The following is a 115,343-nucleotide window of genomic DNA, read 5'->3' as shown; positions in this document are numbered from 1 at the left end:
AAATTTATTGGCAGGACGGTGCAAATCCCAGATAACGTTTTTGTTAGCATTGCCCGCATCTACGCCAAAGCGAGAGGTCATCAGTTTGTAAGCGCCGTTGTTGATTACTTGGTCGGCGGCAGCAATGGCTTCGTCGTAGAGTCCAAGTGCCAGATTTACTTTTGTGAGTAAGTGGCCTACCGCTCCTCGGTTTACATCCCCTTTGGAGCTGGTCCAAGGCACTACTTTCATGGCAAAGTCAAGGTCTGCTTTAATCTTCTGCAAAATTGCTTCACGCTTTACGGTTGTAAAGTCTAGTTTTGGCTCTGCTAATTCCTTAAAGGTGGTCGGGATGTCGCCAAATTGATGCACCAAGCGGTAGTAGTGATAAGCCCGATAAAAGTAGGCCTTGCCCAGAATGATATTTCTGACGTCTTCTTTGATTGCGGTAGCTTGCGGTACCCGGTCAATAATCGTATTGGCCAAACGGATGCCCAACCACCCTCTTTCCCAGTACCAACCGATGCGGTTGAAGTCTGCGCTATTGAGGTTGGCATCGGGAGTAATGAGTACGTTCAAATCTACCGCTGGGCCAAATTTATCAGTAGTCCCTTCAACGGCCATTTCGGAGAAAAGAAGTTCGGTAATAATGGGGCTACCATCCGCGTAGAATTCATCGCGGACGTTAAGTCCGCAGGAAGCCAAGGCCGAGTTAAAACCACCTTCAGAGGTAAAGGTGTTTTCTGGAGTGAAAAAAGACAGTGGCTGAGGTTCAAGCCATGATTCTTTACAGCCTGTATTGATGGCCAGTAGAAAGACACTTGCTATCGTCAGTTTACGAAATATATTGTTATTATTCATCTGTGTGCGCTATTTAGGTGATTATTTACTTCAAAAATTAGAAAGTGACGTTTAACCCTACGGTAGTAGTAGAAGGCGTAAGCCCTTTGTTTTCGGGGTCAAAGTACTCCCAAGGGGTAAATACCGCTGCGTTCTGTTGATTGAGGTAAATTTTCAAGCTCTGAAATTTGATTTTGCTTAGCATTGATTGCGGTAAGCTGTAAGCAATACTAATGTTGTTGAGGCGAACAAACGATGACTTGCGCCATACGTTATATGCTACTGAGCCACCAGCCGCTGACATCATCTTGGCGTAATCGTTGATTGGGTTTTCGGGGGTCCAGTAAGGGCGCTTATAAAACTGTGAACGGTCGTAGAATCTGTCCACATTTTTGGCTTCGTTGAACTCGGTATTTTGTCCTATTCGTCCATAAATCGCAAAAGAGAAATCAAAGTTTTTGTACAGTCTGAATTCATTACGGAAATTGAAGGAGAATTTGGGGTTTTGGTGACCAAGGAACTGACGGTCGTCAATGGTATATTTACCGTCGCCATTGAGGTCTTCCAGCTTAAAGTCGCCAGGGGTAAAACCGTAGGATTTTGCCAAATCTCTCTCAGATTCCTGCCAAACGCCCAATACTTTGTAATCCCATATTTGGTTGACGGGTTTTCCGATAAACCAACCATTGGCACGGTCATCTTGGTCTACCATGGTCGTGTTGCCAGCGGCATCAGTGACGGGTACTGGGCCGTACAATTTCAAGATTTTATTTTGGTTAGTCCAGAATGCAAAATTGCTTCTCCACACAAAATTTGTCTTTTTCAGGTTTTCGGTGTTGAGGGTAAGCTCCATACCGTTGTTACTGACCTGACCTAAGTTAGCTACTACACTGGCAAAACCCGTGATGTTGGGCAAAGAGCGGTTCATTAATAAATCAACCGTTTTGCGGTCGTAGTAGTCGAGTGAGCCCGTAATTTTGCTGTTTAAGAAGCCAAAGTCAATTCCTACGTTGATGGAGCTATTGCGTTCCCAGCGTAGGTTGGGGTTGCTCATATTGGCGGTGCGAACGGCGCCCACGTTAAAAGTGGTGCCACCTGGGTTGGTGTAGGAATAGACGCTCGAAGTCAGTGCCGATAGGGCGGCGTAGCGTCCAATCTCCCGGTTACCGTTTTCACCATACGACAAGCGAATTTTGCCATAATCTAGCCATCTACTGAGGCCTTTCGCAAAATTCTCCTCTGTAAGTACCCATCCCAAAGCCACTGAGGGGAACGTCGCTCTTGGGTTGCCTTGTCCAAATGCCGAGAAACCATCGCGGCGAGCAGTTACAGTAAGGTAGTAGCGCTGATTGAAATTGTAGTTGATACGCCCCATGAGCGCATCGCCCGTTTGGTACTGGTCGTTGCTCGAAATACTTGGATACAGCGTGGCAGCGGCTAAATTGTGATACGTGAGGTTGTCGCTTGGTGAGTAATTTTCGGCATTGACGGTAGTGTTCCAAATTTGGTATTTTTCAGCGTTGGCCAAGAACGTAACGTCAAAATTGTGTTGACCAAACGATTTGTTCCATTTCAAAATGTTATCAATCTGCCACTGATATGTTTTTTCGTTGACTCGGCTTGTGATACCGTTGCGGGTGGTTACACCTGGTTTTTGTGAGGAAACGTGGTCAAAACCTGTGTAGAACTCAAAACGAGGAGTGTAATTGATTTGGTAAGAAAAACCATATCCAATGTCTCCCTTTACATAAATTGACCCAAACATATTGGTGAATTTGCGAAGGCGAGTATTGTAATATTGGTCTAAGTAAGGGTTGGTGTTGTTACCCACGTCGTCGTTGGTGCTTTGGCGTAAGGTTACACCGTCGTCTTGATAAAGCTGCCCGTATGGTGTTGTTTGGATCATGTTGTTCAAATTAATCGGGATGGAGCTTTCGTCGCGGTCGGCAAACTGTAAGTTGGTACCCATCGTCAAAAATTTTGTTACTTTGGTTTCTATATTTACTCGCCCCCTGATAGTGGAAAAATAGTCACCTTTGGTTAATCCTTGGTTGGTTAGATAGCCCAACGAGACGTAGTAGTTGGTGTTGTCGGTGCTTCCCGATACACTGGCAGTGTGGTCTTGTTGAAGGGAGTTGAAATTGTAGAGTTCTTTTTCCCAGTCAAGAGTACGCCCTTCTTTGTAATTTTTGATTTCAACGGCGGTCATTCTGAGTCGGCTCAACCAAACATCTACGGGGTCACCTTGAGAGTTGCCTAAGGCCATCCACTGTGGCACACTAATGGTAGAAGGTAGCTTTCGAGGGTCGGTAAACATATACTGACGGGCAGGGTCGTGGCCGTTCATGCTCCAAAGTACGTCGTTACGCCAGTCCAGAAACTCCTGTGGCGATAGTAAAGGCAGGGATTTGCCAATGTTATTTTTACCAAAATTGACATTGAATGTTACCAAGGGTTTTCCTGATTTTCCTTTTTTGGTGGTCAATAGAATGACCCCATTGGCCGAACGAGCCCCAAATACCGCGGCCGAGCTGGCGTCTTTTAGAATGTCCACGGTTGCGATGTCGTTGGGGTTGATGTCGCTCAACTGACCAGGATAAATTACCCCGTCCACCACAATCAATGGTGCGGTAGAAGCATTGAGCGAAGCCCGCCCGCGTACTAAGAAATCACCCCCTCCTTTGGCTGAGGTGTTGAGGCTTACATCCAAGCCTGCGGCATTGCCGCGAAGCATATCTTGGATAGTACGAGGGTTTTCATTTTCGAGTTGTGTTGCTTTGATTGAAGCCACGGCCCCTGTCAAGTCACTTTTTTTAACGGTACCATATCCTACTACCACTACTTCGGAAAGGGCTTTAGTGTCTTCAGTAAGACTTACATTGATGGTCGAACGGTTGCCAATAGGAGCTTCTTTGGTTATGAAACCAATCGAAGAAAAAACCAATGTCCCCTTTGCAGACACGTTGCTGATGCTGAAAGTCCCTTTTTCATCGGTGTTGGTTCCTATCGTAGTTCCTTTCAATAGTACTGATACGCCTGGCATACCCGCGCCATCGTCGCCCGTTACCTTGCCTCGTACCGTAATGTTTTGGGCAAATGTTTGCATGCTTTGCAGCACAATTAACGTACCAAAAAGCAGTTTCGGAAATAGTAGTTTTGGGTTCATAAAAAGGTTGTGGTTAAGAAAGTAGATAAATAAAGAAAAAATGCAATTTTTGGTTTAGGGTAAGTTTGCTTGAGAATTTGGGATAGATGGTACTGCATGATGAATTTACTTCAATGATATTCTTTGTTTTGAATTTTGCAAAGATATTTTTGGCTTTTTTTTGATGTTTTACGATTAATTTCTATCGGTTTCGTTTTCGGAAACGTTTTCGGTAGTTATTGATAACTTATTTTTATCATATATATTTGTATTAAAAATATACCAAGACAACTAGTAGATAAAGCGCCAATCTATCAGATCAAATCTTGATAAAATCTAATAAAAGATGATAGCCTGTACCAAATGTGGGAGCGTAGAAAATATCGTAAAATCGGGTTTTATACGGGGCAAACAACGGCTCTTTTGTAAGGCGTGTGAAGTACATTTTACAATTAATTTACCCCAAAAAGAAATCAATAAAACTGCTCGGCAAATCACGATTGTTGATATTGCAAAATCGCTCGGTATCTCTCCTTCTACGGTATCGCGGGCGTTGAATGGCCGTTCTGACATCAATCCAATGACGCGCCAGGAGATAATCCGGGTAGCTACCGAGATGGATTATCGACCCAATTTGTTGGCGCAAAGCCTCAACCGGGGCGAAACGCACACCATAGGGGTCGTAATTCCTAATATTGAACGTCCTTTTTTTGCGGGAGTACTAGCAGGTATTCAAAAAGTAGCGACCGAAGCAGGATACCGGGTAATGATCTGTCAGTCTAATGAATCTCACTCTACCGAAACCCTCAACGTGCAAGCCTTGGTAGCAAGCCGAGTGGATGGACTGCTGATAAGTCATTCTAAAGAAACGACTTCCTTTGACCACATCAAGTTACAATTGAGACGTGGACTTCCTATTGTTCACTTCGACCGGGTGTGCAACGAAGTTGAAACCGCAAAGGTAGTTCAGGAGGATTTTGAAGGGAGTTTTGTGCTGACCGAGCACCTTATTTTACAGGGATGTAAGCGTATTGCAGTGTGTGCGGGTCCTCGTGAGTTGCTGATCAGTATTTCTCGTTTAAATGGTTACAAGGCCGCGCTGGCTAAGTACGATATTCCATTGAGAGAAGAATTAATCTACCACACTAACTTCATTAAAGGCGAATCATTGCTTGCCTTGGATGGCTGGTTGAACCTACCCCAAAAACCCGATGGTATTTTGGCAGTTCATTATGCCAATGCCATTGATATGATAGTGGAACTAAAAAAACGTAAAATTAAAATTCCGTCTGAGATTGCAATCGTGGGTTTTGGGGATGAACTCATTGCCTCACTGATTGAGCCTTCCTTGACGGTTTTTCATCATTCTTCCTTTCAGATGGGCGCAATTGCGGCCAAAATGTTAGTTGATAATATTATTCATAAAGACACTTTTCAACCTATGTTACAGAAAATGAACGGAGAACTCATTATCCGTCAATCATCTCTAAGAAAGTAAATGACTGCGAACTACATCCCTTTAGGTTCAATCATTACTACCTCTTCTTTGTCCAGAATCACTTCGCCTTCGGGCAGGCCTTTGGGTTTGCGTACATACTTTTTGGGGGTCACAATGACCGGGCAAAGTGTCTCGTTGCGGCGTTTGGAATACCAGGCCGCTATTTGTGCCGCTCGCTCAATGACGCTGTTGGGAAATTTTTTACCCGCTTTGTATTTCACCACCACGTGCGAGCCTGCCACGTCGCGGGCGTGGAGCCATAGGTCTTCTTTGTAGGCGTATTTTTTGGTCAGTAAGTCATTGTTTTTGGCGTTTTTGCCAATCAAAATTACGTAGCCTTCAAACTCGGTATGTTTAAAGAGTTGCGTAGGTGATAGAATGGGAGCGTCGCTCAGGAGGTTATTGGCTTTTAAATACTTGCGCAATAGTTTGAGTGATTCAAATTCCTCAATGGTGCTGACATGATTTTTGAGTTCTTCTAATTCGCCTTCCCGGAGGGCAATATTTTCCTGCAATTTTTCGATTTCAATGCGCTCGTTTTTGGATTTTCGATAATACGTTTCTGCGTTTCGTTGGGGCGTCAGGTCGGGTTTTAATTTAATTTCTATGTCTTGATTTCGGTAAAAATCAAACAGTGTCACGCGCTCGGCTCGCTCCGGAATTTGGTGAAGATTGGCCATCAAAATGTGCCCGATTTCTTCGTTTTTCACCTCGCCGTCAATGCCCAATAATTTCTGAAAAGCTTCTTCGAGATAATGTTCGGTTCGCTGAATACGTTTTTGCAAAATTTTGAGCGCGTCCCCTTTTTCTTTGGCAATGACCCCAACGCGGTTGTAAGTAGTGTAAAAATCATTGACTGCCGCAATGGCACTGGTGTGTTCGCGCATTACCTCGCCTAGCGCAACGAGCGTAAGCGTGGGCTGATGATGCCACAGGCTGATTTTAAACGCAGGGCGGGAGAGGAAATTTAATGTTTCCTGAATGATTTGCCAACGTTGCTCGGGAGAATAGCCTGATGGGGCAGGTATAGCGTCGAACTGTTCTGCTAAATACGCATTGATTTCTTTGCCAAACGTAGGAAACACTTTGCGGTGGTCATAATTTGCGGCTTGGTAGGCCTCCCAGGTCTGGTCGATTTCGCGGTCAAGTTCTGATAAATGCAGGTTATTGTCGGAAACGAGCCGGTTGTGAAATAAATCAATTACATCATCCCCCTGAAACACTACGGCATTGGAACGATTGCCGAATAATTTAAAAACTACAGTATAATTATTCTCCAAAACCAACCCAAAGGCCCGCTCATTCTTGAACTGGCGCACATCAATAACGGCTAAATCATACAGATTTTCGAATAAATCGGCGCTATTTTGACGAGCGCGGTTGAAGTCTTCGGGAAAGTTAAGGCAGGCGAAATCGGGGCGGAGCGTGGCGCGAATGAAAAAAGGACGATAGTAATTGTTTTTGCCACGAGCGTGTGCCAGAATGATGACCAACTCATCTTTTTCCTGACTAAAACATTCCATAAACTTCAAACCCGTAGCCTCCTGACGAAGGGCTTCGGTCAAGTGCCGTAAAAAATGGTAATTCTGATGCATGACACAAAGGTAGGTGTCAGGAGTGAGAAGTGGGGAGTAAGAAGCAAAAAAAGGCGTCTGACGGTTTTAAACAGTCAGACGCCTCGTTATTTTAATGGGTAATTAAACGGTTTTCCGTTCACTACTTTTCTCTCGTCAGTACCTCGTCGATTAAGCCATATTCTTTGGCTTCGAAGGCCCGCATCCATTTGTCGCGGTCAGAATCTGCCTCGATTTGCTGAATGGTTTGACCCGTGTGATTGGCCAGGATTTCGTAAAGCTCTTCTCGTAATTTTACGATTTCACGTGCCGTGATTTCGATGTCAACGGATTGACCCTGAGCACCCCCAGAAGGTTGGTGAATCATGATACGGGCGTGGGGAAGCGCCGCACGCTTGCCAGCTGCACCGCCTGCCAACAATACCGCACCCATCGAAGCCGCCAAGCTGGTACAAACCGTGGCTACATCTGGACGAACGTACTGCATGGTGTCATAAATCCCCATCCCTGCGTACACCGACCCGCCTGGGCTGTTGATGTACATCAAAATGTCTTTTTTAGGGTCGGCAGATTCCAAAAATAATAATTGAGCTACCACAATGTTGGCGATTTGATCGTCAACGGGCATTCCAAAAAAGATAATACGGTCGGCCATGAGGCGAGAAAAAACATCGACCTCACGGAAGTTCATCGGGCGCTCTTCGATGATGGCGCGCGTCATGTTTTCAACGGTATGATTTACGTAGCCATCTACTGTAAGGCCACTCATACCCAAATGTTTAACTGCGTACTTTCTAAACTCTTGTCCGTGATTCATGGTTACTGATTTATGTGCTTCGGCACAGTTAATGGTTAATGATTATTGTTAAGTTCGTCTTTGATACATGAGCGATACTCTAATGAACACTAAAAAATGGTCACTTGGTTCGACGGACAAAAATGCAGAATTTAGTCTTTGATTGTTGTCAGTTTAGCCAACAAATTATCAGAATTACCTATATCTGTGCAAAATGATTGAAATTCAGCCACTTCCAGAGGGAACAGTTGGGGATTCAATGGCATAGAGTTTCAAAAATAGAAGACAAAAGCAAAATTTTGTTTTATAAAGCAACGTTGATAAAGTAACTCATCTGCAAAAGGAGGAGGAGCAAAAAACAACAGCCTCCGAATCAATAAAATATAGATTATTGATTCGGAGGCTATAGAAACAAAAACGGAGTCGTTTAATTTATTGTTGAGCGTCTTTGCGTTTACGTCCACGTGGTTTTCCAGTATAAGCTGGTTTGTCGGCTGATTCTTTGACCAATTGTAATTCATAAGCCGTTACACCTTCGTATTCAAATGAATTGATAATGAAACTGTGTTTAGTAGTTGCATAATCAACACCACCTGATTTTAAAATAACGCCCAAAGGAATACTATAACTTTTTGCCGCTTTGGTCATCTGGAATACATCCGACTCATCAGAAGAGGCAGGTACTAAATAAAGGGATGATAATTTGCGTTTTCCAGCTTGCGATCCAATCTTGAAATGCGTATTTGATGGGTCAAATCCTAATTTATCAACGGTCTTATCAGGAAAAACGAGTTTCCCCGCTGGAGAAATGTACCCTTTAAGAATTGTAGGTTTACTTACTTTTTTTTCAACAACGGGTTTACTGTTTTCTTTTGGTGAAAAAAATTTGAGTGATGTGAGTTTCATGAAAAAATATATTTTAGTGTTAAAAGTATACAAACATACAAGCAATTAAGAATTTGTTGTATATTTTTTGAAAAAATATGGTAGATAAAATAAAATAGATATAGTTTGTTCTTGGGTGAAAATTAAAAATTCCCCCCTTAAAAGCATATTTTAGGAACCTGTGAATGGAAAAAGTCATAGAACCCATTAACATATCTCTTTTGAATTTTAATCTAATTTTAATTTCATTTTATCGCCATTTTCTTCCCTTTTTTGAGATGCAAATAAAGATATATTGTTGTTGAATATTTGCCCCAAATACCGCCTCTGTTGTGCATTTATTGAAACGAATCAGTAGATAAAGTGTTTGTTTTAACTGATATGGATATGTTTTTTTTTCTTAAAAGGGTGTTTACTTTTGTTGCAGTATTAATTATTGAATAGCGGTGGAAGCAAAAATAGCAATGCGGAAGATTTTGGAGAAACATGTACCCGCGGCCGCGGTTTCCTATTGTTATGGTTTATGGGAACGATATCAGTTCGATTTTGTGGCCTCTAAGCCTAGAAGAACACGTCTGGGAGATTTTAGGGCGCAGCTGGGCTACCGTGAGCGAATTACGGTCAACGTGAATTTGAACCCATATAATTTCTTAATTACGTATTTGCACGAAGTGGCGCATTTGGAGGTGTATCGTAAATATAAACGCCGTCAGCCACCGCACGGAAAAGCGTGGAAAAATCATTTTTCTGGATTACTTATTCCCGTAATGAACGAAAATAATTTCCCACTTTCGGTCTTGACGCCGCTCCTGAAGTATGCCCAAAACCCCACCGCTTCTACTGGAACGCACTTGCCCTTAATGCAAGCGCTTAAAAACATTGATGCCCCACAAACCGATATGGTCATGGTCAGTCAAGTGTCAGAAGGGCAGCTTTTTCGCTTGAATCAAAAAGTTTTTGTTCGAGGTACGTTACGTCGTACGCGCGTCGTTTGTGTAGAAGAAGCGTCTCAAAAAAAATATTTGGTGGCAGCCCATGCATGGGTCGAAAAAATATAAAATTTTAAAGCGGAGCGAGCAAAGTGAAGAAAACCACTACACAAAATTGTGCTAAAAAAAGAAGAATAAAGAAGGTAGATACATGTCTTTCTACTCGTAGTTATTTTCGTGTTTTGTCGTATTATTTTGTCTTTTATTTTACCGTACAGGTTTCTTCCCTAGGATTTACCCAAACGTCTGTGCTGGGCGAGGGTCGTTGGTTTAAAATGGGAGTTACCCAAACGGGAGTGTACAAGATTGATGCCGCGTTTTTACGAAAAATGGGTGTTAACCCAACGGATGTAAATCCCAAACATATTCGTCTGTTTGGCAACGGAGGAGCAATGCTTCCGCAGTTAAATAAGGCCTTGAGGGCGACTGATTTGATTGAGAATGCGGTGTTGATAAAAGGAGAAAATGATGGCCGTTTTGATGAGGAGGATGTGCTGATTTTTTTTGGCAAAAGCCCGCATGAAATTAACTATGATTCTACCCAAAAACGTTTTTATCATCAACTGAATACCTACTCTGATACTACTTTTTATTTCCTACAAATCGGCACACAGCCAGGTTTACGTATTCAGACGCAAAAATCAGGAACTACTGGCCAATTGTTGACGACTTTTGATGAGTACGTATTTCTGGAAAGTGAGCTCTATAACCGCGTTCAGTCGGGTAGAGAGTGGTGGGGAGAATACTTCGGCACGCAGACACGACAGGAGTTTAATGCTGATTTGAGGGGTGTTGTGCCCGACAGCCCCTTGAAACTGACGGCCGCGACCGTGGCGTCGGCGCAAGTGGTGACGAAATTTTTGTTTGCTATTAATGGACAAGCCATTGGCGAACAAACGATGGGTACGGTCTCGGCCATGAGTCCCACAAACCGATACGATTTGAGAGGGCAAAGAACATCTCAAACCCATGCTGGTAAACTGACCATAAATACAGCCAACCCTGCCCGCGTAACAATCGTGGCCACGTTTGACAAAGCGGGCCAGTCCAATGCCGACGGTTACTTGGATTTTATTGGGTTGCAGGTGCAGCGTACGTTGAGGCTCAATGAGCAAACGCTTGTCTTTCAAAATCTTAGCTCACTTACGCAAGATTCTGTTAGGTACGTTATCGGTCAAGCCAACGCGCAGATGCAGCTGTGGGAAATTACGGACCCGTTGCGCCCGCGAGCGCAGGCGTACTCCTTAAATGGTACGGAGGCTACTTTTGGGGCGGCTGGAAAAACCTTGAAACGATTTGTGGTGTTTACTGAAAATCAATTGAAACCGCCCGTTTCTTTTCAAACCGTTCAGAATCAAAGTATAAGAAGCCTGTCTACCCCCGACATGGTTGTAGTGACGGCGCCTGCGTGGCAAAAACAGGCCCAGAAACTGGCGGATTTTCGTCGACAAAATGATGGCTTAGACGTACAGGTGGTGACTACGGTTCAGGTCTATAATGAGTTCGCTTCTGGCCAGCCCGACCCAACGGCCATCCGTGACTTGGTAAGGTATCTTAGAGATAAACAACCCGAAAAGTTGAAGTATTTGCTGCTTTTCGGTGATGCGAGTTATGATTTCAAAAATAACCTAAAAGCTATTTCACCCTCCGAACTGGCCAATTTTGTGCCGTCGTATGAGAGCAGGGAGTCGGCACATCCCGTACGTAGTTTTTCTTCCGACGATTATTACGGATTCCTGAAACCCGATGAGGGCGAATGGAAAGAAGATTTTACAGGAAATCATACTTTAGATATTGGCATCGGAAGGCTGCCCGTCAAAACCATTGCCGAAGCTGAAACGGTGGTGAACAAAATCATGCGCTACAACGCCAAACGCTCAAAGGGAGATTGGCGTCAGCGAATCGCTTTTGTGGCCGATGACGGAGACGACAATCTTCACCAGAAAGATGCCGATGATTTGTCTAAAATAGTGGCAGAATTGGCCCCTGCGTACGCATTGCATAAAGTGTACGTGGATGCTTTTCCTCAGTTTGGCTCTACTATCCAACGTGCTCCGGGTGCGGGCCAAGCCGTTGACCGCTATGTAAACGAAGGTGCGTTGATTGTAAATTATACCGGACATGGAGGCATTTCGACGTGGTCTGACGAACAGATTGTGACCTTGCAAAATCTGTTTAATTGGCGCAATTTGGACAATATGCCCCTGATTATTACGGCCACCTGTGAGTTTGGTCGTTATGATAATCCCGGCGAAGCATCTGGTGCGGAAATTTCGGTGTTGAGCCCGCGTGGTGGCGCCATTGCTATGCTTACTACCTCGCGCCCCGTGTATGCCAATACCAATTTTTTGGTGAACGCTGCATTTTACCGCGCTGTTTTTGAACCCCAAAATGGAAAAATGCCTCGTTTGGGGGATGTCATCCGTATGACCAAAAATAAAAGTGTTTATGATGTACTCAACCGTAACTTTACCCTCCTGGGCGACCCATCCCTGCAATTAAATTATGGAGATTATGAGGTGAGTATTACGGCCAATGATACCCTTAAAGCGGGTCAATTGGCCCAATTGTCGGGAGAGATACAACAAGATGGAACAACAGTGACTGATTTTACGGGAACGGCCATCGTCAGCGTTTATGATAAAGAAAGTCAGCTTCTGACGCTCGGCGATAAAGCGCGCGGAGAGGCTCCCAACATCATTGCTGCCAATCCAAAAATGCAATATGGCTTGTACGATAAAAAATTGTTTGAAGGAAAAGTAAGCGTAAAAGCAGGAAAGTTTAATGTACAGTTTATTGTTCCAAAAAACATTGGGTCGTCGTTTGGCAACGGAAAAATTGAAGTATACGCGGTAAAAGCCGACAGCCTCCGCGATGCCATCGGCGGAACTAAGCGCGTAATGGTGGGAGGAAGCGGGCCGTTGCAGAACGATACTAAACCGCCACAGATGCAACTATACCTAAATGATGAGTTGTTTGTGGATGGCAGTCAAGTAGAAGATAGTCCCCTTTTTGTAGCCAAATTAAGCGATGAAAATGGTCTGAATTTTGCTAGGAATATGACATTGACCCTAAACGATACTTTGAGTATCGCGGTGAATGATTATTTTTTGGCCGAAAAAGACGATTACCGTTCGGGCCGAATTTTGTTTCCTTTTCATCGGTTGCCTATGGGCGAATATACCGTTAAATTGAAAGTGGAAGATACGTACAATAATACGGCGGAGGGTGCGTTGAGGTTTAGAGTAGGCGAAGAAATAAAATTGATTAAGACAGTCATTGCGTATCCTAATCCATTTGTTGAACAGACTAAGTTTCAACTCGAACTCGTTGACGAAGGGGATGATGTAGAAGTAACCCTTCAGATTTTTGACCTAAATGGGAAAATGATTTGTACCGCAGCGCAAACAATTTATAACTCAGACAAGCTTTTGGAGGTATTTACATGGAACGGAAAAAATCAATCAATCCAAAACGTTCCAGCGGGCGTATATATTTACAGAATGGAAGTACACTCACTAACCCGCCAACAAACTCAGCGTCAAAGCGGTAAGTTAATAATGGTAAAATAGATTTTGAAAATAGTAATTAATATCTTTGCACAATCTTAAACAGAACTCTATTTTTGAAACGCCCTTATCGTGGTTCAGCGCAGAAAGGTACGGGTAGTAGTGGCAAACAAATTTCCTTATGACAAGAAAAATTTCTCCCCTTTTTACAATTGTGGGTTTTTGCGTTTCCTTCAGTTCAATAGCACAGATTACTTCTGGTGGTCAAGATAGCACAGGCGGACGCGCTGTAATTCCCTCTGTTCCCTTTGCTGCTTTTACGCCCGATGCGCGTAGTGCCGCCATGGGAGATGCGGGTGCTGCCTTGAGTGCCGATGCCAACTCGGTGTACTGGGGGGCCGCAAAGCTGGTTCATGCCCAAAAAGAATACGGAGTAGCTCTCTCTTATACGCCATGGCTTCGCAACATTACCGAAGATATGTCTTTTGCGTATTTGTCGGGTTTTAAGAAAATCGGTAAAAACCAAGCTGTCGGATTGAGCTTGATGTATTTTGACCACGGCAAATTTGAAGCCCGCAACAACTTTGGTACCTCATTGGGCGATTATTATTCCAATGAATTTTATGGTTCAGTGGCTTATTCTCGAAAATTGACCGATAAATTTTCGATGGGCTTGAACGTAAAATACATCGTTTCCAACTTAGGCAATGGCGTTCAACTGCTGGGCGGCTCGGCCCTAAAAGCGGGGCAGACGGCAGCGGGTGATATCAGCGCGTTTTATCAAACCGAAAATGTAGACGAAGGCACTGGAAAAGGCTGGAATTATTCGGCTGCGTTGATGTTGCAAAACATTGGCGGTAAAGTTAATTACGGAGGCACCACGAGCGGTTTTATACCAACTACATTCAAATTGGGCGGAACTGCAACGCGTCATATTGATCCGTTAAATAAAATTACGTTTGCATTGGATTTGAATAAACTCATGATTCCTACGCCAGGCGGTACCGCTTCTGGTCAGGATGTTGGGACTATTTCGGCCATGTTTAAGTCTTTCGGCGATGCGCCAGGTGGTTTCAGCGAAGAAGTTCGTGAGTTTATGATTTCTACGGGGGTTGAATACTGGTACAACGAAGCATTTGCTTTCCGTTTTGGGTATTTCAACGAAACCAAAACCAAAGGAAATCGTAAGTATTTCACGGTGGGTTTTGGCGCTCGTATTCAGCAGCGCTACGGCATCGACTTTGCTTACCTGATGCCCCAAACGCAAGGAAGTCCTTTGGCCAATACCTTCCGAGTGTCGTTGGTAGTAGATGTATTCAAAAAGGCGGCTGAAGCGGTAGAAGACATCGAATAAGCGTCGCTAAAACATATTTGAAAAGGCAGTCTGCAACCGCAGGCTGCCTTTTTTATTGCAGCTGCAACGTATCACGAAGCGGACGATTCTCTGGGGTATTTTGCGTCCAATAGGCTGATAAAAGCGTCTTTTTAAGAATGGCTCGGGTGGTTAGCAATTTTCCCCTGCTTGGGTAGGTATCTTCCCAACCCGTAATGCGGTGCGGGAAATTTTCTTCAAACACAATTTGCAGAATGCGCCCCTCTGCGTAAGCTATTTTGTAGGCCTTCAGGGATTTGCCCATAAAATCGTTGCCTTTATAGGGCTCCATTGACGCAATAGCGGCCATCGGTGCTGTCTTTTGGTGGCGCAGCCGGGCCGCTTTGGTACTCGGAATGATGTTGATAGAACCCACGGGGAGTCTATTGGGAGCAAGGCGCAGACGCGTCCAAAGTTCGTCTTCTAGCAGTGCTTTTTCGGTGGTATAGTCTTCGGTTACATTGTCTTCGAAGTACGAACGCCCCGTTACTTTGTACCCATTGTTTTGATAATTAAGCTGCGTGAATGTGTGCCCGCACCAGTCCTGACTTGTGGTCGAAACTTTGAGGGTTTGAGGAAAGAGCTGGTGGTCAATCGGGGTAAAGACAGACGTATAAATAGAATAGTCATAAATACCCGTAACAAAGCGATGAATGGCATTCAGTTTCAAAACAGGCGTCGATTTGTGACGGTTTTCCTCTTTGTCGAGTTTTACATGTGTGTCGGTTCGGAAGTCTTCGGTGACAAAAACTAGTACGGCTTCGCCAGGGTTTAACGCACCGTATTGTGCTTGTTGAAGCGTGTAGGTACTAATTTCAGCTTTGCCTTTAAACCAATACTCTCCAAAGGTTTTTCGGTCAAAATCGGTTGAAGAGGTGGCGGGTGGCGGTGTTTTCTGAAAAACGGTAGACCCCGTCAGCAATGCCGTTGCCACGCACAGAATGACTACAATGCCGAGAAAATAGGTTTTGACAAACATAAAAAAGTGTTTTAGTAAAAATAGATAATTTTACCGAAACACTTTAAAAAAGCAGCGCAATTGCCCCTTTTTAGAGCAACAAAGGCACCGAAATGGTGTCACTTTCTACGGCATTGCTCACGTTTAGGGCGCGGTCGCGTATGCGTATCTGAAACTTAACGGTTGTCATTCGAGCGTTTCTTGCGTAAGGAAAATACACTGCGTAGTCTAATTTACCTTCAATGGGGCCTCTTTTGCGGTCTGGCTTCAAGACAGGAAAGAATATTTTAGAGTTGGCGGCGAGAATGACCTCTTCAAATTGATTGCCGCTAACTTTTCTGAACGTGCGCAGTTCATAATTTCCCCATGTACCGTAGTTGGGATTGTTGCGGTTGTCGGTGCTTTCGCCCAAATCACCATCGCCATCTTTGAAATCAATGGTAATGACTACCGAATCTTGCTTAGATTGAGAGAAGGGCTCAATGACTTCAAATTTGTCCATGCTGTTGAACACAATTTCTGGAACGGGACTGTAATCGGGAGGGGTCCAACAACTGGTGGTTGCCGCAGAAAATATAATTAACGTAAGGAAAAAACGAATGATAGTCTTCATGGTTGGTAAAGTTATCCGTAATTTGTAAAAAAGTCAAATTTGATGAATCGTCGTCAAGAGTTAAAACAGTTAGTAAAAAATGTCACGCCTGATACCTTCGAGGACGTTGCATTAGCGGTTTTTCGTTGGCAAGCCGTTTCCAATTTTATTTATCGGGAATATTTAAGTCACTTACGCTGCAATCCTGACAAGGTACAGTCGCTGACGCAGATTCCATTTATGCCGATTGGATTTTTCAAAAAACATACCGTGCTCACCGAATCGCCCGTTGTTCAGACCACTTTTGAAAGCAGCGGAACGACTGGCGCTCAAACCAGTCGGCATCATGTAGCCGACTTGGATTGGTACACCGACATTAGCATCCGTATTTTTGAGCAAACGTACGGCCTCTTGTCGAATTGCCATTTGTTAGCCCTTTTACCTTCCTATCTTGAACGAAATAACTCGTCTTTGGTATATATGGTTCAACAATTTATTGTGCAGACGCATTCGTCGGTTTCGGGTTTTTTCCTGCACAATGTGGATGAATTGTTGATAACGCTCAAAAAACTGGCTCAAAACTCCGACGGGCGTACCGTGATTTTGTGGGGAGTTACCTTTGCGTTGTTAGATTTAGCCGAATCCGAGATGTCGCAAGACTTGAAATGCCTCCAAGATATTCCAAGTTTGATGGTGATGGAAACAGGCGGTATGAAGGGACGCCGCCGCGAAATGCTCCGCGAGGAAGTACACGAAGTGCTGACAAAAGCCTTTGGGGTGAAGGTCATTCATTCAGAGTACGGCATGACCGAGCTGCTTTCACAATCGTATTCAAAAGGGGAGGGTATTTTTGATGCTTCGGCTACGATGCGCATTTTATTACGGGACATTAACGACCCTCGGGCGGTGTATGACACCCCCCAATCGGGGCTTCGTTATGGTGGTATCAACGTCGTTGATTTAGCCAATCTGGACTCTTGCGCTTTTATCGAAACGCAGGATTTGGGACGTTTTGTCGGCGAAAATGCCACACGGTTTGAAGTAATAGGGCGTTTTGATAATTCAGACGTGAGAGGCTGTAATCTATTGATTTGAAGTGTTTTGTCTGCGATTTTCAAAGCCTGAGCAAGAGGTTTTTCACAACCTCGTTTAAACAAAATGCTATGCCTGCTTTCGGTTTTGAGGAAGGCAGGCATAGCACATTACGTGATAATCTCCCACGTCACTTCCATGAAATCACTCGCGGGGGCATTGCACGTAGAACATACGTATAAAGCGGGCAAAGGTGGGGCAACGTCGGCCACGGTGAGGCAATGTTTGCACCGCATCACCTTTTCAGTTATCACGGGTTTGAGGGTTGCCGTTGTTCGCATAATCCCCGCTTTTTTTTCGGTGGACAACTGCTCGTAATATTTTTGGGTCAAACGCCTCAATACTTCGGGGAGATTTTTGCGCGCTACATCGGCCGCAAAGGTTTCCCATTCTGTGTTCCCTATGAAAAAATCTGGAGAATGGACAATCCGAAAACGCTGATAATCGGCCGAAAGCGGCTCGATAACAATCGTGGAGGTCGTATCGGCATTCCGTTGACCGATGCTGAAACTCAAACTTGAGGTACGAATCCGGGTGCGCTCAAAGGCATCGACGAGTTCGGTTTTGAGCCGCAGTGCGGCGGCATCGGCATCAGGCAGTTGCCAGTTGAGTTCAAGCGATGAATAATGCGTGTGGATGCCCCAAAGGCCCAATAATTTCTCCCATTGATAAATCGTTTCTTTCGGAATATCGCGGACAATAAACGTTTTGAAAGGAGTAGGGTAGAGGCGGCCGATTTTCGTGTCTTTGCAAAGCTGACAGAGAGCGTCAAGAAACGACGCTTCAAACTCATTGTCGCGCTGATAGAGCCCAATCCAGTAGCGTTCGTCGTAACGATAAATGCCCTCGTGGTGAGGATAGGGCTTGGGTGTAAGTTTTAATTCTTTCTGAATACGGCGCGTTCGTCCCGAAAATTGGGCCGTAACGGTCTGAAATAAGGTATCAAAACTATCAATAGGTTCGGGAGTTTTTAAGGCATTTTCGATGGCGCGGACCCAGTCGGGGATTTGTTCACCGTCAACCAATTCTGGCCATACCTGTAAGGTGCCCAAAGCGGGTAAATTGACTGCTAAATACCAAAACGAAGGGGTAGGAGAAGCCACAAAATTGAGTTCTCCCGTCAAGGGACGAATCAGCTCCTGTGTTGGGTCAATAAGGTTAAGTTTGAGAGTAGGTTGAAAGTCAAACGAATCCAAAATGTCTAAATAGTCACCAGAGCGCAACCACGATAATTTAGGAAAAATGTTCTGCGCCACCACCGACGAAACAATATTAGGGTGAGTGGGAACAGCTTCTTCTACCTGAAACCCCTGCAAACCAAGTTGCAAACGGAGTGCAGATAGTTGAGAATCAGTGCATGGAATCAATAAATCTTGCCGAAATCCTACCTCCATTTTGCCCAGCGCCCATTGCCGCGACAAAGCGGCCAATTGTTGAAGTTCGTCGGGGGTTACTACACCGCCGGGGGTTAAAATGCGTAGATAAGCCATTGGTTTTGGATTATTTATTCGGATGCGTTATGCTACATTTTTTCCACTTTATACAAATATACTTTGACTTCTTGAGCGGCATCTTCTTTCAGTATAATATTTGCGTCGAAAAGGTGCTTTCGTACCTCTTCATAAAGTTGGATGGACTTCCACAGCGCCGCCACCAAATCGGTTTTGGCCATGGGGACTACCGTTTTGCGCAGTTCTGCAAAGTCTTCTAGGGCCAGTTTCGTCTCCACTTTTCGGACACCGCGCGGTTGATTGCCGTTTTTGATGTGTAATAAAGGTCCTAAAACCATCATTCGTATAAAGCCAAGAAAATCAAAGGCTTCAAACAATTCTCCTCGGCCAAGCTTCAGCGTGGCATAATGTATCCAAACCCAGAATCGGTCTTCAATCCATTGATAATCAGGGTAAGGCCACACGGCGGGTGTTTCTTGGATGATACTGGTCAGTTGATGGTCGCGCTCCCATACTACCACGGGATTTTCCACGCGATGATGAAATTCATCTAGCGTCAAAAATTTGATGTCTACGTGCAAAAGCGGATTGCTGTATAAACAAATCAGTAGCCGCGTCTCGCCCACATGCTCTCCCGTGAAGGCGGAAAGAACCGTTCCGAGCTGATTGGCTACGGCTTTCATTTGCTCAGGATTATCAGAAATTTTGGTGGTAGAAACCAACACAAGGTCTAAATCTGAAAACGAATCTGTTTCGTGGGTAATCCAAGAACCAGCAATCGCAAGGCCGAGCATATCTGTTGACTCCTGTAAAACCGCAATAGCGTTGTTAATGAATGATTGAAAAATAGTGTGTTGCATAGTTGCGTTCGTTTTGGGCAATTATTGCAAAACCTTTTCCCAAAATCGAAAGTTCGTACTGTACAATATTTATTTTTAATACTCTTACTTCCAATTTCGTACCTCCTACTTCTTACCTCCGACCTTTCACTTCTACTTCCTTGCTTCTGCCTTCTCACTTCTCCTTTCAAGCATTGCTTTCACCTCAGGTTTACAACTTCCGCAGCCCGTTCCAGCCCCCGTTTGCTGACAAAGCGTCTGAAAATCGGTACAACCGCCCGCAATGGCGTCGCGCAGGTTGCCGTCGCCAACGTTGTTGCATGAACAGACCGTTTTTCCTTTGAGTGCAGGGGCGGATTTGCCGCTTCGAAGCAATTTGAGCCTTTTTTCCGAAAGTTCGGTTTGGTGCTGAATCAATGATTTGAATTCCGTAAATTCTGATTTATCTCCCAACAAAATGGCCCCGACGAGCTTATCGCCGTGAATGATACATTTTTTGTAATATCGTTTTTGTTTGTCCATAAACAGGACTTCTTCGTATTCGGCACCAGCTCCGTTGGCGGGGATTTCGGTCATGCCCAACGAGCATAAATCTAGGCCTTCCATTTTCAGAATATTCATAGAAATGGTCGGCCGATAATAACTTTGAATATCGCCGTTGAAATAGGCACATAATGCTTCGGCCTGCTCCTCAGCGGCAGCCGTAATGCCAAACTGCTGTCCCTCAAATTCGGCCACCTCGCCGATGGCAAAAATGGCTGGGTCGGAGGTTTGGAGATAGGCATTCACTACCACTCCGCGTTGTACATCCAAACCCGCTTTACGGGCGATTTCGACGTTGGGTGTCGTGCCAATCGTTAGTACAACGGCATTACAGTCAATGACTTGGCCTGAGGTGAGGCGAACGCTACCGACTTGGTTATGGTGGCCTGCTAAATATTTGACTTCGTCGTTGTAATAAATATCAATGCTCCGGTCTTTGAGTTCTTCGTGCAGAAGGGTACTCGCCGTGGCGTCCAATTGACGGTTCATCAAGCGCGAAGCTCTGTGAATAACGGTAGCCTGATGGCCTAGCTGGCGCAACGAAGCCGCCAACTCTAGCCCCAATAAACCGCCGCCCACGATGACGATGTGTTTTGCCTGACCAATGCCCAAATGACGCGTTAAACCGTCGGCATCTTGCCGCGTACGCATCGTAAAAACGCCCTCTAAGGATACATCATAATCTTTGGGCATGGCCGACCTACTGCCCGTGGCGATGACGAGGCGGTCGTAGGGATGGAGATTACCTTTTGAGTCAACAACGGTTTTTTGAGTACGGTCAATGTGCTCAATGCTGAGGCCCTCGTAGAGATGAACCAAGGCCCGCTCGTCGTCCTGCATTTTGAGCAATTTCTCCCAACGCATGGCGCCGCTGATATAGTCGGGCAGCATCACGCGGTTATAAAAAGCAAACGGCTCTTTGCTGAATACGTGAATTTCGTCGGTAAGGTTATGCTGGCGGTGGGCCGTCACGAATTTATACGCTGCGGCTCCCGCCCCCACGACGATGATACGCTCCCTGATTTTTTTGAATTTCTTTACTTCAACCGCCGCATATTTAAAATCAGGTTCTTTGGAATAAGGGTCAACCAAATCGCTCGTAATGTTGTTGGCGCGCGCGGCCGTACTTTGAATTATTTTTCCCCAGTGCATGGGTAAAAACACCACTCCTTGCCGAATATCCTCCGTGATTTTGGCGGGTACTTGCACCTGTCCGCGTGGATTTTGAACGGTGACAATGTCGCCTTCTTTGATGCCGCGTTCGTGAGCATCGGCGGGGTTTATTTCTAAAAAAGCCTTCGGGATGTGCTGATTCAGTTTATTAACCCTACCCGTTTTGGTCATCGTGTGCCATTGGTCACGAATACGGCCCGTGGTCAACACCAATGGGAAATCATCGCTGAGCGGTTCGGATTGATTACCGTCGGGAATGGTTTTGATTTGGGCTTTATGAGAAGGGGTATAAAATTGATGATCGGCAAACAGGCGCGGTGTGCCGTTAGATTCTGCCGTTGGTACGGGCCATTGCAGGGTACCTTGGGTGCGTAGCCGCTCGTGCGAGAGCCCGCTGATATCTACGTTGGTTCCTTTGGTAAGGCGAACGTGCTCGTCGTAAATTTCTGACGTATTTCGGTAATTAAATGCGTGACCAAAACCCATTTTATGGGCAAATTTGACGATGATTTCGCTATCGGGGAGGGCTTCTCCTACGGGTTCGTTGAACTGACTGAGGTACGAAACCCGCCGCTCTGAGTTGGTCATGGTCCCCGTTTTTTCGCCCCACGCGGCGGCGGGGAGTACTAGGTCCGCGTAAGCAACCGTATCCGAACGATTGGAAACATCCTGCACCACCACAAACTTGGCGGCCTTTAGGGCTTCTTCTATGAGGTGCGCGTTGGGCAGGCTCACCAGCGGATTGGTACACATGATCCAAATGGCTTTCATGCGGCCATCTTTGAGCGCCTCAAACATTTCGGTAGCGGTCAATCCAGGTTTAGGGTTTAGCGCAGGAACTACCCAAAAATCGGCTACTTCCTGCCGGTGAGCGGGGTCGGCTAAGTTACGGTGCGCAGGCAGGAGATTCGACAGCCCACCTACTTCCCGACCACCCATGGCGTTGGGCTGACCAGTCAATGAAAAGGGCCCTGAACCTGCTTTTCCGATGTGCCCCGTAATCAAATGAAGGTTTAGTAACGCCAAATTTTTGTTGACTCCAATCACACTTTGGTTGAAACCCATGGCCCACATGGAGATAAATCCCTTGGATTTTCCAATGTATTCTACGGCTTGGTGAATGTCGTGGAGGCTGATGCCGCAAATTTTGGCCGCTTCGCGCATGTCACGCTCGCTGACCTGTAAGCGGTAGGTATCGAAGCCTTCGGTGTGGTTTTTGATAAAATGCTCGTCAATGTATCCTCTCGAAATCAGCCCTTTGGCGATGGCATTGAGCAACACCACGTCGGTTCCGGGCTTGATTTGAAGGTGAAGGTCGGCCATGCGAGCGGTATCTGTGCGGCGAGGGTCGACCACGATAAATTTAACCCGTGGGTTGGCGGCTTTGTGTGCCTCCATGCGTCGAAATACAATGGGGTGGTTCCACGCAGGATTGGAGCCCGCAATCAGAAAACAATCCGCCAATTCGATGTCTTCGTAGCTACACGGTACGGAGTCTTCACCCAAGGCCATTTTGTATCCAACCACCGCCGACGACATGCAAAGGCGCGAGTTGGTGTCGAGGTTATTTGAACCGATAAAACCTTTGATAAGCTTATTGACTACGTAATATTCTTCGGTTAAGCACTGGCCAGATGCGTAAAATCCTACCGAGTCGGGACCGTATTTTTCGATAAACGTTTTGAAAACCGCCGCTGCCCTCTCCAGTGCCGTGTCCCACGTAACCCTTTGCAAAGGGGCTTGACGATTGCGGCGCATTTGAGGATACAACAATCGGTCTGTCGTATCCATGACGGTATAGTGCAAGTTTCGCCCTTTAGAACAAAGCATCCCTTTGCTCGATGGGTGGTCAGGGTCGCCCTCCACGGAAATATGTCCGTTACGAGTTTTCTGAACCACTACCCCGCAGCCGACGCCGCAGTAGCAGCAAGTGGTTTTATGTGCCGTTGTTCCTTTCATAATAGGCTTACAATAAACAAGGTGGTTAGCGTTACGCCGTTTGTAGCTCAGTTTCTACCTGTTCAACGGTCACCGTTCTACCGAAATTAATCAAAAACAACAACAAGCCCACCACCGCGACGATACCGCCGATGTACATAAATGCTTGTCCGTAAGAAATGGACTGGGATTTAAACAAGAAGCCCATTAACATTCCTCCCACGTTGCCACCTGCACCGACTACGCCCGATATTACCCCGACAGCTTTGGGATTGATAAACGGTACGATGGCATACGTGCCGCCGTTGGCCATTTTCAAAAACATCGCAAAAGTGAGCATCGAAACAATGGCCATCGTCAGATTTCCTGATTGCGCAAAAAGTAAAATTCCTAATCCTTCCAGCAATAACATAGAAGCCAGCAGGATGCCTTTGCCCCGCATACCGTATTTTTGACCTATCTTATCGGCCACAATTCCGCCCACGGCGCGGGCAAAAATATTCATAAACCCAAACAGCATGGCCCAGAAACCCGCTTCAGTTTCTTCCATGTGGAAGTTGTCAAAGAAATAAAGCGCTGCTACGCCATCGAAGGTAATTTCCATGCCAAAGCAGCAGGCATACGCAATCGCCAAGGCCCAGACGCGCACGTCGGCGCAGGCTTGCCAAAACGGTACGCTTGATTTGGTAGCAGCGGTGCGGTTGATTTCGTCGTAGTTGCCAGCGGGGGTATCTTTTGTGTATTTCCAGTAAATAAAGGCCATTACCAACATCATCAGCCCTGGAAAAATCATGGCCAAACGCCACGCATCGGCTTTGACAAACCCAAATCCGATGATGGTAGCCATAATGAGTGGCATGGCCAACTGCGTGATGCCACCGCCAAGGTTACCCCAGCCGCCAGCTACGGCATTGGCCGTTCCTTTGATGCTCGGGGCAAACATGGCCGAAGTATGAAATTGCGTAATGACAAACGACGCTCCAATAACGCCGATGGCCAAACGGAAAAGTAAAAAGGATGTATAATCATGCGCCAAACCGACAAGCATGACGGGCAATGAGCCAACCACCAACAAGGCCGTGTAAGTTTTGCGCGGGCCCCAACTGTCGCAGAGCTTTCCGATGATCAGGCGGGCAAAAATAGTGGCTGATACCGCCGCAATGATGGTGTTTCCTACCTGAGGCTTGGTCAATCCCAAATCGGCCCGAATGGCGGGCATCAGGGGCGCTATGCCAAACCAACCAAAGAAACAGACGAAAAAAGTCATCCACGTAATGTGGAACGTACGCATTTGGACGCCGCTGAAACTGAATACGTTTAGCTGAGGAAGGGGTTGATTGTTAGGTGGTTGACCCATGACGCTTGCTTGTTTGAGTTTAAAACATAAAGCCAGCGTAAAGGCGTGAAGCGATGCAAAAGTAGAAAGCCGTCTACCACAGTCAGTGACAAATTTTCACCCGCCTTTTCCTCCCAAAGAAAAGGCTTGTTACAGATCACTGACTGCGATTTGGACTTGGATACCTGCATCGGTTGAGCGCCGCCACGCTGCACCGATTTGGTATATCAAACGTACAAAATAAACGAGTATACTCAAAGTAATTTATGAGTATTTTTCACTAAAAATAGAAAGTTCTTCAAAATTTTATACTTAATTTTACTAAAAATGCAAAATTGGCTTTCTTTTTAAGTGTTTTTTAAACTAAGTATTGCAGAAATTACTCAATTTTATAATTTATCAAAAAATGCAAAACCTGTCAGGTTTTGAAGTCCTGACAGGTTTGTGCTGCTTCTGTTGTGGTGTACTAGCCGATTAATCGTCTTCAATCGAAAACTTATCGAACAATAAGCCCATTAGTCGGTCGTGAATCTCCATGTAGGCTGGGTCATGGACAATGTCTTTTTTGTTACGGGGCCGGGGGAGCCGTACATCAACTATTTCTTTGATGGTGGCGGCGGGGCCATTGTTCATGACCACCACGCGGTCGGAAAGAAAAATGGCTTCTTCGATGTCGTGCGTTACCATTACAATAGTTTTGTTGCGGTTGTCAAGGTTCCAGAGCTTGAGCAGTTCAATGTGCATGGAGCCTTTGGTCAACGCATCCAACGCCCCAAACGGCTCATCGAGCAGCAAAATGCTAGGGTTGATGGCAAACGCCCGCGCAATGGCGACACGCTGTTTCATCCCGCCCGAAAGTTGGCCCGGAAGCTTGTCTTTGTGCGGCCAAAGGTTGACCATTTTGAGGTTTTCTTCGGTGATTTCGCGTTTTTCAGCCGATGTTTTCCCCTTAAATACAGAATCAACGGCTTCGTAAATGTTTTGATAAACGCTGAGCCAAGGCAGCAAAGAGTAGTTTTGGAAAACAATACCACGGTCGGGACCAGGCCCTTTTACGAGGTTGCCATTGGCCATTACCGTGCCGCTTGTCGGCTGGGTCATGCCCGAAATCGTGCCCATAAGCGTGGATTTACCACAGCCAGAATGGCCGATAAGTGCCACGATTTCACCTTTTTGAATGGTTAAATCAATGTCTTGGATGGCCGTAAACGTGCCTTTGGGGGTTTTGAACGCCACCGAGATGTTTTTTACTTCAATGGAAGCGGGGCGTGATTGGATTTTATGAAACTCACTCGCGGAGTCGACGGGAGCGGAGATAGGATTGAGAGTCATGTTATGAGTGGTTAGTGAATAGTGGAGTGTGGTTGGTGAGGGTACTTTTGAAATGTAATTTACTGAGCACCAGTCACTGACCACCAACTACCATTTATTAAGCAAATGCAAATCGTTTTTGAAGCCAATCAAAGCCCTTGTCGAGTAGTAATCCCACCGTGCCGATGATTAAGATGGCCGAGAGGATTTTCTCTAAGCTGAGCGCGTTCCAACTGTCCCACACAAAAAAGCCAATTCCGACGCCTCCAGAGAGCATTTCGCCCGCCACGATCACCATCCACGCCACGCCGATGCTTAGACGTAACCCTGTGATAATGTGCGGTAAAGCAAACGGGATGATGACTTTGATGATGTATTTCCAACGAGAAAAGCCGTAAGCCTTCGCCACGTTTTTATGGTCTTGTGGAATTGAGGCCACGCCAAAGGCAGTATTGATTAATGTAGGCCATACGCTGGTGACAAAAATGATAAAAATCGTTGCACCCTCGGCGGCTTTGAACGCCAACAATCCCAACGGAAACCACGCCAACGGCGATACTGGGCGCAAAATCTGGATAATCGGATTGATGAGTCGGAAGGCCGTTTTGCTGGATCCGATAAGCAACCCAAGAGGAATGGCTACGAGGCTGCCCAATCCAAAGCCGCTGAATACGCGGATAAGTGAGCTGATCAATTGATTTCCAATGCCTTTGTCGTTAGGCCCATAATCGTAGAAAGGAGTGGCGAGCATTTCATTAAAGACCGACCAAGTCATCAGAGGCGACGGGATTTCGCGGTTGGTAAGGAGGGAAATGCCCCACCAAGCGCCGATTAAAATGACCGCACTTCCTATGCCAAACAACAATGGGAGGTAGGTTTGTATATTAAGTAATTTCTTCATTTTCGTAACTTTGATGGTTGATATTCAATTACATACCATGATTATTTCTTTGCGGAAGCCAGATACGCAGGAATGTTGCCAGGGTCAAACATTACATCGTAAGTGGTTTTGAAAGCTTTCATGTCGTCGGTCATGACGGGGACTTTGGCTTCGCGGGCTACTTCGGCGTAGAGGTCGTCCAAGATGAGTTTTTCGGCAATGCCCTTAAAATCGGGGTTGGATTTCAACATTCCGAACCGAACGTACTGCGCCAAAAACCACATTCCGTGTACTTTGCGGGGCGTGTTGACAAAACCTTTATTGTAAAAAGTCATGTAATCGTCTTTGTATTTCTGAACGCCCAATTCGCAACCTAAATCGTTGGAACCTAGCAAACGGGCTTCAATGACGGGCAAAGCGGCGTTGACGTAATAAGGTTTGGAAAGCCAGCCCGCCGCTTTTTTGCGGTTGCCCATGTTGTCGAGCCACTGACAGGCTTCCAAAACGGCTTTCATGACATTTTTGAGGTTTTCGCGCTCTTTGGCGGCAAATTGCTTATTGACAACCAACGCTTTTTCGGGGTGGTGTTTCCAAATATCTTGACTGGCAATCTCCGTAAAGCCGATATTTTGGGCGGCTGCCATTCCATTCCAAGGTTCGCCTACGCTGAACCCCTCCATGTTGTCTACGCGCATATTAGCCACCATTTGCGGCGGCGGAATCGTGATAATCCCCACTGATTTTTGGTTAATACCTGCGGCGGCCATCCAGTTGCGAAGCCAAATATCGTGCGTGCCGCCTGGAAAAGTCATGGCAAAAGTTACTTCTTTGCGGGCTTGTACTTGCTTGACGGCGGCGGCGACTTTATTCATTTCTTTGAACCCTACCAATCCGCAAAAATCTTTGGAAAGTGTGATGCCTTGGCCGTTGTTGTTCAAAACCATTGCAATCTGCATTTCGGAGCCTGCTTTTCCGCCCAAGCCGGTGTAGACCGAGAAAGGCATCCCAAAGAGGCAATGCGCGCCGTCGAGTTCGCCGTTGAGTATTTTATCGCGAATGTTGGCCCAAGAGGCTTCTTTAGAAAGAACCACATCGACGCCGTACTTCTGAAAGAACCCCAACTCTTTGGCGGCTACCAGCGGGGCACAGTCGGTGAGGGGAATAAAGCCTAATTTTACTTGGGGCAAGACCGCTTTGCGCATCGACATTCCAGCCATCAAAATAAGGGCCGCCAACGGCGCGAGAATAATTTTATAGGTAGTTTTCATTGGATAAAGACATTGTAAGAGCAGACGCTGGGCCACTGGCCGCGTAAATTGCTTTTGGTGAAATTTATTAAGTGATTTTATAAGACTTGCCAAGTTTTTGAAACTTAGCAAGTCTGTCCTGCCGTAGTTATTGTTTAATCGCTACGGGTTTTGTATAGAAGAAATCGGGGCGAATATTGAGCATCAAATAGGCCCAATTGGCACCGTGTTTGGCTTTGTCCATCGTGCCCAATTTCCCATATTCGAGGCTGTTGGAGCCTTTTAGGTAGCAATAGCCCAATTCTACGTTGGTAAACTTATTGAGGTTGTAGTTGAGGATAAAATCAAATTCGTTGCCCAACTGACGGCTGATTTTGCCACCTGCGGCGTCCAAGCCGTTTTTCATGTCATTGGCCAAGGCAAAATTGTGAATGTCGAAGGTAAAGTATAGGTTAGGATTAGCCACGTATTTTGTCTTGAAGAAAGCATTTCCTAAACCACCAGCGGGTGCGCCAGTACCTACGTAGAAATAATCCATGTAGCCCCAGTGTTTGTGCGGAGTGCCGTACAGAGGGTCAAACCGGTGGTCCTTGCCGTCGGGCGAAACGGTGTTGTTGCCCGAAAGTACTTCATAACCTGGCCCAAATGAGAATTTGCCTTTCTGAATAGAAACGTTGGCCCCGTAGTGATAGGCGCTCAGGCTTTGGCCGTCGCGATTTTTGCCGCCCTGCTTGTATGCAAACGCCTGCCAAGCAATTTTACCTAATTTTGAAGAAGCATTACCGATCAACCCAGTAAGCATGGCTCCGTAAGTAATGCGACTATTAACGCCCTCTACGTCGTACCGGCGGCCATACACTACGCCGTTGGCGGTGCTACCGAGGCTGTCTATACGGTACTTCTGAAAATCGTCTTTGAAGAAAAGCCCCGAGAATTTTGTTTGTCCAAATTTACGGCTGACGTACAGCATCTGCATGGATTTAAACATTTGATTTTGGCCGTTGGTGCTGAGCGGAGATGCCAACACTGGAGCGCCGCCCTTGCCTGAAGTCGGAATGAAATCGGTTGGAATACTCACAAAAGCACCTTTAGAATTGGCGACCGTGGCGGGGACATTGCCTGCCGCATAGAAAGTGCCCGCTCGGCCAAAGGCATCGGAATTTTGGTTGAAGGCCGCGCCCAAGTCGATTTGCCAGCCGTTTTTCATAGCTTTGAGCAGGGCCATATCAAACCGCCGCCCCTGCTGGAGCCAGTCCAAATTGCCGAGCAAACGTACATCGTCATAGATTAATTCCTGACGTCCTATTTTAAGAGATAAGTTGTCTAATGCCTTGAATTTGAGGGTAGTATCGGCGCTGTTGGCCAAAATCACTTCGGCCCAAGCTTCGTGCAAAAATAACTTTGAGCCGTCGGTGTTATTGATAGAAGCAGCATCTTGTCCCCAGACCCTTACATCCCGAACGTTTACACCAAACGTTAGACGATCCCATTTGTAGCCGAAGATAAGGCTGGTGCGCTGGGAAGTGAAGGCAGCAGGCTTTGCCCCCGATTTGGGAAGGTTACCTACTCCGTCCCTAATTTCAGTTCGTGTTCGGAGTTGACCTTGCAACGAAAGTTGCGCATGAGTAGTTTTGCTTAATGCAAAGATTAAAAGAACCGCGCCAAAGCACTTGACGTGTAATGGTTTTTTCATAAATTTGTAATGTTTTAAGTTAATCCCTAATTTAAAACTGCTAATAGCCCCGTCAGAACCGCCATTCTGCGGGGTTTTTCTTTTTCCTTACCAACGAGCGTCCGCCAACGCTGCTGTAAGTTTACGTAAGAGCTACCGATGTTTATGAGGTGGGAATGAATGTATTTCTTTAAAAAGTACTATTTAAAAAAGAGGTGTTTCTGTAAAGGTAAATTTCTGTAAAAAACTTAATCAAAAAATATAGTTCTTTAAAAAAAGATTATTAGAAAAGTTTATACATTTACTTTTGATTTTTATCAGAATAATATTTGCCTTTCTTGCCTGCTTAATAATTTTACTTAAAGGTATGCTGAAAATGAACTTTCTCCAAATATTACATTCATTTTTTAGGTTAAAATCTAAAAGTTCTTTATTTTTTATAAAAGTTTCTTTTAAAAAGTACTATTTTTAGGTTTGAAAGTTGTAAAAGTTGAAATTTTAGTTTTTTTTAAACTAAGTAATTTTTAAGTAATTGTGACGGATCTTAATTTCGCTATAAAATACAATTTGAATACTGCGCTTGCCAAAGGAATTAAGCAGGCAGGTATTGGCAAGCATGGTAGCAAGCCACTCTCTTCAGAGTTGGTAGACGAGTGTTTGCAGGAGTTGCAGAGCGGCCAGGCCAATGACTTACAGAAAGGAGCGTTTTTTGGCGCTTTGATGATGAAAGGCCCCACGGAGGCAGAGCTCAAACTGGAAGCGTACATTGGCAAGCACGCGTTTGCTAATCCCGTTTTTTTTCTCAACAAGCTGTGTCCTGATTTACCTCAACACCTGTTTCCGATTGGCGTAAAGTTGTTGAACGGTAAATCGTTGCAAGTATCGGAGGCGCATCAGTTGGGCGACTTCCTGATGTCGGATGAGCTGTGCGAGACGTTCCGGGGGATGGCAGTTAGCATATTGCGGGTTCGGTATGAAACAAATGACGAATACCAAGGCTTGCACAATGCAGTCATGAGCACCTACGCGCCGGGTTTTCAACGGCACGTCAAAACGAAATTTCCGATTGTTCAATTGGCGGAGCCTTTCGACGGTGTAGAACATTCGTACATGATAACTCCGTTGCTGGCGTATTTTTTTCAGGAGCGAAATTATAATGCGGTCACGGCCATCGGACGCTCTTCTGGGCCGAAGTATACGTTCAATTCCCACGATCTATATCTTTATTTGGGTAGTTGGTTGTTGGCCGATAACCATGAGTTGTTGGAAATGAACCCGACGTTTGGGTGGGTGCTTGACCAAAAAGCATTATCTCCCCCGTTGGACAATTGGGTGGAGCGTCGCCGAACCACCATCAAGCGCCCGTTTCTGGCCACCCTCGAAAAAGTCTTAAACCCTTGCGGAGCCCGTATTCTGGTTACGTCGGTATTTCACATTACGTACCAGATGAAAATGGCGGAGTTGGCCCTTATGGCAGGATTTGACGGGGTAATGGTGCTGAAACGCGGGCTGGAAGGTAGCCTTGCGCCTGCTACTTCCAAAGCAAGCGGGTTGCTGTGTGCGGTACGTAATTCCAACGGTCACTTATTTTTTACCCGTTTGGAGCATGATTTTCCCGCGTTTGAACAATTCCGCACAGAAACCGACGACGAAATAGCATCGCCTACGGCCGAAATAAATGCTGCCTTGATTCGAAAATATTTGCACAACGGGCGTACTGATTACGCTGATTTTGATAACCGGGTAAACTACGCCAAAGCCCTGTATATGCGTGGCTTAGATTGGATTGAAAGCCAGATTGGGTATTGATGTGGTAGACATTGGACTGAGCGTTCATCCCTTGTCCAATGTCTACTATCTATTTTTCTTCTTTTTCGATTTACTGCCGAAAGCTCTTGCTGATCCAGCCGCCGCCCACTACGTCGTCGCCTTCGTAGAACACCGCCGCTTGCCCGGGAGCAATGGCACTGACGGGATCATGAAACAAGACCTGAATACGGTCGTCGCCTTCCTGTATAATTGTGGCGGGCGTACCTTCGTGCTTGTACCGGACTTTGGTCACGGTTTCTAGCGGGCCTTCGATACGGGCGTATTTTTGAAGATTAAGTTTTGAGACGTACATGCCGTCGCGTTCGAGGTCTTTGTCAATGCCCAACACTACTTCGTTGGTATCCTTGCGTATTTCGGTCACAAATACAGGGTATCCCAGCGCAATGCCTAAGCCCTTGCGTTGGCCGATGGTGTAAAAAGGATAGCCTTCATGTTTGCCCACGACCGTGCCGTCTTGCATCACGTAATTGCCGCCCATTACTTGGCTTTCAAGCTCAGGCATACGACGTTTGAGAAAGCCCCGGTAGTCGTTATCGGGCACAAAACAGATTTCGTAGCTTTCTGATTTATTGACCAAATCCATGAAACCGCGCTCTTTGGCCATCTCCCTAATTTCGGTTTTGCGCAAGTGTCCGAGCGGAAGTTTTGTCCGCGACAGGCTTTCTTGTGACACCCCCCACAGTACATAACTCTGGTCTTTCCACGTATCTACGCCTTTAGACACAATGAATCGGTCGTTTTCCTGACGCATATTGGCGTAGTGGCCCGTGGCAATAAACTCACAATCGAGTCGGTCGGCGCGGCGCAGTAGGGCATCCCATTTGATGTGGGTATTGCACAGCACGCAGGGATTGGGCGTGCGCCCTTCAAGGTACTCACCCGTAAAATGGTCGATGACGTAATCACCAAACTCTGTTCTGATGTCTAATATGTAATGAGGAAAGCCCAGTTCAACGGCCACGGTACGGGCGTCGTTGATGGAATCAAGGGAGCAGCAGCCGGTTTCTTTTTTTGAGCCGCCGCTGCCGGCATAGTCCCAGGTTTTCATGGTCATGCCGATGACCTCATAGCCCTGCTCGTGGAGTAATACTGATGCCAGTGAACTGTCGATGCCGCCGCTCATGGCGACCAAAATGCGTCCGTGTTTGCTCATAATTGTATCTGACCGAGGTTCAAAGCCTCGCGATGATTGGTTTGATATATATTTGTTTTACTTGTTGTTTCAGCCTGTTTTATCTGGCCAATTTTTCATTAACAAATTTTTGAGTAAATCCATTCAGCCGATAGCCCATAATTTCAGAGGCTATCATTCATCAAAGGTCCTCAATGCTCTCTCGATAGCCCCGACCAATGGGAATAGATACGCCATTTACTTCCACGATGTCAGCGGTATATGACTCAATTTTGGAGACCGAAATAATAAAGGACCGGTGAATGCGCTTAAAGTCGTTGGTGGGTAACAAAGCCTCCATCTCGTGCGTGCTCATTTTAGAGAGGTACTCATTTTTGGTCGTAACGATGCGGATGTATTCCCGCTGACTTTCGATGTAAATAATTTCTGAGAATAAAATTTTTACCTTCTTCTTCTGAACATTCAAAAATAGGTAGTCTTTTGTTTCGTGGGTTTCGTGGGTTTCGTGGGAAGGACGGATGTCCTTTGGCGGCACTTTGATCTTATTGATCGCTACCAAAAAACGCTCAAAATCAATGGGTTTTAACAGATAATCGGCGACGTTCAGGTTAAAGCCTTCGACGGCATATTGATGATACGCGGTGGTGATGATGACGGCTGGCGGATGCGTGAGCGTTTTTAAAAAGGCCATTCCTTTTAGCTTTGGTAAATGAATATCCAAAAACAGCAGGTCAACGGCGTGTTCCCGAAGGTAATCAGTGGCCAGAATCGCATCCTTAAACGTGCCTTTTAACTCCAGAAAGGGTACCTGCGAAACATAATCCGCCAACACTTTTACGGCCAGTGGTTCGTCTTCGATGATAATGCATTTGAGTTTAGACATGGCTTTTAAGATTGATTTTTAAGGTAGCGGTAAACGCTGATTCGTTCTGTTGGATGGATAGGGTGTAGTCAGTATAGAGCAGTTGCAATTGTCGCCGCAGATTGGAAAGACCGATATTTTCTTTTACACGCGGCCGGTCGGAAAAGGTTTCCGTGGAATTTTTTACCACAAATGATAACTGCCGCTGATTGACCGATAGATGAATATCGACAAAAGGATGCTCTCGGGTCTCGGAAACACCGTGTTTAAAGGCATTTTCCACCAGCGGTATCAGAAGCAGTGGGGGCAAAGCCTGTTTCATATCTTCGACATCATGGTTGAAATTGACCTGTAATGAATCATCATACCGCAGCTTTTCGAGGGCAATATAATCATTCATTATTTTCAATTCCTGGTCAATGGCAATGTATGCTCCCCCAGCCTCATAGAGCATAAAACGTAGCAGTTGCGACAGCCGTAAAATTGATTCAGGTGCCAAGTCGGATTTATCCCGGGCCAAAGAATAAATATTGTTGAGGGTATTGAACAAAAAATGCGGATTGGTTTGGGATTTGAGGTAGTTCAGCTCGGCTTCCTGTTTTTCGATCCGCAATTGTTGGGCCGCCTGTTTTAATTTCCGGTAATCATATATATGCCTTACGATGCCAAAAAAGAAGACGGAAAACAGGCTGAAGGGAACATGAGCTGCCACTCCTTCCCGAGGGGAAGAATAGGCTTTTAAGGAAAAATAAACGTGTAATCCAATGCCGATATACCGCCAGAAATAGAAGCCAAAAGAGTATAGAAGAAGATGGGCCCCCAACAGGAACGGTGCGATAAAAATGCGCTTCCATGAACGCCGTAAATAGGGAAGAGTGTACTCAAAAAACAGAAAGTTTAAAACCACTAGATAACTGACTAGCCAAAGGTTGTTCACGATCCTTTTGAGAAACGTTTCGGGATTGCTCACTAAATCACCAAATAATGAGAGCAACAAATACCCAACGCCAATCCGAAGGTATAATTTGAATCGTTCGCGGTCTACGGGTCTGTTCATGCTGCTATTTTAGGAAATAAATTTCGACAATTCAGTTCCATTTCATTTTGTAGACGACCGAATGAGCATTTTGGTCAATAAACGACCCAAAAACGTCAATCAAAAAAATCAAAAGCGGTATTCTTCACTGCGTCTCGGCATCTTTATGCAATCATTGTTTTTAATACGTTGTGTGTTGACCGTAAGGTGCCGTTGATTGACACGGCCTTTCAGCCTATTTTTTCATGAGGTATTCTTGCAAAAAAAACACGCAGTCTATGAAAAAAAGTGTAGCAATTTTGGTAGCCGTTTGGGTAACGGCTGTGTCACTACAGGCGCAGGTAGAACCGGCCGCAAGCCATTGGAAAACATGGTTCATTCCCTCTGGTAAAGCCTATCGTTTACCGCCACCTCCCGCGTACAAGGGCGAAGTTACGCAGGTGCTTTCACGCCAACAATCCCTGAGTGCTGTTGGTCGCCAGCAGATCATGTATTGGAATGCTGGGGCACCCGGGTATCGTTGGCAACAACTGATGGGGGAATTATGGATGAACGGTTCGAGCCGTGAAGGGGCACTGGCAAATATGCTGCTTGGTGTAGCTACGTATGATGCTACGATTGCGGCATGGGATACCAAGTATGCCTATGACCGTCCGCGTCCGTACGAGGTTGATAAGCGAATAAAGGTGTATGCCCCAAAAACCGACAACCCGTCGTATCCCTGTGAGCATTCGGTGGCGGCCGGTGTGGCGGTAACGCTCATCGCTCATTTTTATCCTTCATTGGCCGATTCGGTGCATCGTATGGCGCAGCAGCTCATGGCCTCACGGGTTGCGGCAGGGGTGGCTTTTCCGAGCGATACGCAGGCGGGCTTTGAACTTGGTAAACGGGTTGCCGAAAAAGAACTGGAACATACCAAAGGCTTTGTTCCTAAAAAAGAGTGGGATGGAAAAAGGCCCGAAGGTACGAACTACTGGCAGGGAAAGCCTTCGTTTCCGTTGGCGGGCCTAAACAAAACCGTCGCGCTGGACAGTAGCAGTCAGTTCCGTCCTGGGCCGCCGCCTGATTTTGCCAAGGAGATGGAAGAAATTAAAAACTTCAAGCCTACGTTTCGTTCCACGGCCAATGCCTTTTTTTATGCCGACAATAATTTTTGGGATGATGTGCTGCACAAAAAGATATTTGAGTACAACCTGCACCTGAATCCCCCACGAGCGGCCCGATTGTATGCCATTGCCGCTATCGGAATGTACGATGGATTTTCTGCCTGTTGGGACGCTAAGTATACGTATTGGGGTACGCGTCCCGATCAATATGATACTTCCTACCGACCAGTGCTGTTTTTTACCCCGCCCTTCCCAGGGTATCCTTCCGGACATGCCATGTTGGGTAGCGTCATGGCAGAGCTGTATTCTTATTTCTTTCCTTCAGAAAAAGCGTATTTTCAGAAAAAAGCCAAAGAAGGAGCCGAATCCCGCTTTCAGGGAGGTATCCACTTCCGAACCGACAATGAAGTAGGATTAGAGATGGGAAAAAAGGTGGCCGCTTTTATTGTTGAAAAAATAAAGACGGATGGCGCCGATGATGAGTTGTCATTGCCGAAACAAAAAAAAGGTGGATTATAATGCTGCTGACTGTAGTCATTGTCATTGTTGAACAATAACAGATACAGATTGAAAATTTTACAACGTTCCCCTTATGTTGGGGAGCGTTGTGGCGTAATTGAAGAGGTCGTTCTTTTTCTTATTTGAGGTTTTAGATAAAATGTTCCTACGTCCCGAACGATATTTCGTGCGTTTCATCCCTTATTTAAGATGATTTAACACTTTTTTATTCTTTGATGCAACGTTTGATTATACATTTGCATCATTAAGTTGTATTTGTCGCAAAGCAAAGTTTAACCTTGATTTAAAAGAATGCTGATTGTCCGAAATTGTTGAATAGGATGTTCGAAATCGGACAGTTGCTTAAAAAGTAAAAAATAGTAAGTGTTTGATTATTAAATATTTGTCACTTTTATTTTGTCTGGCACAGCATTTGAAATAAATACATTGAAAATTATTTGTAACCTTTTGCACCAACGCAAGTATTCACTAACAGCCATCTTAAAAACATTTTCTTACAGTCATGAAAACAATTTTTTGTTCTACGCACTTCCATCACAAACCAAGTTCATAAGGTAGTTTGCCATTCATCAAGTTTATGTGCCTCTCATGTACTTTGTATTGCATAGTACCAGATAAAACAAGCAACTTTGTATCATCATTCAGGAAAAGAGATACCAACAGCCATTAACAAAAGTTCTCGTTTACCGTCAGTAATTAACAGCCATTAAAAAATAATCAGTAGTTCAGCATTAGAGTACCTTACAGCATTAGAAAACAAATTAATTACAACAGCCAATTTAAAACAAAACGGTGCGGCGATCCGCAATACAGCTAAAACATCATGAAAACTCTCATCACTTCGCTCGCTTGCGCTTTAGCGCTTACCTCATCCGTTGCTTTTGCATCAGATCCAACCGAAGACAAAAAAGCCAAGCCTTTACAAATAGGCGTATTTACGACCAAAGAAGCCAAAATTCAGTTGGCAGTTCGCAAAGGCACGGGTCAAAGTGCGGTCATTGTCCTGCGCGATGCTAAGAAAAATGTAGTCCACGAAGAGTTTATGACCAAGAAGTCAGAAAAATTTGACGGTCGCTTTGATGTAAGCAATCTCAAAGACGGAGACTACACTTTGGAGATTGTTTCAGGTAACGAAAAGATTGAAAAGCAAGTAAGCATCAAGTCTTCCAAAGAGGAAGTTACTTTTCAGCGTAGCGTCCAATTAAACAAATAATTATTTACATTACAGCCATTTAATCAAGACCATGAAATCCTTCACCATACTGCTCGTAAGTGCATTGTCATTTGCTTCAACCGCCGTCGTGGCCAACCCTGGAAATACCCCAACCGTTGGAAACAAAAAAACGGAAAACCGTACTGCCATCACTTTTGAAACGAGTGCATACATCACCAAAGATGCGGCCATTCGGTTGGCGGTTAAGAAAAATGCCCCCGAAAGAGTATACATCACACTACGTGATGCTGGTAACACCGTTCTCTACAGCGAGACCATTAACAAAAATGAAATGTCGTACGCGGCCAAAATAAATGTCAATGACTTGACCGACGGTGCGTATAAACTGGAGATTTCGACGGGCAAAGACCGCGTAGTAAAACGCTTAAACCTGTCGTCTTCTAAAATAGAAACGCAGCGCTCCATCACTGTAAATTAGTTCCCTTTTTTATATCAATTACAACAGCCAATTTTTAAAAACAAAAATCATGAAAACAATCATCAAATCACTCGTTTGCGCTTTGGCGCTTGGTACTACGGTCGCTTTTGCTCACCCCACCGATGAAAAATCGAAAGATAATCGCCCCGTACCCGCATTTGAATCAAGCACTTATGTTTCTGCCGATGCCAACCTCCGGGTGGCTGTTAAGAAAAACACCACTGACCGAGTATACATCACCTTACGCAATACCGACGGAGTGGTGCTTTTTACCGAAACCATCGGTAAAAAAGAATCAGCGTATGCCGCCAAAATCGATGTGAAAGACTTGAACGATGGCGTGTATCAGTTGGAAATTTCTTCGGGCAAAGACCGCGTGGTAAAAAAACTGAACCTGACTTCTCAGAAAGTTGAGACCCAGCGCGTAGTGACGGTTTTGTAAATTTCAGCACCCAACAATCATATCTTGCGAGAGGGCGATGCGTTTGCATCGCCTTTTTTATTGGTCTCACTCTGGTCATCCGTTGTTTGGTCAGAATTGGATTTATAAAATGTACGGAATGGGCTTCCTTTGTGATGAAGTTAAAGGGCTATAAATCATTAAAAGTTTTGTAAGAAGCTAAATCGGCCAACTTTTAATGCCTACTGACCATGAATAAAAAGATAAATCGTTTACTTTCGCTTCAAATGAATGTTTTATCAAGTGATTCTCCCATGAAAATTCAAGTAAATTGGGTTGAAGTAGTTACGTGGTCGGTCAGCGCCTTGCTTATCCTGTTTTTGAATACCAACCTAAAAACGGGAGAAATTCGCTGGGATTGGGTGATTGCCATTACGGTTTCTTCTTTCCTGATTGGGTCGGTGCAGAGTTATTTGATGCCGTTGCTTATCCGACAAGCAGCCGATTGGAGTGTCCAAAAAACGCTCGGAGTCTATGCGTTGTGTGTAGTTATCACGGCACTAGTGGTGGGAAACAGCATGATGTTTTTAATGCAAACGATTAAGGGTGAACGCTATCCTTTGCGGGCGTATTTATCGAGCGGAATGATTTATATTCTGATGACGTTTGCTTTTACTTCGGTTTACATGATTCGGGCGTTGGTAGATCGTTGGCGAAGCGCTCTGTTGAAAGAACAACAACTCAATCAGGCGTTGTTGAAGGCTGAATACGACACGCTCAAAAATCAGGTGAATCCGCATTTTCTGTTTAATTCATTGAATATTTTGAGCGCGCTGATTCCCGAAGACCCCGAAAATGCCGTCAATTTGGTAGAAAGGCTTTCCAAAGTTTTTCGGTACAATCTCCAGAACAACGACCGTGTTACGGTGGATTTGGGAACGGAACTTAAAATTGTGGAAGCCTATCTTTTCATTCATAAAATGCGTTTTGGGGATAATTTATCCTACCGTATTGACATCCCGAAGGACGAATGGCCCCGGCAAATCGTGACCCAAGGGCTACTGACATTGGTCGAAAATGCCCTAAAACACAACGAATGTTCTTCCGAGAAACCCCTCAAAGTAGAAGTATACGCCGTGCAAGATGGCGTGGTGGTGCAGAATAATTTCCAACCCAAAAATAAGCAGTTTCTCGATTCGACGGGTATCGGGCTTAAAAACTTGAAAAGCCGCTATGCTTTGCTTACCTCCCAAAAAGTGCAAGTAATCGAAGACGACCAAATCTTTGAAGTTAAGATTCCTTTTGTTTGACAAAATGTGGTAAATCAACTTTATAAAACGAATTTATTCTCTCGAAATGAAAATATTAATTCTTGAAGACGAGCCGTTGGCGGCCAAACGTATCGAATCATTGGTGAAATCACTGGAGCCGACGGCCGAAATTCTGGGCAAATTGGAAAGCGTACGTAGTGCCGTAAAGTGGTTGAACGAACACCCGCAGCCCGATGTAATTTTGATGGATATTCAACTGGCTGATGGCCTTTCATTTGAGATTTTTCAACAGGCCGATGTCTCAGCGCCGATTATTTTTACCACTGCCTACGACGAGTACGCCATTCGGGCGTTTAAGGTAAACAGCGTTGATTATTTGCTCAAACCCGTGGAAAAAGACGAATTGGAGGCCGCGCTGGAAAAGCTAAAAGCCCAAAAAGGGGCCACTTCTCAGACCCAAATCGGAAAAGTATTGGATGCTTTGTTGAGTCAAAAAACGGATTGGAAAACCCGATTTTTGCTGAAAGCGGGTGCCCGATTTGACATCGTGGAAACCGGTGATGTGGCCTATCTGTACGCCGAGGATAAGGTAGTGTTTTTGGTGACGAAAGAACAAAAAAAGTACTACGTAGACGAGACGCTTGATGAGCTGGAACAAAAGCTGAATCCTGCGCTTTTTTTTCGAATCAACCGCAAATATCTAGCCCAATTGCCGTCTATCGAGCGCATCGAGCCTCATTTCAACGGGCGGCTGAAAATCAAACTTCGCTACCGAGATGATGACGATATTTATGTGAGTCGAGAAAAAGCTGAAGTATTCAAGAAGTGGCTAGATATGTAAAACTTAATTCATCAAACGGGTTTTGACCCACCAACTCACTTCCTGATGAGGGAAAGTAGTATCCCAAACAAACCGACTCATATCGGCTGCGCTGGAGGTTTTGTGCGATATTTCCACCACGCGCATTACGTCAATGTGGTGCATCGAAGGGTCAAAATCAGGGGCGAGGGTCATTTGAATGTCTCTGAAAGGCACGTAAATTTCCAGCTTTGCACAGATGTACTGGTCTTTCTCAACATCATAAGCTACAGCCCGGCCATCGGGCAGAAGAAGCATCAGCGGGCAATGAAAAAGCTGCTCGTAAAGAGAATTAAAATAGTGCCACCCAAAAAATAGGTACACTTTTCGCTGAAACCCAATACCTACCCTTTCAAGGGCCTGCTCAAGAGCAAAGGTTCGGTTTTTGATGTGGTCGGCCCAGTTGGGTTGTTTGTGTGGGTCGACGTGGCGTAACCAACGCTTGGTGTTCCAGTCGTAAATTTCCGCTTTTCCAAGCCTAAGTTTATAATCATAAATCGAAGGGCGTTCGTGAACGTATCCCGGATAGTACCATTGGCGGTCGGTCGCTTTGGAATATTCTATTTCGAGCAACATGGTATATATTCCCAAGCTGTATGATGAATACCCTGGGTCAAAAAGCCCCAACAAACTCATCAAACTGTTTTCGCCTTGGTCAAAATAACTGATGGCTATGAGCCGGTCGTCGTCGTAAACGGCCACTTCGTAGGTTTCAAAACGAGGCGTTAAAACCAGAAATTCCTCCAAAGAATTACTCAAAAAACTTCTAAAGCGGCGTTGGTGCTGGTGAAAAAGTTCTTCTTTCTCCCGCGTGATGGTCGCTTTGCGAATTTCGTGCCGAAAAAGCTTTCCATTGCGGCTCAACAACTTACGTAAACGCTTAGAATGCTCGTGTTCTGACAGTTTTATGCGGATATTGATGGGCGCGCAAATATCGTTGTCGAAGCATGTCACCTTAGCTCTGAACAGCATATTTACCGTCCGAAACCAGCCTGACGCCAAGTAACGGTCGAGTCGTTTAGGAGAAAGTTGATGGGGTAAATAATACTGGAGTATAGGGTCGTTCATGCACTAAAATAAATGAAATTTGAGAAAAGAAAAAAGGCAGTAGAAATTATTTTTTCTACTGCCTTTTTGGTACAAAAATCGCGCCATTAATTATACCAATCTGTTGATACAATTTAGGTCTTCGAAAGCTACCATGAGGCGTTGAGACATGCTCTCTTCTCCTTTGCGAAGCCATACGCGCGGGTCGTAATATTTCTTATTGGGAGAGTCTGGTCCTTCTGGATTTCCGAGCTGTGTTTGCAAGTATCCTTCTTTGTCTTTGTAATATTTCAGGATTCCTTCCCACGTTGACCACTGCATATCGGTGTCGATATTCATCTTGATGGCACCGTATTGGATGGCTTCACGAATCTCTTCACGCGTACTGCCCGAACCTCCGTGGAACACGAAGTTGACGGGAAGCGCCCCCGTATTGTATTTTTCTTGAATATAATCCTGTGAGTTTTTCAGGATGATGGGTTGCAATTTTACGTTACCGGGCTTGTATACACCGTGTACGTTTCCGAAAGCCGCTGCGATAGTGAAACGACTAGAGATTTTGCTTAATTCTTCGTAAGCGTACGCTACTTCGGCGGGTTGCGTGTATAATTTAGCGCTGTCTACGTCGGAGTTATCAACGCCGTCTTCTTCGCCGCCTGTTACGCCCAATTCGATTTCGAGGGTCATGCCGATTTTGGCCATACGCTCAAAATACTTGGCGCAAATCTCGATATTTTCTTCAAGAGGCTCTTCCGATAAGTCGAGCATGTGTGAGCTGTACAAAGGCTTACCATATTGGTCAAAATACTTTTCGCCCGCATCGAGCAAACCGTCAATCCAAGGCAATAGTTTTTTGGCGCAATGGTCAGTGTGCAGAATCACGGGAATGCCATACAACTCTGCCATTTGATGTACGTGCATTGCACCCGAGATAGAACCTGCAATAGCGGCCTGTTGATTGGCGTTTGAAAGGCTCTTGCCAGCGTAGAAAATACCGCCTCCGTTGGAAAACTGAATGATGACAGGGGAGTTAGCTTTCTTGGCAGTTTCCAAGACGGCATTGATGGAGTTGGTACCTACGACATTGACCGCGGGAAGTGCGTAGTCATTTTCGTTGGCATGACGGAAGATTTCACTGACACCTTCGCCCGTTACTACTCCTGATTTAAAGCGGGTTATGATTTCGCTCATGGTAAAATTGTCTTTTTTGGGAAAAAATTTTAGTTAAACAAAGATATGTTTCAACTTAGGTGGGTTGAGTTTGCAAAGTAGCAAAATTTTGAGGAATTTTTTACATACCCATTACTTTGAGGTTGACGCCCGTCTTCGATAAATCAGAACGCTGTCTACGGTTTGAACCAGTTGGTAATGCTGTGAAATATATGTCTTTAATGCTGGAAAACGATAGTGGCGGTAGGTAGTGTCGCACTGTGACGATAAATGTTGAACGGCAATATCAACAAATAAAGCAGGTCGATTATCTTCCATGTCTTTGATGACCTGTTGCAGCCGATACGGCTGGTGCGGGCCTGGCAGATAGGCATTGAAGGTGTGAGCAGTTCTGATTCCCTGTGGCATACCCGTACTTAAAAAAAAGCGGTCGGCCCATCCCCACAATACTAATTTATCCCCTTTTTGTTGGTGTTTTTGCAGGGCTTCTGTAATGGAAGACTCGGGCTGCCGGTGATAAATATGCTGGTACGACAGCAGATTGGCAATGCTCTGAAGTCCAGCAAATAAAAGTAACCAACGTACTCCAAAGGTAGGATTAGTGGAAAGAAACTCCACGACGACAAAGGTCAGAAACAGCAACGGTACTACCAAGAAAAGTAGATAGTGCATAAACATATTGCCCGATTGCAGTATGGCATAAATGGCGGCTAGTAAGTACAAAAAGCCGAAAGTAATCAGTCGGAAAGGAGTGTTTGTTTGTTTTCGAGAAAACATAATCAAACTCATCAACCCGCCGACAATCAAGGTAAATTGTCCCAAAAAATAGAGAGCGACGTGTTTGCTGTAAAATATAAAATGTAGCCCTCGACCCAAATTGAAACGCTCACTGAGCGGGACTTTTGAAAACGTGGTGGTATACGAATAAAAGAAAAGATTCCAGAAATAATCTTGCCAAAATGAATTAATATCATTGTGAAGAAAATAGAAAATATTGACCAACAGCGTAGGGAAAATTCCGCCCGCGGTCAATAACGCCACGTACCGCCATTGGCGTTGGTAAATGAAGAAGCCCAGCGCAAAACCTGCCGTCACCAACCCCAACGGAATGGCCTGAAATTTAGCAAATGGTAATAGCCCAAGACTGAACCCGAGTAGGCAAGTTTCCCACGCATTGAGATGCCCTGTCTTTTCTAACTTACAGTAGAGCCACAGACCCAACGTCAATAAAAATATGCAGAAGTGCTCGGAATTGTAAGAGACAAAGCCAGGGTTCCAGGTGGTGCCGAAATAGAGGGCTAACGGCAAAATATACCATAACGCTTTATTGGGCTTAATATACACTGAAAATGCTTTGAATAAAAAAAAGACACTCCCCGCCCAGAACAAGACACCAATGAGTTTGGCCATCAGATACCCTTGTTTTATTCCTAACAAACCAGCGGCCACCAAGGGTAATACGGTTAAAGGGCGGCTGTCGCTGTAGTTGAAAAGGGTCCACCATTTTTCTGACGACTGCAACACCGTGAGCGCCGAGGCAATCCAGGTACTTTCATCTTCATCGTATTCGCCTTCGCTTACAATGAGCCATCTTCCAATAATCAAACAGGTAATCAGACAAAAAACAATCCAATTTGTTTGGGAAGGTTTGGTAAAAAAGTTTACAACAGTTGGTAAATTGGGCTGCTTCAAAGAGGTAAAATGTATTGAGTTTAAACTAATAACAGGAGTCAGGATTGACAGAATAAATTTTCTAGCTTTTCTATCAATCCTAACTTTCATGAAAAAATAAACGGCAAAATATTTAAAGCCCGCTCAGGGGTAAGTTTGGCCGAACAACCTTATTTTTTCAACTCGGTATAGTATTTGAAAAACAAAGGGATGGTTTCGATGCCTTTGTAGAAGTTAAAAAGTCCGTAGCTTTCGTTGGGAGAATGGAGGGCGTCGATGTCGAGTCCGAAGCCCATCAGGATTGATTTTACGCCCAGCTCCTGTTCAAACAACGCCACGATGGGGATGCTTCCTCCGCCGCGTGTGGGTACTGGCTGCTTGCCACCCCATGCCTCTTTCATTGCCAATTCGGCAGCCTTATATTCTACCGAATCTACAGGGGTAACGTAGGGAAGTCCGCCGTGATGCGGTTTTACCACTACTTTGACCGAAGGGGGCGCAATTGATAAGAAATGCTTGGTAAAAATATCAAGGATTTCGTCGTTGTTTTGGTCGGGAACGAGGCGCATACTGATTTTGGCGTAGGCTTTTGAAGGCAACACCGTTTTGGCACCTTCGCCAGTGTAGCCGCCCCAGATTCCGTTTACATCGAGGGTAGGACGAATGCCCGTACGTTCAATAGTGGTATAGCCCGTCTCGCCCTCAAGCTCATCGATGGCCAAGTCGCGCTTGTATTCGTCAAGGTCAAACGGAGCTTCGTTCATCAGGCTGCGCTCTTCGGCACTGAGTTCTTGCACTTTATCATAAAACCCAGCAATGGTGATATGGTTGTTTTCGTCTTTCATTGACGCAATCATTTCACACAGCACGTTGATGGGATTGGCTACTGCGCCCCCATATACTCCAGAGTGTAAATCGCGGTTGGCACCTGTCACTTCTACCTCCAGATACGTAAGTCCGCGCAAGCCCACCTCGATAGAAGGCACGTCGTTGGCAATGATGCTGGTGTCTGAAATCAGAATTACGTCTGCTTTGAGTTTTTCTTTGTTTTCACGTACAAAAGTTCCTAAATGGTCGGAGCCTACTTCTTCTTCGCCCTCAATCATGATTTTGACGTTGCAGGTCAGCGAGCCAGTAGCCACCATGGTTTCGAGGGCCTTGATGTGCATATAAAATTGCCCTTTGTCGTCGCAGGAGCCACGCGCATAAATGCGCTCATTTCTGATGGTAGGCTCAAAAGGAGGCGTTTCCCAAAGTTCGTAGGGGTCGGCGGGTTGTACGTCGTAGTGACCGTAGATTAGGACGGTAGGCAGGGCTGGGTCAATGATTTTTTCGCCATACACCACCGGATGGCCCGGGGTTTCGTGAATTTCGGCTAAGTCGGCACCAGCTTTCAGGATGGATTCTTTCACGGCCTCCGCGCAGCGGCGCATATCGCCTTTAAATTTGGGGTCAGCACTGACGGATGGAATACGCAGCAAGTCAAACAACTCACTCAGAAATCTATCTTTGTTTTGTTCGATGTATGTTTTCATTTGGTTTGAATAGATAAAAAGACCGTTCTTCTTTGGTTGAATCCGTTTGCCCCAAAGTTAGCGTGGTAAACGGATTTAAACGAGTTATTTTGAGCAAAAAATAACCAAGATGGAAGAATACACTCGTCTCAACAAAGAACTTCAACACCTGCAAACCCAAATTGCAGAAAAGCAGTGGGTTGAAGCGCGTTTGATTGAAATGGAGGCAAAAATGGCTAATCAAAAATCTCAGTTGGCTCATTTACAAGAACAACTAGCGAAAGAACGAGCCGACATAACGGCGCTAGAAGGCCTTTCGTTGGTCGGTTTGTTTTATTCTATACTGGGAAACAAAGACCAACAGTTGGAGAAAGAACGTCGGGAGGCACTGATGGCGCAGTTGAAATACGATGAAGCGCAGCAATCGTTGGCGCTCAATGAGGCGGAGGTAGAAGGCCTGAAAGTCCGAATGCAAAGAATCCATGAAGCCGAAGAAATGTTGGAGGCAAAATTGGAAATCAAACTTTCCCTTTTGTTGCTCGAACCTACCCCAGCCGCTCAGGCATTAAAACAACGGCATACGCAGTGGCAAGCGTTGAAAAAACAGAAATTGGAAATCTCGGAGGCATTTGAAGCAGGGAAATTGTACCGAGAGATTTTGGAATTATTGACTAGACAACTCAAAAGTACCCAAAATTGGGGTACCTGGGATGTGTTGGGTGGAGGAATGCTGAGCAGCTATGTAAAGCAGCAGCGGTTGGGTGACGTCCGAAAAACCCTAAGCTCATTGCGGCATTATGAATTAAAATTTCGCCGTGAATTGGCGGACATAAAGCAATCGCTTGATTTGGACGTTGAGCTGACGGGCGTTGAAGGGTTTTTGGATGTGTTTTTTGATAATCTGATTACCGACTGGATTGTACAACAACGGATTAACCGCTCTTTGGCGGGGGCTCAGAAGGCATTTAGTCAAGTTGGGCAGGTTTTGGATACGTTGGTTGTTCGGCGTCAACAGATTGATAATCAGATAGTAATAGAAGAAGGTGAGCTCAGAAAAAAGATAGTGGAGGCCACGTAGAGACGCAATATATTGCGTCTCTACGCATTGTTTTACGGACATTCAAACGAAAACTCATACACATGCTTGGCAAACTCCGACCAGCGGAGTTTTTCGCCGATTTTCTTTACCAACGTAGGGCAACTTGCATACATTACCTTGATTTCGTCCTCGTATTCTTTCTTTTTGAGTTTTTTGGCAGGTAGGTCACCCGCCTGTACATAATACGATTTATCGTCGCCGCCGGCCATGGTCATACCACCAAAACCCACGCGCATGGTTTCGGCCGCAAAGGGGTCATGAAACACCTTTATTTTGCTATTGAATCCAGGATTTAATAACTGCATCAGCAGCATTTCTTGGTCTTTTTTTAGCACAACCTTCGCTTTCTCAAAATACGCGTAGCCTTTTTTAATGATTTCACTGTCAATGTATTGTGCATCCCATTTTTTTACTTTTGTGCCCACATCCATATTGGTCGAGAGTTTCGAAAGTCCACTGGGCATTAGGTACATGGACTTGATTTGGTCGGGCTTGAGCGTGATTTTTTTGCCAGTGGCGTCTTTAATAACCACTTCTTCGATAAGTCCTTTTCGACGGTCTAAGTCTTCGAGGGTGCCCTCTAGTTTGGTCCCGTTTTCGAGGGTGATGTAGGATGTTTCTTTGCCCGAAAACCGGTCATAAGCAGGAATAAAGTCTTGTGAAAAAGCCGTGCAGCTTAGCAGAAGGTAGCCCGCTAAGGTGAGCAGGTACGTAGTTTTTTGCATAAAGGTTGGTTTTTTTTGTAGAGGAGACAAATGTAATAAAAACCCCTTTCTGCCGTGCGATAATTGATTTATCGGGAGCTGGGGCCAACTGGCGTGTATGTTATTGGTAATGAAGCATTTTTTTGTACGTGGCAGCAATGCGGGCTGGTTTGGCCCCCAACCGAAACAAGGTCATGGCGACCAGATTGGCCACTTGTACGCGGGCCCAACTGTTGGTGTCGTATTTGCGGGCCGATACACAAACCTCTTTGGGGATGATTTTAAACGTGGCCCTATTTTTTCTCCACAACCGGCGTAACAAATCATATTCTTCCATGATGACATAATATTCATCAAAACCGTAGAGTTCATCAAACAACGGGCGAGTGATAAACAGGGTTTGGTCGCCGCCACGCGCGGTAAGAATGTTTAAACGTGTTAAATAATTGTTGAGTTTGAGCAGTGTTTTGTCTGAATCAAATCGGAAACGATAGCAGCCCGATTGATAACCTTGGCGTATGGCGCTCTGAATATCGTTGACAAAACCGCTAGGGGGGCGTGCATCAGCGTGAATGAAGTACAAAATTTGGCCTGTGGCAAAACTAGCTCCGTAGTTCATTTGAGCCGCGCGGCCTTTTTTGGGTGAAATCACAACGGTTGCACCTGCCTTTCTGGCCATCTCGGTAGTTTTATCCTCGCTACCGCCGTCGACTACGATGATATTGGCCAATGCTTCCCCCCCCTCTTCTCGGAGGTATTTTACCAGTTTGGCAATGTTTTTTTCTTCGTTGAACGTTGGTATAATGACCGATATACGCATAGAATCTTAACGCTTCTGTTGATTGTACTGAATGGGTTTGTTTTTACTCAACTGATTGGTTTTGGGCTGCTTTGCAAATTTTGTGGATTAGACATTGTCAGAAAGCTTCGCCGATGGTGAAATAAAAATTGCCACCGTCTTGGCCAATGGCATAGTCAAGCCGAATGTTGAGGTGGTCGCGGCGATTAGCCGTAAAACGTATTCCTGTGCCGTAGGCAAATTTAGGGTCATGCCACCGCAAAATGTCTTTTTGGTTGCCCAACACAGCCGTTGACCCAAAAAATACGCCACCGAAGCGTTTGAAAATACCGAAACGTACTTCGCCCTGAGCCAGCAAAACATTGTCGTCGCGGAGGCGGCCTTGATAATACCCGCGCATTCGTTTGCCGCCACCGAGTTCAGACAGCATATTAAAAGGAGCGTTGCCCCACGTAAAACTACTGAACAGATTTCCTGCCAAAACCACTTTTTTAAATAAGGTTTGGTAGCCTGAAAAATCGCCCGTCAAGCGGTTAAAAAGTGCATTCCCACCCCAAAAAGGGGCATTGTTGAAATAAGCAATGTCGGCCGTAATGCCTTTTGACGGAAAAAAAACAATGTCCCGTGTGTCGTAAAATAGTCCTAGTCCCGCTCCCGAAGTAATACTGCGCGGCGTACCCGGAACGCGCTCATTGGCAAATTCGCCGTTAGGAATGGTTTGAGTGATGCGATAATCTTCGTATTGATACCGAACGCCCATGTACAAATGAGGATAGATTTTTTTGAAAAAATTAAGCCTAACGCGGGGAAAATCAACCCCGAAAAGCTCCTTCGGCACGGATTGATTGCCAATGCCGAAGTAATAATAGTTGTACTTATAAAATCCCAGTTCGCCGTTGAAATAATATCCTGCATTTTTGAGAAACAACTGGAACGGTAAATAGTAAAGCGATTGTTTCTCTTGGGTAAACACAATGCCCAAACTCATTTGCGAAGGACGAGCTCGGAGGGAATCATTTTTGAAACGAAACGTAGCGGTCAAGGCCGCGCCGTAGGCCCAACGCGTTTCGGGCGAATAATACACCGCTGGAAATGGCAAAATACTCAACCGTTTTTGCTGAGAAAAAGCCCTTTGCGTAAGCATATACCCCAGCAAAAGGGTTTGTAATAACGTAAAGAGTATTCTTGACTGGAATTTTTGATGTATCAAAACGGTTAAAATTTCTTTGTAAACATGAACAAGCTGACGAAAGTTATGAATTTTATGGCGAAATGATACCAATTCTCCCCCCACCAGAAGCCATCCACCAAATGAACGAATACGGGCGTGCGCGCATCCCGTTTTTGTTTATCCTTGATTTTTTAGCCCAACAACCCGTCGTTTTGCGCTTGGATGAAGTAAATGCCGAGGAGTTGCTATACCAATTCAACGGCCTGACCAACACCCCAAAAAAAGGGGAAGCCGCTCAACCCCGCGCCCAATTCCACAAAAGTGTACTCTCATTTGAGCAGTATTCCCCTAAATTTGATTTTGTCCTTCACCAGATAAAACGAGGTAATTCGTTTTTGGTAAATCTGTCGGTATGTACGGAGATAACGACTGATTTGGATTTAATGACAATTTTTAACCAGACAAAAGCAAAATATCGGCTGTGGTGGCGTGATAAATTTGTGTGTTTTTCACCCGAAATTTTTGTGCAAGTTCGAGGCAATCGAGTGGCGTCTTTTCCGATGAAAGGCACCATTGATGCTGACTTGCCTTTGGCCCAAGAACGGATATTGGCGGATGTAAAAGAAGCCGCCGAGCACGCTACGATTGTGGATTTGATTCGTAATGACCTGAGCATGGTGGCCCAAAAAGTATGGGTAGAGCGCTATCGGTTTATCGATAAAATTGAGACTAACCAAAAAACATTGTTGCAGGTAAGCTCCGAAATTGCGGGAACAATGCCCGATAATTGGCGCGAAACCTTGGGTGATTGGTTGTTTAAATTGTTACCCGCTGGCTCTATCAGCGGCGCGCCCAAACCTCGTACGCTTGAAATAATTCAGGAGGCAGAAGGCTATGAACGAGGCTATTATACGGGAGTTGCCGGTGTTTTTGACGGTGAGAACCTAGACAGTGGTGTCTTGATTCGATTTATTGAAAAGATAAATGATCGATTGGTTTTTAAAAGCGGCGGCGGCCTTACCGCCCGTAGCGAAGCGCAGTCAGAATACCGCGAAGTGATTGACAAAGTTTATTTACCCCTAGCCCATGAATTTACCCCTATGTATTGAAACAATTCGTCTGGCCGATGGACAATTGTCAAACCTTTTGTATCATAACGAACGGCTTAATAGTACACGATTAGCGTGTTTTGGCGCTACGAAAGAGTGGGATTTGAATAAGTTGATTGATGTTCCGGAAGAGGCAACCCAAGGTCTTTATAAATGCCGGGTAACGTACGGCCGTGAGATTGAAAAAATTGAATTTGAGGCTTACCAGCCCCGCGTGATTAAAAGCCTGCTGGTGGTGGTTGATGATGCGATTGAATATGGGTTTAAATTTCAAAACCGAGTGGCTCTTCAACAAAATTTTGAAAAACGTGGGAAAGCAGATGAGATATTGATAGTTAAGGAAGGACTAATTACCGATACCTCTTATGCCAACGTGGTGTTTTGGGATGGCAGCCAATGGGCTACTCCCGATAAGCCATTGCTAAAAGGAACAAAACGGGCTCAGTTGCTACGAGAAGGGGTGATTGTTGAACAAAAAATTCGGGTAGAGGACTTGGTTGCATTTACCCACCTTCGGTTGATTAATGCCATGCTGGATTTTGAATCTACTCCTGTGATTGAAATCGGTCAAATTGGTTTTTGAGTAACGTTTATCAAGAATAAGTAAAAGCGAAGCGAGACTTATGTAGTGTATAAGTCTCGCTTCGCTTTTGATTTAGTTAGGGAGAAGTACTTTGCGATGCTTTTATTATTTTCAAAACAATCGGAACACATGTGTTTTCGGGACATTCGCAGTATTCTCTAACTACAATCGGGCAGCAGTTGTTGGTTGGACATTGGCCCGACTCGACTTTAACAGTGTAGTTTCCAGGTTCATGTACTGATAAAGTTTGGGCAGTGGCTCCTGTGATTTCGACCCCATCTTTAAACCATTGATAAGACGCAAAGCCGTCAGGGGCCTTTATAATCAGGGTGTCTTTGCGGGATGTACAAATGGGTATTGGTACACTTACGTAGGCAATGGCATAATCATCTTCGGTCTTATCAGAGTTATTGGGCTCAGAATCTACATCGATTCCTATGGCCTTGATAACTTCGGCCTGATTGCTCAAAAAACCACCTTTGAAGCTGTTAGTTGTATTGATTTTGGCCGTTATGGTCAAGGTGTCCGACTCACCAGGCTGCATTGAGAACGGTCCCCAGATGTGTGTTGATGGGTTGTAGGTTCCTTTGCTTGCGCTGAAATTGACAAAGCTTAGATTGCTAACCAGGGTATCTACAATCATCACACTATCGGCAATGGCCGCTGAAGTCATAGCGGCATTTCGAACCACTATTTCAAACGTAACTTCATCGCCTACTTCATGTACACAATTTCCGATAACGCGTTTTTTGATTTCCAGATCAATTTTTTCTTCAATTGTCATTCCAATATCAAAAGTGTAGTTGTTTTGGGAGTCATCGCCTGTCGTTACTTTTACTACTATTTGGGTTGAATCATTGTTGAGTTCAGCATCAGAATCACGAAGGAAATTTTGGCTATCTCCCGTTACCCGTAGTGGCGAAATCGTTAAGGTATCAATCAGTTTGACGGTTTGTCCCTGAAGCCCGTCATTGGCGTGAAGGGTGTCCAGTACCGAAGTTGGAATTTTCTGATTCAGGTCAATCCGAATTTCGTAGGCATGTTTTCGTTTCAATCCACCCATTACGTTTGTGTCATTAAAATAATAATGTCCGCCGTTGGCTGTGGTATCGCGGGCTACTTCAGTCCCGCCATTTTGCATGTCGTGGAGGGTGATAATAATATTGTCAAGCGGCACTTCATTGGGAGTCTGTATGCCATCTTTGTTGGCATCAAACCACACTTTGTTCCCGATTTCGAGCGGAGCGGGCTCACAAATTCTCGCTAAGTCACCTACGCCACCAGATTTGCCCAATGTGCCAGGGTTGAGTGAATAAACAGAGAAACTCCGGTTTCGTTTGCCCGTTTTGGTGTCGAAGGCAATAAAACCAGTAGACAAATACACCCCATGTATAGGGTCCATGGCTGAAGTCAATACTTCTGGTATGCCCGCTATTTTGAGCATTGCTCCGTTGGTAATTTCTTGGTGTCCTACTTCGTTACTGCTATTGAGCCAGTAATCTGCACCGAAAAATTCCCCCCCGCCGGGACCTGAATTGGTGTTGACGCTGTAACCTTGTAAATTACCAGACTTTCCGTTGTTTTCTAAAGTGTATGTGCCGTCGGTATTATACTGAGCTCTGATTAAGTCGCCGCTCATAAACCCATAATAATTCAAGGTGTCATCCACCGCAATACCAGGTTGATTTTGTCCTGTTTGTAAGCCAAGCCGGTCCATAAATCCAATAAGTAACGCACCATCATCATCAAATTCTATATCGGATAAAATTGGCTGTGGATAAATGGCAAATGCCGAAACAGGATCTGCACTCCCCGCTGGATAGTTGCATTGTTTGGGAAAAACGTTGGTCCAAGGCTGCCATCCGTTGATGGTGTCGCATCCTGGCGTACTATCAATGGGTCCACGAGGGTAGTCAAGCCCAAATTCAAAGATACTTTTAAAAGCGGTGCTTTTGGGGTCAAACTCATAGATAGCTGCCTTCAAATCGCTTTTCTTTTGCGAGGTTTCGGCCGTACATACCACTCCTACATAGAGCTTACCACGGTAGTATTTAAGTGCCCAGGGTGCAAATTCATTGTTTGAACAGCCGGGGTTCGGGATTTGAAAAGACCTGGTTTGTGCTTCTGCCATGTTGGCGGGAGCTTTTAGCGGTTTCTGCACTGAAAAACTGTATAGTTTTCTATCGTATAAATTAATCAAAAATAAAGTGTCCTGATAAACAGATAGTTGAGCCCCCCCCATACCTACTTTCGCTGCTACATGAAACGCAAGTGAGTCGCGGCTGCGGGCTAGTTTGTCGGCAGGGAGTATATTGAGTCCCGTAGTGGGGTCAATGTGAGGGGCAGGGCCAGTATCAATACCGATAGTTTTAACATCAATAAAATTAGAGACGACGCGGTTTTTGAGATCAATGGAATAGAAACCGCCTGTACCCAGCGGGCCGAGGCCTACGTGACGACGGGTGATGGCCCCTAAGAGTAGAGAGTTGGATGAGCGCTGATAGGCCGAAATCCAAGTTGCTCCGATTTTGTCAGCATTGGTCAGTTTTTCCATAGGCGGCCCCGACGGCGCTCCTCCTTCACCATCAGCATCGTAACCAAACAGTACCAGGGCGGGGTCATCGCTAGCGCTGCCATTTTTGAGAGGATCGCCCATGGAGTAGCAGGCCGTAACGACCGAAACCTCACTGACGATACCACAAAACTCATCATTGTTGAAAATACCAAGGTTGACATCGGATGCAGGGGCTTGCACAAATTGGACTTCAGTGCCTTTTTGAGGGCCAGTTGAACTAACGGAAAATGTCTCGGGTAGATTAAAAAACTCTACCCTGACAGCGGAGCCGATAGGTACCTGTTGGCTCGTAAAAGCATAATGACCAGCTGTGTCGGTTTGTGTAACCAAGGGCTGATTGTTATTATTGACAAAGATTCGTACCCCCACGGAGGCTACTCCAGCTTCGGTAGGAGATACGAGTGTTTGGAGGCCATTTGCGTCAAAATCATAGAAGACTGTACCGCTCACTTGAGCTCGACAATCCAAGCTATAAGTCATAATTAATAAACTGATAACTAAGAGGGTTCGAAAAGCACGGGGTGTATAACAAACCCATGTAGACAATATGCTCATGATGTAGGTAAATGTTAAATGATTCATTCAAACCAAATAGGTATATTATTTAAACAAGATAAATGCTTGACAAATAGATGTTTATGAAATTTTGTTTCCTTTTAAAGTATGTTGGGTATACTTTAAAAGGTTGTATTTAAAGGGTGTTTGGCCATTTTGGGTTAAAAACTGCATGTCTATTTTTTGGTTTTATTAAACAAAAAAGCTAAAAGTAGATCTTTATATTTGTCATATTAATTTAATTTCAAATACCCTGCCATTGTAAATTGAATTTACTGGAAATAGGTAAGAGAGTGGGGGTAGTGAAAGAGAAAGGGGTTGTAAATGAGCTTAAAGGGATAGGGATGGGGTAGAGGAAGTGTTGTGAAAAACTATGTGGAATAATTTTAATTTTTATCTACGAAATGTTGTTTTACAAAATTGGTCAAAGTCAAAGGCAGGAGAGCGACTTTAACAAATATGATGCCAAAGCATTTGTTTTTGCTGATTTACGAGGCTATTGTCGTGTTTTTAAACCATTGAAAAAGAGAGGGTTTGCTCTATAAGGTATATATTTTTACCTTTTGTTGCGACTGGTTTGTGTATTCTGGGATAAAAGTGCTTTTAGCAAAACACGTCGAAAATCACATAAAAGCTTTGGCTTCAATTGGGTACTTAAAAAGGAAGAAGCTATCCAGAAATATAGTAGAAATTGGGTAGATGAATGAACCATCTACCATTGCAGGTCACTGCGTGGTTTTGTAAATTCAAATTAAGTTGAAATATAATTTGATTCATGTTTTTGTTGAGTATTACCAACTTAGCAAAGATGAATTATTTGGCATGTTGGCTTATGTCAAATATCCTATCATGCTTAAAAATATCTAACGAAAGCATTATCTTGCGCTTTCAACTTTGGCTTTAAAATAGAGTGCTAACTGCAGAAAATGACGATTTTGGCTTAGAAGAAGTTACGCTGTTTGCGGATTTAATCTTGCCGGTTCCGGTGAGACAATTGTTTACGTATCGCGTTCCGAGAGTTTTCAACGCTGCCATCAAAAACGGGGCTAGAGTAGTTGTTCCTTTTGGCAAAAACCGTGTTGTAACGGGTGTTGTGGCCCATATTCATACCACCCCGCCGTCGCGTTATCAGGCCAAATACATTGGTGAACTACTGGATGATGAGCCCTTGGTAACTCCTTACCAAATCGCCCTTTTTAACTGGATTGCCGATTATTATTTGTGCAGCGTAGGGGAGGTGCTCAACGTAGCTCTTCCGTCTGGACTGAAGATTACGAGCCAATCCAAAATTCAGTACAATCCCGATTTTGAGTATTTTGACCTGTTGACCGAAGAGGAAGCCGGCCTTTTGGAAGAGATAAAAAAATACCAATCCCTCACCTACGAAGAAGTAGGAAAGCGGGTGGGTGATCAGAATATCAACCACATCATCAAATCGTTGATTGGCAAGCGGGCCGTTATTCTGTACGAAGAAGTACGTGAAAAATATAAGCCCAAAATTCAGAAAAAAGTTAAACTGACGGGGCGGTACGAAACCCGTGAAAACCTGATGGATTTGATTGGTCAACTCGACAAAACGCCTAAGCAACAGGAAGTTGTGATGCGTTATATGAGTCAAGTGCCAATCCAAAATGACCCGTATGCCAATCGTACGGGCTTAGAAAAGAGTTTTTTTACCCAAAATGAAGAAATCTCCGATTCGGCATTGAGTACGCTGATAAAGAAAGGTGTTTTTGAAGAATTTGAAGTGACCGTATCGCGATTTGCGGAGGTAAAGCCAGATTTTACGGCAGGCGTTAATATTAAACTGACCACGGCGCAACAACGCGCATTTGACGAGATTATTAATCTATTTCAGGAAAAAGATACGGTATTGCTCCACGGAGTGACGGGGAGCGGCAAAACCGAAGTGTACATTCACCTCGCCCAGCAAGTACTGGAAAGCGGCTCACAGGTGCTGTTTTTACTGCCCGAAATCGCCCTTACGACCCAGATTGTGGTTCGCCTGAAAAAAGTTTTCGGCGATAAACTGGGCATTTACCACTCCAAATTTTCCGACAACGAGCGCGTAGAAGTCTGGAAAGGAGTCGTCTCGGGGCAGTTTCAGTTGGTGGTGGGCGTGCGTTCGGCTATTTTTCTACCCTTTGACGCTCTCGGGCTAATCATCGTCGACGAAGAGCACGAAAGTTCCTACAAACAATATGACCCTGCACCGCGTTATCATGCCCGCGATGTGTCGATTGTGGCCGCGCAACACCAGCAGGCCAAAGTGCTGTTGGGTTCGGCCACGCCCGCCTTGGAATCGTATTATCAGGCCTTGAATGGCCGCTACGGTTTGGTGAAATTGACCGAGCGCTTCGGTAAGGCCAGTATGCCCGAATTTGTGCTGATTGATACTAAGCAAGAGCGCAAAACAAAAAAGATGAAATATGAATTTTCGTCGGTTTTGGTGGAGGAACTGCGCGAAACGCTGGCCCGAAACGAACAGAGCATCATCTTTCAAAATCGTCGGGGGTATTCTTCTTATCTACAATGCGAAGAATGTGGGTGGATTGGCGAATGTGAAAATTGCGCCGTAAGTTTGACATATCACCAAAAAGACGCCGAGCTTCGGTGTCATTATTGTGGGCATAAAGAAGAAGTGCCGAAATTTTGCCCTAGTTGCGGTTCTACCAAAGTGCGCACCGTAGGATTCGGGACCGAAAAGCTGGAAGATCAACTCAAAATTTTCTTCCCTACGGCCCGTGTCGCCCGGATGGACTTGGATACGACCCGTGCCAAAAATGCCTACAAAGAAATGATTGAAGACATTGAGCAGGGCAACGTAGATATTTTGGTGGGGACCCAAATGATTAGTAAAGGACTTGACTTTGAGAATGTAAGTATGGTGGGCGTTTTTGATGCCGACCGGATGATTCACTTTCCTGATTTACGCTCAACCGAAAGGGCGTTTCAGTTGATAACGCAGGTGAGCGGCCGGGCTGGGCGCCGGGCAGACCGCAAAGGGAGGGTATTAATTCAGACGGGAAACACAAATCAAAAGATTTTACAAAAAATTATTGCGAACGATTACGAAGGAATGTACGCCGAAGAAATTGTGGAGCGAGAGCAATTCAAATATCCGCCGTTTACGAGGCTTATAAAATTGACTGTCAGGCATTTGGAGCAAAGTGTGGCGCGTCAGGGAGCCGAAAAACTTACCCATCTTTTAATGGAAAAAATGGGGGAAGACCGGGTGCTAGGACCGCAGCCGCCGCTGGTCGAACGCATCCGAAATCGGTTTTTGTTTGACATTCTTATAAAACTCGAGCGCGAAAAAGTTAATTTTAAGGCCGCAAAGACTTTTATCCTCGAAAAAGTGACGGATATTCTGACCGATAAAACATTAAAAGGGGCTGATGTAACCATTGATGTAGATTGCCTCTAATAATACCCATCAAAAAAACCTAGCCAAAAGATGATCAATAAAAAGACCAAGATTGTTGCCACCGTAGGCCCTGCTTCAGAAACATCTGAACTTCTGTATTCACTTGTACAGGCAGGGGTGAATGTATTCCGACTGAATTTCTCGCACGGCTCTCACGCCGATCACTTGGAACGTATTCAGAAAATCCGCCAAAATAATGCTACCTACGGTCTCAGCGTTGGAATTTTGCAGGATTTGCAGGGCCCTAAAATTCGCATCGGCAATGTCGAAAGCAAAGACGGTGTGAAAATTATAGCAGGCCAAAAATTAGTGTTTACCAATGACGATATTATTGGTACTTCCGAGCGCGTAAGTACTCCTTACAAAGGAATGTACCAAGACGTAAAAATGGGCGAGCGCATCCTGATGGATGATGGTAAGCTAGAAGTAAAAGTAGTAGGAATCGAAGGAACCGATGTAATAACGGAGGTAGTCTATGACGGTATACTGAAGTCTAAAAAAGGAGTAAACCTTCCGAATACCAAGGTCTCGATGCCGTCGGTGACTGAAAAAGACTACGAAGACCTTGAATTTGGATTGGAAAATGATGTAGACTGGATAGCGTTGTCATTTGTGCGCTATGCATCTGATATTCAGGAGGTTAAAGATTATATCAAAGCAAAAGGCAAGAGCATTCGAGTGGTGGCTAAAATTGAAAAGCCCGAAGCCATCGAAAACATTGATGCCATCATTGAAGCCACCGATGCCATTATGGTGGCTCGTGGAGATTTGGGCGTAGAATTGCCCGCCGAAGAAGTTCCCATGATTCAGAAAATGATTGTGGAGAAATGTAATCGCGCCGCTAAGCCCGTTATCGTAGCTACGCAGATGCTCGAAAGCATGATTGATGCCCCACGGCCTACGCGGGCAGAAATCAATGATATTGCCAATTCTGTACTAGACGGTGCCGATGCCGTGATGCTCAGCGCAGAAACTGCCTCTGGCAAATACCCCATTGAGGCCGTTACGAGCATGGCACAGACGATTCGTCAGGTAGAACAAACGGAAGCGAAGAAAAAAGCGGATGATACCGAAATTTATTTCAAATATCACGCCGCCGTTAATGATAACCCTGGTCCTAATGTGTTGAATGACAACGTAGTAATGAGCGCTTGTCGCTTGGCGCGTGATACCCACGCAAAGGCGATTATCGGGGTCACACGTTCTGGTTATACGGGTGTGCGTTTGTCACATCACCGTCCAGAAGCTGATTTGTACGTCTTTACGCCCAGCCGCTCGCTCATGTGTGCGCTGTCGTTGTACTGGGGAGTGAAGTCGGTGTATTATGATCGTGAAGACCTTTCGACGGATGATTTAATTGACGATATCAAAAGGGTTCTTGTTGAAAAAGGAGCGTTGCATACGGGAGATATTTTCGTAAACACGCTGAGTATGCCAGTCAGCAAGCACCGCAAAACCAACGCGGTTAAATTGAGTATTGTAGACTAATCCGCTTTCGGTGAAGTTTTCAGCCCTTTCTCTCGGCGAGAGAAAGGGCTTTTTTATGCACTATATATTGGAAGAACGGGTGTATTTCCATTTAAAATAAAGAATAACAAACGAAAGAACCAGCGTGGTGGCGTTGGCGGCCACAACTGGAAAAGAATGCGCCATGATGCCATAACCGAGCCAAAGCGCTACACCAACGGTAAACAACAAAAACATGGCGAGTGAAACGTCTTTGGCAGATTTAGTACGGTAAATCTGTAAAACCTGGGGAATAAAGGCAAGCGTGGTTAATGCACCCGCTACATAGCCCATTATCTCTAACATTGCTGTACGAATTTTAATGAATAATGCTTATATAGTAGAAAAGTTATATAAAAAGTTTCATAATGTTGTATATTTATTGGCATAATACAATAAGTGATTGTAAGGATACTAAAACAAGCCTAGATTTTTGTTAAAATCATTAAAAGAGGAGAATCAAAAGAAGTGACAATTTTTTGTGCCTTCAGAGGCAGTATAGGCGTTTTTGGGTTGGGATAATGCAAAAAAATTAACTTTTGTTTGGAAAATAAATCCTGACCGGTTTTATTTGTAACGCAAATACGCAATTAGCGTAATTTCGCTATCAGAAAAAATTTGCTCTAAAATGTTTGCTAATATAATTGTGGTCGTGGTCGTCATTCTTTGCACCCAAACGGTGTGAGTGGATTCCGATTGCTACCGTCGAAGCCTCACTCACACCGAAAGATGAGTGAGGCTTTTTTGTAAAACCAATCTCCTATATGTCAGAACAACTTAACAAATTTAGCCGCACGCTTACGCAAGAAGTAACAAATCCAGCCGCCAAAGCCATGCTTTATGGCGTAGGATTGACCAAAGAAGACATGCAAAAAGCCCAAATTGGCATTGCCAGTACGGGTTATGAAGGAAACACCTGCAACATGCACCTCAACGGATTGTCGGTGCATGTAAAAAAAGGAATTCAGGAAAATGGCATGGTCGGCCTTATTTTTCACACCATTGGCGTATCTGATGGCATGACCAACGGCAACGACGGGATGAGCTATTCGCTGCCTAGCCGTGACTTGATTGCCGATTCTATCGAAAACGTAGTGGGGGCTCAATGGTACGATGGAGTGATTGCGGTGGTAGGTTGTGATAAAAATATGCCTGGTGCCATGATAGCCATTGCCCGTTTGAACCGTCCTGCCATGTTGGTCTACGGCGGAACAATCCGAACGGGAGAATATAAAGGACAGAAACTTGACATTATTTCTGCATTTGAAGCCTTGGGTAAAAAGTTTGCTGGAACGATTTCGGACGACGATTACGAAGGGGTTATTCAAAATGCGATTCCAGGGGCAGGAGCATGCGGCGGAATGTATACGGCCAATACCATGGCCAGCTCCATGGAAGCAATGGGCTTAACGTTACCCAATTCATCGACCTATCCAGCCACACATGAAGGCAAAAAAGCGGAGTGCATCGCCATTGGAGCGGCCATGAAACAATTGCTGGAGAAAAACATTTGCCCGCGCGACATCATGACGCGCAAAGCCTTTGAAAACGCCATGACGGTGGTGATGGCATTGGGTGGTTCGACCAACGCTGTGTTGCATTATTTGGCCATTGCCCGTGCCGCAGAAGTAGATTTTACGTTAAAAGACATTCAGGATATTTCGGACCGTACGCCGTTGATTGCCGACCTTAAACCGTCTGGTAAGTATTATATGGAAGATGTACTGGCCATTGGCGGGGTTCCGGCCATTATGAAGTATTTGTATCAGCAGGGCCTTTTGCACGGCGATTGCTTGACCGTAACGGGCAAAACCATCGCTGAGAATTTGGCCGAAGCTCCTGATTTGAATTTCGATACCCAAAAAATCATTTTCCCGCTTTCGACGCCCCTCAAACCAACGGGGCACTTACAAATCATGTACGGAAACTTGGCAACGGAAGGTGCCGTGGCCAAGATTACGGGCAAAGAAGGTGAGCGTTTTGAAGGAATCGCCAAGGTATGTGAGCGCGAAGAAGAAGTGATTGAATACATTTCAAAAGGCGAAATCAAAGCGGGGCATGTCGTCGTGATTCGCAATGAAGGTCCCAAAGGCGGTCCGGGTATGCCCGAAATGCTTAAGCCAACATCGGCAGTAATGGGAGCAGGCCTTGGTGACAAAATCGCGATGATTACCGATGGTCGTTTTTCGGGTGGTACGCACGGTTTTGTGGTAGGCCACATCACGCCAGAAGCCTACATGGGCGGAACAATTGGCTTGGTAAAAGACGGTGATAAAATTACGATTGATGCCGTAAACAACGTACTACAACTGCACGTGTCGGACGAAGAACTGGCCGAGCGCCGCAAGGAGTGGAAACAACCTGAGCCGCCGTTCAAAAAAGGAACGTTGGGCAAATACATCCGCAATGTGAAGTCAGCAAGCGAAGGCTGTGTAACGGATGAAGCATAATTAATAAAGCAACAACAAATTAAAAACCATATCCGTCATGGACAACCAATTAACCATGATTGCACAACAGGAAATTGCGTCGGCAGAAGCTGTTTTGACGCAAGAAACAGCTCAGCCAATGACAACAACAGACGTTATTGCCGAAGGCCCTCGGTTTTTGTCGGGAGCGCAGGCGCTCATGGAATCACTGATTGCCGAAGGGACGGAAGTGATTTTTGGCTACCCGGGCGGTGCCATCATGCCCACCTATGATGCCCTCTTTGATTATACCGACCGCCTAGACCATATTTTGGTGCGGCATGAGCAAGGAGCTGGGCATGCGGCGCAGGGATACGCCCGTACCAGCGGAAAACCCGGCGTTTGTCTGGTGACTTCTGGCCCTGGCGGTACTAATTTAGTGACACCCATCGCCGATGCCATTATCGACTGTACGCCTTTGGTGTGCATCATCGGACAGGTAAAATCCACTTTGTTAGGAACGGATGCTTTTCAGGAAACCGACATTATTGGTGTAACAACGCCCGTGTGTAAGTGGAACTATCAAATCACCCACCCCGACGAAGTGCCAGAAGTAATGGCTAAGGCGTTTTATATTGCCACTTCTGGAAAACCCGGCCCCGTAGTGATTGACTTTACGCGGGATGCACAGGTCGGGATGATGGATAAGCCCTATCAATACAAAAAAATAGAGGGTTTGGCCAGCTACAAACCCCGTATTGTTCCTAAAGATGAACACGTACAGAAAGCGGCGGAATTAATCAATAATGCCAAAAAACCCTATATTTTATTTGGGCACGGTGTGTTGATTTCGGGAGCGATGGAAGAACTGAAGGCTTTCGTTGAAAAAACCGATATTCCCTGCGCCAGTACTTTGTTGGGATTGTCGGCGATGCCGATTGACCACCCTAATTATGTGGGTTGGTTGGGAATGCACGGCAATTACGGCCCCAACGTATTGACCGACCAAGCTGATGTCATTATTGCCATTGGAATGCGTTTTGACGACCGCGTAACGGGCGACGCCACCAAGTACATTCGTCAGGCTAGAGTAGTGCATATTGAAATAGACCCCTCAGAGATTGACAAAATCATCAAAGCAGAAGCCCCCGTGGTAGGTGATGCAAAGGAAGCTTTGCGGAAGCTGCTTCCGTTGGTGAAGACCAACAATCACTCTACATGGCGCAATGAATTTAAGAAATTTGACGTCATCGAAGAGCAGAAAGTAACCCGTCGGGAATTGAAGGAAGAAGGAGAAATCAAGATGGCAGAAGTGGTGAATATGCTTTCCCAAAAAACCAACGGAGAGGCCTGTATTATTGCAGATGTAGGTCAGCATCAGATGATTGCAGCGCGGTATTACCAGTTTAAAAAGCCACATTCATACATTGCTTCGGGCGGATTAGGAACCATGGGTTTTGCTATTCCAGCTGCGTTTGGTGCCAAAAAAGGCGCTCCTGACCGTGAAGTAGTGGCCTTTATTGGTGATGGTTGTTTTCAGATGACCATTCAAGAATTAGGAACCATTGCGCAGAGCGGATTAGCCGTAAAATTGATTATTCTCAACAATAATTATTTGGGAATGGTACGGCAGTGGCAACAGCTGTTCTTCGAAAAACGCTACTCATTTGTGGAGCTGAAAAACCCCGATTTTGTAACCATTGCCAAAGGTTTCGGGATTACGGGTCATACTTGCTCTGAGCGCGACAATCTGAGCGACTCGCTAGATGCCTTGCTCAAATCAGACAAGCCGTATTTGTTGGAAGTAATCGTGGAGAAAGAAGAAAACGTATTTCCAATGGTCCCCGCTGGGGCTTCGGTTGTTGATATTCGGTTGGACTAGGCCGACAAGACAGCAACGGTTTGGTACTTAAATAAATGCACAACTAAAACTCCCGTTTGGAGCGAGCCGACGATTCGGTTGGGGCTTATGACGACTTACACCATCTGTATATTTACCGAAAATACTTTCGGACTCTTAAATAAAATTACGATTCTTTTCACCCGTCGACGGGTCAACATTGAAAGCTTGACGGTGTCGGAAACGGAACGAAAAGGGGTATCTCGGTACACCATTACCATCAAACACGATAAACGCGAAGAGGTCGAAAAACTGGTTCGTCAAATCCGCAAAGTGGTGGAAGTTTTGGCCGTGTTCGGATACTTAGACGACGAGGTTGTGTACAACGAAATTGCGCTTTTCAAAATCGCAACCCCTATTGGGACCCGGCCCATCGATATCGAAACCATCAATAAAGTGTACAAAGCTTGGGTGGTTTACTGGGGACTCGACTACGTGGTGATCGAGAAGGCCGGTAATGAAGCCGAAATCATGGATTTCTTCCGGTATATTAAGCCTTACGGAATACTTGAATTCGTAAAATCAGGCCGTGTAGCCGTTGGAAAAACCCCTCAAGGGTTAGTGGAGTACCTTCCGCAGGAGGTACATGGCGAGTATTATGCTTAAAAAAACTACCTTTGTCAAAGCGTTTGGCAATCCAATTTGGATAGCCCGACCGGTATAAAAACCGATAGATTTGACTAGATACGTTTGAATGAAACAACCACAGCAATCACTTACAACACCTTTTAGGTGGCTGGACAGTAAATTACAACCGTTCTTTGACAATAAATTTTGGCAGATAAGGCTATTATTTTTAGCCCTGATTGTCTCAACTGGCACCCTTTTGACCTTTAATTTTATTTTGGTCGATAAGGGCTTGCGAAGCTTGTATCTTGAAATGCGGCAGCCGGGTTCTATCGGCGGGCTTTTTTGGGATGATATTATCAAACAGGGCGCTGATCCGTTTACACCTAAAGACTATGAAGCGGGGTCGCACGAGGCAAATCAAACCTTTCGTCTGACCATCCCACTTATTGCACAGGCGTTGCACCTCAATGTTGCTGGTTTATACGTACTTCATGTATTGGTAGGACTGGTGTTTTTGTGGTTTATGACACGGGCAGTTTATGACATAGTCAAGGATAAAATCCTAACCTTCTATTTCATGACGGGGTTTACGGCAATCTACGCTGGGGCTAATTTTTACATCAATTTCTTGGGCCATTGCGATGCCTTCCCGTTTTGTTTCATGGTGTTGGCATTTTATTTCCGAAACCCCCTATCGGTTTTACTGTTTACGCAACTGGCCTTTTGGTGTGATGAGCGCGCCATTATCAATTCTTCTTATTTAGGATTATGGTACGTGTTGCCGCTCATTAAGCAAGTGATTGATAAACGAAAATTTTCCCTTAAAGAGATTCCGCTGCCCGTAGTTGCATTGGTGATGAGTGCGGGAATTTATTTAGTGATACGGCAGTGGCTTGCTACAACGTATGGCTTGAAAGTAGGCCACGACAATGACTTGTCGCAGCAGACGAGTTGGTGGAGCATAAGCATTCTAGGTGATAAATTTACGCGTGGTTTAGAAGGCTTTTGGCTTATTGTTTTTGCGGGGATGGCGGTTCTAGTCATGCTGAAAGATTGGTGGGCGCTGGTATTACTGGGCGGATGTATACTGATTACTGGGGTAATCGGAGTGATGGTTGCCGACGGCACTCGCTCCCTCTCTTTTGGTTTTTATATGTTCTTTTTCATGCTGGCTATTTTACGGGAACATGTGCCAATCAATCAGTTAAAATATTTACTGATTGTCAGTACACTCGTTTCTTTAATGTTACCGATGTCTTTCCCATAAGTCGCTATGAATCAAGAATATTATAAGCAATATTACCATATCGAAAGAGAGCATTGGTGGTTTGTGGTTCGGAATCAGATTATCATCAATCATTTGAAACAGACTCTGCCAGCTCAACGTCCGCTGAAAATCTTGAATGTAGGAGTAGCAACCGGGCATTCGTCGGAGCTTCTGGGAGTGTTTGGAGGCGTAAAATCAGTGGAGTACGATCTAGAATGTTATGCTTTTACCAAAGCAAATGTACCGATTGATTTGATACAAGGTTCAATTCTCGAATTGCCCTTTGATGATGAGACTTACGATTTGGTTTGTGCTTTCGACGTAATCGAACATGTCGAAGAACATCAACTGGCGGTTGATGAAATGAAACGAGTGTGTAAGCCCAATGGCTTGGTATGTGTAACGGTGCCAGCATTTATGTTTTTGTGGAACCAGCACGACGACGTCAATCACCACGTGCGTCGGTACACAATGGCGGGGCTTGGAGAGTTATTTAAGAAAAGCGGAAAAATCGTATTCAGCAGTTATTTCAATTTTTGGCTTTTTTTTCCGATTGCTTTTTTCCGATTGCTGTCAAAATTACTGCCCTTGCATCAGCAAAAGATAGAGGATGCTGGGTCAGATTTTACGGTAATGAACGGCCCAGTTTTTCAAAAAATATTCGGACGTATTTTTAAAACGGAAGACTGGTTGATTCAAAAAAAAATAAAACTATTTGTGGGCGTGTCGGCCCTGCTTACGTGGCAAAAGACAAAATAAGATTCAATAACAATTAATAAATAAACAAAACAATTCAATGGCACAAATCAATTTCGGCGGGAGCGTAGAAGAAGTAGTAACCCGCGAAGAATTTCCTCTTGAAAAAGCACGTGAAGTATTGGCAAATGAAACAATCGCCGTTATTGGTTACGGTGTTCAGGGCCCGGGTCAGAGCTTAAATATGCGCGATAACGGTTTCAACGTAATCGTTGGACAACGTAAAGGAAAAACCTACGATAAAGCAGTTGCAGATGGCTGGGTGCCAGGTGAGACGCTTTTCGAAATCGAAGAAGCCCTCGAAAAAGGAACCATCATTTGTTTCTTGCTGTCGGATGCTGCTCAAATTGAATTGTGGCCAACCGTAAAGAAGGCACTTGTTCCGGGCAAGTCTCTGTACTTCTCACACGGTTTTGGTGTAACTTATAAAGAACAAACAGGTATCATTCCACCCGCTGATGTTGACGTATTTTTGGTAGCGCCCAAAGGCTCAGGAACGTCACTTCGTCGTTTGTTTGTAGAAGGAAAAGGACTTAACTCTTCTTTTGCCGTATATCAAGATGCTTCTGGCAATGCCCGCACAAAATGTATCGCCATGGGTATCGGTGTAGGTTCAGGTTATTTGTTTGAAACTGATTTCTACCGTGAAGTTACGTCTGACCTTACTGGTGAGCGTGGAACGTTGATGGGTGCTATTCAAGGGATTTTTGCCGCTCAATACGAAGTATTGCGCGAAAACGGTCACTCGCCATCAGAAGCATTCAACGAAACCGTAGAAGAATTGACGCAATCATTGATGCCGCTTGTAGCCGAAAACGGTATGGATTGGATGTATGCAAACTGCTCAACTACTGCCCAACGCGGCGCCCTTGACTGGTGGAAACCTTTCAAAGAAGCTACTAAGCCTGTCTTCCAGAAACTGTACGATTCAGTAAAATCAGGCGAGCAGGCAAACATTTCTATCACGCGTAACTCGCAGCCTGACTACCGCGAAAAACTCGAAGTAGAATTGGCCGAGCTTCGTGATTCAGAAATGTGGCGTGCAGGGGCGGCCGTTCGCAGCTTGCGTCCAGAGCGTAACTAATACTTTATAACCTCGGCTAGTGCTGGGTGTCCCCACTCAAACTCTTTCCGAGGTTATTATCTTCAATTGAAAATATAGAAAATCCCCCGAGTTGTGTAAATTCGGGGGATTTTTGCAATTACTCTAATCATGATTTCTTATGAGTATCGCCTCCGAAAAACACAAACATAAAGTCGCCGATTTGCCGACATTTGATAATATTTTGCAGGCTGCCGAGCGAATTCGAAAAGTGGTAAAGCACACCGATTTGGAGCTAAATCTCAATTTTTCGGAGCGATACGAAGCCAACATCTACTTCAAACGGGAAGATTTGCAGGTGGTGCGCTCTTACAAGATTCGGGGGGCGTACAACAAAATGGCGAGCTTGTCAGCAGAGGCCCTTGAAAAAGGAGTGGTGTGTGCTTCGGCAGGCAACCATGCTCAGGGCGTAGCTTATGCCTGTAATAAAATGCAAGTTCGCGGCCGAATTTTTATGCCCAGTACCACGCCTGCTCAAAAAGTAAAGCAGGTCAAACTTTTCGGTAAAGACCAAATTGAAGTAGTACTGCACGGCGATACCTACGACGATGCCTACCACGCCGCTAAGCACTTTTGCGAAAGTAATGAGGCGACATTTATTCACCCCTTTGACGACGTGCAGGTGATGGAAGGGCAGGGGACCGTCGGGCTGGAAATCTTCCGGGATGCCGATTTTAAAATTGATTATCTGCTGTTTGCCATTGGCGGCGGTGGATTGGCGTCGGGCGTAACAACGGTATTTAAACAATTGAGTCCCGCCACAAAACTCATTGGTGTAGAGCCACTTGGCTCTCCTACAATGTACACTGCCATCAAAGAGAATCATGTAGTAACGCTCGAAAATATTGATAAGTTTGTAGACGGAGCCGCCGTAAAACGCGCGGGTGAGCATACGTTTGAAGTGTGTCGCAAGAATCTGGATTCTATTTTGTTGGTTCCCGAAGGAAAAGTATGCTCTACGATTTTACAATTGTACAACGAAGAGGCCATCGTAGTAGAACCAGCGGGTGCGCTTACGGTAGCGGCACTCGACCAAATCAAGGATGAAATCAAGGGCAAAGATGTGGTATTGCTAATTGGTGGTGGCAATAATGACATTACACGCACCGAAGAAATAAAAGAACGCAGTCTGCTGTACGAAGGGCTTAAACATTACTTCATCATCCGTTTTCCGCAACGTTCGGGAGCCTTCAAAGAGTTTTTGAACCATGTGCTCGGTCCCAACGATGACATTGCGCACTTTGAATATTCCAAAAAAACAGCTCGTGAACGCGGTCCCGCCTTAGTAGGTATCGAACTGCGGCACAAAGAAGATTTTGAACCGCTCTTGGCCCGAATGCAGGAGCACAATATGCAATTTGAATACATCAATAATAAGCCCGATCTATTTGAGTTTTTGATATGAACTTTGATTTTAGAAAATACCACGTCAGGGCCATTAATGCCCAAAGTGAAGCCGAAAAAGCAGCGATCAACCAAGAGTTGAAAGACTTGTACGACGCACTTTCGGAGGAAGAAAAAAAAGTGTTCAATGAAGAATTGCAGAAATTTCTAATGTCGCAATACAAGACGATTGGCGACGATTATCAGGCCCTAAAAAAAGGCGGGGCGTTTGATTAATAATCGAATAGTTGCCGAAGTAGGAGGTCGGATGTAGGAAAAAAAATCTTATTTCTTCCTTCCTACCTCTTATTCACTCCTTCTTAATTAATAGTTCATTCCCCCATGCTTCGTGTTCCTTCTTCCATCAGCGCCCAACAGTTTCAGTCCCTGAAAATTCAGGATATGACTTTTGTGGCCTACCGGAGTGATGTGTATCCAGAGCGAAACGAGATTTTTTTTGAAGAACATGCCGTAGTGGTAGTGCTTGAAGGAGAGAAAAAATTTATTTCTCCCAATCAAGATTTGCATGTTCGAAAGGGAGACATTTTGTTTTTTCAGCGGGGCTGTTATTCGATGAATGAGTCTATCGGGAGCGATTACCGAAGTCTGGTTTTTTTCTTTCATGAAAAGCTCCTCAAAGAGTTCGTGAATCAAAATCAGACCCTATTTGCTCAGGCAGAGGCTGACCATACGCAGCCTATCTTGGTTCTTCAGTCATCGCCTACTTTTGAGAAGTTTATTGATTCACTTTTGCCTTATTTTCATTCCCAAACACCCTACTTAAACCAGTTTTTGCGGCTCAAATTTCAGGAGTTACTACTGCATTTGATTGAAATTGATATTTCTGGACAACTCAAATCCATTTTGTTCAACATCTATAAAGGGCAAAAGACCGAGCTGGAATATTTGTTGAATAATTACTACTTAAAGCCCCTGACAATAAGTGAATTGGCGCATTTGTCGGGGCGTAGCCTGTCGGCTTTCAAGCGTGATTTTGAAGAACAGTTTCACACCTCTCCCGCCAATTGGATCAAACAAAAACGCTTGGAACAAGCGGCCTTTCTTCTCAAAAATGCCAACAAAAACGTTTCGGAAGTAAGCATGGAAATTGGCTACGAGAGCGTTTCCCATTTTATTAAGGCTTACAAAGAAAAATACGGATTTACGCCAAAAAAAACCGATTGAGCCAAAATCGCTATTGTTTGGGCGTAGGGCGTTATGCCGTATTGTAGAGTTTCCTGCAATTTTGTATTGTAAAATAACTACTTCATGGAGTTTATGCTCTGTGCTCCATTGTTTCTCTGTGGTTAGTCGTAAATGTGATTCTAAAAACGTATTAAAACTAAGGTAATATGTCAAAAACAACCCTCTTCGACAAAGTGTGGGATGCCCACGTTGTCCGCAAGATTGAAGACGGACCCGATGTGTTCTTCATCGACCGTCACTTTATTCACGAAGTCACTAGCCCTGTGGCCTTTTTGGGACTGGAAAGTCGCGGTATAGGTGTGCTGTTTCCTGAGCGTACCTTTGCCACTGCCGACCACAACACGCCTACCATCAACCAACATTTGCCGGTACAAGACCCGCTTTCGGCCAATCAGTTGAAAGCCCTCGAAACCAATACTGCAAAGTACGGTATTTCGCACTGGGGTTTGGGCCATGCTAAAAACGGAATCGTACACGTAGTTGGGCCTGAAAATGGTATCACCCTTCCAGGTATGACCATCGTTTGCGGTGACTCACACACCTCTACGCACGGTGCTTTCGGAGCCATTGCCTTCGGGATTGGTACCTCAGAAGTGGAAATGGTGCTGGCATCACAGTGTATCATGCAGCCTAAACCCAAGAAAATGCGCATTACCATCAATGGTAAGTTGGGCAAAGGCGTATTGCCAAAAGATGCGGTGCTGTACATTATTTCACAGATTTCGGCCAGTGGTGCTACGGGTTATTTTGTAGAATATGCTGGTGAAGTGTTTGAAAATATGAGCATGGAAGGCCGTATGACGGTTTGTAACATGTCGATCGAAATGGGTGCGCGCGGCGGTATGATCGCTCCCGACGAGACTACATTTGCCTACCTAAAAGGCCGCGAGCAAGCGCCTAAAGGCGAAGCATGGGACAAAGCACTGGCCTACTGGAAAACCCTCAAAACGGATGAAGGCGCGACGTTCGACTTGGAATATACCTACGACGCGGCTGACATCGAACCCCAAATCACCTACGGAACCAATCCAGGCTTAGGAACGGGTATTTCTCAACACATCCCTAAAGCCGAGCAAGTATTGGACGGTGGCGCGTCTTATGCTAAATCGCTGGCATACATGGGTTTTGCTGAAGATGATAGTATGATTGGCAAGCCGATTGACTACGTGTTTTTGGGAAGTTGTACCAACGGTCGTATTGAAGACTTCAGGGCGTTTGCGTCTATTGTAAAAGGCCGTAAGAAAGCCGATAATGTAACGGCTTGGCTGGTACCGGGCTCTCACATCGTAGAAGCTCAAATCCAAGAAGAAGGTATTTTGGACATTTTGACCGAAGCAGGTTTCTCATTGCGTCAGCCAGGATGTTCGGCTTGTTTGGCGATGAACGATGACAAGATTCCAGCGGGTAAATACGCCGTTAGTACTTCAAACCGCAACTTTGAAGGGCGCCAGGGTCCGGGAGCACGCACGTTGCTGGCCAGTCCTTATGTAGCTGCCGCCGCCGCCGTCACCGGCAAAGTAACTGACCCACGGGAGTTTTTATAAACAATAAAATAATCATGGCATACGATCAATTCACCATATTAAAATCTTCGGCGGTACCTCTTCCCTTGGAGAACGTGGATACCGACCAAATCATCCCCGCTCGCTTTTTGAAAGCCACCAAGCGGGAAGGCTTCGGCGATAATCTTTTTCGCGATTGGCGCTATAATCCTGACAATTCACCCAAAGCCGATTTTGTACTGAACAACCCAATTTACTCCGGCAAAATCCTTGTTGGCGGTCGTAACTTCGGAAGCGGTTCGAGTCGCGAGCACGCCGCGTGGGCCATCTACGATTACGGTTTCCGTTGCGTCATTTCGAGTTTCTTTGCCGATATTTTCAAGAACAACTCCATCAACGTTGGAATTTTGCCCGTAACGGTAAGCCCAGAGTTTTTGGATAAAATCTTTTTGGCGATTGAAAAAGACCCAAAAACCGAATTGGAAGTAAGCTTGCCCGACCAAACGGTGACTATTCTAGCCACTGGCGAAAAGGAGTCTTTCGATATCAACGGTTACAAAAAACACAATTTGTTAAACGGGTTCGATGATATTGACTATCTGCGGGCCATGAAAGAAGAAATCGGCGCTTTTGAGGCCGCGCTTCTTTTCTAATTATGAGATACATCGAAATAATGGATACGACACTCCGCGACGGTGAACAAACCAGCGGAGTGTCTTTTTCGGCTTCTGAAAAGCTGGCGTTGGCCCAACTGCTTCTCACGGATGTCAAAGTCGACCGCATCGAAATTGCTTCGGCGCGGGTGTCAGAAGGAGAATTTCGGGCGGTAAAGAAAATCACCGATTGGGCGAAGGAAAACGGTTTTTTGGATAAGGTGGAAGTACTGACGTTTGTAGACGGCGAAGCGTCTATCAACTGGATGCTTGAATCGGGTGCTACGGTCATGAACCTGTTGACCAAAGGATCGCTGAATCACTTGGTGCATCAACTCAAAAAAACACCCGAAGCGCATTTTGAAGACATTCAAAAAGTGATTGCGTTGGCACATTCGAAAGGGATTTCTGCCAATGTGTACCTCGAAGATTGGAGCAATGGAATGCGTAATTCTCCCGAATATGTATTCCAATTCCTTGATTTTCTGACTACTCAGCCCATTCGTCGCGTGCTGTTGCCCGATACGCTGGGGGTGCTTACGCCAGCTGAATCTTATTCGTTTGTAAAATCAATTGTGGAGCGTTATCCTAATCAACACTTTGATTTTCATGCCCATAACGATTATGATTTAAGCATTGCCAACGTTATGGAAGCAGTGCGGGCGGGAGCCCACGGATTGCATTTGACGGTCAATGGCATGGGAGAACGGGCGGGAAATGCGCCGTTGGCAAGTGCGATTGCCGTCTTGAAGGATTTCATGCCAGAAGTAACCACGGGAGTAGTGGAGGAGTCGTTGTATTCCATTAGCAAAATCGTTGAAACCTTCTCTGGGCTTCGTATTCCAGCCAACAAACCGATTGTGGGAGATAATGTTTTTACCCAAACAGCTGGTATTCATGCCGATGGCGACAAGAAAAACAACCTGTATTTCAATGAGCTGATGCCAGAGCGTTTTGGGCGCAAGCGTTCGTATGCATTGGGCAAAACGTCGGGGAAAGCCAATATCGAAAATAACCTTCGGGAATTGGGCATCAAACTCGCCGATGAAGACCTCAAAAAAGTAACGCAACGAATCATTGAACTCGGTGATAGAAAGGAAGTGGTGACGCAAGACGACCTTCCGTACATTATCTCTGACGTGTTGGATACCAACGCCATCGAGTACAAAATTGAAGTGCTCAATTATGTGTTGACCCACTCCAAAGACCTAAAACCATCGGCAACGCTCAAGGTGAAAATCGAAGATGAGGTGTTTGAAGAAAATGCGCAGGGTGATGGTCAGTACGATGCGTTTATGAATGCGCTGAAGAAAATTTATGAGGTCAAAGGAAAAACGCTCCCGCTGTTGACTGATTACGCCGTTCGTATCCCAACGGGAGGGCGCACCGACGCACTTTGTGAAACCATCATCACGTGGAATTGGAACAATAAAGAGTTTAAAACCAGAGGCTTGGACTCTGACCAAACGGTATCGGCCATCAAAGCCACTCAGAAGATGCTGAACTTGATTTCTATATAGTTGTACAAAAATACAAATGAAAAAACACATCCTAATCGTTCCCGGTGATGGTATCGGGCAAGAAGTTACCACCGTTGGAAAACAGGTCTTAGACCGCATCGCCGAAAAATTCGGCCATGAATTTACCTACGACGAAGCCCTCATCGGCCACGTAGCCATCGAAGCCACTGGCGACCCGCTTCCCGAAGAAACCCTCGTTAAAATGCGCGCTTCCGATGCCATTTTGTTTGGTGCCGTAGGCCACCCCAAATACGACAACGACCCTTCGGCTAAAGTACGTCCAGAGCAGGGTTTGTTGAGAATGCGCAAAGAGCTTGGCTTGTACGCCAATCTGCGTCCTATCAAATTGTTTGATGAGTTGTTGGAAGCATCTAGTATCAAACCTGAAATCCTGAAAGGCTGTGATATTCTCTTTTTCCGTGAGTTGACTGGCGACGTATATTTCGGAAAGCGTGAACGCCTTGACGACGGAAATACCGCCTACGATACCATGATTTACAGCAAATACGAAGTGGAGCGCATTGCCCGCAAGGCGTTTGAAGCCGCTCGTACGCGCAGCAAAAAACTCATGTCGGTCGATAAAGCCAACGTGCTGGAATCAAGTCGTTTGTGGCGTGAAGTTATTCAGAAATTGGCTCCCGAATATCCAGACGTAGAGGTAGAACACCAATTCATTGATGCGGCGGCGATGTTGCTCATCAAAGACCCACGCCGTTTTGACGTGGTTGTAACGGGTAACTTATTTGGCGATATTCTCACCGACGAAGCCAGTCAAATTGCGGGTTCTATGGGAATGTTGGCTTCTGCTTCGGTAGGCGACAGCACTGGCGTATACGAGCCTATCCACGGTTCAGCGCACGACATCACGGGCAAAGGCGTTGCCAATCCGTTGGCATCTGTTCTTTCGGCAGCATTATTGTTGGATATTTCGTTTGGTTTGAAAGCAGAATCTGAGGCCATCATCGCCGCCGTAGATGCCGTGTTGAAAGCCGGTTTCCGCACGCGCGACATCGCCAACAGCGAAACTCCCGCCGACAAAATCTTAGGCACCGACGCCATGGGCGCAGAGTTGTTGAAGAATTTGTAAAAAATGACCATAATGTAGGAGTGAGAATGTAAATCTTGGGCTCCATTTTTTGGGATTCCTTGCGTTTTTTGCCGTTTTTGCGGCACAGAATCACTTTTAAAATGAATCATTGGTTAAAAAATATCTTTTCAAAGCCCCATCTTGCCATCGTTTGGACGTTGGTGATTTTGGGGCTTTGCTCACTTCCGAGCAAACAAATGCCCAAAGATTTAGGCTGGGATAAACTACATCATTTCGGCTCTTTTGGAATCTTGGGCGCACTTTGGTATTGGGCCAAGCCTCAGCCCATTTGGGTAATTGTCGGAGGAATTATTTACGGCTTTTTTATTGAAGTATGGCAGCATGTACTGCCCATTGGCCGTACGTTTGACCTTTACGACGCTCTTGCCGATGCCCTTGGAGTAATCGTGGCCATTCCGATTGCAGAATGGGTTAAAAAGACATTTTTTTTAGCTGGTGATTCGCGTCGCTCACTCTGAAACTTATCTACAATAATGCCTTTTTTAGAAACTCAACGTCTTTATCTTCGCCTTTTTGGAGAAAGTGATGCCCATGATTTGTTCCGCATTGAGAGCAACCCCGAAGTGATGGCATTCATCCGAAAGCCCGTTACAGAACTTTCTCAAAGTTTGGGAAGAATCCGACAAGAAGCCATTTACGCCGCCGCCAATGAGGGACTGGGGCTTTTTGCGTGTTTTGAAAAAGCGACCGATACGTATATTGGGCTCGTTAAAATCAAACACATTGAAGATACCGATGATATTGAAGCAGGCTACGCTTTTTTGCCCGAAGCATGGGGCAAAGGCTACGCCACTGAAATCACAAAGAAAGTCATTGATTACTTGCAACAAAACTTTAAAGGCAGAAAAATCGTGGCTTTTGTGCAGGATGAAAATACCTCTTCCAAACACGTTTTGGAGAAAGTAGGAATGAAAAAAGTGGATGCCGGATATGAAGGCCGAGCAGATGCGGTGGTGTTTGAGTTAGGGTAACTTTTCTCTTGTTAATTAACCACTTGGAGCCCTTCATATTCTGGGAAATAGCGGTCGGTTGAAAGGATAGGGAGGTTTTCGATAAGTGCCTGTGAGATAATCAATAAGTCGAATGGGTCGGCGTGTAATTTGGAGGGACTCACATACACTTTGGGAACTTCGGGAATATTCAAATAATGAAGTACTTTAGGTTTTAACAAGCGAATGTTTAATCGCTGTCTGTCTTTCTCAATCGTAGAAATTTTAATGTGAGAAAAATCAGATTTTTCCAACCTGACTTTGATTGCAATTTCGTACAAACTTGATTCAGAAAGCCAAAATATACTTTCAGAATTTGATATTACCTCTTTCTGAGCTTGGCTAAGTCTGTCAAAATTTTCTTCTATAAGAATAATGAAGACATTTGTGTCCAGCAAATAATTCATTAACAATCAGGTAGTTCGTGAGGCTCTAAAATTTTTGAAAGCCCTTTGTATTTCCCCTTTGGAATGACTTTTTTCACCAACTCCATCAAACTTTTCTTAGGAGGTTTGGGGTTCTGTTTTTTAAACTTATCGGGATTTGCAGGCGTTTTCATCGGTGCATTGTTATTATTATACAAATAACGCATTAAAGATTGAAAACGTTTGGCGATTTTGCAAGTCAGTTCGTCTACATTTCCCCCTCCACACCTAGTCCAAACAAGGCAAAATCATACTTTACGGGGTCATTAGGGTCCAATTGCTTTAAGTTTTCGGTGAGTTCTAGGGCGGTAAGCCAATCGGTAGTGGGGCGCTGAATGAGGCCGAGTTTGCGGGCTACGCGGTCTACGTGTACGTCGCAGGGGCAGATAAGTTGGGAGGGTTTGATGGTAGTCCAAAGGCCAAAATCTACGCCTTTATCATCTTGGCGGACCATCCAGCGCAAAAACATATTCAGGCGTTTGCACGACGACTTACGGATGGGCGTGGCAATGTGTTTGCGGGTGCGCTCGGGGAAATCTTCTAAACTAAAAAATAGCTCATGGAATGCCGCCAAACCCTTTTCTACGTGCGAAGCATCGGGTGTTAAGGTCTGTGAAAAGGCACTTTCCAACGAATCATGCCGTTGATAATATTCCTTAAAAAAATGAAGAAAGTACAGCGTATCCGTCGCGTTGAAGGTGCGGTGTTTGAATTGAAGAAAGCGCTTTAAATCGGAATCTTGATGGTTTTTGATGAACTCATAGGGCGCACCGTCCATCAACTGAATCAGCTCATTGCACTTGTTGATGATGGTTTTGCGCTGCCCCCAAGCCAATACCGCTGCCCAAAACCCCATAATTTCAATGTCTTGTCGACGAGAAAATAGGTGTGGAATGCTAATGGGGTCGTTGGGGATAAAATCAGGACGGTTGTATTGAGCTACTTTTTGTTCCAATAACTCAGCAACATAATCTGTCATTAGGCGCGTTTACCTCCGTTTAAGAGCCAAACCAATCCCTGCGAAATACCCGAAAATAACCGCACTATCCCCGTAAATACCAAGGCAAAGAGCGAGATAATCGGATAAAAAATCGTAAATGCCACGCTCCAAAGGCGGTAGCCGAGGGTGGTTTTAAGTTGTTCGCGTTCTTGGCGGCGTGAAAGCATACTAAAAAAAAGTTGATACTGATTTAACGACAAAGTTCGGGCTTTGGTTCGGGAAATAAAAATGCTATTTTAGGTTTTCAATTCTTGATAACCAACTACTTCCATGTTTGAGCATCATTCCCAAAAAGTGTTACCCCGGCCGAAGTTTCAGCGCCGCGTATTGAAGTATTCTTTGGTGGCACTTGGGATGATTGGTGTTTCGTGGATCATCGGGGCGGCGGGCTATCATTATTTGACTCATCCGCACCTAAGCTGGGTTGATTCTTTCTACAATGCTGCCATGATTTTGGGAGGTATGGGGCCAGTAGATCCGCTTAAATGCGATACCGCCAAAATTTTTGCTTCGTTTTATGCGTTATTTAGTGGCATTACTTTTTTATCAGCTACTTCAGTCTTATTTGCTCCTTTCATCCACCGCTTTTTCCACATTTTACACGTAGATAATGCTGACCGCTGACGTTCTTAAAGTATACCTTCGTCGACTTACCAATCTCAGTACGCGCAACCGTTCGCTGTTATTAAATACGCTCCCTACCGAACAGTTTTTGGATTGGAAGGAACTGGATTTCGTAGATGGCCGCGCAGCATTTGAGGTACTCAAAGACGTCATTTCTCAGAAAAAGACGATAAAACTCTGTCAACGTTTGGACAGTCGTTCTGAAAAAGTCAACGAAATCAGCAAGCGACTGACAAAACTGGCCCGCACCGAACGGTTTATTGAGGAAGAGCGTGGTTCGGAGGATTTGTACGTGGCGTATCCCTTTGTGCGGGGCAAACTCATGGATGGTACGGTGATTCACGCACCGTTGGCATTTTTTCCAGTTACGTTGCAACAACAACTTTCTGAAAGCGCAGAAGGTGCTGCCTGGAGACTCCATCGCCGAGGAGAGCCAGCCGCGCTCAATCGTAGTTTTTTGTTGGCTTATGGGCACTTCAATCAAATTAAAATCTCGGAGGAATTACTCGAAAAAAGCCTTGACGAACTGAGCAAAGACCCGTTGGTGTTTCGGACCGAATTGTACGAATTGCTTAAAAACAGCGCATTGGAAATCAACTTTAACCAAGACCTTTTTCAAGACAATCTTCAATATTTTGACGGACAATCCAAACCCGACCTTGAGTTGCTCGAACGAAATGGCGAACTTAAACTGTATCCAGAAGCTGTTTTAGGCATTTTTCCCCAAACGGGCAGTTATTTAGGCCCTGACTATGAGGCATTGATTAGCGAAGAGGCAGGTGTGTCGGCAGAAAACGAGCCTTTTTTCTTTCCCATTATCACTCCCACCACTAATTCTATCAGAGAGGAGTATACGTTTACGGCTTTCGTGCAGGATGGTACGCAAGAGGCGGCGCTTCAGCGAATCAAGCAGGGCGAGTCATTGGTGGTGCAGGGGCCGCCCGGTACTGGAAAATCGCAATTGATTTCTAACCTGATGGCCGATTTTGCCGCGCGCGGTAAGCGGGTGTTGTTGGTATGCCAAAAACGGGTAGCCCTTGATGTAGTGCATCAGCGGTTGGCGCAAGTGGGCATGTCGCCTTTTCTGGCGTTGGTGCATGATTTCAAAAATGACCGTGCGGCGTTGTATGGGCAGCTAACCGCCCAAATTGAGAATGTTGAAGCGTACCAACAGCAAAATTATAGCTTGGACTCGATTGTGCTCGAACGGCGGTTTTTACAGACAAGTCGGAGCATTGAGCAGGTGGGCAAGGAGTTGGGAGAATTCAAAACAGCGCTTTTCAATTCCTTGGATTGTGGAATTTCACCCAAAGAATTATACTTGACAAGCGACCCAACGGCGCCGCAGGTTGCGATGCTGCATTTTAAATCGTTTCAGTTTGATGATAAATTAGAGGTGTTTTTGCAAAAAATGCGTCGATATGCGTCGTATAGGGAGGCCTTAAATGAGACTCATCCTTGGCATAACCGCGTAGATTTTTCTCAAATATCATTTCAGGAAATCTCCAAAATCGATGCGACCATTGATGAGGTGATTAGTTGGAACGAAAACCTGCAAACGCAAACCCAAGGGTGTTTGGGAGAAGCAATAACCATCGACAAAGCCCTGCACCTCGCGAGCCAGAAAAACGCACTTCTGCAATGCGCTCAGTGGTTGGAAGAAGAAAATGTTTGGCCGCTATTGAAAAAATGGGAATCTGGCTTTTTTACGAAAGAAACAAAAAAATGGATTAAAAACGCCGCGGAAGAAATTTTCAGATTGTCCACTGAAAAGCAACTTGGAGCTGAAATAGCGTCTAGTGGATTAACTTCCTTTGCTCTCCGTTTACAAAATATCATTACGGCCCGGGGCTCATTGCTAAAATGGGCTTTTTACGGCGATAAAGCCTATTTCCGGTCACTTGCCGCGTCTTACGGCCTGAGTTTGGATCTGGAAGATTTATACAAACTTAATGATTATTTGACTAACCGAGTTAGTGGGGAACAACTTCTAAAGGAGGTAGGAGAGAAGCTGGAAGTGTCGATTTTAACCGAACAGTTTGAGCGTTCGCAAGCCAATTATAAGGCATTTATGATTTCCTATGGCACTGCACAGGAGGTGTTCCAACAGCTTGGGAAAAACTTCGAATTTTTAAGGAAATCAGTAAACGAAGCAAGGTCATTTCAGGAGTTAACAAAGAAAATTGAGGCGCTGGTTGCACTTTGTGAGCAAACCGCTCAGAAGTACCAAGTGTGGCAAAAATACCTGACCAAAGAACAGATAAATCGTTTGTTCGTAAGTTCTACTTTCCAAAACGAACTCAAACAAACCCTTCACCGTGATTTTGATTTATTGACGGAAGCAGACGTCCTGAAAAGTAATTTTTCGCCCATCGAAGCAGAAGTTTGTCAAGCTCTGGAAACGCAGCAAGCAACGCAAAACGAAGACTTCATAAGGCTGTTCCAGAATTCACTGCGCTTGGCTTGGTTGGCACATTTGGAAGAACTTTATCCAGTTTTGCGCGCGGTTTCTTCCTTAAAAATGGGTCAATTAGAGCAAGAGTTGCAGGAGGGTATTCTTCAAAAACAATCGTTGAGTCGGGAGATTTTGTTGATGCAACTGCGTGAACAAACGGGCAAAAATGTGGAGTTTAATCGGTTACAAAACCGCGTTACCTACCGTGAACTGCATCATCAGGTGACTAAAAAACGAAAGATTTGGCCCGTGCGCAAACTCATGGAACAACACGCCGAAGAGGTATTTCGGTTGGTTCCCTGTTGGTTGGCTTCTCCTGAGACGGTGTCGGCGGTGTTTCCACTGACCAAAGGCCTGTTTGATTTAGTAATTTTTGACGAGGCTTCGCAATGCTATGCCGAATACGGTATTCCGTCTATCTACCGCTCCAAACAAACAGTGGTCGTGGGAGACAGTAAGCAGCTGACTCCTTATGACTTATACCGAGTCAGATACGAAGGTGAGAATGACGAAGAACGGGCAGCATTGGAAGTGGAATCACTGCTCGATTTGTCGAAACAGTTCCTGCCCGAAACAATGCTACAAGGGCACTACCGGAGTCGTTCGTTGGATTTGATTGATTTTTCTAACCAGCATTTTTATAAAAATAGACTGCAGCTATTGCCTCATTTTGAGGATATTAACCAATCAGAGCCCGCTATCCAGTTTATTAAGGTTGGAGGAATTTGGGAAAACAATCGGAACCTTGCGGAAGCAGAAAAAGTGGTAGAATTATTGAATGATTTCCAGCGCACTTACCCAAATCACTCCATCGGGGTTGTTACGTTCAATCTTCCGCAACAACAATTGATTGAGAATCTTCTTCTCAGGCCCCGAGATGAAAATAGCGCAGAGACCCACTTTTTAGGGCTTGCTGCTCATTCTCTTTTTGTCAAAAATATCGAAAATGTACAGGGAGACGAGCGTGATATCATCATCTTTTCGGTAGGATATGCGCCCGATGCTCGGGGTAAATTACGGGCACAATTTGGCAGTTTAAATGCGCTTGGCGGTGAAAATCGCCTCAATGTGGCCATTACCCGCGCCCGTGAAAAAGTCTTTGTCGTCACCAGTATTTTGCCCGACGAATTGAGAGTGGAAGAGAGCCTGCACGAAGGGCCAAGATTGCTCAAAGCCTATCTACAATACGCCTTGGATGTGTCGGAAGGGCGGTACTCGCCCCAGCCTTTTGTGTCAGAGAATTACCGTTCAGAATGGTTGTTGAAAGAGCAGTTGATGAAAAGTGAAAAATGGCAAACAAAAGCGGAATCTGCGCCTTCGACGCTGCATTTAACCCTTCCTTTTGCCGACCTGACTGTCAAAAAAGATGGTCGATATGAAGGCCTCATTCTGACGGACGATGAACTGTATCAGCAAGCGGTTTCGGCCAAAGAATCTCATGCGTATCTGCCTTTACAGTTGCGCGCTAAAGGCTGGAGTTTTGAGCGGAGATGGAGCCGGGAGTGGTGGAGAAAACGCTAGGTGTAGGGACAGATTTAAAACTTTAGATCTATTTACATTCCGTTCCAACGTTTTATTCGGCGCTTGCGTCTTAGAGGAAATAAACTCAAACCTCTGACGCTTGCCATGAAGAAAACACTTTTACTCTCTCTTTTTTCGGTTGTTTTTCTCCAATGGTCGTGTACTGACCAATGCACCGAAACCCGCAGGTACAAACGTTTTACGCCCGTAACGGTCTCCTTGGCGGAGATGCGCCAAAGCGTACGTACCGAAACGGCCCGTGATTTAATCAGTCCTGGTAAGATTTATACCAAAGGGAATTACCTGCTGATTAATGAACTCAAGGAAGGATTGCACGTGGTGGATAATTCAAATCCTTCGGCACCCAAAATGGTTTCTTTCATTAAGATTCCTGGCAATGGCGACATGGCCATTCGCGGCAATATTTTGTACGCCGATAGTTATGCTGACTTGGTAGCCTTTGATATTTCTAATCCGTTGGATGTCAGAGAAGTAGGTCGTGAGAAAGAGGTGTTTTTAAATGGCCAGTTTGACGGGGCGTGGTGGTCTTTGAATAAAAGTACGGGCGCCATCAATGACCAACGGGTTGACATTGTGACTGAAAGTGTGAAAGTCAATTGTGAAGATGGAAACAACGGTATTTGGGGTGGTAGGGCGGTTTTTGACATGGCATTCCAAAATTCTGCTTCAAGCGGCAGTAGTGCCAATCCTGCTGCTCAAGGGCAGGCTGGCTCAATGGCGCGGTTTGCATTGTATGACAAGTATTTATACACCGTTGGGCAAAATGACATGCAGTTGTTTGACATCAGTGTACCCCAAAAACCAGCTTTTAGTTCCAAAATTAATTTGGGGTGGGGAATCGAAACCATTTTTCCGTACCGCGATAAATTGTTTATCGGCTCCACCACGGGAATGTTTATTTATGACAATAAAAATCCCGAAAAACCCGAACAACTTTCCGTATTTCAACACGCTATGTCGTGCGACCCCGTGGCCGTAACCGACAATCGGGCGTACGTTACGCTGCGTTCGGGCACCCAGTGCAACCGTGGCCTGAACCAACTGGATGTGGTTGATATCACGGATTTACGTGCTCCGCGTTTGCTCAAATCATACCCGATGCAAAATCCGCACGGGTTGGGCGTTGATTATCCCAATGTGTACGTTTGCGAAGGTATTCACGGGCTTAAAACGTTAAACGTGGCCAATGATTTTGACGTAAAACAACTCCAGCACCTGACTGGCATGGACGCTTATGACGTGATTCCGCTCTCCAACAAAACCCTATTGATGATTGGCAAAGATGGCCTGTATCAGTTTGATATTTCCAATCCGTCGAACCTGCGCCAATTGAGTAAGATTCCCGTAAAACGCGTAGCGATTTAATAGCCTCATCCTAACCCGTTTTGTCATGTTGAAAGCATCTAACTGTTATCGTAACAATAGGGTAGGTGGGCTTTTGCTCATCCTATGGGTAAGCGCCTCTTTATGCCGCTTACAGGCCCAAAATTCCCCTTTTAAACCCCACTACGTCAATATGACAGAAGTTGGAGGATTGTTTGGACGTGTGGTGTATGATGTCCGGTGGAGTGCTCCGTTGGTGCAGGAAGTGCAAAACCGATTGAGCCTCACCATTCAAACCTTCAACGGGGTACAGCTCAAACCGCGTTTGGCGGTTGGGGCTACGGTGGGGGTGGATTGGTACAAAACGGCTTTGCTCACGCCCATTGCGGCTGGAGTGCGCTACGATTTGGTCAGCACACCCAAAAACGTCCATCTTTTTGGCACGCTAGATGCGGGCTATGGCTTCAACTGGCTTCAGGTAGATGGCACAGGCTATGACACCAAAGGCGGTATGATGCTCAATCCAGGTTTGGGACTCAAATTCGCCTTTAAATCAGGAAGTGCCATGCTGTTGTCGCTTACCTACAAACGGCAGGAAGCCAAAGTAACCAAACCATTGGGCTGGCAAGAAGTGGAAAAATGGGAAGACCGAACCTATAACCGAATGGCGTTACGGCTGGGATTTATGTTTTGAGCGAGTTAAAAAAGGTAAAAGTGTATATAAAACTGTGCGGAAAAACTTCTTCGCTTAGTACACTTTTGCCTTTACATTTAATTTCTACTTCAATTCCAACTGCTCACACGCTTTCTCTGCGGCTGATTGCTCCGCTTTTTTCTTGGAATAGCCGCTGCCTTGGGCAAAAACATCACCGTTCAGTATTACTTGCGAGATAAATTCGCGGAAGTGACGGCTGCCTTTTTCTTCCACGATCATAAAACGAACTTCTTTGCCTTCGCGCTGCGCCCATTCGATGAGGCGGCTTTTGAAGTTGGCGTTGTTGTTGATAAGCGCGTCGAGGTCGTAATGCGTGAGGAGTTCTTTGGTAATAAACTTTCGGGTAAAACGGAAGCCTTTGTCCAGATAGACGGCTCCCACGAGGGCTTCGAGGGCGTCGCCGTACATGGAAGAGTTGGGAGGCATGCCTTTGCGATTGCCGTCAAATTCAATCAAACGGTCGAGGCCAATTTTACGGGCAATGCCGTTGAGGGTTTCACGGTTTACAATGCGTGAGCGGATTTCGGTTAAAAAACCTTCGTCTTTGTACGGAAATTTTTTGAAGAGGTATTCGGCAATAACCATGCCCAATACCGAGTCGCCCAGAAATTCCAAACGTTCGTTGGATTCTCTAAAACCCTTGATATTTGTCTCCTTAGATGCTGAAGTATGGCGAAAAGCAAGCTGATAAACCTCCATATTCGAAGGTTTTTCGCCGATGATAAGTTCTACGGCCTTTCTGAATTTCTTTTCGGGGGACATGTTCCCCGGCTTAAAGAAATCAATGATGGGATTTAATACCGTAGCCAAAAGCAGCTAAAAGGTTTACATTTTACGGAAAATAACACAGGTGTTGTGCCCACCAAAGCCAAAAGTGTTACTTAAGGCAATATTGACGGTGCGCGACTGGGGCTTGTTGAACGTCAGATTTAACCGAGGATTGAACTCTGGATCGTCGGTAAAGTGATTGATCGTTGGCGGAATCAGTTGATGTTGAATCGCCAGAATGGAGGCTACCGCTTCTACCGCTCCTGCACCGCCCAAAAGGTGTCCAATCATGGACTTTGTCGAACTGATGTTTAGTTTATAAGCATGCTCACCAAACAGTCTTTCAATCGCTTTTATTTCCTGTGGATCCCCAATCGGAGTGGAGGTTCCGTGGGTATTGATATAATCAATGTCTTCGGGCGAGATTTCGGCATCTTCAAGCGCATTTTTCATGCACATATAAGCACCGATTCCGTCTGGATGAGGGGCCGTAATGTGATAAGCATCAGATGACATCCCCCCGCCGATTACCTCGGCGTAGATTCTGGCACCGCGTGCGAGCGCATGTTCGTATTCTTCCAATATCAAGCCCGCACCACCTTCTCCAAGTACAAATCCATCACGGTCTTTGTCGTAAGGACGCGAAGCCGTCAAGTAATCGTCGTTGCGTTCAGAGAGTGCTTTCAGCGAGTTAAATCCTCCAACACCCGCTTGTGTAACGGCCGCTTCTGACCCACCCGTTAAGCAAAAATCAATTTTGCCCAATCGGATGTAATTGAATGCGTCAATCATTGCGTTGTTGGAAGAAGCACAGGCCGACACCGTTACGTAGGTAGGCCCACGAAAGCCCATACGCATCGAAAGAATTCCCGAGGCACTGTCGGCAATCATTTTAGGGATAAAGAAGGGGTTGAAACGAGGAGTTCCGTCGCCGCTACCGAACGAAAGGACCTCTTCTTCAAATGTTTTTAAACCACCAATACCTGAACCCCAAATGATGCCCGCACGGTCGAGATTTACTTTCTCCAGGTTGAGCCCGCTATCTCTAACGGCCTCTTCCCCTACCACCACAGCAAATTGTGTAAAAAGATCCATTTTACGCGCTTCCTGACGCGGAATAAATTGAGCCATATCCAAACCTTTTACTTCGCAAGCGAAGCGAGTCTTGAATTTGGTTGCATCAAATCGGGTAATCGGCCCAGCTCCGCTGGTGCCGCTAAATAACCCTTCTTTGTATTCCGACAGTGTGTTTCCGATGGGCGTCAAAGCACCCATTCCCGTCACTACCACTCGTTTTAGAATCATAAAATGGATCTATAAATTACAACAAATATGCTTACTTGACGTTTTCTTCGAGGTATTTGATGGCTTGACCTACCGTACCGATGTGTTCAGCCTGGTCATCAGGAATTGAAACGTTGAATTCTTTTTCAAATTCCATGATCAATTCTACCGTATCGAGTGAATCAGCGCCGAGGTCATTGGTGAAGCTAGCTTCTTCGGTCACTTCTGACTCATCTACGCCTAGTTTATCAACGATAATTTTCTTTACTTTTTCTGCAATCTCTGACATTTTTGTGAGAAGTTTGGTTCAAAATCGCTGCAAAGTAATGTATTTCAAAGGAGATTGTCAAATATAAAATTTCTTCCTTTTTATCATCTCTTCTACAACGTCGGGTACCATGTAGCGAATTGAACGATTATTTCTTAGACAATCACGGATATAAGTGGCCGATATATCCAAAAGCGGCGCGGGGATGAATTTAATGGCGGGGTGGTCGGCAAATTCATGGGCAGCCACATTGGGACGCGGGTACACGTATAATCCGTAATATTGTAGAATCGCTTCGTAATTTTTCCAGTTTTTAAATTGCCCCAAATTATCCTCTCCAATGATGAGTTTGAACGTGTGCTGTGGGAATTTTTCCTGCAATTTCGTCAGAGTATCAATGGTATAGCTAGGTTTTGGCATCGAAAACTCTACATCATTTACTTTCAGTTTACTGTTGTCGGCGATGGCTTTTTCAACCATGTCGTAGCGGTCAAATTCATGCAGTAGACTTTTGTTCTTTTTGAACGGATTTTGGGGCGAAACAATAAACCATACCTGTTCAAGGTCAGTGGCGGTAGCCATGGTATTAGCAATGATGAGGTGGCCTATATGAATAGGGTTAAATGAGCCGAAGAATAGTCCTATTTTCATTATTTAACGTAAAAAGAAGGAATCAAAGAAATAACGCAGACGATAGATTTTTATTAGGTGAAAATCAGTAATCACTGCGCCATCCCCGTTCTATTTCATATTTTTGTTCCGTCAAAAATACTTAATAAACGACAATGTTAGAAAAAATCAAAGCCTTGTCCAAAAGCTACGCGGCAGATGCGGTGGCTAATCGGCGGCATTTACATACCCATCCTGAGTTGTCTTTTCAGGAGTTTAATACCGCTCAATTTGTAGCCAACCGATTGAAAGAAATTGGCTTAACGCCGCAGGAAGGTGTGGCCAACACGGGTGTTGTGGCGCTCATTGAAGGTCGAAATCCCGAGAGTAGGGTAGTGGCTTTGCGGGCTGATATGGATGCTTTACCCATTGTGGAAGCCAATGATGTACCTTATAAATCTCAAATCCCTGGGGTAATGCATGCCTGTGGGCACGATGTGCATACCTCCTCATTGCTGGGTACGGCACGTATTTTGCACGAGTTAAGGGGTGATTTTGAAGGGTCGGTTAAACTTATTTTTCAGCCAGGCGAAGAAAAAATCCCAGGCGGGGCGTCCTTGATGATTAAGGAGGGAGTTCTGCAAAATCCTTCGCCCGCGAGTATTTTGGGGCAACACGTTGCGCCTAATATTCCCGTCGGAAAAATCGGTTTTAGAGAAGGGATGTACATGGCAAGTACCGATGAGCTTTACTTAACCGTAAAGGGAAAAGGAGGTCACGGAGCTATGCCCGATATGCTGATTGACCCCATTTTGATTGCGTCGCACATTATTGTGGGTTTGCAGCAAATCATTAGCCGCAACCGTAAGCCAGCGGCTCCGTCGGTATTGTCGTTTGGAAAAGTCATTGCCAACGGTGCCACCAACGTGATTCCCAACGAAGTATACATCGAAGGAACGTTCCGCTGTATGGATGAAGAATGGCGCGAAGAAGGCTGGAAACGCATCACCAAAATGGCACAAGGAATTGCCGAAGCCATGGGCGGAAGCTGCGAAGTAGAAGTCAGAAAAGGGTATCCTTTTTTGAAAAATCATCCCGAATTAACGCGTCGTTCCAAAGCGGCGGCAATTGATTATATGGGTGCCGAGAATGTCATTGATTTGGACTTGTGGCTAGCAGGCGAAGATTTTGCGTTTTACTCGCAGGTGACCGATGCTTGTTTTTATCGCCTCGGAACACGCAACGAAGCTCGTGGAATTGTATCGGGAGTGCATACCCCTACGTTTGACATCGACGAAGCAGCCCTCGAAATCGGCCCCGGTTTGATGGCGTGGCTGGCGTTGGAAGAGTTGAAAATAAGTTAAGGGTACATCATGAAAAAAGGAATGCTTGCCCTGCTTTTTATAGGTCTTGGGAATCTGTACGCCCAAACGCAATCCACCAAGCCCCCTACGCCGTTTGCGGTTTCAACGCATCCGTTTACGTTTGGCGGACGGCAAATGATTGTTGGACAGGCCATTGGAGGTTTGGAGAAAGAATATCGCCTACTGGATGATGGGGGTATTTTTCGGCGGATGAATACTTCGAAAGAATTTGAAGTGTTGGGGCAGCAAAATCCGAAGAATATTGAAATGGCGTTCAAGTCATTGCAGGATGTAAAATTTGATACCATGAACTTTCAGCATCCCGGCCGAACGTCTTATTTTATCATTTATAAAAAAGGGAAGAAAGAGCATAAGGTGGTGTGGGGAGATTCCAAATATCCTGCACCCCAAGGTGCGGTACGTGTGTACAAAGCTTTTATGGGCATGATACCCAAAGAAATGCAACTCTGACGAATCACTTATTAACACTAAAATGTATTGTCATCACTGGCTGATATTTTAAAAATAGTTCTCATTTAAAAACACCCTGTTTAATTTAACTTACGTATGCGTTTACTCAATAAAGTTGCCCTTGTTACGGGCGGAAGCAGCGGCATCGGTCGCGAAACAGCACTTTTATTTGCCCAAGAAGGAGCCGCCGTGGTAGTGGCCGATGTTAATGATACCGCCGGACAAGAAACGGCTCAATTGATTTTGGACCAAGGTGGCAAAGCTGCCTATGTACGGTGCGATGTTTCAAAAGCTTCAGATTGCGAAAACATGGTCGCCTTTGCTGAGCAAACCTTTGGCAAATTGAACATTGTGTTCAACAACGCGGGCATCATGCACAGCGATGACGATAATGCCGTGACGACCGAAGAATCAGTGTGGGATTTGACGATGAACATCAACGTGAAAGGGGTCTTTTTTGGTTGTAAATATGCCATTCCTGCCCTCAAACGTGCGGGTGGCGGAAGTATCATCAACACGGCATCTTTTGTGGCTTTGTTGGGAGCGGCTACTCCGCAGATTGCCTACACGGCGAGCAAAGGAGCAGTGTTGTCAATGAGCCGTGAGTTGGCGGTGATTCACGCCCGCGAAGGTATTCGGGTCAATGCGCTTTGCCCTGGCCCGCTTCGTACTGAGTTGTTGATGAAATTTTTGAATACCGAAGAAAAGAAACAACGCCGCTTGGTGCACGTTCCGATGGGTCGTTTTGGCGAAGCCAAAGAAATGGCCTATGCCGCGCTTTTCCTCGCCTCGGACGAATCATCTTACATCACAGGCACCGACTTTTTGGTGGATGGCGGTATTACGGCGGCCTACGTAACGCCTGAGTAGTTTTAGCATTTTTTGGAAATAAAAAAGGCAGCTATCGCTCCAAACGATAGCTGCCTTTTTTGGTGGAAGGGCAGATGCAACTAGAGCCGCAACTAGAGGGCAGACGGCGAGGCCTGCCCCTACTTCGTGCCTTTCAAAATTTTGTCGTAGCGGGGCATATCTTTGAATAAATCCAAGGCGGCTTTTACTTCGGGGTCGGTACGGAACACAAACTCACGCTCCCCTTTTTGAAGATATACGTGCGAAACAATTTCGCGCTCCAATACCTGCTTAATGTCTTTTTTGAACATCGCTAAATCGGTGTCTTTGCTGTGCGTAAGTTTGGTTTTGAGGGCTTTGAATTGCTCCTGAACCGCATCAAAATATTTTTCTTTCTTGGCCGATGCTTCCAACTCGCTCAGGTCTTTTTCTACCTGCGTAGTATAATCGTATTCTTTATCCTTCAGCCAATTCACAAATCCTTGATAGTCGGCATCACTTAATTCAAACTCCTTGGCGGGCTTGACGGTCGGATGGTCGGCGCGGTACTTGAGTGCGTAGTCAAAGAACAACCCTTTGCTGTTGAGGCTATTAACGATAGACGTGCGGCTGACCAACTCCGTCGGAACGTCGGGTTCTACGCCACCGCCGTCGTATACGGTGCGTCCGTTGCGGGTTTTAAACGCTACTTTGAGAGAATCAGGAATTTTACCCACGCTGCCGTCGTCGTTGCGGTGGCTGTAATCAATCGCCTGAATGCAACGGCCGCTCGGAATGTAGTACTTGGCAACGGTTACTTTTAGTTTGGTGTTGTAAGATAAATCGCGGGTGGTTTGGACCAATCCTTTACCGTACGTACGCTGTCCAATCAACACCCCACGGTCATAATCCTGAATCACGCCCGACACAATCTCGGAGGCAGAAGCACTGCGGCCATTGACCAACACCACCAACGGAATCTCGGTATCGACGGGGGCCATCGGCGCGGTGTAGGTTTTGTTCCATTCTGTTACTTTACCACGGTTCGAAACTACTTCTGCATCTTTTGGTATAAATAAATTACAAATCAATACCGCTTGGTCAAGCAATCCGCCGGGGTTTTCGCGCACGTCGAGCACCAGTTTTTTCATGCCTTTTCCTTTCAACTCTACCAAGGCAGTTTTGACTTCCCGGGCGGCGGTTTGGTTAAAATCTTTCAAGTCAATGTAGCCCACTTCGTCGTTCAACATGCCGTAATAAGGTACATTGCCCGTTTTAACAAATTCGCGGGTTACGTTCATTTCGAGCAGTGAAGGGCTTCCTACGCGGCGTACGGCCAATTTTACGGTTGAGTTGGCCTGACCTTTCATCAATTTGTCGGGGTTGGCATCTTTGCGGGTGGTGAGATCTACCCCGTCAATTTTTACGATTTCATCCCCGATGTGAAGCCCCGCTTTTTCGGCAGGAGAACCTTCCAGAATGGAGTAAATGATGTTTTTGCCTTTATTGGTCGTAATGATGGCGCCGATGCCCGTGTACTGGCCCGTGGTCATGGTACGATAATCTTCGATTTCGTCTTCGGCGTAAAAGTTGGTGTAAGGGTCCAAATTTTTGAGCATGGATTCGATGCTCATCTTGGTTAGGCGATTGGGGTTGATTTCGTCTACATAATAACGATTCAACTCCTTAAACAGCGTGGCGTAAATGTCGAGGTTACGAGCGATTTCAAAAAAACGTTCGTCGGGGCGAAAGGCAAAGAATCCTACGCCAATCATACAAACGGCGGCTAAGGTGAGTTTGCGGAGGTGTTTCATGGTTGGGATGAATCGTAAGAAAAGTTGATGGCAGGTCGTCTCTAAATCTTGTGTTGTAAAGTAACGAAAAACAACGATGAAGTTATGTATTTCTACTAAAAAAAGGAGCGATGTCCCGAAAGACACCGCTCGCTAAAAAAATCATTTATAGCCGTTTTTTTGAAACTCACCCCTCTGGGCAGAGCAAGAATGGTGATTTTTGATCTATGTTTTCAGCAAATGAGCCTATTGTATTCTTCTCAATGGCTAATGACTTTGGGTGGCTGGTGAGATATGTTTGGTAAGCGGTTTTTTGCTGGTATCCGTGAAAATTACCAGAATTCCGGTATTGTTCTTTTCGCTAGGCTCTCCGTTATTTGTATTTTTAACAGCCTAATACCAACGCCGCTTATCCATCCCGAAATAACATAAAAATGAGAAAGTTACTGAAACCCTTGCTTTATGGAGGAGTAGTAATGCTGCTGACGGAAGGCTGCTTTTCCAGCCCCTTTAAAAGCCGACAAACTACCGTCTTTGGTACGGTTACCGATAATGATACCAAATTGCCCGTGGACAGTGTGCAAGTTATGATTACTGGGGAAAAAGGAGTAGTTGCTTCTAGTGCTGATGAACTGAAGATAATTTATACTGACAAACAAGGCTATTACTCTACTACGATTGATGTTCCTAATGGTTATCATAAAATAACTGTACTAAATAGGTATTTTGATAAATTAAAGTACACTTTAAAATACAGGGGCTATTTTTCTTACAAAGATAGTAATCGAGTAAATTATTGCTGTCCCGTAGAAATCGGTTCAAAAACCCAGTACGACTTTATGATGCTTCCCAAATAAATCTACGCTAAACCTGTATTCAAAGAACACTGCACACAACGGTGGAAAAATAACAAGATTCGGTATCAAAATAGGTATGCCATTCACTTTTTCATTTGGTGCAAGTATTGGAGTTAGAGCAACATGTACACCTAAGAAAGATGACTTATAGAATTGAAATTAGCAAATTCGACATAAAAGCTTCACAAGTTATGACGTGGGCTTTCACACTATTGTTGTTATTAGCATCTACAGGTATAGTTTTTTCTTCGTTTACCCTAAATGGATTTTATGTTATTCTTTTAATACTATTTATTACCACGATAATAAATTATGCAAGTGCCAAAATGTGGAATATTTGGTATGAGAATGGCTTTATAATTATGCAAAATCTTTATAGTACTAAAAAAGTAGAAGTTAGCCAATTCGGAAAAATTGAAATGACAAGTGTATTTAACAATGGCTATACTCTTGACATGAAGAACGGCGAGAAATACCAATTTAAAATTACGCCCACAGAAGATTTAAAATTATTTTTCAAGAGCGACCCACAATTTTATGCCAAGCAAATGACAGAACGATTAAATGAAATAAAGTCCCAGTTTCCCCCCCGTTGGTCGTATATTGCAACTACGACAAAGAATAAAGAGAGTGTTTACCGCTTTTGGTGATGTTCTCGCCGCCAATCACTATATTTTTTATAAATCACTAAAAATCAAATAGTTGTATATTTCCGCCCTTGGTGGTGTTTTCACCGCCAACCTCTTTTAGTGATACAATTGCTTTGTAATCAGATACTTGCGTATATATTGACGTCGTTTCCAGTTTTGCCAAACCTTCTAAAATAGACTATAAAAGCTATCCATATCAATTTTATCTTTACTCTATCTAACACTTGAGTTATGTATTTCTACCAAAAAAAGGAGCGATGCCCCGAAAGACACCGCTCCTTTTCTGAAATTTATTCTTAACGAATGCTTATTTGCCTGACTCAAACAATTGGAAGAATTGATCCAATTTTGGCAAAATAACGATTTCGGTACGACGGTTACGGCTGCGGTTTTGGCTGCTGTCGTTTGCTACTTTAGGCACAAACTCGCCACGGCCGCCAGCGGTCATGCGCTCAGGAGCTACACCGTATTTTTTCTGGAGGGCGCGTACTACCGAGGTAGCGCGTTTTGCGCTCAAATCCCAGTTGTCTTCCAATACAGAAGCGCTGCTGTACGGTACGCTATCGGTGTGGCCTTCTACCAAGATGTCAAAATCTTTGCGGTCGTTTACGACTTTAGCAATTTTGCTCAACACGTTTTCAGCTTGGGTGGTGATATCGTAGCTGCCGTATTTGAACAACATTTTGTCGGAAAGAGAGATATAAACCACTCCTTTTTTCACTTCGATGTTTACGTCTTCGTCGCTCACATTGTCCAATGAACGCTTGAGGTTCATCACAAGGGCCAAGTTAAGAGAGTCCTTACGGCGCAGATTTGAGTTCAAATCTTGGATGTAAGAGCTCTGACGGTTGAGGGCATCCAATGATTTTTTGATGCTTTCGGCGCCATCTTTGCTGACGATAGAGAGGTCAGAAAGGCGATCCAATAAGTTGGTGTTTGTACGCTTCAAGTAAGCCAACTCATCTTCCATCGCTTTCAATTTGGCCCGCTCGTTGGTGATGTCACCATCTTTCATCTTGATTTGATTGCTCAAATCGCTGATGTCATTTTTAAGTTTTGCACTAAGTGCGTCACAATCAGCCTTATTCTTGTCAAGAAGAGCCTGAAGTTCAGCTTTATCTTTGGTCAGTTGAGCTAATTGTTTTTTGTTACAAGATGCAAATAATAATACCGACAGGGAAAATAAAATAATCTTTCTCATTGATTATGAGGTTTGAGGTGAATGGTTAAATTTAAGGTTAGAAATTAACAACGGTGTTGTCTTTAATTAAATACATAAACACTTTTTTTGTTTTTTTTACTTGACATAAAATAACACTTTTTAGGAAAAGTTCAAAAAAACGTCACAAAGATAGGCAAGGGAAATGATATATCAGAAGGATATATAAATATACTTTGCGCTACAATCATGCGTACTATTATGATGAATTACTCTAAATCGGCACTAAGTACTATCCCCGAAGCTAAAAAAAGTCCCTTTTTGGGAAATACATCGGCATTTGTGCGCAACCCTTTAGGCTTTCTTGAAAAAATGCAAAAAGATTTTAGAGGGGCAGGTTTAGTGAGACTAAATTTAGTGAACCGTGATTTTGTCTTAGTGCTGAACCCAGAAGATACCAAGCATGTATTGCAAGAAAACAACCGCAATTACCATAAAAGCGAAGCGTATAAAGTATTGGCCATATTTTTGGGCAATGGTTTGTTGACCAGCGAAGGAGATTTTTGGCGACGCCAACGTAAACTGACTCAGCCTGCTTTCTACAAACAGCGTCTGGCGTTGATGGTGGCAATGATGAACGATGAAGTGACGAGCTTGGTGCAGCGTTGGGAACGACACGAGAAGACCGAACCCCTGAATATGTCGGAAGAAATGCTCAACCTGACCCTGAAAATTGTGACCCAAGCGCTGTTTAGTACCGACGTGAAACACCGCTTGGGCGGTATTTCGGAATCGCTCAACGAGATTATGCACTTTGCCGACAACACCCTCAAGAGTTTTATTCGCCTTCCTCTGTATTTCCCCACACCGCGAAACTTGCGCTTTAAGCAGGCTGTAAAAAAAGTAGAATCGGTTATTTACAGTATTATCGAAGGCCGCCGCGAAGAACTAAAACACAACCCCGAGGTTCGGTACGACGATTTGCTGGATATGTTGATTCATACGCAAGACGAGGAAACGGGGGAGACCATGACCGACCGGCAGTTGAGGGATGAAGTAACGACGATTTTTATGGCAGGCCACGAAACCACCGCCAATGCCCTGTCTTGGGCATTTTATTTACTGACAAAAAACGAGGATGTTCTCTATAAACTTCGGGAAGAAGTAAAAACGGTATTGGGCGAAGAAAGAATGCCGACGTTTGAAACTGTGCGCGAACTGAAATATACCCTTCAAGTGGTGCAAGAAGTGATGCGCCTGTATCCGCCCGCGTGGGTAATGGGGCGAAGGGCGTTGGGGGCAGATCAATTGAGCGGTCATCCCATTGCACCCAATACCTACCTGCTGCTGCCGATTTATTTGCTTCACCGCGACCCGTTGCATTGGCAAAAGCCCCACGAATTTTACCCCGACCATTTTTTGCCCGAAAACACCAAGAATCGCCCCACCTATGCCTACATTCCCTTTGGAGGCGGCCCCAGAATGTGCATTGGCAATAATTTTGCCTTGATGGAAATGCAGATTGTGTTAGCCTTGTTGGTGCGCAAGTTTGATTTTTCGCTCGTTGAGAGAAAGGATGCCGTGCCCGACCCATTGGTTACCTTACGACCTAAAAAAGCCTTAAAAATGCATATAAAGGTACTTAATGACTTGAAAGTTAGTAAGAAAACCTTGAAATAATTGGCGAATAATGAAGCTTGGCGGAGCCTGCCAGCGTGCGCAAACGAATTTCGCGCAGAGGAGGAAAGGTTTATGAGTCGATTTTACAAAAAATTCCTATTTTTACGGCCGTTTTCAACCCAAATTTGAATTTTACATCATATACAATGAGACAAATACTTTTCCGTGAAGCCTTGCGTGAGGCCCTTTCTGAAGAAATGCGCCGCGACCCGAGCGTGTTTTTGATGGGTGAAGAAGTCGCCGAATATAACGGAGCCTACAAAGTAAGTCAAGGAATGCTTGATGAATTCGGACCTGAGCGGGTCATTGATACGCCAATTGCCGAATTGGGTTTTGCTGGGATTGGCGTGGGAGCTGGAATGAACGGCTTACGTCCCGTCGTGGAATTTATGACGTTCAACTTTTCGTTGGTTGCCATCGACCAAGTGATTAACTCCGCCGCTAAAATTCTTTCGATGTCGGCTGGTCAATACAGCTGTCCGATTGTGTTTCGCGGTCCTACCGGCAACGCGGGTCAGTTGGGAGCGCAACACTCTCAAAATTTTGAAAACTGGTACGCCAATACGCCTGGATTGAAAGTGGTTGTTCCGGCCAATCCTTACGATGCAAAAGGGCTGCTGAAAGCGTCTATCCGCGACAATGACCCCGTTATTTTTATGGAGTCAGAGTTGATGTACGGAGATAAGGGAGAAGTGCCCGAAGAAGAGTACATAATCCCGTTGGGCAAAGCGGAAGTGAAAAAAGAAGGTACGGACGTGACCATTGTATCGTTTGGGAAGATGATTCCGCGCGTGGTAAACCCTGCCATTGAAGAATTGGCAAAAATGGGCATCAACGCCGAACTCGTTGACCTTCGCACGGTGCGCCCGATTGATTATGATACGGTTATTAATTCGGTAAAAAAGACAAATCGGTGCGTGGTGGTTGAAGAAGCTTGGCCGTTGTCATCTATTGCTACTGAATTAACCTACATGATTCAACGCAAAGCATTCGATTATTTGGATGCCCCCGTGATTCGGGTCAACAACATGGACGTATCATTGCCATACGCACCTACGCTGGTAGAAGCAACCTTGCCAAGCGTTAAGCGTACCATCGATGCCGTGAAGGCGGTTATGTACCGTAGCTAAGACTAAAAAACTGTTAAATGTCAGGAGTGAAAGGGGACAAACTCATTCTTCCGACGTTCAATTTTTTATTTTTTTAAGGCTCCTTTCGAGGAGCTTTTTTTGTTTGGCATGATTTTTTTAATAAAATTCCTATCATAAAACTGCTATTTTTGGAGTTATTCAATCGACTAATCAATTTTTCATACAATGAAACGATTCATAAAAACTTTTCTGATTGTAATGTTGGCCCAAGCGGGGCTGAATGCCCAAACGGGTGCCGTTCCCGTCGATACAATCTTTAATAATTTCTACCGTGCTACGGGAGGAAAAGCCCTTTGGGATGCAGTACAAACATACACCATCAAACAGGCCTATCGGGCAGGAACGGCCAATGATTATGACTTAGTAATACAGGGGGCGTTGCCTCAACAGGCTTTGTCTAAAATCCGTACCATCATGAAACGTGATTTTATTTACGGAATCAAAGGAGCGGATGGATGGGTGAAAATCCCCATCGGCAGCCGCGACAAAGTCACGCAGTTTCAAACGAGCGATTTGAGCGAAAAAGAACGCGAAAATATGCGCCGCGAGCTAGGCGATTTGTTGGCACCTTTTAGCAATTATACCCAAAAAGGCTACATCGCTACGGTTGTAGGCACGGAGCAAATAAACGGGAAACCCGCCTACCAAGTAGAAATGGAAGGAAAAGGAGTGAAATATAACTTGTATTTTGACGTAGCTACGAGCTTATTGGTTCGGGAAAAGCTAACGCTGCCCACCCGCGAGGTGCAAACCCGCGACCATACCCAGTATGCCAAGTCTACCTACGGAATTTCGTACCCTTCGGAGTCTACCTATGTAAGTAGTATTGATAAAAAGCCCGTAAAAGTCACAACCATCATGGAGTTCAATCCAACCATTTCAGATAATACATTTGCAAGATAAAAGAGAGAAAGAACAGTTTCAATGATTAAACACCGTACCACCCGCGTGGTAGCATCGCCATACCGGTTTGAGAAAAGTAGGCAAAATAGTTCTTCTGGTCTTCATTGGGTTGTTATTGGTTTTGGGAACGGCCATCGTTTGGCTGCAAACAGGGTCGGGACAAGACTGGCTTACGCGTCGTGTGGTATCGTATCTGCGCCAAAAACTTCAGACCCGCGTTGAAATCGCGCAGGTACGTTTTCAATTGCCCGACTGGATAGAATTACAAAATGTTTATCTGGAAGATAAACAGCGGGATACCCTGCTGATGGGCAAAAGGGTATTTGTGGACTTGGATGTGTGGGGGTTGATGCAAAATAAAGTGGGTATAAATAACATTGAACTAGAAAATGTTTATCTCAATGTTCGTCGTACTTTACCCGATACTACTTTCAATTTCGATTTCGTTACGCAGGCATTTAGTAGTCCAGATACCCAGCCCGATACCGCGTCAACACCGTTGGATATGCGTTTGGATGCCATCAAACTCAAAAATGTAAGAGTATCGTACCGCGATGCCATCATCGGAACTGACGCCGCTCTGTGGATTGAAGAATCAAACGTAAATTTTTCGGCTTTTAACCCTTCTTATAATCGGTATCATTTGACCAACACGGTCTTGAACGAGGGCAAAGCTACGGTGAGAATGTACGCCCCGCTTCGGCCTGCAAAACCAAGTACAGATAGTTTGGCAACAGTCAATTCCGCCGATTCTTTGGATTTTAAATTGGGAAAAATTCAGCTTAAGAATTACGAAATTACCTACAACGACGAGACCCAGAAGCTGAAAGCAAGCGGTAAAATTGGGCAGTTGGATTTGGAAAGTGACTACATTCATTTGGATAAACTGGCGCTCTCGCTCAAAAAAATAGGTGTACAAAATACAAACTTGGCCTACCAAACCGAGAGCCTGAATGTAGACATAAGCCAATTTAATACGCAGCTAGAAAATTTTGTCTTTACCCCCGAACGTACCGCAGGGAAGTTGAAATCGGCAAGTATGGTGGAGAAAAGAGGCTTTGTGTTGCGTCAGGTACAAACCGATTTTGTCTACTCAAACACTCAAACATCACTTGAAAATCTGTTTATCCAAACCAACGAAACCATTCTTCGGAATCGGGCCGTTTTAAGTTATCGTTCGTTGGATGAATTGACCAATAATATTGGCAATGTAGGCGTAGATGTCAACCTAAAAAACAGCCAAATCAGTTTTAAAGATGTGTTGACTTGGATGCCCACCCTCCGAAAAACGCCACCTTTTGACCGCAATCCAACGGCCATTGTCAAGGTAAATGGAATAGTAACGGGCAAGGTCAATAAATTAACCCTGAAGGCCGTCGACGTACAGACCCTGCAAGGAACTCATCTGCGTATGGAGGGGAAAATTGCGGGATTGCCCGACCCGCAAAAAATGGCATTGGATTTGAAAGTTGACGAATTGTCTACTACTCGGGCTGATATTGAACGTATTGCGCCCAAAGATGCCTTGCCAGCTTCTATCGAAATTCCTACGAAACTGCTGCTAACGGGTACCGTGAAAGGCAGCCTGAATGACCTTAATCTAAACACCCGTTTGGCCTCCGATATGGGCGACGCGACGTTTGAAGGGAATCTGAAGAATTTTGTCAGGGGCAGAAACGAAGCCTATCAAGGAACTCTGGTTTTAAAAGATTTTAACGCAGGAAAATGGCTAAAGCAACCCCCAGAGCAACTCGGGAAACTTTCGTTGACGGCAACCGTTAATGGGCAGGGGATTGACCCAAAAACGTTGCAGGCGGAGCTGAAAGGCACGGTTTTGAGCGCGGATGTCAAAGGGTATACCTACCAAAATCTGAATCTTGAAGGCACGTATCGTCAGCAGGTAGCCGATTTTGTCGCCGCCATTGCCGATCCTAACGCTACCTTACGTCTCAATGTACAAGCTGATTTGCGGTCCGAATATCCAGTGATATCGGCGGAAGCGGACATTGACGAATTACGACTCAAGCCCCTCAATCTGTACAGTGAAAACCTCGGGATTCGTGGGAAAATAAACGCTGTTTTTCCTTCTACCAACCCCGCCGACCCGCGCGGTACGTTGCTGATTCAGGACGGGGTGTTGATTCAGGATGGGAAAGAAATTCCTTTGCAAACCCTGTCGTTGAACCTCGAAAATGAAAATGGCGAACGATTGGCGGTCATTGATGCACCTTTCCTCAAAGCCCGCGCTACGGGGGTGTTTCGGTACGAGCAACTTGCCGATATTTTGTTGACCGAAATCAATCGGTACTTTGCCCTGCCCGAGATTCAATACAAGCCCATCACCGAGCCATATCGGTTCTCTTTAGAAGGTAAAATGGCCAACCATGCCGCCCTGAAGGCATTTGTGCCTGAATTGACGCGGATGGACACGGTACGGTTTTCGATGCAATTAAACAGTCAACAGGATACTACTCTGCGGCTGAAACTACAAGCACCGCTGGTAGAATATGACAGTACGTTGGTAGAAAGGGTAACTATTAACGTAGACGGGGCCAACAATAAAGCAAATTATGCAGCTTATGTGGATAAAGTGACGTCGGGAACGACCAACATTCGACGCACGTATCTAAATGGCGAAATCGCCAACAATATCGTTGGGTTTAACTTGGTGCTCAAAGATTCGTTGGATAAAGACCGCCACGGAATGGAGGGAGTACTGGCTTCGATTGAAAATAATTATCGCCTGCAATTACGGCGGCGGGGGCTGTTGCTTGATTATAAAAATTGGACGGCCGATTCCACGGGTTACGTTCAGTTTGGAAAAGAGGGACTATTAGCCCGGAAATTTACCATCACCCAGAATCGGCAGCGATTTTTTGTGAATAGCCTGACCGATACCCCCAATGGCCCACTGAGAATCGAAATGGATAGCCTTAATTTACGCCCGTTAGTGGGTATTATGGCCGATTCTACGCTCATGGGTGGGGTACTAGCAGGTAACGTTATTTTGCAGAATTATACGCAAGAAAACCCTGCGTTTACGGGCGATTTTTCCATTCGTGATTTGACGGTGATGGATATTCTCATCGGTAATCTGAATGCCAAAGCCGCCAATCAGTCGGCTGATAATATTGTGGCCGAAGCCACCCTCAAAAGTGCCCAAAACGATGTGCAGCTGAGTGGAAATTATTTACTCAAAAGTAAAACACCCCTGAATTTAACATTGAACATTCGTCGGATGGGAATGCAGACCGTTGAAGCCTTTAGCCTTGGGGAATTGCGGCGTACGCGTGGTTCGCTGGCGGGCAAAGCGACCATCAAAGGGGCAATTGACAAACCTCAGATTGATGGCAGTGTTGCGTTTGACAGTGTGTCGTTTAATGTAACCCAGCTGGGGGCTACGTACCGTATCAACAACAGCCGTTTGCAGTTTAAAGGGTCAGATATCTTATTGCAAAAATTTGTCGTAAGCGATACCGCCAACCGCCCGTTGCAGATTGACGGTAAAATCAACATTGCTAAAATTCCTGATGTTTCGTACGATCTAAATATCGTCGGAAAAGATTTTACGGTGCTTAACGCTACTCGGAAAGAAAATGAGTTTTTCTACGGAAAAGGAATCGTGGACGCCAACCTGCACGTGGCGGGGGTGGGTTCAAAACCAGCCATTGACGGTTCAGTAAAACTCAAAGAAGGAAGTGATATTACAGTTATTTTGCCCGACGATAATTTTGGAGAAAATGCTACGGAAGGCATTGTTGAATTTATAAATCCCAACAAACCCGTCGTGGTGGATTCGAGCACTATCGAAGCAGCCCCCATTGATTTTGCCTCTGAAATCTCGCTCAACCTCGAAGCTGACGACCGCTCACAACTCACCATTGTGGTGGATGAACTCAACGGCGATAACCTAAAAGTAAGGGGTAATGCTCAGCTCAATGCGGGAATTTCGCCAAGTGGTCAGGTCTTTATTCTAGGTTTGTACGAAATAACCCAAGGCTCCTATGACCTTACGTTTGAGATTCTGAAACGCGGTTTTACCATTCAAAAAGGAAGCCGTTTGATTTGGACTGGCGACCCGATGAAAGCCGACGTAGACATCACGGCGGTGTATCCCGTTACGGCTGAATTGACGCCGATTGTTCCGAATGATGCAGATTATAAAAACAAAAAACTTCCGCTTCAGGTATTGCTCAAAATGCAGGGAAGTTTGGAGAAACCCCAAATTACTTTTGATATTCGGCCCGATAAAACGAGAATGTCGGCAGATGAAGTTTCGAGAATAGAAAACGATGGGGTGTTTGGTGAACTTCAGCAAAACCAAGCGGCCATGAACAAACAAGTGTTTTCGTTGTTGGTGCTGAATAAATTTTCGGGAGAGCAGTCATCCGATTTCTTTTCGAGTGTGAATCCGGAGCTGATTGCCCGCGAAAGTGTGAGTAAACTGCTGACCGACCAACTCAATATGTTGGCTTCTGATTTGATTAAAGGCGTAAAATTGGATTTCAATCTCAATTCTACCTCCGTTTCGACCACCACAGGCACTGCCGCCCAAACTGACCTGAATGTGGGTTTGAGCAAAGCCTTTATGGATGACCGCCTCACGGTCAATGTAGGCCGTAATTTTGAAATCGAAGGCGGCGCACGAGCGGCTCGTTCCACCGAAATCATTGACAATGTAAACGTAAATTATAACCTGACCCGGGATGGACGCTATGCTTTTCGGGCCTACCGAAAAAACCAGTATCAGGCGGTATTGGAAGGGTTTATTGTAGAAACGGGCGTGAGTTTTGCGGTAGTGTTAGATTACGACAAATTGAAAGAAATGTTTAAAAAATGACGTTTAGATTTAGCTGTATACTTCTCGTACTCCTGTCCAGTTTTTTTATGGGCTGTTCGGTCTCGCGCTATCTGCCGCCCAACGAGAGCCTGTACGTGGGAGCGGAGGTAAAGATGGCGCCCGATTCCAACGTGTCGGCCAAGACGGCTAAAACGGTTAAAGCCGAGCTTGAACCCATCCTGCGGCCCCAACCCAACAGCATGTTGTTGGGATTTCCCTATAAAGTTTGGTTGTATTATTTTCTGGGAGAGCCCAAAAAAGAAAAGAGTTTCAGGGGGTGGTTTCGGAAACGTTTTGGAGAATCGCCCGTTTTTGCTAGCAAGCGGGCGGTTACGACCAACAGCGCGGTGATTACGAATTATTTAAATAACGAAGGCTATTTTCGTTCGACGGCTTCGGGAGAAATGACCGAAACCAAACGCCGAGCCAAGGCCGTTTATACGGTGGGGTTAAGAAAACGGTATACCATTAAAACGGTTGAATTTATCACCAAAGACAGTTCTGTATTCTCTAAAAATCTGCAATTGACCCAAAAAAATACGCTTTTGAAAGAAGGTGCTCCTTATCGTTTGCCGGTCATCGAAGAAGAGCGCAATCGCATTGAGCGTGAACTAAAAAAACACGGATTTTACTATTTTCGCCCCGATTATCTGATTGTAAAAGCCGATACAAATCTAAATAATCACCAGACGCGTTTGTATGTAGAGTTAAAGCCTAATACGACGCAGTTAGCACTGAAAAGGTATTTTATTCAAAATATTTACGTCATTTCAGACAATGGACGCTTGAAGACCGATACGCTGGCTGAGGTGACCGGACGACGTGGCAATATTAGGATTATCGACCCCGCTCACGCCTACCGCCCACGCATTTTTTATGATGCCATTGGATTTCGGAAGGGAACGCTCTACAGCAGCGAACTGCACGATGTGTCGCTCTCGCGGCTGATTAACCTCAAAAATTTTAAGTTTGTCAAAAACCAATTTGAATTGCTACCCCGTTCAGATTCGGCCTTGTTGGATGTGTACTATTACCTCACTCCCCTGAAAAAGAAAACCCTCCGCGCCGAACTCAGCGGGGTGACTAAATCCAATAACTTGGCAGGGGCGCAGGTGGGGTTGACTTGGCTCAATCGGAATCTTTTTCGGGCGGCCGAGCAGCTTCGTATTACCGCCAATGCGGGTTTAGATTTGCAGATAGGAGGTCGAACTGATACCGCTTCCAAAGTAAGGGATTTCTACCGTACGAGTGTTGAGGCTGAGCTATCGTTTCCACGATTTGTATTACCGTTTTATAAAGTACGGCCCGATAAAAACCAAACATTACCCAAAACCACCCTGACAACGGGTTTTGAACAGTTAACCCAGCAGGGGCTTTATCGTCAAACTTCCATTAAATTAAACTGGGGGTATAGTTGGCGAAAAAATACCCAGATCGAGCACACTTTTTTACCGATTGCCCTCAACGTGGTAAAACCAAAGATCATTGATGGTGAAGCATTTTTAAATCTTATTATTGACCCCCTCACTAAACCACAAGACTTACTGCGTTATTTTAAAATTCTGGAAGACCGCCTTATTTTAGGAGCTCAGTACAACATTGCCTACACACCTACCCCAAAGCCGTTGAGCAAAAATACGTTTGTCGTAACGGGCGGGGTTGATTTGGCGGGGAATGTTGCAGGATTGATTGCCAAACGCCGTGAGGAAGTGGGGCAGGTGTTCGGCATTCCGTACGAACAATACGCCCGTTTTGATGCGGAAGTTCGTCATTATCGAAATGTCAGTCCTAAGCTCCGCTGGGCAAATCGCCTTTTGATTGGGCTGGGTATTCCGCACGGAAACTCCTTGTCGTTGCCGCAATTTAAGCAGTATTTTGCGGGTGGAACCAACGGAATACGGGCGTTTCGGGCGCGAACGCTGGGCCCAGGAAGTTATAAATTAGACACGGCTACCACCAATATTTTCGGAAATGTGGCCTTCGGCGATATTCGTTTGGAGGCAAACAGTGAGCTGCGTTTGCGAATCAGTGAGTATTTTGAAGGCGCGATGTTTGCCGACGCAGGCAATATCTGGATGTACCGCAATTACGATGATTCGTTTTATACGCCCGAAGAAAATGCGGTGTTTACCAACCAATTTTACAAACAGGTAGCCGTGGGTGGAGGAATCGGGCTACGGATTATTACCCCTTTTGTGCTCTTACGCCTCGACTTGGCAGTACCGTTTCGAAAGCCGTGGCTTCCCGAAAACGAGCGGTGGGTACTCAATCAATTTGATTTACGAAGCAAACCTTGGCGAAAAGAAAATTTAGTTTTTAACATTGCCGTTGGTTATTCTTTCTGATACTTTCCAAACAAAAAGCGCGGATGTGAGCCACATCCGCGCTTTTTGTTTGGAAAAAAATAGGTTTATGCCGTTACGGCCAAAAGTTGTTCTAGTATAAAACGCCCATCGGTGTTGCCTAAGGCAGGGTCGGAGGCGCGCTCGGGGTGGGGCATCATTCCGAATACATTTTTACCCGCGTTGGTTACACCCGCGATATTTTCTAAGCTACCGTTGGGATTGGCGGCTTCGGTGATGAGACCGTTTTCGTCGCAATAACGGAACAATACTTGGTCGTTGTCGTTGAGGCTTTTGAGGGTATCTTCGTCGGCAAAATAACGTCCGTCGCCGTGGGCAATCGGAATTTTATAGGCGGTGCGGTCCAAGCCGCCCGTCAAAATCGTGGATTTGCTTTGTGGGTTCAAGTAAATATTGCGGCAGATGTAGCGTTGAGAGCTATTGCGTAACAATACCCCTGGGACCAACCCTGCTTCGGCTACAATCTGAAAACCGTTGCAGATACCCATGACGTACCCGCCGCGATTGGCGTGGGCGATGACCTCATTCATGATGGGAGAAAAACGGGCAATAGCGCCAGTGCGCAAATAATCGCCGTAGGAAAAACCTCCGGGAAGAATCACAAAATCACAGCCTTGAAGGTCGTGGTCTTTGTGCCAAAGTTTTACCACTTCTTGGCCTAAATTGACCCGTAATGTATAGACAGTATCATCGTCGCAATTGGAACCGGGAAAAACTACTACGCCGAATTTCATAGATATAGGAAGTATTGAGCGGATGTTTGATTGACTTACCGCTGCAAAGTTAGGGTTTTAGAGGCGGTATTGGTAACAAAACTTCAGCTAACTTTAAAGAAAACAAAAATTGCCCCCTAAAAATCGAATCATAAACGGGCGTAAAATCCAATAAATTTCGGCACAATCCGCCCCGTGGAGGTGTAACATTTGTACAAACATTTGCGGGTTATTGTGGATATTTTTTTGAATGCGGTAAAATATCCCAATTCGGGTCTTTGTTAACAAAATAGTATCTATGCAAATTTTGAAAAATCTTTTTCAGGTAAGTGGAGACCTCAACGGACTTACGTTTGACCAACCTGGAGCGTTATGGAATGATGGAAACGCATACGTGCTAAAAACACCGCAGGGGTTAATCCTTTTTGACTGTGGGTGTGGCGAAACCATCGAGCAACTCTTCGACAATATGCGCTATTGGGGCCTGGCGCCCGAGGAAATCCAGTATTGCCTCTTGACTCACGCGCATCTGGACCACGCTGGAGGGGCGCATATCCTCAAAAAAAGAGGCGTAAAAATCATGGCCGTGGCCGAAACTGCCGAGGCCATTGCGACGGGCGATGAACGCTGTTGTGGCTATTTATATCATAAAACCTTTCAGCCCGTTATGGTAGACCAAGTTCTGGTGGATAAGCAACGACGTAATCTATTGGGTATAGAAATAGAGGTAATGCACTTGCCTGGCCACAGCATGGGTTGCACAGCTTACCTGTTTACGTGGGAACAAAAACGAGTCGTCATCAGTGGAGATGTAATTGGCACCTTGTTGAGTGGCGATTTTGGGTGGAGTGGCTCCATTGATTTCGACAAAAAAATCTATACGGCTTCTTTACGCCGGTTTGCCAAAATAGAGACCGATATTATGTTGCCAGGCCACGGCATGGTTTATTTTCACAAGCCCCGTCGGCGTGTGGAAGAAGTGCTTAATGCGGCCTTGATGCAATGGCGATAAAAAATGGTTGTCGAATCCATTTTTGAGAAACTCGACAACCATTTTTTGGATAGATTTTCCCCGTTCTCCGCTGATTCTTGTCTATCAATTTGCTTTGGAGAAATGAGGATTTTGCTAATTCCCCAGAACGATTTCTTTCTCTTTGTAACCGCCTCGGGTGGAAGAAAGCTTCACTTTTGCCTTGATGGGGCCTTTTTGGTTGAGTTTTACTTTAAAAACGGCTTCTTTTTGTTCGCCAACTTTGGTGTAGCCACTGTAAATCGTTTTGTCAAACAAGGCGGGTTGCGTGATTTTTACCTTAGCCTCTTCGTAGCCTTTGAGTAATGTCTTGTCAAAGTCCAGCGTAACGCGGTCTTCCTGCACTATTTTAACCAATTTGGCCTGTTCCAGCGCAACAGGCAGCTTTCCTGCATTGCTCCACGTTACTTTTATCTCGTATTCATCATTGGTTAACGCTTTCACGCTCACGTCTTTCAGGTCAATTTGGGGCAATTCTTTAGCCATTGCCAAATTGAATTTGGACTGTTTGGAAATCCAATTTTCTAGCTGCCACGCGGGGCCATTTTGCGCAAAAAATTTAGGGTGAAATCCGCCGATTTCTACTTCGCCCAATTCTGGGTGCATGAGTTTTGTCCAGGGTTTGAAGCCATTCTTTTTGTTGGCTTCATCGTCCCACATGAGGCCGTCGTACTCATCGTAAGCACCATCTTTGTTGTAATCTTTCATGGCACCACCATTCCAAAGTTCATCACCGTACCATACCGAGCCGTAATAGAAATAGCCGAAGTCGGGACCGTGGCCAAACAAAGGTTGGGGTTTGGTGGGGTCGCCAGTTGTACGGTCGGTTTTGTTGCGGGTGGCATAGGTATCATACACATCGCCCGCCCAAGGATAACCCGTAAAAGCCAATCCCAGGCTGTCCATGTGTTTATAAATCGCCAAATCGGCGGGGAACATACTCTCGTCGCTTTTGGAAGTCGAGGGCGGGCGCAGGTGCATCGGCACGCGTGTATCCATCGAGTTGACCACCGAGATGTTAGGATGAGCCAACAGCCACAAAACCGTGGAGCGTGTTTCAATTTCACTCAACGGGTACTCGCCCGCCCCACCCTGCGTGTAGCCGCGCCCCGTGAGGTCGCCGCCTTGGTCGGGTCGCCAGTTTTCGGGATAATTGCGGTGGTTGTCTAAGCCGCCGATGCCGTCTTCGTTGTATTTTCCGTCGCCGTCGTTGTCAATACCTTCGGTGTAGACCAGCCAATCGCCCTTGCCTTCCAGGACGCGTTTCATCAAGCGTCCCGACGGGTCGCGGGGGTCGAGAGTATAATCGGCTTTTTCTTTTTCGGATTTGGTAACGGCTTTTTTTCGGATTTGATAAATCACCCCGTCGCCATCGAGGTCTTCCTCGGGGTCTTCGTCGAGCAGGCCGTCGCGGTCATCGTCTTTGGGCCGTACAGTGCTTCGGTTGCGTTGCGCCGTAAAAAGATACATCGTAGACCCGTCGGGGTTATTTTCGGGGCGCAGATAAATAGATTTAGTGTCAACGAGTTGGGTAATAGACGCATCTTTACCGTAGTTTTCGAGCAAATGCTGCGTAAGCCAAAGAATGGCTTCGCTGCTCGTTACCTCGCCGCTATGTCGACCAGCCTCAAAATAAGCCGCGGGTTTGTCGGTATGTTTACCCGTTTTTTTGTTCGTAATGGTCATTTGCAGAATAGGCCGCCCTTCGTAGCTTTTAGCTACTTCGTAGAGGTCTACAATGTCAGGATACTGGGCGGCCCATTTTCGGTACCAGTGGTACATTACATCGGGTGAGTGATAAACGTCAAATGCCAGTTTATTGCTGGGTTGGTATTCCACATCTTTAAAATAATGTTTCTTAAAAAAGCTAACGCCGTGCCGCTCGCCTTTGACGGTGTAAAACTTATTGGCCGTGTCTTGTTCGGGCCATTTTTGCTCACCGTAATAGGGCTTCTGGGCGGCAGCATTTGCTAAGGTAAACAGCGAAAGAAGCAGTATAAAGGTTTTTTTCATAAGAAAAAGAATAGGAAAAAAGTGGAAAATACTATTTGGTTTTAAGGGGCTAATTTTCAGGCTGATATTACTAAAATTTATCTTCCGGGCGTAGTCTTGAATCGAGTAATTTTTTTAAAAAAAAAGGACATTGGTTAATGATTGTTAATCTGCGAGTTTAGGGCACCCCAATTGAAATAGAATTGGGGAAAATTTCGTTTCATTTGTAACCGAACTACGTCGCCGAAATGTACGCTACCGACCGAGGGAAGTTTCATTTTAACCAAAAGAAATGTCATGAAAAGAATCCATAAAATACACGCCGCTTGCCTGCTCTTTGTGCTGGCCATCGGGTTGACCATTCCGAGCAATGTTCTTGCCCAGCCCGGGGTGGGTATTTCGCGGCAGGACTTTTATAATGAACTCTCTCCCTACGGCGACTGGATGGACAACCCGTCGTATGGGCAGGTGTGGCGGCCGCGCGTATCGCAAGATTTTCAGCCTTATGCCACCGATGGCCACTGGGAAATGACCGAATACGGCAATACATGGGTTTCAGACTACGAATGGGGCTGGGCACCTTTCCACTACGGCCGCTGGCTGTTTGATGATTACTACGGCTGGATTTGGGTTCCAGGCGATGAGTGGGGGCCAGCGTGGGTATCTTGGCGCTCGGGTGGAGGCTATTACGGCTGGGCACCTTTGGGCCCTGGGATGGGAATAGATATAAATATTAACCTCAATATTCCGTATAACTATTGGGTCTTTGTACCTGATATTTACATTAGAAGCCCGCGCGTGTATAGTTATTGCGTACCACGCAACCGAATCGGGGTGATTTATGGTGGAACATCTTATCTCAACAATTATTATCGCTACAACAACCGAGCCTATGTATATGGGCCACAACGATATGATATTGAGCGCATAACGCGCAACCGTGTCAATGTGTACCGCGCCGATGACCTTTATCGTCAGGGACGGGGCCGCAGTTATGTACGTGGCAACGGCAATAATCGCCAATATGACTCGCGGCCCAATTACAACGACCGAGGCCAATGGAACAACAACGACCGCCGAAACCAACCCCCGCGCTATGACGACCGGGTATCACGCAACGAACGTGATCGTTATGATAACAATAACCAAGGACGTGAACAGCGGCCGAACTATTCGCAACCGCGCCAAGATGATAGACCGTATACAGCTCCGGAGCGAGGCAATGCCCAACGGACTTGGTCGGACAACAACGGCGCAAATCAAAATCAACAGCCTCGGGCCAATAATCGGGAACAGGCCCCGCAGCGTTCGTACGAAAGTCGCGAAAATTTGCCCCAACGCAGAAACAATGATGCTCCCCAACCGCAGCAGCGCAGTGCGGAGCCTCGGCAGCAACCACAATCGCGAGGAAATCGTGAATCTGCCCCGCCAAGGGTACAGGAGCAGGGACAACGGAATGCGCCAGAGCACTCAAGTGAAGGCAGCGGAAGACGCAGAAATTAAGGACTGGTCGAAATAAGACTAAACAATAATGGACGTAAATCGGGGTATAGAAGCCCTGGTTTACGTCCATTTATTTAAGAACTGCGTGAAGGTATCTTTGTACTGGTCGCTGACGGGAATCGTAACGGTGCCGATCTGAATGTTGTTACGGGTCAGTGAAGTGATTTTATCCAACGAAACAATAAATGACCGGTGTACCCGCATAAACTTACGGGCGGGAAGTCGGTCTTCGAGGGCTTTGAGGCTGGTTAGTGATAAAACGGGCTTCGTGGTGCTTTGCAAATGGACTTTTACGTAATCTTTAAGCCCCTCGATGTACAGAATATCATTATAGGATACCCGTACCAACTGGTACTCCACTTTCAAAAACAGGGAGTCTTCTTCGGGTTCTGGCGCGGTAGTGGCAGGAGCTGTGGATGCAGGGCGATTGATTAATTCAAAGTAGGCTTTTGCTTTGGTGGCCGCCCGCAAAAATTCTTCGTAATTAAACGGTTTGAGCAGGTAATCCAAGGCATCTACTTTGTAACCTTCAAGGGCAAAATTGTTGAAAGCCGTCGTAAAAATGATGCGGGGACCAGCGCCCCCTTGTTGAGATTGCCCCAATACCCGTGCCAGTTCAATGCCCGTCAAATCAGGCATTTGAATGTCCAAAAATATTACATCTACCTGCTGATGATGCAACGCCTGCAAGGCTTCGATGGCGCTGGAATACTTTCCGACCAAATGCAAAAAAGGCGTTTTTTCAATGAAAACACTCACCAATCCAAGGGCGAGGGGTTCGTCATCAACGGCGATGCAGTTAAGCGTCATAATGCGCAGGGCTTAAAGTGGACGTTTGCTGTTTAAGGGGGGCAGTATGGAGGGTTAATTCTACCAAGTACTCATCGTTGGGGGTTTGTTCCGTAATAACCAAAGCATACCGATTAGGGTATAATAAATCAAGCCGGCGGCGCGTGTTGACCAAGCCTATTCCGTTACTCTCATCCAACGTAACCCTTTTTTCAGTAAAGAGCGTATTCCTCACTTCTACCCGTAGGGTTTGTTCGATTTGGGTCAAGCCAATAAAAATTTCGCTCGGACGCGTGGCGCTCACCCCGTGTTTAAAGGCATTTTCAAGAAAAGGTAAAAGGAGCATTGGCGCAATGGCTACGTCTTGATGCGCAGCGGGAAGGCTAAAAGTTACTTTGACTTTGTCGGTCAAACGGAGTTGCATCAATTGAATATAATCCTGCAAAAAAGCAATCTCCTGACTCAGGCGCACGGTGCCTTCTTTGGTTTCGTACAACACGTAGCGCATCATACGCGACAAACGGTGCAGGGCTTCTTGAGCTGATTCTACATCCATCATGGTGAGGGCGTAGATGTTGTTGAGGGTGTTGAAAAAGAAGTGAGGATTGATTTGTGCTTTCAAAAAAGAAAGCTCTGAAACTACCTTTTCGCGTTCTAACTGTTCACGAATTTGGGTATCCTTCTGCCATTTTTGCACAACCGTTAAACTGGTACTGACCCCGAGTGATAATAGCGAATACAAAAAGGTAAACATATCAAAACGATGCCCACGATTGGGATTAAAAGGACGATCTGGACGGATAGCTTTATGCCATAGTTCGGGCAAATTGAGCCAAGATTCTACCCCCTGAATGGTCCAGTAAATGATTATAACGGCCCCTACAATAGAAGTGATGTACCAAAGTGAGTGATTTTGAAACAATAAACGAGGCAGAAGAACCTTGGCATTGAGGTAGAAAGCACTCGCGAGCAATCCCAGCAAAATGCCCTGCTTTATCCAATACTCATCGGGCATCGTAAAACGCCCGCCAAAGGGTGGCATCATGACCAGCGCGGCCAACAATCCCCAGGCTAATACATGGATTACAAGAGTTATATTTTTTCTATTTGGGAGAAGTAACATAGTTGTATTTTTTTTATGTCGGTCGATAGGAATACAAATCGACTTTTTCAAAATGACAACAATCCTATTAAAACAATTTCATACTTCTTCTAGCAATCGCCAGTTTGCTCATTTTTACCGATAATTGAACATTTTTTATCTTTAAAGGTACCTATTCTACCTTGTTTACGCCCAAAAAGGCAACTCATCGGTCATTAATCGTCGCTTATCGGTATTATACGGGCGGTCGGTCTATTGTATTTTTTTGTGAATATAAGTCGACGTTACTTTGAATCATCAAAACGGGAAAATCCGTCATCAATATAAAAGAAACGCGACGACAAACAAATAAAAAAATGAAAACACTTATCACCTCCATTCTTTTTGCGTTAGGTATGACAGCCGCCTACGCTCAGTTTCCCGGTGGTCCCGGCGGTATGCAAGGCGGCGACGGAAACGGCCGCAACAGAAATACCGGTGCTATGCAAACCCCTACCTTGAACCTAGAAGGAACTGCTCCCAAAGGCAATTCAAAGATAACGGGTTTTGTGATTGATTCTGCCGCTACCCAAGCCGTTGAATTTGCCAATATCGCCCTTTACAGCAAAGCAACTGGCAAAGCCATCGACGGAACAATGGCCGATGAAAAAGGAAAGTTTACCCTTAAAAGCATTGCCGTTGGGGAATATAAGTTGATGATTTCTTTCATCGGATTTAAAGATAAAACGATTGACAACTTAAAAATTGCCAAAGGTCAAGACCTAGATTTGGGCGTCATCAAAATGAACCCCGATATCCAAACGCTTGACGAAGTGGTGGTAACGGGCGAAAAATCTCTCATTGAAGAAAAAGTAGACCGCTTGGTGTACAACGCCGACAAAGACCTTACAGCCCGGGGCGGTGATGCGGCTGATGTGCTCAAAAAAGTACCGATGTTGTCGGTAGATTTGGACGGGAACGTATCGCTTCGTGGTAGCCAGAATATTCGGGTATTGATTAACAATAAGCCTTCGACGATTGTAGCAAGTAGTATTGCTGACGCCTTAAAAATGATTCCTGCAGATTTGATTAAATCGGTGGAAGTAATTACTTCTCCTTCGGCCAAATACGATGCAGAAGGCTCGGCAGGGATTATCAACATCATCACTAAAAAATCAACGCTGCAAGGACTTACCCTCAGCGCAGATGCGGGAGTTGGTGCACGGGGCTCAAACCTTAGCCTCAACGGAAACTATCGCCAAGGAAAATTAGGAATTACACTTGGAGGTTTTGGACGGGCTTTCTACAACAAATCTGCTACTTCTTTAGATCAAACGATTCTGCAAAACGGCGCTTCGTTGTTGACTAAACAAACCTCTGACGCTTACGATAATGGACTCTTTGGCCGCTACAATATTGGCTTTGATTATGAATTAAGTAAAACACAATCATTGACCGCTGGCGTAAGTTTCGGAACCCGTAACATGGTTCGTTCGCAAGACATGACGAGCAACCTGTTTACTAACAGCGCGCTGACTTCCACCACGTATCGTGATGTGACTACCAAAGACTTATCCAACAACGTGGACATGAACCTTGACTATATCCGTACCTTTAAAGTGCCGGGTAGAGAGTGGTCTATCTCGACGCAGTACAGCCGCAACAACCTCACCAACAATTTCAATGCCGATTTGCTGAGTGAAAGCAGCGCTTTGTTGAGCCGTCAGAAAAACCTGAATGCCAACCTCAACCAAGAAGCCACGATTCAGACCGATTATCAGACGCCCATCAAGAAAAATCAAATGATTGAGTTTGGGGCCAAAACGATTATGCGTCAGGTAAACAGCGATTATAGCTACCAAGTAGCAGGGCCTACGGGTGCCTTTGCCGCCGACGCCCGCAACCCTGTTGGTAATTTGGATTACAGCCAAAGCATTGTGTCGGGGTACTTATCTTACACTTATTCAACCGCCAATAAATACACATTCAAGTTGGGGTCACGGTATGAGTACACCACCATTGATGCCAAAGACCAAATCGGTAAAATCTCGATTCCAAGCTACGGAACGCTCGTGCCAAGCATTAACGTATCCAAAACCATCAAAGCAGGAACAACGCTGAAAGCCGCTTACAACCGTCGTATCCAACGCCCAGGTTTGCAACAGTTGAACCCCAACTACAACGCCGCCAACCCGTTCAACATCAGCATCGGAAATCCAAACTTGAAGCCTGAAATGACCAATAACTTTGAGTTGAGCTTAAGCACTAGCATTAAGAAAACTTACTTAAATGCCTCGGTATTTAGCCGCTCTACCAACAACAGTATCATGCGCCTGAGCGCTCCTTCTGATACTTTGGCGGGTGCCATTATCACCACTTTCCAAAACATCGGTAAGCAACAAGTAATGGGTGCCAACGTATTTGCCAACGTGTATCTGACACCCAAGTGGACATTGAACGGTGGGGTAGATGTGTATTACAACTACCTCGAAGGAAAAGTACAAGGATTGGATGGTACTTCGATTAATACCAGCAACTCTGGAATCGTAATTGGCGGACGCTTGATGTCGAGCCTTGCGCTTAACAAAGGTTGGGCCATGCAACTACACGGCGGAATGCGCGGAAACCAAGTCACGCTTCAAGGGGTTCAGGGTAGCTTTTACATGTACTCATTTGGGGTAAAGAAAGACCTGAACAACAAAAAAGGAAGCATTGGTTTAGCTACCGAAAACTTCTTAGGTGGAATGAAAATGAAATCTACCTCAGTAACGCCGATATTGAACCAAACGATGGTCAACAATATCTACAACCAAAACATCAAATTGACATTCAGTTATAAAATTGGTAAAATGACTTTCGTCGCTCCTAAGAAAACCAAAGGTGTGAAAAACGACGACGTGAAAGAAGGTGGAGATAATAACTAAATTCTTCCTCTGACAATCCAAAATAAACAGCAATGAATGGATTAAAACTTGGGCTGGCTTCAATGGCAACTGTTGTAGCTGGCCCCTACCAAACAATCCCTGAAGTACAGGGATTGTTTGTTTCACACCTCGAAAATGTACTGGGAACGTCGTTTGATTTAAAAATTGTGGCTCGTTCCTATGCAGCTGCGCGGCAAACTGAAAAGGGTATTTTAGCAGAAATAGAGCGTCTGAACAACATTCTCAGCAGTTATCTGCCCACCAGCGAATTTAGCCGTTGGGGGATTTCTGCACCACAAACCACTTCGGTATCCGAAGATTTGTGGGCGGTTTTGAACGAATTTACCGAATGGCATCAGCAAACAGATGGCGCTCTCAATGCCGCCGCGGAGGTCATTAATCAACTCTGGCAAAAAGCTGCTCAAACGCAGACCCTTCCTTCCGAAGCAGAACGACTGAATGCGGTCTTAGCGGCCAATCAAACCCACTGGAATCTTGACCCCGTCCATCAAACTGCCACCCGGCTCAGCCAAGCCCCTTTGCGGTTGCATACGTTTGCCAAAAGTTATATTTTGGACCGTGCCGATTTCTATGGTTTATGCAAGCGTGTTTGTATAATTTTTGTCATATTTTTCCCCGCGTCGAACAACAGCATAAAT

Annotated in this window: 91 protein-coding genes (1 of these 91 running past the window's edge); 50 read left to right on the top strand and 41 right to left on the bottom strand. The window is 45.3% G+C overall.

Annotated elements, in window-relative coordinates:
• Together GVN20_RS24430 and GVN20_RS24425 are read right to left on the bottom strand one after the other, a co-directional pair.
• Positions 1–840, bottom strand: the 5' end (the start) of a protein-coding gene (locus GVN20_RS24430) for a RagB/SusD family nutrient uptake outer membrane protein (RefSeq protein ID WP_166560858.1). 996 nt of this gene lie to the left of the window's left edge; only the first 840 of its 1,836 coding nucleotides appear in the window; the start codon lies at positions 838–840; its stop codon lies off the left edge, out of view.
• Between the two features lie 37 nt (positions 841–877).
• Positions 878–3,985 (bottom strand): TonB-dependent receptor, encoded by a 3,108-nt coding sequence (locus GVN20_RS24425; RefSeq protein WP_166560857.1) that lies wholly within the window; start codon positions 3,983–3,985, stop codon positions 878–880.
• A gap of 325 nt (positions 3,986–4,310) precedes the next feature.
• Here GVN20_RS24425 and GVN20_RS24420 point away from each other — a divergent pair, with 325 nt between their 5' ends.
• Positions 4,311–5,462, top strand: a complete 1,152-nt coding sequence (locus GVN20_RS24420; RefSeq protein WP_166560856.1) for a LacI family DNA-binding transcriptional regulator — start codon at positions 4,311–4,313, stop codon at positions 5,460–5,462.
• Positions 5,463–5,473: 11 nt separating this feature from the next.
• Here the strand turns inward: GVN20_RS24420 and GVN20_RS24415 are convergent, their stop codons facing one another.
• From GVN20_RS24415 to GVN20_RS24405, 3 genes are all read right to left on the bottom strand, one after another.
• The gene (locus GVN20_RS24415; RefSeq protein ID WP_166560855.1) at positions 5,474–7,057 is read right to left on the bottom strand and encodes an NFACT RNA binding domain-containing protein; all 1,584 of its coding nucleotides are present in this window, start codon (positions 7,055–7,057) and stop codon (positions 5,474–5,476) included.
• A gap of 121 nt (positions 7,058–7,178) precedes the next feature.
• On the bottom strand, positions 7,179–7,853 hold the full coding sequence (locus tag GVN20_RS24410; RefSeq protein ID WP_114068901.1) for a ClpP family protease: 675 nt from the start codon (positions 7,851–7,853) through the stop codon (positions 7,179–7,181).
• Positions 7,854–8,264: 411 nt separating this feature from the next.
• Positions 8,265–8,771 carry a hypothetical protein gene (locus GVN20_RS24405; protein WP_310586851.1) on the bottom strand — a complete coding sequence of 169 codons (507 nt, stop codon included), beginning with the start codon at positions 8,769–8,771 and terminating at the stop codon, positions 8,265–8,267.
• 392 nt (positions 8,772–9,163) lie between these two features.
• Between GVN20_RS24405 and GVN20_RS24400 the strand changes: the two genes are divergently transcribed.
• The 3 genes from GVN20_RS24400 (at position 9,164) to porV (ending at position 14,569) form a co-directional block, all read left to right on the top strand.
• On the top strand, positions 9,164–9,775 hold the full coding sequence (locus tag GVN20_RS24400; protein ID WP_310586850.1) for a sprT domain-containing protein: 612 nt from the start codon (positions 9,164–9,166) through the stop codon (positions 9,773–9,775).
• 113 nt (positions 9,776–9,888) lie between these two features.
• On the top strand, positions 9,889–13,278 hold the full coding sequence (gene porU, locus GVN20_RS24395; protein WP_166560854.1) for a type IX secretion system sortase PorU: 3,390 nt from the start codon (positions 9,889–9,891) through the stop codon (positions 13,276–13,278).
• Positions 13,279–13,396: 118 nt separating this feature from the next.
• On the top strand, positions 13,397–14,569 hold the full coding sequence (porV, locus tag GVN20_RS24390) for a type IX secretion system outer membrane channel protein PorV (protein ID WP_166560853.1): 1,173 nt from the start codon (positions 13,397–13,399) through the stop codon (positions 14,567–14,569).
• Positions 14,570–14,621: 52 nt separating this feature from the next.
• Here porV and GVN20_RS24385 read toward each other — a convergent pair whose 3' ends face one another.
• Positions 14,622–15,566, bottom strand: coding sequence for a hypothetical protein (locus GVN20_RS24385; protein WP_166560852.1), 945 nt, complete (start codon positions 15,564–15,566; stop codon positions 14,622–14,624).
• A gap of 70 nt (positions 15,567–15,636) precedes the next feature.
• Positions 15,637–16,158, bottom strand: a complete 522-nt coding sequence (locus GVN20_RS24380; RefSeq protein ID WP_166560851.1) for a hypothetical protein — start codon at positions 16,156–16,158, stop codon at positions 15,637–15,639.
• 42 nt (positions 16,159–16,200) lie between these two features.
• Between GVN20_RS24380 and GVN20_RS24375 the strand changes: the two genes are divergently transcribed.
• On the top strand, positions 16,201–17,232 hold the full coding sequence (locus GVN20_RS24375) for an acyl transferase (protein ID WP_166560850.1): 1,032 nt from the start codon (positions 16,201–16,203) through the stop codon (positions 17,230–17,232).
• A 107-nt stretch (positions 17,233–17,339) separates the two neighbouring features.
• Here the strand turns inward: GVN20_RS24375 and GVN20_RS24370 are convergent, their stop codons facing one another.
• From GVN20_RS24370 to GVN20_RS24335, 8 genes are all read right to left on the bottom strand, one after another.
• On the bottom strand, positions 17,340–18,719 hold the full coding sequence (locus GVN20_RS24370) for a hypothetical protein (protein WP_166560849.1): 1,380 nt from the start codon (positions 18,717–18,719) through the stop codon (positions 17,340–17,342).
• Positions 18,720–18,751: 32 nt separating this feature from the next.
• Complete coding sequence (locus GVN20_RS24365; protein WP_166560848.1) at positions 18,752–19,540, bottom strand: nucleotidyltransferase domain-containing protein; 789 nt, start codon at positions 19,538–19,540, stop codon at positions 18,752–18,754.
• A 132-nt stretch (positions 19,541–19,672) separates the two neighbouring features.
• Entirely contained in the window at positions 19,673–23,194 is a 3,522-nt protein-coding gene (locus GVN20_RS24360; protein WP_166560847.1) for a nitrate reductase, read from the bottom strand.
• 31 nt (positions 23,195–23,225) lie between these two features.
• Complete coding sequence (locus tag GVN20_RS24355) at positions 23,226–24,530, bottom strand: MFS transporter (RefSeq protein ID WP_166560846.1); 1,305 nt, start codon at positions 24,528–24,530, stop codon at positions 23,226–23,228.
• Positions 24,531–24,983: 453 nt separating this feature from the next.
• The gene (locus tag GVN20_RS24350) at positions 24,984–25,841 is read right to left on the bottom strand and encodes an ABC transporter ATP-binding protein (RefSeq protein ID WP_166560845.1); all 858 of its coding nucleotides are present in this window, start codon (positions 25,839–25,841) and stop codon (positions 24,984–24,986) included.
• A gap of 97 nt (positions 25,842–25,938) precedes the next feature.
• Positions 25,939–26,721 (bottom strand): nitrate ABC transporter permease, encoded by a 783-nt coding sequence (ntrB, locus tag GVN20_RS24345; RefSeq protein WP_166560844.1) that lies wholly within the window; start codon positions 26,719–26,721, stop codon positions 25,939–25,941.
• A gap of 41 nt (positions 26,722–26,762) precedes the next feature.
• Positions 26,763–27,968 (bottom strand): CmpA/NrtA family ABC transporter substrate-binding protein, encoded by a 1,206-nt coding sequence (locus GVN20_RS24340; RefSeq protein WP_166560843.1) that lies wholly within the window; start codon positions 27,966–27,968, stop codon positions 26,763–26,765.
• Between the two features lie 127 nt (positions 27,969–28,095).
• Complete coding sequence (locus GVN20_RS24335; protein WP_206023368.1) at positions 28,096–29,640, bottom strand: alginate export family protein; 1,545 nt, start codon at positions 29,638–29,640, stop codon at positions 28,096–28,098.
• Positions 29,641–30,186: 546 nt separating this feature from the next.
• On the opposite strand from GVN20_RS24335, the gene GVN20_RS24330 reads away from it, so the two are divergent.
• A complete protein-coding gene (locus tag GVN20_RS24330) occupies positions 30,187–31,428 on the top strand; it encodes an anthranilate phosphoribosyltransferase (protein WP_206023367.1) in 1,242 nt (413 codons plus the stop codon).
• A 70-nt stretch (positions 31,429–31,498) separates the two neighbouring features.
• On the opposite strand, the gene mnmA is transcribed toward GVN20_RS24330, so the two are convergent.
• The 3 genes from mnmA to GVN20_RS24315 all read right to left on the bottom strand — a co-directional run bounded on the left by mnmA (position 31,499) and on the right by GVN20_RS24315 (position 34,500).
• The gene (mnmA, locus tag GVN20_RS24325; RefSeq protein WP_166560842.1) at positions 31,499–32,602 is read right to left on the bottom strand and encodes a tRNA 2-thiouridine(34) synthase MnmA; all 1,104 of its coding nucleotides are present in this window, start codon (positions 32,600–32,602) and stop codon (positions 31,499–31,501) included.
• 160 nt (positions 32,603–32,762) lie between these two features.
• The gene (locus GVN20_RS24320; RefSeq protein WP_166560841.1) at positions 32,763–33,464 is read right to left on the bottom strand and encodes a LytTR family DNA-binding domain-containing protein; all 702 of its coding nucleotides are present in this window, start codon (positions 33,462–33,464) and stop codon (positions 32,763–32,765) included.
• Positions 33,457–34,500 (bottom strand): sensor histidine kinase, encoded by a 1,044-nt coding sequence (locus GVN20_RS24315; protein WP_166560840.1) that lies wholly within the window; start codon positions 34,498–34,500, stop codon positions 33,457–33,459. The genes GVN20_RS24320 and GVN20_RS24315 overlap by 8 nt, the downstream gene beginning before the upstream one ends.
• A 257-nt stretch (positions 34,501–34,757) precedes the next feature.
• Between GVN20_RS24315 and GVN20_RS24310 the strand changes: the two genes are divergently transcribed.
• The 6 genes from GVN20_RS24310 to GVN20_RS24285 all read left to right on the top strand — a co-directional run bounded on the left by GVN20_RS24310 (position 34,758) and on the right by GVN20_RS24285 (position 40,268).
• A complete protein-coding gene (locus GVN20_RS24310; RefSeq protein ID WP_166560839.1) occupies positions 34,758–36,104 on the top strand; it encodes a phosphatase PAP2 family protein in 1,347 nt (448 codons plus the stop codon).
• A gap of 823 nt (positions 36,105–36,927) precedes the next feature.
• Positions 36,928–37,317 carry a hypothetical protein gene (locus tag GVN20_RS24305; protein ID WP_166560838.1) on the top strand — a complete coding sequence of 130 codons (390 nt, stop codon included), beginning with the start codon at positions 36,928–36,930 and terminating at the stop codon, positions 37,315–37,317.
• A gap of 31 nt (positions 37,318–37,348) precedes the next feature.
• A complete protein-coding gene (locus GVN20_RS24300; protein WP_166560837.1) occupies positions 37,349–37,756 on the top strand; it encodes a DUF3244 domain-containing protein in 408 nt (135 codons plus the stop codon).
• A gap of 49 nt (positions 37,757–37,805) precedes the next feature.
• Positions 37,806–38,198, top strand: coding sequence for a T9SS type A sorting domain-containing protein (locus GVN20_RS24295; RefSeq protein WP_166560836.1), 393 nt, complete (start codon positions 37,806–37,808; stop codon positions 38,196–38,198).
• Between the two features lie 209 nt (positions 38,199–38,407).
• A complete protein-coding gene (locus tag GVN20_RS24290) occupies positions 38,408–39,466 on the top strand; it encodes a sensor histidine kinase (RefSeq protein WP_166560835.1) in 1,059 nt (352 codons plus the stop codon).
• 46 nt (positions 39,467–39,512) lie between these two features.
• The gene (locus GVN20_RS24285) at positions 39,513–40,268 is read left to right on the top strand and encodes a LytTR family DNA-binding domain-containing protein (RefSeq protein ID WP_166560834.1); all 756 of its coding nucleotides are present in this window, start codon (positions 39,513–39,515) and stop codon (positions 40,266–40,268) included.
• 3 nt (positions 40,269–40,271) lie between these two features.
• Here the strand turns inward: GVN20_RS24285 and GVN20_RS24280 are convergent, their stop codons facing one another.
• From GVN20_RS24280 to GVN20_RS24265, 4 genes are all read right to left on the bottom strand, one after another.
• Entirely contained in the window at positions 40,272–41,354 is a 1,083-nt protein-coding gene (locus GVN20_RS24280) for a GNAT family N-acetyltransferase (RefSeq protein ID WP_166560833.1), read from the bottom strand.
• 90 nt (positions 41,355–41,444) lie between these two features.
• On the bottom strand, positions 41,445–42,524 hold the full coding sequence (gene fbaA / locus GVN20_RS24275) for a class II fructose-bisphosphate aldolase (protein ID WP_166560832.1): 1,080 nt from the start codon (positions 42,522–42,524) through the stop codon (positions 41,445–41,447).
• Between the two features lie 111 nt (positions 42,525–42,635).
• Positions 42,636–44,108 carry a hypothetical protein gene (locus GVN20_RS24270; RefSeq protein ID WP_166560831.1) on the bottom strand — a complete coding sequence of 491 codons (1,473 nt, stop codon included), beginning with the start codon at positions 44,106–44,108 and terminating at the stop codon, positions 42,636–42,638.
• Positions 44,109–44,344: 236 nt separating this feature from the next.
• Positions 44,345–45,709, bottom strand: a complete 1,365-nt coding sequence (locus tag GVN20_RS24265) for a dipeptidase (protein WP_166560830.1) — start codon at positions 45,707–45,709, stop codon at positions 44,345–44,347.
• Positions 45,710–45,818: 109 nt separating this feature from the next.
• On the opposite strand from GVN20_RS24265, the gene GVN20_RS24260 reads away from it, so the two are divergent.
• Positions 45,819–46,766: a hypothetical protein gene (locus GVN20_RS24260; protein ID WP_166560829.1), complete on the top strand. Its 948-nt coding sequence runs from the start codon at positions 45,819–45,821 to the stop codon at positions 46,764–46,766.
• Positions 46,767–46,798: 32 nt separating this feature from the next.
• On the opposite strand, the gene GVN20_RS24255 is transcribed toward GVN20_RS24260, so the two are convergent.
• The 3 genes from GVN20_RS24255 to GVN20_RS24245 form a co-directional block, all read right to left on the bottom strand.
• Positions 46,799–47,512: a hypothetical protein gene (locus GVN20_RS24255; RefSeq protein ID WP_166560828.1), complete on the bottom strand. Its 714-nt coding sequence runs from the start codon at positions 47,510–47,512 to the stop codon at positions 46,799–46,801.
• Between the two features lie 100 nt (positions 47,513–47,612).
• On the bottom strand, positions 47,613–48,311 hold the full coding sequence (locus tag GVN20_RS24250; protein ID WP_166560827.1) for a TIGR04283 family arsenosugar biosynthesis glycosyltransferase: 699 nt from the start codon (positions 48,309–48,311) through the stop codon (positions 47,613–47,615).
• A 97-nt stretch (positions 48,312–48,408) separates the two neighbouring features.
• Positions 48,409–49,434 carry a BamA/TamA family outer membrane protein gene (locus GVN20_RS24245; RefSeq protein ID WP_166560826.1) on the bottom strand — a complete coding sequence of 342 codons (1,026 nt, stop codon included), beginning with the start codon at positions 49,432–49,434 and terminating at the stop codon, positions 48,409–48,411.
• 128 nt (positions 49,435–49,562) lie between these two features.
• Here GVN20_RS24245 and GVN20_RS24240 point away from each other — a divergent pair, with 128 nt between their 5' ends.
• Together GVN20_RS24240 and GVN20_RS24235 are read left to right on the top strand one after the other, a co-directional pair.
• The gene (locus tag GVN20_RS24240) at positions 49,563–50,570 is read left to right on the top strand and encodes an aminodeoxychorismate synthase component I (RefSeq protein ID WP_166560825.1); all 1,008 of its coding nucleotides are present in this window, start codon (positions 49,563–49,565) and stop codon (positions 50,568–50,570) included.
• Positions 50,548–51,153, top strand: coding sequence for an aminotransferase class IV family protein (locus GVN20_RS24235; protein WP_166560824.1), 606 nt, complete (start codon positions 50,548–50,550; stop codon positions 51,151–51,153). Before GVN20_RS24240 ends, GVN20_RS24235 begins: the two co-directional genes overlap by 23 nt.
• 76 nt (positions 51,154–51,229) lie before the next feature.
• On the opposite strand, the gene GVN20_RS24230 is transcribed toward GVN20_RS24235, so the two are convergent.
• Positions 51,230–54,283: an SdrD B-like domain-containing protein gene (locus tag GVN20_RS24230; RefSeq protein WP_166560823.1), complete on the bottom strand. Its 3,054-nt coding sequence runs from the start codon at positions 54,281–54,283 to the stop codon at positions 51,230–51,232.
• 910 nt (positions 54,284–55,193) lie between these two features.
• On the opposite strand from GVN20_RS24230, the gene priA reads away from it, so the two are divergent.
• Together priA and pyk are read left to right on the top strand one after the other, a co-directional pair.
• Positions 55,194–57,710 carry a primosomal protein N' gene (gene priA / locus GVN20_RS24225; RefSeq protein ID WP_166560822.1) on the top strand — a complete coding sequence of 839 codons (2,517 nt, stop codon included), beginning with the start codon at positions 55,194–55,196 and terminating at the stop codon, positions 57,708–57,710.
• Positions 57,711–57,740: 30 nt separating this feature from the next.
• Entirely contained in the window at positions 57,741–59,198 is a 1,458-nt protein-coding gene (pyk, locus tag GVN20_RS24220) for a pyruvate kinase (RefSeq protein WP_206023366.1), read from the top strand.
• 60 nt (positions 59,199–59,258) lie between these two features.
• Here pyk and GVN20_RS24215 read toward each other — a convergent pair whose 3' ends face one another.
• Positions 59,259–59,522 carry a SemiSWEET transporter gene (locus GVN20_RS24215; protein WP_166560821.1) on the bottom strand — a complete coding sequence of 88 codons (264 nt, stop codon included), beginning with the start codon at positions 59,520–59,522 and terminating at the stop codon, positions 59,259–59,261.
• Between the two features lie 458 nt (positions 59,523–59,980).
• Between GVN20_RS24215 and ilvD the strand changes: the two genes are divergently transcribed.
• The 15 genes from ilvD (at position 59,981) to GVN20_RS24140 (ending at position 75,562) form a co-directional block, all read left to right on the top strand.
• On the top strand, positions 59,981–61,666 hold the full coding sequence (gene ilvD, locus GVN20_RS24210; RefSeq protein ID WP_166560820.1) for a dihydroxy-acid dehydratase: 1,686 nt from the start codon (positions 59,981–59,983) through the stop codon (positions 61,664–61,666).
• Positions 61,667–61,784: 118 nt separating this feature from the next.
• On the top strand, positions 61,785–63,506 hold the full coding sequence (gene ilvB, locus GVN20_RS24205; protein ID WP_166560873.1) for a biosynthetic-type acetolactate synthase large subunit: 1,722 nt from the start codon (positions 61,785–61,787) through the stop codon (positions 63,504–63,506).
• Between the two features lie 87 nt (positions 63,507–63,593).
• Positions 63,594–64,130, top strand: a complete 537-nt coding sequence (gene ilvN, locus GVN20_RS24200; protein WP_114460907.1) for an acetolactate synthase small subunit — start codon at positions 63,594–63,596, stop codon at positions 64,128–64,130.
• 88 nt (positions 64,131–64,218) lie between these two features.
• Positions 64,219–65,361: a hypothetical protein gene (locus tag GVN20_RS24195; protein ID WP_166560819.1), complete on the top strand. Its 1,143-nt coding sequence runs from the start codon at positions 64,219–64,221 to the stop codon at positions 65,359–65,361.
• Positions 65,362–65,367: 6 nt separating this feature from the next.
• On the top strand, positions 65,368–66,120 hold the full coding sequence (locus GVN20_RS24190) for a bifunctional 2-polyprenyl-6-hydroxyphenol methylase/3-demethylubiquinol 3-O-methyltransferase UbiG (RefSeq protein ID WP_166560818.1): 753 nt from the start codon (positions 65,368–65,370) through the stop codon (positions 66,118–66,120).
• Between the two features lie 37 nt (positions 66,121–66,157).
• Positions 66,158–67,201 carry a ketol-acid reductoisomerase gene (gene ilvC, locus GVN20_RS24185; RefSeq protein WP_166560817.1) on the top strand — a complete coding sequence of 348 codons (1,044 nt, stop codon included), beginning with the start codon at positions 66,158–66,160 and terminating at the stop codon, positions 67,199–67,201.
• Between the two features lie 139 nt (positions 67,202–67,340).
• Positions 67,341–68,624 (top strand): threonine ammonia-lyase IlvA, encoded by a 1,284-nt coding sequence (gene ilvA / locus GVN20_RS24180; protein ID WP_166560816.1) that lies wholly within the window; start codon positions 67,341–67,343, stop codon positions 68,622–68,624.
• On the top strand, positions 68,621–68,839 hold the full coding sequence (locus GVN20_RS24175) for a hypothetical protein (protein ID WP_166560815.1): 219 nt from the start codon (positions 68,621–68,623) through the stop codon (positions 68,837–68,839). The genes ilvA and GVN20_RS24175 overlap by 4 nt, the downstream gene beginning before the upstream one ends.
• Before the next feature lie 105 nt (positions 68,840–68,944).
• Entirely contained in the window at positions 68,945–69,787 is an 843-nt protein-coding gene (locus GVN20_RS24170; protein ID WP_166560814.1) for an AraC family transcriptional regulator, read from the top strand.
• A 167-nt stretch (positions 69,788–69,954) separates the two neighbouring features.
• Positions 69,955–71,352 carry a 3-isopropylmalate dehydratase large subunit gene (gene leuC, locus GVN20_RS24165; protein ID WP_166560813.1) on the top strand — a complete coding sequence of 466 codons (1,398 nt, stop codon included), beginning with the start codon at positions 69,955–69,957 and terminating at the stop codon, positions 71,350–71,352.
• Between the two features lie 14 nt (positions 71,353–71,366).
• Positions 71,367–71,963 carry a 3-isopropylmalate dehydratase small subunit gene (gene leuD, locus GVN20_RS24160; RefSeq protein WP_166560812.1) on the top strand — a complete coding sequence of 199 codons (597 nt, stop codon included), beginning with the start codon at positions 71,367–71,369 and terminating at the stop codon, positions 71,961–71,963.
• Positions 71,964–71,965: 2 nt separating this feature from the next.
• Positions 71,966–73,483: an alpha-isopropylmalate synthase regulatory domain-containing protein gene (locus GVN20_RS24155; protein ID WP_166560811.1), complete on the top strand. Its 1,518-nt coding sequence runs from the start codon at positions 71,966–71,968 to the stop codon at positions 73,481–73,483.
• 16 nt (positions 73,484–73,499) lie between these two features.
• Positions 73,500–74,570 (top strand): 3-isopropylmalate dehydrogenase, encoded by a 1,071-nt coding sequence (gene leuB, locus GVN20_RS24150; RefSeq protein WP_114460897.1) that lies wholly within the window; start codon positions 73,500–73,502, stop codon positions 74,568–74,570.
• A gap of 101 nt (positions 74,571–74,671) precedes the next feature.
• Positions 74,672–75,049, top strand: a complete 378-nt coding sequence (locus GVN20_RS24145; RefSeq protein ID WP_166560810.1) for a VanZ family protein — start codon at positions 74,672–74,674, stop codon at positions 75,047–75,049.
• Between the two features lie 15 nt (positions 75,050–75,064).
• Positions 75,065–75,562: a GNAT family N-acetyltransferase gene (locus tag GVN20_RS24140; RefSeq protein WP_166560809.1), complete on the top strand. Its 498-nt coding sequence runs from the start codon at positions 75,065–75,067 to the stop codon at positions 75,560–75,562.
• Positions 75,563–75,573: 11 nt separating this feature from the next.
• On the opposite strand, the gene GVN20_RS24135 is transcribed toward GVN20_RS24140, so the two are convergent.
• The 4 genes from GVN20_RS24135 to GVN20_RS24120 all read right to left on the bottom strand — a co-directional run bounded on the left by GVN20_RS24135 (position 75,574) and on the right by GVN20_RS24120 (position 77,172).
• Positions 75,574–75,987, bottom strand: a complete 414-nt coding sequence (locus GVN20_RS24135) for a type II toxin-antitoxin system VapC family toxin (protein WP_166560808.1) — start codon at positions 75,985–75,987, stop codon at positions 75,574–75,576.
• A complete protein-coding gene (locus GVN20_RS24130; RefSeq protein WP_166560807.1) occupies positions 75,987–76,139 on the bottom strand; it encodes a hypothetical protein in 153 nt (50 codons plus the stop codon). The genes GVN20_RS24135 and GVN20_RS24130 overlap by 1 nt, the downstream gene beginning before the upstream one ends.
• Positions 76,140–76,213: 74 nt before the next feature.
• Entirely contained in the window at positions 76,214–76,984 is a 771-nt protein-coding gene (locus GVN20_RS24125; RefSeq protein ID WP_166560806.1) for a TIGR02757 family protein, read from the bottom strand.
• Complete coding sequence (locus GVN20_RS24120; RefSeq protein WP_114068959.1) at positions 76,984–77,172, bottom strand: hypothetical protein; 189 nt, start codon at positions 77,170–77,172, stop codon at positions 76,984–76,986. The genes GVN20_RS24125 and GVN20_RS24120 overlap by 1 nt, the downstream gene beginning before the upstream one ends.
• A 103-nt stretch (positions 77,173–77,275) precedes the next feature.
• Here GVN20_RS24120 and GVN20_RS24115 point away from each other — a divergent pair, with 103 nt between their 5' ends.
• The 4 genes from GVN20_RS24115 (at position 77,276) to GVN20_RS24100 (ending at position 83,643) form a co-directional block, all read left to right on the top strand.
• Positions 77,276–77,629, top strand: coding sequence for a hypothetical protein (locus GVN20_RS24115; protein WP_166560805.1), 354 nt, complete (start codon positions 77,276–77,278; stop codon positions 77,627–77,629).
• Positions 77,616–81,605, top strand: a complete 3,990-nt coding sequence (locus GVN20_RS24110; protein ID WP_166560804.1) for an AAA domain-containing protein — start codon at positions 77,616–77,618, stop codon at positions 81,603–81,605. Before GVN20_RS24115 ends, GVN20_RS24110 begins: the two co-directional genes overlap by 14 nt.
• Before the next feature lie 105 nt (positions 81,606–81,710).
• Positions 81,711–82,991, top strand: a complete 1,281-nt coding sequence (locus GVN20_RS24105) for an LVIVD repeat-containing protein (RefSeq protein ID WP_166560803.1) — start codon at positions 81,711–81,713, stop codon at positions 82,989–82,991.
• 25 nt (positions 82,992–83,016) lie between these two features.
• Positions 83,017–83,643 carry a hypothetical protein gene (locus tag GVN20_RS24100; RefSeq protein ID WP_166560802.1) on the top strand — a complete coding sequence of 209 codons (627 nt, stop codon included), beginning with the start codon at positions 83,017–83,019 and terminating at the stop codon, positions 83,641–83,643.
• 84 nt (positions 83,644–83,727) lie between these two features.
• Here the strand turns inward: GVN20_RS24100 and rnc are convergent, their stop codons facing one another.
• From rnc to nadD, 4 genes are all read right to left on the bottom strand, one after another.
• Entirely contained in the window at positions 83,728–84,426 is a 699-nt protein-coding gene (rnc, locus tag GVN20_RS24095; protein WP_166560872.1) for a ribonuclease III, read from the bottom strand.
• Positions 84,427–84,489: 63 nt separating this feature from the next.
• Positions 84,490–85,737 carry a beta-ketoacyl-ACP synthase II gene (fabF, locus tag GVN20_RS24090; protein WP_166560801.1) on the bottom strand — a complete coding sequence of 416 codons (1,248 nt, stop codon included), beginning with the start codon at positions 85,735–85,737 and terminating at the stop codon, positions 84,490–84,492.
• 31 nt (positions 85,738–85,768) lie between these two features.
• On the bottom strand, positions 85,769–86,005 hold the full coding sequence (locus tag GVN20_RS24085; protein ID WP_013926487.1) for an acyl carrier protein: 237 nt from the start codon (positions 86,003–86,005) through the stop codon (positions 85,769–85,771).
• Between the two features lie 57 nt (positions 86,006–86,062).
• Positions 86,063–86,635: a nicotinate (nicotinamide) nucleotide adenylyltransferase gene (nadD, locus tag GVN20_RS24080; protein WP_166560800.1), complete on the bottom strand. Its 573-nt coding sequence runs from the start codon at positions 86,633–86,635 to the stop codon at positions 86,063–86,065.
• A 134-nt stretch (positions 86,636–86,769) separates the two neighbouring features.
• Here nadD and GVN20_RS24075 point away from each other — a divergent pair, with 134 nt between their 5' ends.
• The 3 genes from GVN20_RS24075 (at position 86,770) to GVN20_RS24065 (ending at position 89,298) form a co-directional block, all read left to right on the top strand.
• Positions 86,770–87,957 carry a M20 family metallopeptidase gene (locus GVN20_RS24075; protein WP_166560799.1) on the top strand — a complete coding sequence of 396 codons (1,188 nt, stop codon included), beginning with the start codon at positions 86,770–86,772 and terminating at the stop codon, positions 87,955–87,957.
• 9 nt (positions 87,958–87,966) lie between these two features.
• Positions 87,967–88,428 carry a hypothetical protein gene (locus tag GVN20_RS24070; protein ID WP_166560798.1) on the top strand — a complete coding sequence of 154 codons (462 nt, stop codon included), beginning with the start codon at positions 87,967–87,969 and terminating at the stop codon, positions 88,426–88,428.
• Between the two features lie 96 nt (positions 88,429–88,524).
• On the top strand, positions 88,525–89,298 hold the full coding sequence (locus tag GVN20_RS24065) for a glucose 1-dehydrogenase (RefSeq protein ID WP_114068970.1): 774 nt from the start codon (positions 88,525–88,527) through the stop codon (positions 89,296–89,298).
• A 119-nt stretch (positions 89,299–89,417) separates the two neighbouring features.
• Here GVN20_RS24065 and GVN20_RS24060 read toward each other — a convergent pair whose 3' ends face one another.
• Positions 89,418–91,070: a S41 family peptidase gene (locus tag GVN20_RS24060; protein ID WP_166560797.1), complete on the bottom strand. Its 1,653-nt coding sequence runs from the start codon at positions 91,068–91,070 to the stop codon at positions 89,418–89,420.
• A 413-nt stretch (positions 91,071–91,483) separates the two neighbouring features.
• Between GVN20_RS24060 and GVN20_RS24055 the strand changes: the two genes are divergently transcribed.
• Positions 91,484–91,906 (top strand): carboxypeptidase-like regulatory domain-containing protein, encoded by a 423-nt coding sequence (locus tag GVN20_RS24055; RefSeq protein WP_166560796.1) that lies wholly within the window; start codon positions 91,484–91,486, stop codon positions 91,904–91,906.
• 140 nt (positions 91,907–92,046) lie between these two features.
• Positions 92,047–92,556: a hypothetical protein gene (locus GVN20_RS24050; RefSeq protein WP_166560795.1), complete on the top strand. Its 510-nt coding sequence runs from the start codon at positions 92,047–92,049 to the stop codon at positions 92,554–92,556.
• Positions 92,557–92,863: 307 nt separating this feature from the next.
• On the opposite strand, the gene GVN20_RS24045 is transcribed toward GVN20_RS24050, so the two are convergent.
• Positions 92,864–93,757: an OmpA family protein gene (locus tag GVN20_RS24045; RefSeq protein WP_114460880.1), complete on the bottom strand. Its 894-nt coding sequence runs from the start codon at positions 93,755–93,757 to the stop codon at positions 92,864–92,866.
• 219 nt (positions 93,758–93,976) lie between these two features.
• Here GVN20_RS24045 and GVN20_RS24040 point away from each other — a divergent pair, with 219 nt between their 5' ends.
• The 5 genes from GVN20_RS24040 (at position 93,977) to GVN20_RS24020 (ending at position 104,634) form a co-directional block, all read left to right on the top strand.
• Positions 93,977–95,395: a cytochrome P450 gene (locus tag GVN20_RS24040; RefSeq protein WP_229599177.1), complete on the top strand. Its 1,419-nt coding sequence runs from the start codon at positions 93,977–93,979 to the stop codon at positions 95,393–95,395.
• A gap of 146 nt (positions 95,396–95,541) precedes the next feature.
• A complete protein-coding gene (locus GVN20_RS24035; protein ID WP_166560794.1) occupies positions 95,542–96,525 on the top strand; it encodes a pyruvate dehydrogenase complex E1 component subunit beta in 984 nt (327 codons plus the stop codon).
• Positions 96,526–96,711: 186 nt separating this feature from the next.
• Positions 96,712–97,449 carry a hypothetical protein gene (locus GVN20_RS24030; protein ID WP_166560793.1) on the top strand — a complete coding sequence of 246 codons (738 nt, stop codon included), beginning with the start codon at positions 96,712–96,714 and terminating at the stop codon, positions 97,447–97,449.
• Between the two features lie 67 nt (positions 97,450–97,516).
• A complete protein-coding gene (locus GVN20_RS24025) occupies positions 97,517–102,289 on the top strand; it encodes a translocation/assembly module TamB domain-containing protein (RefSeq protein ID WP_166560792.1) in 4,773 nt (1,590 codons plus the stop codon).
• A gap of 47 nt (positions 102,290–102,336) precedes the next feature.
• A complete protein-coding gene (locus GVN20_RS24020) occupies positions 102,337–104,634 on the top strand; it encodes a BamA/TamA family outer membrane protein (protein ID WP_229599176.1) in 2,298 nt (765 codons plus the stop codon).
• Positions 104,635–104,699: 65 nt separating this feature from the next.
• On the opposite strand, the gene purQ is transcribed toward GVN20_RS24020, so the two are convergent.
• Positions 104,700–105,386 (bottom strand): phosphoribosylformylglycinamidine synthase subunit PurQ, encoded by a 687-nt coding sequence (gene purQ, locus GVN20_RS24015; RefSeq protein WP_166560790.1) that lies wholly within the window; start codon positions 105,384–105,386, stop codon positions 104,700–104,702.
• A gap of 277 nt (positions 105,387–105,663) precedes the next feature.
• On the opposite strand from purQ, the gene GVN20_RS24010 reads away from it, so the two are divergent.
• Entirely contained in the window at positions 105,664–106,377 is a 714-nt protein-coding gene (locus GVN20_RS24010) for an MBL fold metallo-hydrolase (RefSeq protein WP_166560789.1), read from the top strand.
• Positions 106,378–106,491: 114 nt separating this feature from the next.
• Here GVN20_RS24010 and GVN20_RS24005 read toward each other — a convergent pair whose 3' ends face one another.
• Positions 106,492–108,408, bottom strand: coding sequence for a M14 family metallopeptidase (locus GVN20_RS24005; protein ID WP_166560788.1), 1,917 nt, complete (start codon positions 108,406–108,408; stop codon positions 106,492–106,494).
• 276 nt (positions 108,409–108,684) lie between these two features.
• Between GVN20_RS24005 and GVN20_RS24000 the strand changes: the two genes are divergently transcribed.
• A complete protein-coding gene (locus GVN20_RS24000) occupies positions 108,685–109,890 on the top strand; it encodes a DUF6600 domain-containing protein (protein WP_166560787.1) in 1,206 nt (401 codons plus the stop codon).
• Positions 109,891–109,950: 60 nt separating this feature from the next.
• Here GVN20_RS24000 and GVN20_RS23995 read toward each other — a convergent pair whose 3' ends face one another.
• A complete protein-coding gene (locus tag GVN20_RS23995; RefSeq protein ID WP_166560786.1) occupies positions 109,951–110,700 on the bottom strand; it encodes a LytTR family DNA-binding domain-containing protein in 750 nt (249 codons plus the stop codon).
• Positions 110,690–111,802, bottom strand: coding sequence for a sensor histidine kinase (locus GVN20_RS23990; protein ID WP_166560785.1), 1,113 nt, complete (start codon positions 111,800–111,802; stop codon positions 110,690–110,692). Before GVN20_RS23990 ends, GVN20_RS23995 begins: the two co-directional genes overlap by 11 nt.
• Positions 111,803–112,137: 335 nt before the next feature.
• Here GVN20_RS23990 and GVN20_RS23985 point away from each other — a divergent pair, with 335 nt between their 5' ends.
• Positions 112,138–114,684: a TonB-dependent receptor domain-containing protein gene (locus GVN20_RS23985; RefSeq protein WP_166560784.1), complete on the top strand. Its 2,547-nt coding sequence runs from the start codon at positions 112,138–112,140 to the stop codon at positions 114,682–114,684.
• A gap of 62 nt (positions 114,685–114,746) precedes the next feature.
• A partial coding sequence (locus tag GVN20_RS23980) for an FAD:protein FMN transferase (protein WP_229599175.1) occupies positions 114,747–115,343 on the top strand: 597 nt, incomplete at its 3' end.

Source organism: Runella sp. CRIBMP (assembly GCF_009905605.1).
Taxonomy (GTDB): Bacteria; Bacteroidota; Bacteroidia; order Cytophagales; family Spirosomataceae; genus Runella.
The sequence above is the reverse complement of the archived record's forward strand: the minus strand, read 5'-3'. Positions and strand labels throughout refer to the sequence as shown.

Coding starts and splice junctions, on each gene's coding strand:
- GVN20_RS24305 (WP_166560838.1), top strand. CDS start 36,928: ATGAAAACTCTCATCACTTCGCTCGCTTGCGCTTTAGCGCTTACCTCA.
- GVN20_RS24070 (WP_166560798.1), top strand. CDS start 87,967: ATGAAAAAAGGAATGCTTGCCCTGCTTTTTATAGGTCTTGGGAATCTG.
- GVN20_RS24100 (WP_166560802.1), top strand. CDS start 83,017: ATGTTGAAAGCATCTAACTGTTATCGTAACAATAGGGTAGGTGGGCTT.
- GVN20_RS24350 (WP_166560845.1), bottom strand. CDS start 25,841: ATGACTCTCAATCCTATCTCCGCTCCCGTCGACTCCGCGAGTGAGTTT.
- purQ (WP_166560790.1), bottom strand. CDS start 105,386: ATGAAATTCGGCGTAGTAGTTTTTCCCGGTTCCAATTGCGACGATGAT.
- GVN20_RS24420 (WP_166560856.1), top strand. CDS start 4,311: ATGATAGCCTGTACCAAATGTGGGAGCGTAGAAAATATCGTAAAATCG.
- GVN20_RS24170 (WP_166560814.1), top strand. CDS start 68,945: ATGCTTCGTGTTCCTTCTTCCATCAGCGCCCAACAGTTTCAGTCCCTG.
- GVN20_RS23985 (WP_166560784.1), top strand. CDS start 112,138: ATGAAAACACTTATCACCTCCATTCTTTTTGCGTTAGGTATGACAGCC.
- pyk (WP_206023366.1), top strand. CDS start 57,741: ATGATCAATAAAAAGACCAAGATTGTTGCCACCGTAGGCCCTGCTTCA.
- GVN20_RS24375 (WP_166560850.1), top strand. CDS start 16,201: ATGAATCGTCGTCAAGAGTTAAAACAGTTAGTAAAAAATGTCACGCCT.
- GVN20_RS24280 (WP_166560833.1), bottom strand. CDS start 41,354: ATGAACGACCCTATACTCCAGTATTATTTACCCCATCAACTTTCTCCT.
- GVN20_RS24235 (WP_166560824.1), top strand. CDS start 50,548: ATGAATTTACCCCTATGTATTGAAACAATTCGTCTGGCCGATGGACAA.
- GVN20_RS24030 (WP_166560793.1), top strand. CDS start 96,712: ATGAAACGATTCATAAAAACTTTTCTGATTGTAATGTTGGCCCAAGCG.
- GVN20_RS24000 (WP_166560787.1), top strand. CDS start 108,685: ATGAAAAGAATCCATAAAATACACGCCGCTTGCCTGCTCTTTGTGCTG.
- GVN20_RS24075 (WP_166560799.1), top strand. CDS start 86,770: ATGTTAGAAAAAATCAAAGCCTTGTCCAAAAGCTACGCGGCAGATGCG.
- GVN20_RS24110 (WP_166560804.1), top strand. CDS start 77,616: ATGCTGACCGCTGACGTTCTTAAAGTATACCTTCGTCGACTTACCAAT.
- GVN20_RS24415 (WP_166560855.1), bottom strand. CDS start 7,057: ATGCATCAGAATTACCATTTTTTACGGCACTTGACCGAAGCCCTTCGT.
- GVN20_RS24050 (WP_166560795.1), top strand. CDS start 92,047: ATGACTTATAGAATTGAAATTAGCAAATTCGACATAAAAGCTTCACAA.
- GVN20_RS24215 (WP_166560821.1), bottom strand. CDS start 59,522: ATGTTAGAGATAATGGGCTATGTAGCGGGTGCATTAACCACGCTTGCC.
- GVN20_RS24260 (WP_166560829.1), top strand. CDS start 45,819: ATGGAAGAATACACTCGTCTCAACAAAGAACTTCAACACCTGCAAACC.
- GVN20_RS24250 (WP_166560827.1), bottom strand. CDS start 48,311: ATGCGTATATCGGTCATTATACCAACGTTCAACGAAGAAAAAAACATT.
- GVN20_RS24310 (WP_166560839.1), top strand. CDS start 34,758: ATGAAAAAAAGTGTAGCAATTTTGGTAGCCGTTTGGGTAACGGCTGTG.
- fbaA (WP_166560832.1), bottom strand. CDS start 42,524: ATGAGCGAAATCATAACCCGCTTTAAATCAGGAGTAGTAACGGGCGAA.
- ilvN (WP_114460907.1), top strand. CDS start 63,594: ATGACGACTTACACCATCTGTATATTTACCGAAAATACTTTCGGACTC.
- GVN20_RS24365 (WP_166560848.1), bottom strand. CDS start 19,540: ATGCAACACACTATTTTTCAATCATTCATTAACAACGCTATTGCGGTT.
- GVN20_RS24255 (WP_166560828.1), bottom strand. CDS start 47,512: ATGCAAAAAACTACGTACCTGCTCACCTTAGCGGGCTACCTTCTGCTA.
- GVN20_RS24010 (WP_166560789.1), top strand. CDS start 105,664: ATGCAAATTTTGAAAAATCTTTTTCAGGTAAGTGGAGACCTCAACGGA.
- GVN20_RS24055 (WP_166560796.1), top strand. CDS start 91,484: ATGAGAAAGTTACTGAAACCCTTGCTTTATGGAGGAGTAGTAATGCTG.
- ntrB (WP_166560844.1), bottom strand. CDS start 26,721: ATGAAGAAATTACTTAATATACAAACCTACCTCCCATTGTTGTTTGGC.
- GVN20_RS24340 (WP_166560843.1), bottom strand. CDS start 27,968: ATGAAAACTACCTATAAAATTATTCTCGCGCCGTTGGCGGCCCTTATT.
- GVN20_RS24290 (WP_166560835.1), top strand. CDS start 38,408: ATGAATAAAAAGATAAATCGTTTACTTTCGCTTCAAATGAATGTTTTA.
- ilvC (WP_166560817.1), top strand. CDS start 66,158: ATGGCACAAATCAATTTCGGCGGGAGCGTAGAAGAAGTAGTAACCCGC.
- GVN20_RS24265 (WP_166560830.1), bottom strand. CDS start 45,709: ATGAAAACATACATCGAACAAAACAAAGATAGATTTCTGAGTGAGTTG.
- GVN20_RS24175 (WP_166560815.1), top strand. CDS start 68,621: ATGAACTTTGATTTTAGAAAATACCACGTCAGGGCCATTAATGCCCAA.
- GVN20_RS24135 (WP_166560808.1), bottom strand. CDS start 75,987: ATGAATTATTTGCTGGACACAAATGTCTTCATTATTCTTATAGAAGAA.
- GVN20_RS24190 (WP_166560818.1), top strand. CDS start 65,368: ATGAATCAAGAATATTATAAGCAATATTACCATATCGAAAGAGAGCAT.
- GVN20_RS24115 (WP_166560805.1), top strand. CDS start 77,276: ATGTTTGAGCATCATTCCCAAAAAGTGTTACCCCGGCCGAAGTTTCAG.
- nadD (WP_166560800.1), bottom strand. CDS start 86,635: ATGAAAATAGGACTATTCTTCGGCTCATTTAACCCTATTCATATAGGC.
- GVN20_RS24385 (WP_166560852.1), bottom strand. CDS start 15,566: ATGTTTGTCAAAACCTATTTTCTCGGCATTGTAGTCATTCTGTGCGTG.
- GVN20_RS24105 (WP_166560803.1), top strand. CDS start 81,711: ATGAAGAAAACACTTTTACTCTCTCTTTTTTCGGTTGTTTTTCTCCAA.
- GVN20_RS24155 (WP_166560811.1), top strand. CDS start 71,966: ATGAGATACATCGAAATAATGGATACGACACTCCGCGACGGTGAACAA.
- GVN20_RS24005 (WP_166560788.1), bottom strand. CDS start 108,408: ATGAAAAAAACCTTTATACTGCTTCTTTCGCTGTTTACCTTAGCAAAT.
- ilvA (WP_166560816.1), top strand. CDS start 67,341: ATGAGTATCGCCTCCGAAAAACACAAACATAAAGTCGCCGATTTGCCG.
- GVN20_RS24045 (WP_114460880.1), bottom strand. CDS start 93,757: ATGAGAAAGATTATTTTATTTTCCCTGTCGGTATTATTATTTGCATCT.
- leuD (WP_166560812.1), top strand. CDS start 71,367: ATGGCATACGATCAATTCACCATATTAAAATCTTCGGCGGTACCTCTT.
- GVN20_RS24140 (WP_166560809.1), top strand. CDS start 75,065: ATGCCTTTTTTAGAAACTCAACGTCTTTATCTTCGCCTTTTTGGAGAA.
- GVN20_RS24035 (WP_166560794.1), top strand. CDS start 95,542: ATGAGACAAATACTTTTCCGTGAAGCCTTGCGTGAGGCCCTTTCTGAA.
- mnmA (WP_166560842.1), bottom strand. CDS start 32,602: ATGAGCAAACACGGACGCATTTTGGTCGCCATGAGCGGCGGCATCGAC.
- rnc (WP_166560872.1), bottom strand. CDS start 84,426: ATGTCCCCCGAAAAGAAATTCAGAAAGGCCGTAGAACTTATCATCGGC.
- GVN20_RS24040 (WP_229599177.1), top strand. CDS start 93,977: ATGATGAATTACTCTAAATCGGCACTAAGTACTATCCCCGAAGCTAAA.
- GVN20_RS24130 (WP_166560807.1), bottom strand. CDS start 76,139: ATGAAAACGCCTGCAAATCCCGATAAGTTTAAAAAACAGAACCCCAAA.
- leuB (WP_114460897.1), top strand. CDS start 73,500: ATGAAAAAACACATCCTAATCGTTCCCGGTGATGGTATCGGGCAAGAA.
- ilvD (WP_166560820.1), top strand. CDS start 59,981: ATGTCAGAACAACTTAACAAATTTAGCCGCACGCTTACGCAAGAAGTA.
- GVN20_RS24145 (WP_166560810.1), top strand. CDS start 74,672: ATGAATCATTGGTTAAAAAATATCTTTTCAAAGCCCCATCTTGCCATC.
- fabF (WP_166560801.1), bottom strand. CDS start 85,737: ATGATTCTAAAACGAGTGGTAGTGACGGGAATGGGTGCTTTGACGCCC.
- GVN20_RS24065 (WP_114068970.1), top strand. CDS start 88,525: ATGCGTTTACTCAATAAAGTTGCCCTTGTTACGGGCGGAAGCAGCGGC.
- GVN20_RS24335 (WP_206023368.1), bottom strand. CDS start 29,640: ATGAAAAAACCATTACACGTCAAGTGCTTTGGCGCGGTTCTTTTAATC.
- GVN20_RS24355 (WP_166560846.1), bottom strand. CDS start 24,530: ATGGGTCAACCACCTAACAATCAACCCCTTCCTCAGCTAAACGTATTC.
- GVN20_RS23990 (WP_166560785.1), bottom strand. CDS start 111,802: ATGTTACTTCTCCCAAATAGAAAAAATATAACTCTTGTAATCCATGTA.
- GVN20_RS24425 (WP_166560857.1), bottom strand. CDS start 3,985: ATGAACCCAAAACTACTATTTCCGAAACTGCTTTTTGGTACGTTAATT.
- GVN20_RS24125 (WP_166560806.1), bottom strand. CDS start 76,984: ATGACAGATTATGTTGCTGAGTTATTGGAACAAAAAGTAGCTCAATAC.
- GVN20_RS24020 (WP_229599176.1), top strand. CDS start 102,337: ATGGGCTGTTCGGTCTCGCGCTATCTGCCGCCCAACGAGAGCCTGTAC.
- GVN20_RS24230 (WP_166560823.1), bottom strand. CDS start 54,283: ATGAGCATATTGTCTACATGGGTTTGTTATACACCCCGTGCTTTTCGA.
- GVN20_RS24315 (WP_166560840.1), bottom strand. CDS start 34,500: ATGAACAGACCCGTAGACCGCGAACGATTCAAATTATACCTTCGGATT.
- ilvB (WP_166560873.1), top strand. CDS start 61,785: ATGACAACAACAGACGTTATTGCCGAAGGCCCTCGGTTTTTGTCGGGA.
- GVN20_RS24195 (WP_166560819.1), top strand. CDS start 64,219: ATGAAACAACCACAGCAATCACTTACAACACCTTTTAGGTGGCTGGAC.
- porV (WP_166560853.1), top strand. CDS start 13,397: ATGACAAGAAAAATTTCTCCCCTTTTTACAATTGTGGGTTTTTGCGTT.
- GVN20_RS24360 (WP_166560847.1), bottom strand. CDS start 23,194: ATGAAAGGAACAACGGCACATAAAACCACTTGCTGCTACTGCGGCGTC.
- GVN20_RS24085 (WP_013926487.1), bottom strand. CDS start 86,005: ATGTCAGAGATTGCAGAAAAAGTAAAGAAAATTATCGTTGATAAACTA.
- GVN20_RS24300 (WP_166560837.1), top strand. CDS start 37,349: ATGAAATCCTTCACCATACTGCTCGTAAGTGCATTGTCATTTGCTTCA.
- GVN20_RS24240 (WP_166560825.1), top strand. CDS start 49,563: ATGATACCAATTCTCCCCCCACCAGAAGCCATCCACCAAATGAACGAA.
- GVN20_RS24285 (WP_166560834.1), top strand. CDS start 39,513: ATGAAAATATTAATTCTTGAAGACGAGCCGTTGGCGGCCAAACGTATC.
- GVN20_RS24295 (WP_166560836.1), top strand. CDS start 37,806: ATGAAAACAATCATCAAATCACTCGTTTGCGCTTTGGCGCTTGGTACT.
- GVN20_RS24370 (WP_166560849.1), bottom strand. CDS start 18,719: ATGGCTTATCTACGCATTTTAACCCCCGGCGGTGTAGTAACCCCCGAC.
- GVN20_RS24245 (WP_166560826.1), bottom strand. CDS start 49,434: ATGCTTACGCAAAGGGCTTTTTCTCAGCAAAAACGGTTGAGTATTTTG.
- GVN20_RS24320 (WP_166560841.1), bottom strand. CDS start 33,464: ATGTCTAAACTCAAATGCATTATCATCGAAGACGAACCACTGGCCGTA.
- GVN20_RS24120 (WP_114068959.1), bottom strand. CDS start 77,172: ATGCTTTCACGCCGCCAAGAACGCGAACAACTTAAAACCACCCTCGGC.
- GVN20_RS24380 (WP_166560851.1), bottom strand. CDS start 16,158: ATGAAGACTATCATTCGTTTTTTCCTTACGTTAATTATATTTTCTGCG.
- GVN20_RS24410 (WP_114068901.1), bottom strand. CDS start 7,853: ATGAATCACGGACAAGAGTTTAGAAAGTACGCAGTTAAACATTTGGGT.
- GVN20_RS23995 (WP_166560786.1), bottom strand. CDS start 110,700: ATGACGCTTAACTGCATCGCCGTTGATGACGAACCCCTCGCCCTTGGA.
- leuC (WP_166560813.1), top strand. CDS start 69,955: ATGTCAAAAACAACCCTCTTCGACAAAGTGTGGGATGCCCACGTTGTC.
- GVN20_RS24060 (WP_166560797.1), bottom strand. CDS start 91,070: ATGAAACACCTCCGCAAACTCACCTTAGCCGCCGTTTGTATGATTGGC.